This is a genomic window from Enterobacter cloacae complex sp.6700776, from assembly GCF_048284255.1.
In the GTDB taxonomy this organism is placed as follows: domain Bacteria; phylum Pseudomonadota; class Gammaproteobacteria; order Enterobacterales; family Enterobacteriaceae; genus Enterobacter; species Enterobacter intestinihominis.
Window position 1 is genome coordinate 230,687 of record NZ_JBLVYK010000003.1, and the last position, 113,748, is coordinate 344,434.

Here is a 113,748-nt window from a genome sequence, read left to right on the forward strand (position 1 = left end):
AGCCAGGGCTTTTCGCTCTCCCACCATTCTCCCAGCTGCTGTTGCCAGGCTAGGCCGGTCTCGTTCATTTCGCCGTACAGCGGTTCGGCAAACGGGCAGTTAATGTGCAGCCCGCCGCTGCGCAGTGCGTTCATGGCGTGGTCGAGAGTTGAGACCAGCCAGCTGGCGGGAATATCCTGGGTGGGGCGCGGCAACGAGACCGTCTGTGAAGGATGCGAGGCAAAAATGCCAGGCTGACGAATCGCCTGGTTCGCGCCGCAGTCAATAAGTTCCGGAGGACGATCGGCGGTGAGTAAAATCAGCTTTTCGCCGGTTAACCCCGCTTCAATCAGCGCCGGATAGAGGTTTGCCACCGCCGTGCCGGAAGTCACTATCACCGCCACGGGCGCGTTGCTGACTTTCGCCAGCCCGAGCGCCAGGTGGCCGAGACCACGCTCGTCAAAATGGGTGTGATGAATAAAAGCCCTGTTTTCCGCCGCAGCAAGGGTGAGCGGCGTGGAGCGAGAGCCCGGAGCAATACACACATGCCTGACACCATGGCGGGTCAGGGCTTCAAGGATCACCGTCGCCCAGCGTCGGTTAAAAGAACTTACTGACATGAGATTGTCCAGTATCAAGAATGCGACACAGTATAAATAATAGAAAAAGTCAGAATTTTGATATGAATCGGGATTGCACGAATCAGTATTAATCCCTCAGGAGGAGGGAACGCAGCCCGGCGGCCTTATTTTCGATCTCCTGCCACTCCTGCTCTGGATCGGAGCCGCTGACGATGCCCGCCCCCGCATAAAGACGCAGCGCGGCGTCATGAACGCGGGCGGAGCGTAATGCCACGCAGAACTCGCTTTGATCGCGCGATAAATAGCCCGCCGATCCGGCGTACCACTCCCGGTCAAACGGCTCCACTTTCGCAATAAATTCTCGCGCTGCCTGACGCGGCAGCCCGGCCACCGCCGCCGTCGGTTGCAGAATATGCAGACACTGCTCGTCATCAGACTGTTTGAGTTCGGTCCAGATACAGCGGCGTAAATGCTGCACCTTGCGCAGACGCAGCACCTGCGCTGGGAGGATCTCCAGCGTCCGGGTATGGTGCTGAAGACGCTGGCAGATATCTTCCACCACCAGCATATTTTCCCGCTGATTTTTGTCGTCGTTCATCAGCCAGTCGCCCAGACGCTGGGCCTGCTTATCGTCAGAATGGCTGGCGACGGTGCCTGCCAGCGCTTCAGTGCGCAGCAGCATGCCGCGTCGCCGCCAAAGTCGCTCGGGCGTCGAGCCGAGGAACGCGTTGCTGGCGTCAAAGACCATACAAAAATGATAGCAGTTGAGGTTTAGCGCGCGGCTGGCGGCCATTAGCGCGATGGCGTTCACGGGCTGCCGGCACTGCACGTCTGTAGCACGTGCGAGCACCACTTTCTCAAAATCGCCGCGAGCAAGGGTATCCGTCGCCTGACGAATCAACGCCAGCCATTCCGGTTTTTCCGGATGATGGGTTTCCTGCACAATCTGCACGGACAACGGGCGGATCGGCGCGGCGTCGCGCAGGTTATCAATAAACTTCAGTGCGTCACCGGCATCGTCACACAGCGACGTTTCGCTCCACAGTTGCAGGCGCAGCGTGGCGACCCCGCCAGACCGTCGCCAGAGAAGGCGCGGTAAAAACAGCTTTCCCTGTGCCGGGTTGAAGGCGTTCAGGCCGCAGATACGGGTATCATTGGCTACGTCATGGGTGTGCAAAAACCGGGAGGCCGAGGCCAGAGAGTCAAAATGGGCGAGGCTTCCGAGCGCGGCAAGTTCTTCATCACCGCTCCGCTGTTGCCAGTAAAACTGGGGATAGCATCGCTGCACACCCAGCCAGGCCAGCGGATCGAAGGCGTCGTTTAACGGGAAAGAGACATCGAAATGGCGTAAACCGGGTGTAGCGGGTAACGCTTGCGCAAGCTGAGTGCGCAGGCGTTCCAGCGCGATGGAAATCGAATGCACGCGAACCTCTCCCTGTTAAAACCTTACATTATACGGGGTACTGATGATAAATAGCAGTACCCACGTGTAGGGAGGGGTTTACCGGCTTAACGACGGGCTAACAGCAGGCCCAGCACCAGCCCTACGGCCGCACCGACCCCAATGCCCTGCCACGGCTTTTCGTGCACATAATCGTCGGCACGATAAACCGCCTGTTTGGCGCGGTAGTAGTAATTATCGGATGCGTTGCTGACGCGGTTTTTCACGTCATGCAGCGCCTGCTCGGCGCGGGCTTTGAGCTCAATGTACTTCTGATCGGCAGGATCGCCTGAAGAGCGCAGTACTTCTTCCAGCGTTTCGCTTAACAGCGTTAAATCGTCGTCTGCTCGGGTATCCCAGGATTGAAATGACATATTTTTCTCCATGTTAGTACACCAGTCCGATAACTATAGACAACGTCTCGCTATTGCGCCTGTTTCGCTTCGCGCGCCATACCGATGTGTGGGATGCCATCTTCATCGTAAATGTCCGTGACCGGGGTAAAACCAAAATGGCCATAGAATGATTGCAAATGCGCCTGCGCGCCCAGGTATAACGCCTTGTCTGGCCACCGTTTCAGGCATGCGTCCAGCGTTTTTTCCATCAGCTGATAGCCCAGCTTTTCACCGCGCGCGCTTCCGCTGATAATGACGCGGCCAATGACGACAGGGTCAAAATCCTCTTCGCTTTTCAGAATCCTCGCATACGCCACCAGCTCGTTATCGCGCCAGCCTAGGATGTGCCGGTTCTCGCCGACCAGGTCATCGCCGTCGATATCCTGATACGGGCAGGTTTGTTCAACCACAAAAACTTCGCAGCGCAGTTTGAGCAGGGCGTAGAGTGACTGAATAGTCAGTTCGCTGTGGTGTAGATCTTGCCACTGGATCATGTGTTTCTCCTTCCTGGGGTTCATCACGTTATACTAAACCCCTTCCCATTCGGCAAAGGGCTGATTGCGTTATGGAACTGATTTTTCTGGGTACGTCCGCGGGCGTGCCAACCCGCTCACGCAACGTGACGGCGATTCTGCTGGATCTTAAGCATCCTACCCGCGGCGGGCTGTGGCTGTTTGACTGCGGCGAAGGTACGCAGCATCAGTTGCTGCATACCTCATACCACCCGGGGAAAGTGGATAAAATATTTATCACCCATCTGCACGGCGACCATCTGTTTGGCCTGCCGGGCCTGCTGTGTAGCCGTTCGATGGCCGGTAACGCTAACCCGCTGACCATTTATGGCCCTGCGGGTATTCAGGCATTCGTTGAGACCACGCTGCGCCTGAGCGGCTCGTGGACCGATTATCCGCTGGAGGTGGTTGAGATCGGCGAAGGTCTGGTGTTCGACGACGGAGATTACCAGGTGCGCGCTTACCCGCTTAACCATCCGGTGGAATGCTACGGCTATCGCGTTGAGGAGCATGACAAGCCCGGCGCGCTGAACGCCGCCGCGTTGCAGGCCGATGGGGTGAAACCTGGCCCGCTGTTCCAGCGTCTGAAGCACGGCGAGACCGTCACGCTGGAAGACGGGCGCGTCATCAACGGTCAGGATTACCTTGCGCCGCCGCAGCCGGGCAAAAAACTGGCTATTTTTGGGGATACCGCCCCCTGCCCTTCGGCGCTCCGGCTTGCCGGGGGTGTGGATGTGATGGTGCATGAGGCAACGCTGGAAGCGGCGATGGAAGAAAAAGCCAATAGCCGGGGGCACAGCTCAACGCGTCAGGCCGCGCAGCTGGCGCGCGAGGCTGGCGTCCGGAAACTGATTGTCACTCACGTCAGCTCACGCTATGACGTCCGCGGCTGTGAAAGCCTGCTGGCAGAGTGTCGGGAGGTGTTCCCGGCATGCGAGCTGGCGGAAGATTTTGCTCAGGTCAGCGTTTAGTCCTTCATTTTTCCCTCAGGGTGCCGATAACGATTAAAAGGCAAGCATTTCTCTTGAGGGTAGAATGGATAATTTCCAGAAAGATATTGATGACAGGGCAAACCTGACCCAGTCCAACCGTTTTGAACTGTTGCTGTTCCGTCTTGGCACCTCTCTGAACGAAAATAAATCCGAGCTGTTCGGCATCAACGTGTTCAAACTGCGCGAAATTGTGCCGATGCCGACCTTCACCAAACCAGCGGGAATGAAGTCTCCGCTGATGGGGATGGTAAATATTCGCGACCAGGTGATCCCGGTGATCGATCTGGCCGCCGTCGCCGGCTGCAAGCCAGCCACCGGGCTAAACATTTTGCTGATCACCGAATATGCCCGCAGCGTGCAGGCGTTTGCCGTGGAATCGGTGGAGAATATCATGCGTCTCGACTGGAAGCAGGTGCACGCCGCGGAAACCGCCGTCAGCGGTCGCTACATCACCAGCATTGCCTGTCTGGACGAAAAGACCGATACCAACGATCTGGCAATGGTGCTCGACGTGGAGCAGATCCTGTATGACATCACCCCGGCGAACCACGATCTGCACGCCACCCATCTGGAAACCACCAAATTCAACATCAAGCCTGGCTCTGTCGCGATTGTTGCTGAAGACTCGAAAGTAGCGCGCTCAATGCTGGAGAAGGGATTGCAGGCAATGGAGATCCCGGCTCAGCTGCATATCACCGGCAAAGACGCATGGGAGAAAATCACTCAGCTGGCCGCGCAGGCTCAGGCTGAGGGCGTCCCCGTTACCGATAAGATTGCCCTGGTATTAACCGACCTCGAAATGCCGGAGATGGACGGCTTTACGCTGACGCGCAAAATCAAAACTGACCCGGTACTGAAAGATATTCCGGTGGTGATCCACTCGTCTCTTTCCGGCAACGCGAACGAAGATCATATACGCAAAGTGAAGGCTGACGGCTATGTGGCGAAGTTTGAGCTGAATGAGCTGTCGTCGGTGATTGAAGAGGTGCTGGACCGCTCGATGAAGAAGATTGACGGGCCGCTTATAAGCAGGAAGCAGTTAGCTTAGTCGGGTGGCGCTTCGCTTACCCGACCTACAAGACCTGTAGGCCCTGCAAGCGTAGCGCCGCTGGGCAATAAAAAACCCGCCGAGGCGGGTTTTTTGCTTTTACATCAGCGGCATCGCGCGCTGCACAATCTCAATCAGCGGCTGCGGATAGATACCGAAGATTAGCACCAGAAGCGCGGAGATCAGCACCACGATCCCCCCGGCGCTGTACTGCCAGTTGGACGGTGCATCACGGTTGAGCTGCTGAGGCGCGCTCAGGTACAGGCTCACAGCCACACGCAGGTAGTAGTAAAGACCAATCGCGGAGCCGATAACGACACCGGCAGTCAGCCACCACAGACCCGCCTGCACACCGACGGCCAGCACGTAGAACTTACCGATAAAGCCCAGCGTAATCGGGATACCCGCCAGAGAGAGCATCATCACGGTCATTACCGCAGACAGAATCGGACGGTGCCAGAACAGACCACGGTAGGAGAACAGGGAATCTGCATCCGGCCCACGGTACGGGCTGGACATCAGGCTCACCACGCCGAACGCGCCGAGGCTGCTGAACAGGTAACCGGCCAGATACACACCCACGGTTTCCATCGACATCTCACCGCTTTGCAGCGCAATCAGCGCCACCAGCAGGTAGCCCAGATGGGAGATTGAGGAGTAGCCCAGCAGACGCTTAATGTTGGTCTGGCTCAGCGCCATCAGGTTACCGAAGATGATGGAAACGAACGCGATAATGCCCAGCACCACGCGAACCGCTTCGCTGTCACCCACCGGGGCGTACAGGAACAGACGCATGACCACGCCAAAGATAGCGATTTTACTCGCCGTCGCCAGGAAGGTAGAGACCGGCGCTGGCGCACCCTGATAAACGTCTGGCGTCCACAGGTGGAACGGCACCAGAGAGAGTTTAAAGCCAAGGCCTACAATCATCATGCCCAGACCCGCCAGCAGCAGCGGCTCATGCATCATGCCGTCGCCGAGGCTCTTGCCGAGCGCCAGGAAGGAGAGGTTACCCGTCTGTGCATACAGCAGCGCGATACCGAACAGCAGGAACGACGACGCAGCAGCGGACAAGATGGTGTACTTGATAGCCGCTTCCAGTGAGCGTTTCTGGCGGAAGGCGTAACCAATCAGGCCGAACAGCGGCAGTGAGATCAGCTCAATACCGAGGAACAGCGCGGCCATGTGGTTCGCGTTCGCCAGCAGAATGCCGCCGAGCGCGGCAATCAGTACCAGCAGGTAAAACTCTTCTTTGTTGTCGTTGTACCCTTCGAGCCACGGGTACGCAAAGGTACAGGTTGCCAGGCTCGCCAGCAGCACCAGACCGGTGTAGAGCATGGCGTAGCCGTCAACGCGCATCAGCGGCGTGACGTCCATTGCGCCCGCCTGGCCAACAAACCAGAGGGAGACTAACGCAGCGTTCAGACCCAGAACGGACAGGGTCGCATTCAGGAAGTGATTGCGTCGCCACGCAATGGAGAGCATCACAACCACCACCGTCAATCCGACGATCAGCAGCGGTAGCAGCGCGATCAGTTGTTGTGGAGTTATTGTCATGGCGAATTACGGCCTTGTAGTAGAAGCAGAATTAACAAACCACTGCTGGATGTTACCCATCGCGGAGTGCGAGGTATCCAGAATCGGCTGCGGATAGAAGCCCAGCAGCACCAGCAGTACGACCAGCAGCAGGATGATGGACAGCTCACGCAGCGACATCCCCGGCAGTTCTTTAGCAGCAATTTCGCTCTTCGCTTTACCGAAGTAGGCGCGGTGCAGCATCGCCAGCGAGTACACGGAGGCGAACACCAGACCAAAGGTGGAGATGACGGTAATCATCGGAACCACTTTGAAGCTGCCGAACAGAATCATAAATTCGCCAACGAAGTTACCGGTACCTGGCATACCCAGGGTGGCAACCGCGAAGAACATGGAGAGTGCAGGCAGCCATTTCATTTTGCCCCACAGGCCGCCCATCATACGCATGTCGCGGGTATGCAGACGTTCGTACAGCTGACCGCACAGGATGAAGAGACCGGCAGCGGACAGGCCGTGCGCAATCATCTGGATCACCGCGCCCTGGTACGCCAGCTGGCTACCGGTGTAGATGGCAATCAGTACGAAGCCCATGTGGGAAACGGAGGTGTAAGCAATCAGACGTTTGATGTCGTACTGCGTGAAGGCCATCCATGCACCGTAGAAGATACCGATCACGCCAAGCCACATGGCAATCGGCGCAAACTCTGCGGAGGCGTTCGGGAACAGCGGCAGGGAGAAACGCAGCAGACCGTAGGCCGCCGTTTTCAGCAAGATACCCGCCAGGTCAACGGAACCCGCCGTTGGCGCCTGAGAGTGCGCGTCCGGCAGCCAGCCGTGCAGCGGAACTACCGGCATTTTCACCGCGAAGGCGATGAAGAAGCCGAGCATCAGCAGGTATTCCACACCGTGGGACATCGGGGTCTTCAGCAGATCTTCATAGTTGAAGGTCCAGACGCCGGTGGCGTTGTAATGCACAAACACCAGCGCCAGGATGGCAATCAACATCACCAGACCGCTCGCCTGGGTGTAGATGAAGAACTTGGTGGCCGCCGTGATACGCGTTTTACCGTCGGATGCCTTGTGGCCCCACAGCGCGATCAGGAAGTACATCGGCACCAGCATCATCTCCCAGAAGAAGAAGAACAGGAACATGTCGATGGCCAGGAACACGCCGATAACGCCGCCCAGGATCCACATCAGGTTCAGGTGGAAGAAGCCCTGGTATTTTTCGATTTCTCGCCAGGAGCAGAGTACCGCCAGAACGCCGAGCAGACCGGTCAGCACGACCATCAGCAGCGACAGACCGTCAATCGCAAGGTGGATCGTGATACCGAAACGTGGGATCCACGGCAGAATGAACTCAGATTGCCACTGCGGAAGGCCCGCAGACTGGGTCAATGAGTAGCCACCCTGCAACCACAGTTGCAGGCCAAGCGCGAGCGTCAATCCCATGGTGATCAGCGCGATCCAGCGCGGCATCTTCACGCCAAAGCGTTCAGTCTGCCAGCACAGGAAGCCGCCGATGAAGGGAATTAATATTAGCCAGGGTAATAACATGGCGATTTTTATTCCTTGTTAAAGTCCCTCAGGGACCGATTTTCAACGAATTCGACAAAATTCACGTGTTAGTGCGGTTTGTGGTGTCGGGTGACGATCACGCTTACCCGACCTACGGTCTCGTAGGCCCGGTAAGCGCAGCGCCACCGGGCAAAAACCACTATCGCAACACCATCAGCAGCGCCAGCACGACAACCGCACCGATGCTCATGGATGCCACATACCAGCGCAGATAGCCGTTCTCGCTGTACAGCAGGCCTTTACCTGCAAAGCGAGAGAGGATCGCCGGGATATTCATCAGGCTGTTCAGCGGATCGCGCTTCAACAGCCACGCAATGCCCAGGAACGGCTTCACGAAGATCATGTCGTACAGCCAGTCGAAGCCCCATGCGTTGTACCACCAGGTGCCCAGCAGACGGCCCGGCGCGCTGTTGGCAACGGCAGTCACCAGCGTGCGTTTGCCCAGCCACAGCCATGCGGCAATCAGGATGCCCGCGATAGCCACAACGCCGGAGGTGATTTCAAGCGTCAGAACGCGACCGTGCTCAAGCTCGGTTGTTGCCGGCAGTACGCCCTGCAACGGTGGCACAATCATCGCGCCAACGAAGGTGGAGAGTACCAGCAGCACAATCAGCGGCAGGTGGTGGGTAATCCCCTTCCCTGCGTGGGCGTGAATTTGTTCTTTACCGTGGAAGACGATGAAAATCATACGGAAGGTGTACAGGGAGGTCATAAACGCACCGACCAGACCCGCAACCATCAGATTGATATGACCATTTGCCATGGCGCCCGCCAGGATTTCATCCTTACTGAAGAAGCCTGCGGTAATCAGCGGCAGTGCCGCCAGCGCCGCGCCGCCTACCAGGAAGCAGATATAGACCAGCGGGATGGACTTACGCAGTCCGCCCATTTTGAAGATATTCTGCTCGTGGTGGCAGGCCAGGATCACCGAACCGGATGAGAGGAACAGCAGCGCTTTAAAGAACGCGTGCGTCATCAGGTGGAAAATGGCTGCGTCCCACGCCTGAACGCCCAGCGCCAGGAACATGTAACCAATCTGGCTCATGGTGGAGTACGCGAGAACGCGTTTGATGTCGGTCTGCACCAGTGCGGCAAAGCCTGCCAGCACCAGCGTAACCGCACCGACGATACCCACCAGATGCAGAATTTCCGGGGTCATCAGGAACAGGCCATGGGTACGCGCAATCAGGTAGACACCGGCGGTGACCATGGTCGCGGCGTGGATCAGCGCGGAGACAGGGGTTGGACCCGCCATCGCGTCGGCAAGCCATGTCTGCAACGGCAGCTGTGCGGATTTACCCACAGCACCACCCAGCAGCATCAGCGTTGCCCACCACAGCATGTTGTTGCCTGCTTCGAAGTGCGCTGGCGCCAGTTCCACCATTTCGCGGAAGTTCAGCGTGCCCAGTTCGTTGTAGAGAATGAACAGCGCGAAAGCGAGGAAGACGTCACCCACACGGGTCACGACGAACGCTTTCATGGCCGCTGCGCCATTCTTCGGATCGGTGTAGTAGAAACCGATCAGCAGGTAAGAGCACAGACCCACGCCTTCCCAGCCCAGATACATCAGCAGCAGGTTATCGGCCAGCACCAGAACCACCATGCTGGCGATAAACAGGTTGGTGTAGGCGAAGAAGCGGGAGTATCCCTCTTCACCGCGCATATACCAGGAGGCGAACATGTGGATCAGGAAGCCCACGCCGGTGACCACGGAGAGCATGGTCAGAGACAGACCATCCAGCACCAGGTTGAAACCGATGTTGAAGTTACCGACCGACATCCAGTTCCACAGCGGCACGCTGTAGGCCTGACGTCCATTGTTAAAGAAATCGATACCCGCATACGCTGTCACCAGCGCAGCCAGACCGATTGAGCCAATGCCCACGGTGGCAGACAGATTCTCAGACCAGCGGCCGCGAGAAAATGCCAGCAGCACGAAGCCAATCAGCGGAAAAATAATGGTTAAGGCAAGCATGTTCATCCACGCAACTCACTTACTGAATCGATGTTCAGGTTCTGGCGGCGACGATGGAGCTGCAGCAACAGCGCCAGGCCAATACTCGCTTCGGCAGCCGCGAGGCTGATGGCGAGAATGTACATCACCTGACCGTCGGCCTGGCCCCAGTAGCTACCGGCGACCACAAAGGCCAGCGCGGAAGCGTTGATCATGATTTCCAGACCGATCAGCATAAACAGCAGATTGCGGCGGATAACCAGACCGGTTAAGCCCAGAACGAACAAAATCGCAGCGAGGATCAGTCCATGTGTTAAGGGGATCATGCGCGCTCCTCCGTTTTTCTTTTCGCACGGTCATCAGTGCGGTTGCTCAGCACCTCACCAACACGTTCTTCGCGACCGACGTGGAAGGCAACAACCAGGCCCGCCAGCAGCAGCATAGAGGCCAGTTCAACCGCCAGAACGTACGGACCAAACAGCGCAATACCAACAGCCTTGGCGCTGATTGGCGTGCCGTCAATGCCCTGGTCGTTAACGCCCAGAATAGCGTAAACAATCACCACCAGCATGATGGCCGACAAAATTGCCGGGCCAATCCACACCTGCGGTTTTAACCATTGACGTTCCTGCTCAATTTCAGAGCCGCCCAGGTTGAGCATCATCACCACGAACACGAACAGCACCATAATGGCACCCGCGTAGACGATAATTTCCAGCGCACCGGCAAAATGCGCGCCCAGCGCAAAGAACACCCCGGAAATAGCCAGCAGCGAAATGATTAAATACAGCAACGCATGCACCGGATTGGTGTGCGTGATCACTCGCAGCGTAGCCAGGATGGCGATAAGGCCACAGATATAAAAAGCGAATTCCATTGCCCTCTCCTTACGGTAACAGGCTCTTGACGTCGATAGGCTTAGCTTCGTTCTCTGCTTCGCCCTTATCTTTGCCGTCGATTGCCATACCCGCCATCCGGTAGAAGTTATATTCCGGGTATTTGCCCGGACCGGAAATCAGCAGATCCTCTTTCTCGTACACCAGGTCCTGACGCTTGTACTCACCCAGCTCGAAGTCTGGAGTCAGCTGAATCGCCGTGGTTGGGCACGCTTCTTCACACAGACCGCAGAAAATGCAGCGTGAGAAGTTGATGCGGAAGAACTCAGGGTACCAGCGGCCGTCTACCGTCTCGGCTTTCTGCAGAGAGATACAGCCTACCGGACACGCTACCGCACACAGGTTACAGGCTACGCAGCGCTCGGAACCGTCCGGGTCGCGCGTCAGCACGATACGGCCACGGTAGCGCGGCGGCAGATATACCGGCTCTTCCGGATACATCCGGGTTTCGCGTTTGGCAAACGCGTGCAGGCCGATCATCCAGATACTGCGTACCTGGGTGCCAAAGCCTACGAGTAATTCTTTTAAGGTCATGATCTCAAAGCCCCTTATGGCTGCTGCCAGAGAATGACAGCCGCCGTTACCAACAAGTTGACGAGCGTCAGCGGCAGGCACACTTTCCAGCCGAAGGACATTACCTGGTCATAACGCGGACGCGGTAAGGACGCACGAATCAAAATGAACATCATCATGAAGAACGCGGTTTTCAGCGCGAACCAGATGAACGGCGGTAAGAACGGGCCATGCCAGCCACCAAAGAACAGCGTTACCATCAACGCGGAAATGGTGACGATACCGATGTACTCGCCCACGAAGAACAGACCGAATTTCATACCGGAATATTCAATGTGGTAACCGTCGGCCAGTTCCTGTTCGGCTTCTGGCTGGTCAAACGGGTGACGGTGACACACCGCCACGCCCGCGATAGCAAAGGTCACAAAACCAAAGAACTGCGGGATAACGTTCCAGATGTCGGCCTGGTTGTTGACGATGTCGGTCATGTTGAATGAACCGGCCTGCGCCACCACGCCCATCAGGGAGAGCCCCAGGAACACTTCGTAGCTCAGCGTCTGCGCGGAAGCACGCATCGCACCCAGCAGCGAGTATTTGTTGTTACTGGACCAGCCTGCGAACAGCACCGCGTACACCGCGAGGCCTGCCATCATCAGGAAGAACAGAATGCCGATGTTCAGGTCAGCCACCACCCAGGTCGGGCTGACGGGAACGATAGCAAACGCCAGCAGCAGCGAGGTAAAGGCGATCATCGGCGCCAGCGTAAAGATCACGCGGTCCGAGAAGCGCGGAACCCAGTCCTCTTTAAAGAACATCTTGATCATGTCCGCCACCAGCTGGAGTGAACCACCCCAGCCCACGCGGTTCGGTCCGTAACGGTTCTGGAACAGACCGAGCAGACGACGTTCACCAAAGCTCATGAACGCGCCGCAGGTGACGACCACCAGCAGAATGACGACCGCTTTCAGAATGCTCAGCAGGATGTCGATAAGATCCGGCGTTAACCAACTCATGCTTTTGCCTCCTGAAGGTTATCAAGATGCGCACCCGCCAGGACCGGCGCGATGCCAGGCATACCCATCGGCAGACCCACCTGCCCTGCTGACAGGCTTTCAGAAATAATCAGCGGCAGGCTGATTGTCTGGCCGTCGTAGCTAAAGGCAATGTTCGCACCCGCGTTAACGCCAAGCTTCGCGGCATCCGCCGGGTTGAGCTTGATGTACGGCTGCGGCATACGCTGCTGGAATACCGGAGAACGCTGGGACATTTCGTCGCTACCGAACAGATGGTAGTACGGCGCAATACGCCAGTGGCCTTCCTGAGCCTGGAAACGTTCCGGAACGGTAGAGAAGAAGTCCAGATCGGTTTCGGAGGCTTCAATCAGACGCACGCCCGGATCGCCGTGGCGCAGATGACCACCCACTTCAGCCTGGAATTTGTTCCATGCCTGTGGGGAGTTCCAGCCCGGTGCCCATGCAAACGGGATTTGCGAACGCGGCGCAGACGGCTGGTTGTTCCCTTCCATCGAGAAGGCGAACATGGTGTCTTTATCCTGCGGCTGACGCGGTTCGTGCACGCTGATGTTGGCACGCATCGCAGTACGACCGCTGTAGCGGTGCGGCTCACGCGCCAGTTTCTGGCCGCGAATACGGAAGCTTGCGTCAGGCGCGGCGTCTTTAATGCCCGCCAGCTGAGGCAGTTTCTTAACAACCGCGTCGATAACGTGGTCGAGCTGCGTCCAGTCCACTTCACGGCTCTGCACGGTGCTGTGCAGAGAGTGCAGCCAGCGCCAGCTTTCCAGCATCACGGTGTTGCTGTCGTAGTAGGCCGGGTCATAAACCTGGAAGAAGCGCTGTGCGCGGCCTTCGTTGTTGATCACCGTCCCGTCGCTTTCTGCGAAGCTTGCAGCAGAGAGCACCAGGTGTGCTTTGTCCATGATCGCGGTGCGCTGATGGTCGATAACCATCACCAGCGGTGCTTTGGAGAGCGCGGCGTCAACGCGAGCGGCGGAAGCGTGGCGATGCAGGTCATTTTCCAGCACTACCACCGCATCAGCAGAACCGGATTCCAGTTCGCTTAACGCTTCTTCCAGCGAGCCGCCGCCAATCATGCCCAGTCCGATGCTGTTCACCGCACGGGCAATCATGGTCACACCGACGTCAGCGCCACGGCCCTTCAGGGCTTTGGCAACGTTCGCTGCGGCCTGAATGATTTCAGCGCTACCGGCGTTGGTACCGGAAATGATCAGTGGTTTCTTCGCCCCCGCCAGCGCCTGAACAATCACGTCGACCTTGTTCTGCAGGTCGTGATCCAGTTCAACGGCCGGCGAGTTGCTGTCCAGCGCGTGGGCAATGGCAAAGCCGAGGCGAGCCTGATCTTCAACCGGTGCGCAGTAGGTCCACGCGGCGATATCGTCCAGACGGGTGTTGTCGACGTTAGTCACAAACAGAGGATGCTTCGCGCGTTGGCCGATGTTGAGGATCGCCGCAATCTGCCAGTCAGCCACTTTCTGCGCCGCTGCCATTTCACGTGCTTTACCCTTCACCGCCTGACGAACCGCCAGAGCCGCGCGTGCGCCGGTCTGCGTCAGGTCTTCCCCGAGCACAAGAACCGCATCATAGGATTCGATTTCGCGCAGCGCAGGCGTGTGTACACCGCCTTCACGCAGCACTTTCAGCACCAGTTGCAGACGTTCCTGCTCGCCATGGGCGATACCGGTATAGAAGTTTTCCGCCCCAACCAGCTCACGCAGCGCGAAGTTGCTTTCGATGCTGGCGCGCGGGGAGCCGATGCCGATCACTTTCTTCGACTGGCGCAGAATATCTGCCGCGCCCTGCATCGCCTGTTCAGCGTTGAGGGTAATGACGTCGTCGCCACGGCGCTGAACCGGCTGACGCGGACGGTCTTTCAGGTTCACATAGCCATAGCCAAAACGACCGCGATCGCAGAGGAAGTAGTGATTAACGGTACCGTTGTAACGGTTTTCGATACGACGCAGTTCACCGTAACGTTCACCCGGGCTGGTGTTACAGCCGAGGGAGCACTGCTGGCAGATGCTTGGCGCAAACTGCATGTCCCATTTACGGTTGTAACGCTCGGAGTGGGTTTTATCCGTGAACACGCCGGTCGGGCAGATTTCTACCAGGTTACCGGAGAATTCGCTTTCAAGCGTACCGTCTTCCGGACGACCGAAGTAAACGTTGTCATGCGCGCCATACACGCCCAGATCCTGACCGTCTGCATAATCTTTGTAGTAACGCACGCAGCGGTAGCAGGCGATGCAGCGGTTCATTTCGTGAGAGATGAACGGCCCTAGATCCTGATTTCGGTGAGTACGCTTGGTAAAGCGATAGCGACGGAAGCTGTGACCGGTCATGACGGTCATATCCTGAAGGTGGCAGTTACCACCCTCCTCACACACCGGACAGTCGTGTGGGTGGTTGGTCATCAACCACTCCACTACGCTTTCGCGGAACTGTTTGGCTTCTTCGTCATCAATCGAAATAAAAGTGCCTTCGGTGGCTGGCGTCATACAGGACATCACCAGTCGACCACGCGTGTCTTCCGCGTTTTGATATTGCTTCACCGCACACTGGCGGCAAGCACCGACGCTGCCCAGCGCCGGATGCCAGCAAAAGTACGGAATATCGAGGCCAAGAGACAGACAAGCTTCCAGCAGGTTGTCCGCCCCGTTGACTTCGTATTCTTTGCCGTCTACATGAATCGTAGCCATTAGCATGCTTCCAGTTGGCTCGGCCGAAACCGAGCGTTAATCAAAATTCTGTTTTTACCAGCGTGCTTTCAGCAGGTTCGGCTGAATACCATTGATAGAATGGGTATTGCTGAACGGCTGCTTGATGCCTGCTTCGAATTCGTCGCGGAAATATTTAATCGCGCTCTGCAGCGGCTCGACGGCACCCGGTGCGTGGGCACAGAAGGTTTTTCCTGGCCCTAAGAATCGACACAGTTGCTCAAGTGTCTCGATATCGCCAGGCTGGCCTTCGCCACGTTCGATAGCGCGCAGGATCTTCACGCTCCACGGCAGACCGTCACGGCATGGTGTACACCAGCCGCAGGACTCGCGGGCGAAGAACTCTTCCAGGTTACGCACCAGGGATACCATGCCGATCTCGTGGTCGACGGCCATCGCCAGCGCGGTACCCAGACGGCTGCCTGCTTTACCAATGCTTTCGAACTCCATTGGCAGGTCAAGGTGGGCTTCGGTTAAGAAGTCTGTCCCTGCCCCACCCGGCTGCCAGGCTTTGAATTTCAGGCCATCGCGCATGCCGCCGGCGTAGTCTTCAAGAATTTCACGTGCGGTGGTGCCGAACGGCAGCTCCCAGACGCCAGGATTCTTCACGCGACCGGAGAAGCCCATCAGCTTGGTACCGGCATCTTTACTTGATGAGATGCCCTGATACCACTCCACGCCGTTCGCAAGGATAGCCGGAACGTTACACAGGGTTTCGACGTTGTTTACACAGGTCGGTTTACCCCACACGCCGGAGCTTGCCGGGAACGGTGGCTTGGAGCGCGGGTTCGCGCGGCGGCCTTCCAGGGAGTTAATCAGCGCGGTTTCTTCACCGCAGATATAACGGCCGGCACCGGTGTGCACGAACAGCTCGAAGTCAAACCCGGTGCCCAGGATGTTTTTACCCAGCAGTCCGGCTTCAGTGGCTTCGGCAATCGCGCGACGCAGGTTTTCAGCCGCTTCGATGTATTCACCGCGCAGGAAGATGTAGCCACGGTACGCTTTCAGCGCGAACGCTGAGATCAGCATGCCTTCCACCAGCAGGTGCGGCAGCTGTTCCATCAGCAGGCGGTCTTTATAGGTACCCGGCTCCATTTCATCGGCGTTACACAGCAGGTAACGGATGTTCATGGATTCATCTTTCGGCATCAGGCTCCACTTCAGACCGGTGGAGAAGCCCGCACCGCCGCGCCCTTTCAGGCCAGAATCTTTTACCGCATTAACGATGTCGTCTGGCGCCATGCCGCCGAGGGCTTTACGCGCACCGGCATAGCCGTTTTTGCTCTGATATTCGTCGAGCCAGACCGGCTGTTTGTCATCGCGCAGACGCCAGGTCAGCGGATGCGTCTCAGCAGTACGAATTACAGTTTTCATTTGTACTGCTCCAGCAGGTCAGGAATCGCTTCCGGCGTCAGATGGCTGTGAGTGTCCTCATCAATCATCATGGTCGGTCCCTTGTCGCAGTTACCCAGGCAGCAGGTTGGCAGCAGGGTAAAGCGTCCGTCGAACGTGGTCTGGCCCGGCTTAATATTAAGTTTCTTCTCAATCGCAGCCTGAATGCCCTGATAACCGGTAATGTGGCAGACAACGCTGTCACAGTAGCGGATCACATGGCGGCCGACTGGCTGACGAAAGATCTGGCTGTAGAACGTGGCTACGCCTTCTACGTCACTCGCCGGAATGCCCAGCACTTTTGCGATCTCATAGATCGCCCCATCCGGCACCCAACCACGCTGTTTCTGTACGATTTTCAGCGCTTCAATGGACGCCGCACGCGGGTCTTCGTAGTGGTGCATCTCGTGCTCAATGGCGGCACGCTCTGCTTCACTCAGCTCAAAAGCCTCGGTTTGTGGTTGTTGATTCTCGTGCATAATTAGCGGTCCACATCTGACATAACAAAATCGATACTACCCAGATACACAATCAGGTCGGAGACCAGACTGCCGCGAATAGCGGCCGGGATCTGCTGCAGGTGCGCAAAGCTTGGCGTACGCACGCGGGTACGGTAGCTCATGGTGCTGCCGTCGCTGGTGAGGTAGTAGCTGTTGATACCCTTGGTCGCTTCAATCATCTGGAAGGATTCTTGTGCCGGCATGACCGGGCCCCAGGAAACCTGCAAGAAGTGGGTGATCAGGGTTTCGATATGTTGCAGCGTGCGCTCTTTCGGTGGCGGCGTCGTCAGCGGGTGATCCGCCTTGAACGGGCCTTCCGGCATGTTGTTGAGGCACTGCTCAAGGATGCGCAGGCTCTGGCGCAGCTCTTCCACTTTCAGCATCACGCGGGTGTAGCAGTCGGAAACGCCGCCGCCAACCGGGACTTCAAAGTCGAAGTTCTCGTAGCCAGAGTAAGGACGGGCTTTACGCACGTCGAAATCAATACCGGTTGCGCGCAGGCCAGCACCTGTGGTTCCCCACTCCAGCGCCTCTTTCGCGCCGTAGGCAGCAACGCCCTGGGAGCGGCCTTTCAGGATGGAGTTACGCAGCGCGGCTTTCTCGTAAGACGCCAGACGTTTCGGCATCCAGTCGAGGAATTCACGCAGCAGGCGGTCCCAGCCGCGCGGCAGATCGTGCGCCACGCCGCCGATGCGGAACCAGGCCGGGTGCATACGGAACCCGGTAATCGCTTCCACCAGATCGTAAATTTTCTGACGGTCGGTAAAGGCGAAGAAGACCGGCGTCATCGCGCCGACGTCCTGAATGAACGTGGAGATGTACAGCAGGTGGCTGTTAATACGGAACAGTTCAGACAGCATCACGCGAATCACGTTAACGCGATCCGGGACGGTGATGCCTGCCAGTTTCTCAACGGCCAGCACGTATGGCATCTCGTTTACGCAGCCGCCGAGGTATTCGATACGGTCGGTATACGGAATGTAGCTGTGCCAGGACTGACGCTCGCCCATCTTCTCAGCACCACGGTGGTGGTAGCCAATGTCAGGCACGCAGTCGACAATCTCTTCGCCGTCAAGCTGAAGAATAATACGGAATGCACCGTGCGCAGACGGGTGGTTTGGACCGAGGTTAAGGAACATGAAGTCCTCGTTTTCGGTGCCGCGCTTCATGCCCCAGTCTTCCGGCTTGAAGGTCAGCGCTTCCATCTCCAGATCCTGCTTGGCTTTGGTCAGCTCAAACGGGTCGAATTCGGTGGCGCGTGCCGGGTAGTCTTTACGCAGCGGGTGGCCGGTCCAGGTCTGCGGCATCATAATGCGCGTCAGATGCGGGTGGCCGTCGAAGGTCATGCCGAACATTTCCCAGGTTTCACGCTCGTACCAGTTAGCGTTCGGGAAAAGTTTGGTGATCGTCGGCAGATGCATGTCGTTTTCAGACAATGCCACCTTGAGCATGATATCCGTGTTGCGGTCTATTGAGATCAGGTGGTAGAAAACGGAAAAATCCGCAGCAGGGAGACCCTGGCGGTGCGTTCTCAGACGTTCGTCCATGCCGTGTAAGTCAAACAGCATGACGTAAGGTTTTGGCAATTTCTTGAGGAAATCGACAACTTCCAGTAATTGCTCACGCTTCACCCAAACAACGGGTACCCCGGTGCGGGTGGCCTGAACAGTAAAGGCATCCGGCCCAAAACGGTTGCGCAGTTCGCCAATGACGGGGTCATCGAGATGATCCCGGGTCTGCCAGGCGGCTTCTTGCGCGGTTAAGTCGGTCATATTGTTCACCATTGCAAATGGTCCGTGGTGACTGTTAAGCCTGGCTTCGCGCTATTTGAGTAGTGATATGCGAAGGTGTTCTCCAGGCCCACAGGCGCAAATTAAATTTCGTCAGGCGTACGCAGGTTGGTGACGGCAATACGTTCACCACGTTTACGCTCGCGCTCAGACTGCATGTTCGCGCGATAGACACCTTGATCGCCAACAACCCAGGAGAGCGGACGGCGTTCTTTACCGATTGACTCCTGCAGCAGCATCAGCGCCTGCATATAGGCCTCTGGACGCGGCGGGCAGCCCGGGATGTACACATCCACCGGAATGAACTTATCAACGCCCTGCACAACGGAATAAATGTCGTACATACCGCCGGAGTTTGCACATGCGCCCATGGAGATAACCCATTTTGGCTCCAGCATCTGGTCATAAAGACGCTGAATAACCGGTGCCATCTTGGTAAAGCAGGTCCCGGCCACCACCATCAGGTCAGCCTGACGTGGAGAAGCACGCAGTACCTCGGCCCCAAAACGCGCAACGTCATGCACCGCAGTGAATGACGTCACCATTTCAACGTAGCAGCAAGAAAGGCCAAAGTTGTATGGCCAGATGGAGTTCTTACGACCCCAGTTGACCATATCGTGCATGGCATGTTCGAGCTTGCCCATGTACACGCTTTTGTTGACTTCTTGCTCCAGGGGGTCGGTTACGATCTCCTGTTTTTGCAGGGGGTAACGGTCATTCTCACCGTTAGGATCTATGCGGGTGAGCGTATAATCCATCTTATTGCCTCGCTGTTACTGCTGACGATTAGAGATACTGTTTTCCGGGTTGATGTGTTCACGGCGTGAACGCACAGGTGTCCAGTCCAGCGCGCCAATACGCACCAGATAAACCAGACCGGCCAGTAACACTAAAATGAAAATTGCGGCCTCGACAAAGCCCACCCAACCACTTTCGCGAATGGAGGTAGACCACGCGAAGAGGTAAAGCGCTTCCACGTCGAAAATGACGAAGAACATGGCTACCAGGTAGAACTTGGCAGACAGGCGTAAGCGAGCGGTACCTACTGAATCAATACCTGATTCGAAAGGTGTGTTCTTGTGCCTTGCGCGGGCGCGACCGCCCAGGAACCAGCCGCCGACTAACATCAGGCAGCACAGGCCAATGGCTACAATAAGAAAGATTGCGAATGCCCAGTGATGAGCGATGACTTCTGTGGATGTTGACATACTCATTGCTTACTCATCAAAAGTGATACCGACGACACTGCTCTTGCTGGCAGATGGGCATCACATCGATTCATGGGGAGGAACAAAATAACCTTACACTAACTGTCAGAAATGAGACATAGACAGCAAAATGATGGGGTTTTTTACTCCTTTCTATAACCTTTTGTCAACTTTAACAAAGGTTTCTTCACATTAAATTACAACGTGCGATTCTCATTAACATTTGGTGCCCTTTAACCCTGGTGGGTACATGACTTTACGTCAAATGCATCTTGTTGAATCGTGTCCGTTTTGGAAGTAAAAAAAATAACCCTCCTATTTTGACAGGATTTGCCAACGATTCCTCCCCCCAAATGGGAGTATTTTCTTGATCTGAGACACGCTTTTGTTAATTCAATCAAAAAAACAGCAACATATTTCCTGTTTTTTTAACATCGGCGGGGTATTAGGCAAGTTAGAAGAGGTATCGTTTATAACTTAACCAAAAGCATTTTCTGCATTGATAAATAAGCGGTATTTGCTTTAACCCTGCTCCGTTCGCGGTTATGAATAGCAAAAAAAACCACTCGCAGGAAAAAATCATGCGAGTGGCTCTTTTTTGCACTTACATTTTGTTACGAGAATTTTGGGGGAATGATCACTCAAAATCCCTTTCCACAATCAGGGAGTCATCCCCTCCTTCCGGAGTAACAGGCGCGTACTGCCATGGATTGTGATAGTTTTCCATTGCCTCGAATACCACTTTCGCTAGCTCGTTGTTGCTGGCGGCATTATGGCACAGCAGGTACTCCGTATCCGGCAACGACGGGAGTCCCTCAGATTGACCCAGCACACGCAGATCGGGGCTCATCATCTCCACCGGACGGGCTGTTACGCCAAGTCCGGCCTTCACTGCCGCTCGTACCGCAGGCAACGTTGACGCAACGTACGCCAGGCGCCACGGAATACTGGCTTCGTTGAGCGCAGTCAGCACCATATCGCGGAACGGACTAGGATCGTCCAGCAGGACCAGGGGTATTGGCTCACCTTTTTGCAATACGTACTCCGCGGCACAGTACCAGTGCGTAGGAGAAGTACGCAGCGTCAGGCAGTCATACTGGCCAGGTCGATGCGTGGTGACCACCAGGTCAACCTCGTTTTCTTTCAGCATCTCAACCATGAAGGCATTGCGTTTAACGCTAACGTCCAGGGCAAGCTTCGGATAAACCGAGCTAATTCGGTTGAGAAGGAAGGGCAAAATGGTATCTGCTGATTCATCTGACGCCCCTAATGTTAACACTCCCTGAAGGTTGCTAAACATTAATGACATACAGGCTTCATCATTAAAGCGCAGTATCTTTCTGGCATAACCCAGAAGCTGAATACCATGTTCTGTTAAAAGCTTATTACGTCCATGACGCGCAAAAAGCTCTTTACCAACCAGTTGTTCCAGCCGCTGCATTTGCTGACTCACGGCGGACTGGGTACGGCAAACGGCGGCAGCAGCTGCTGCAAAAGTGTTGAGATCGGCGACCGCAACAAACGTTCTCAGCAGATCGAGGTCGAGATTCATTATCGGACGATTTGCATTTATCATATCTTTTCACTTTCAGGTTGCTCGTGCGGAGCTGCCCGGGTTGAAGCTGTGTGTAACAGTTAAGCAATTCCTTCTGAAGAGTTTCCCTCGCGTCCCGGCCCGGCAGACTGCCTGACAGATAGTTATTGTACTTTGGTATATCAACAGTCAGAAATCACGTTTCATGACGTTATTTTTATTCTCTTGCGTTCAGGATATTTCGTTATCTGAAGGTAGATGTAAATTCCATTAAGAGTAAGACATGTTTTCTGCCATCTATATCGCAGCGTTGCCAGCGTAGCAAGATGTGACTTACCCAATCAGCCAGAGATTACTTTAACAATAACAATCGATTAATACAGGAAGGCAGAAGCTGATATACGTAACAGGCCTATCGCTACGCTGCATTCCCAAAACACATCTTAACCCAAATCCACTATATTTATAAGTCTTATTGCAATATAACGGATTTAACGCCAATGATAAGCAACTACACTCTTTTTATTAAAATTAACGAAAGTTGCATTTTCGTCGTTAATAATAAATAAAGTTTAATTTAGATTCAGGCCATTCATTAATAACACTTAACATTAATTTCACATGAGTAACTTTTAACCTGGCTTTGCTAATAGAGCAAACTGTATCTCAGCATTCAGGTTTTACGAATGGTCACTCAGGGGGACTAACGCTTCAGCCCGGATCGTCTTTTTATTTAAATCAGAATAATATTAATATTTATGTGAAACTTTCAGCATAAAAAACCCAACATTAAGCGTTTTCACGGTAATTTCAGGCGCAAAATCACTCCATCATTAGATTAAGCAATCACAGCAGTGCTGCCTGGTTGGACAAAATCTTCTTCTGTGCGCCCTTCAAAACGAAGCGCGGTGGGAGTACATTGTTCCGTGCTGCTTCCACGGCAGGAAGTTGCAATAATAGCGAAAAGGTTAAAGGTTCATGTCCCCTATCGAAAAATCCAGCAAGCTCGACAACGTCTGTTACGACATCCGTGGCCCGGTACTCAAAGAGGCAAAACGCCTTGAAGAGGAAGGCAATAAGGTTCTGAAACTCAACATCGGCAACCCCGCGCCATTTGGTTTTGAAGCGCCGGATGAGATCCTGGTGGATGTGATCCGTAACCTGCCCACTGCACAAGGCTACTGCGATTCAAAAGGGCTCTACTCCGCCCGTAAAGCCATTATGCAGCACTACCAGGCTCGCGGTATGCGCGACGTCACCGTTGAAGATATCTACATTGGCAACGGTGTCTCGGAGCTGATCGTTCAGGCGATGCAGGCGCTCCTGAACAGCGGCGATGAAATGCTGGTTCCCGCTCCAGACTATCCGCTGTGGACGGCTGCGGTATCGCTCTCCAGCGGTAAAGCGGTGCACTATCTTTGCGATGAATCGTCGGACTGGTTCCCGGATCTGGATGACATTCGCGCCAAAATAACACCGCGCACCCGGGGAATCGTGATCATTAACCCGAATAACCCGACGGGCGCGGTCTATTCAAAAGAGCTGCTGATGGAGATCGTCGAGATCGCCCGCCTGCACAACCTGATCATCTTTGCCGACGAGATTTACGACAAGATCCTGTACGACGCGGCGCAGCACCACTCTATCGCCGCGCTGGCGCCCGATCTGCTGACGGTCACCTTTAACGGACTGTCTAAAACTTACCGCGTTGCAGGTTTCCGTCAGGGCTGGATGGTACTGAACGGTCCGAAAAAACATGCGAAAGGCTACATTGAAGGGCTGGAGATGCTGGCATCCATGCGTCTGTGCGCCAACGTACCGGCGCAACATGCGATCCAGACAGCACTCGGGGGCTATCAAAGCATCAGCGAGTTTATCGTTCCAGGCGGCCGCCTCTATGAACAGCGCAACCGTGCATGGGAATTAATTAATGATATTCCGGGCGTCTCCTGCGTGAAGCCTAACGGCGCGCTGTATATGTTCCCGAAAATCGACGCGAAGCGCTTCAATATTCACGACGACCAGAAAATGGTGCTCGACTTCCTGTTGCAGGAAAAAGTGCTGCTGGTTCAGGGGACGGCGTTTAACTGGCCGTGGCCGGATCACGTGCGTATTGTAACCCTGCCGCGCGAAGACGATCTCGAAATGGCCATCAGCCGCTTCGGGCGATTCCTCTCGGGGTACCATCAGTAACGCTGACTTTCCGCCGGGTGGCGCTGCGCTTACCCGGCCTGTAACATCTGCAAATTTGCATCTTCCCTCCCCTCCCCGCACAATGAAGTCCGTCGCAGTGAAGACATAAGGTAACCTATGAGTCAGAGTCATTTCTTTGCCCACCTCTCCCGCCTGAAACTCATCAACCGCTGGCCGCTGATGCGCAACGTGCGCACTGAAAATGTGTCTGAGCACAGTTTGCAGGTTGCTATGGTCGCTCATGCGCTGGCCGCGATTAAAAACCGCAAATTCAACGGGCAGGTTAATGCCGAACGTATCGCCCTGCTGGCGTTGTACCACGATGCATCGGAAGTGCTGACCGGGGATCTGCCTACGCCGGTGAAATATTTCAACTCGCAGATTGCCCAGGAATATAAGGCCATTGAGAAGATTGCCCAGCAGAAGCTGATCGATATGGTGCCTGATGAGCTGCGTGATATCTTCGGGCCACTGATCGACGAGCATCAGTATACGGAAGAGGAGAAATCCCTGGTTAAGCAGGCCGATGCGCTGTGCGCCTACCTGAAATGTCTGGAAGAGTTATCCGCGGGGAATAACGAGTTCCTGCTGGCGAAAACGCGCCTGGAGAAAACGCTCGACTCCCGCCGTAGCGAAGAGATGGATTACTTTATGCAGGTGTTTGTGCCGAGCTTCCATTTGTCGCTGGATGAGATCAGTCAGGATTCGCCGCTGTAGTTTTTCGCCCAGCGGCGCTGCGCTTGCAGGGCCTACGAATCACGTAGGCCGGGTAAGGCGTAGCCGCCACCCGGCGATGTTCTCAGAACGGGAATAACACCGGAATCAGCACCACGCATACCAGCATCACCAGCACGGTGAACGGCACGCCCAGCTTTACAAAATCGCTGAATCGATAGTTTCCCGGCCCCAGCACCAGGGTATTGACCGGGGAAGATACCGGCGTCATAAATGCCGCGGACGCCGCCATCGCTACCACCATCGCAAACGGATAGGGCGAAACGCCCATCGATTTTGCCATCGCCAGCGCAATAGGCGCCATCAGCACCGCCGTTGCGGTATTGGAGATGAACAAACCAATGGTGGCGCACATGACGAACAGGCAAACCATCATCAGGTACGGACCATATCCCCCGCCCGCGTCCATTAAGCCTTTTACGATCAAATCCACCCCGCCGGTTTTCTGTAGCGCCAGGGCGAAGGGCATCATCCCAACGATGAGAATGATGCTTGGCCAGTGAATCGCTTTGTAAGCGCTTTCGGCGTCGATACAGCGGAATTTGCCCATTAACAGACAGGCGATTATCGCCGCCACCGGGTTAGGGATCTCGTCCGTCAGCATCAACGCGACCATCAACACCAGGCAAAAAATCGCATGGGGCGCCTGACTGTGCGCCGGTGACGCGTCGCTCTCTTCAATCGGCATATTCAGCACCACAAAATCGCGGCCTTTCTGCCCGAGCTGGCTAATCAGTTTCCAGTTGCCGACCACGAGGAAGATATCCCCCAGCAGGATCGGCTCATCCACCACCGCCCCTTCAAGGGCTACGCCATCGCGCTTCAGGCCCACCACGTTGAGGCCATAGCGGGTACGAAAGCCGATTTCGCGCACGGTTTTGCCCAATAACTCCGATTCCGGGATCAGCGACACCTCGGCCATTCCCACATCCAGCGCCCGGTCGGAGAAATACTCGCCGCGCAGCACCATCGGCTCCAGCAGCTGCTCGCTACAAAACTCTCGCAGATCCACGTCCGCGGTGGACATATCAATCAGCAGGACGTCACGCGCGCGAAACTCTGACACCCCATTCACGTTAACGATTACCCGACGAAAACGACGCCAGCGCTCAACCCCGATGACGTTCGCGCCATAGCGTTCGCGTAGCTTAAGGTCGTCCAGCCGCTGGCCTATCATCGGCGAACCGGGGCGGATAGCCAGCCGACGGGCGCGCCCGGTCAGACGGTACTCTTTGATCAAATCGCGAAAAGTTCGCCGCTTCCAGCCCTCTTTGGCTTTGTCCTGCTTCTCCCCTTTCAGCGCGAAACGGGTCAACAGCATATAGATAATGCCCATCACCAGTACAACCAGCCCGATCGGCGTGACGCTGAAAAAGCTAAACCCCTCAAGCCCCTCACGGATCAGTTCGCTGTTCACGACGAGGTTCGGCGGGGTCGCGACCAGCGTCATCATGCCGCTGATGAGCCCGGCAAAGCTCAACGGCATCATCAGCCGCGACGGGGAGATCTGCATCCTCATGCAGACGCTCAGCACAACCGGAATAAAGATGGCCACGACCCCCGTCGAGCTCATAAACGCACCCAGTCCGGCGACCGTCAGCATCAGGTAAATCAGCATTTTGGTTTCGCTGCTGCCCGCCACTTTAACCAGCCACGACCCCATCATTGTCGCCACGCCGGTGCGTACCAGCCCGTCGCCAATAATAAACAGGGCGGCAATCAAAATAACGTTGGGATCGCTAAACCCGGAAAAGGCTTCCGGCAGGGAAAGGGTACCGCTCAGAACGAACGCGACAATCACAAACAGGGCGACGGCATCCATGCGCACCTTGCCCGTGGCAAAAAGAATGATGGCGATTAACAGCAGGCTCAGGACCCAAATCAGTTCACCGTTCACAACATGTCCTTGTCAGTGGAGGAGAAGCAATTCTGCCATAAAAAAGCCCCGGTAATGCGGGGCTATATCATGGGATTACATTTTTAGCGAGACGGTTACAACGCCGTCTGATGCCTTCGAGACGTCGATGGCGGTCAGAGTATTAAGCACAAAATCTGCCTCCTCCAGCCGGGGGGACCCCGCCGGGACGTTAACGGCAATGACGTGGCTTCCGGCGTTCAGCCCGGCCAGCACGCCTGCCGCCGCGTCTTCCACCACCACGCACTCCGCTGGCGCAAGGCCGAGCAGTTCAGCGCCGAGCAGAAACGCATCCGGTTCGGGCTTGCCGCGCTTTACGCGCTCAGCGGTAATGAAGACGTCCGGCGTCGGTAAACCGGCCGCCTTATGGCGGGCATGCGCGACAGGAACCGAGCCGGAGGTGACGATAGCCCACGGGATCTGCGCTTCATTCAGATGCTCAAGCAATTCGCGCGCACCGGGCAGCGCGGTGATGCCCTCAGTATCGGTAGCTTCAATCTGCTCCAGATATTTGAACTCCGCCTGAATCTCTTCCTCAGAACGTCCCGCCAGGAAGTGCCGCAATGAGGTAATGGCCTGTTTGCCATGGATGAAATTCAGTACATCCTGATGGTCGATGCCGTGCCTGTCGGCCCAATGACACCAGGAACGCTCCACTACCGGCAGCGAATCCACCAGCGTACCGTCCAGATCAAACAGAAAACCTTTACACTGCACACGCACCTCCGTCAGGCATTAATGATTTGTTGAATTTCGTTGCTGCTTAAATGGTACTGACGCGGACAGGCGTGCCACGCGCTCAGCATACGTTGATACTTATCCCACATCGGGGTCTGGGCGTTGAAGCCGTGCGTACCCGCATCAAAATGGGTGTAGCGCCCTTCGGTGTTCACCATAAAGCGCACATAGCTCAGATAGCGCGCTTCTGTCGCGGCATCAAAGCCCAGGAACGTTACGCGGCGCTCGTCAATGGACTGCTGGTCTTTCAGATTGGTCCAGGACACATGCAGCGCATGGTACATCTCCATGATGTCGATAACGATACGGCAGGTTTCCTCTTTCAGTTCGCCAAATTCGCGATCCAGTTCGCGCATCTGCAAGCCAAAACCACGTTCAACAATGGTTTGCAGGCGGCTGTAGCGCGCAGCGTTATCGGGATCAAGCATAGTCATCATCTTGTACTGGTTAGACAAAATCAGACGTTGAGCATGGGTCATTTCCATCTTTCGACTCCTGTAGCGCATTGCACTGTAAAAAAAAGACACGGTAACTGATTGTTACTGTGCCTTCTTTTGGTCGTCGTTTCGATGATCAATCACAAGTCATCGAGGAATGTTTTATCAAGCTGTTTAAACGCGCGCTTGAGGGTGTCCGCCAGCGCCTGATAATCCGGCTTGCCTTCAACCGGGGCGAGCGCCTGGCCGGCCTCCTCCAGTTTTCCACGCACTTCATAAAACCAGTGTAAAATAGAAGGCGGAAGTGGCGTGACGGAACGTTTACCTAACCACCACAATCCCTGCATCGGCAGGCTTAACGCAAAGAGCGCCGTCGCGACGGCAGGTCCAAGCTGTCCACCCAGCGCAATTTGCCAGCAAAGAGTAAAGACAGCGATCGGGGGCATAAAGCGAATCGCATAGCGCGTGGCGCGAATAGTGCGATTTTCAATAAACATGGGCGCGAGGCGCTTTTCCATCGGCCATGTCTTTGCGTAATGCTGTCCCCGACGAAACAGACTAAAAAAGTTCACGGACGGGATTTCAGGTGTTGACATGGCTGTACCTCAACTTCACATATAAAAATTAAAATTTTCGTGCAAAACCACAACAGGCTATGACAACGTTCAAAATATTTTGTCATCGCTACCCCGTATCGGGTATCCTGTGCCAGCCTGATAGGCCGTAGACGAGAAGCGTTAACTCGTCAAATTATCGCATATTATGCCATTGTCTGAAAAATGTTCAAAATGGCTTAAAATCATAGGTATTTCTTCCATCCTGCCAGAATGTTCGTTTGGCATGATGTTAATCATAAATGTCTGAGTCAGCATGCGTTACGCTTTAGACTCATTGACGTTTTTTTAGCCACGTATCAATTATAGGTACTTCCATGTCGAGTAAGTTAGTACTGGTTCTGAACTGCGGTAGCTCTTCACTGAAATTCGCCATCATCGATGCGCTCAACGGTGATGAGTACCTCTCTGGTTTGGCCGAATGTTTCCATCTGCCTGAAGCACGTATCAAGTGGAAGATGGACGGCAGCAAACAAGAAGCGGCTTTAGGTGCAGGCGCCGCTCACAGTGAAGCGCTGAACTTTATCGTTAACACTATTCTGGCACAAAAACCAGAACTGTCTGCTCAGCTGACTGCGATTGGTCACCGTATCGTCCACGGCGGCGAAAAATACACCAGCTCCGTGGTAATCGACGACTCTGTGATTCAGGGCATCAAAGACTCTGCGTCTTTCGCACCGCTGCATAACCCGGCTCACCTGATCGGTATCGCTGAAGCACTGAAATCCTTCCCGAATCTGAAAGATAAAAACGTGGCCGTGTTTGACACCGCGTTCCATCAGACCATGCCGGAAGAGTCTTACCTCTATGCCCTGCCATACAGCCTGTACAAAGAGCACGGCGTACGTCGCTACGGCGCACACGGCACCAGCCACTTCTATGTGACTCAGGAAGCCGCAAAAGTACTGAACAAGCCGGTTGAAGAAGTCAACATCATCACCTGCCACCTGGGCAACGGTGGTTCTGTTTCTGCTATCCGCAACGGTAAGTGTGTTGATACCTCTATGGGTCTGACCCCGCTGGAAGGTCTGGTGATGGGTACCCGTTCCGGTGATATCGACCCGGCGATCATCTTCCACCTGCACGACACCCTGGGCATGAGCGTTGACGACATCAACAAAATGCTGACCAAAGAGTCTGGCCTGCTGGGTCTGACCGAAGTCACCAGCGACTGCCGTTACGTTGAAGACAACTACGCAGAAAAAGCTGACGCTAAACGTGCAATGGACGTTTATTGCCACCGTCTGGCGAAGTACATCGGTTCTTACACCGCGCTGATGGACGGTCGTCTGGACGCGGTTATCTTCACCGGCGGCATCGGTGAGAACGCGGCAATGGTACGTGAGCTGTCCCTGGGCAAACTGGGCGTACTGGGCTTCGAAGTCGATCACGAGCGTAACCTGGCTGCCCGCTTCGGCAAGTCTGGCTTCATCAACAAAGAAGGCACCCGCCCGGCTATCGTTATCCCAACTAACGAAGAGCTGGTCATCGCGCAAGACGCGTGCCGCCTGACTGCCTGATTCCACACCGCCAGCAATGCTGGCGGTGCTGTTTTGTAGCCCGCCCAACGCGGCGGTAACGAAAGAGGATAAACCGTGTCCCGTACTATTATGCTGATCCCTACCGGAACCAGCGTCGGCCTGACCAGCGTCAGCCTCGGCGTGATCCGCGCTATGGAACGCAAAGGCGTTCGTCTGAGCGTCTTTAAGCCTATCGCCCAGCCACGTGCCGGTGGCGATGCGCCAGACCAGACCACCTCCATCGTTCGTAAGAACTCCAATCTGCCAGCGGCTGAACCGCTGAAGATGAGCCACGTTGAATCTCTGCTCTCCAGCAACCAGAAAGACGTGCTGATGGAAGAGATCATCGCCAACTACCACGCAAACGCGCAGGACGCTGAAGTGGTGCTGGTTGAAGGCCTGGTCCCGACCCGTAAACACCAGTTTGCCCAGTCTCTGAACTTTGAAATCGCGAAAACCCTGAACGCAGAGATTGTTTTCGTGATGTCTCAGGGCACTGACACCCCAGAGCAGCTGAAAGAGCGTATCGAACTGACGCGCAGCAGCTTCGGCGGTGCGAAAAACACCAGCATCACCGGCGTGATTGTTAACAAGCTGAACGCGCCAGTAGATGAGCAGGGCCGTACGCGTCCTGACCTGTCCGAAATCTTCGACGACTCTTCCAAAGCGAAAGTCATCAAAGTTGACCCGGCCAAGCTGCAGGATTCCAGCCCACTGCCGGTGCTGGGTGCGGTGCCATGGAGCTTCGATCTGATTGCCACCCGTGCAATCGATATGGCGCGTCACCTGAATGCCACCATCGTTAACGAAGGCGATATCAACACCCGCCGCGTGAAGTCCGTGACCTTCTGCGCGCGCAGCATTCCGCACATGCTGGAACACTTCCGCGCAGGTTCCCTGCTGGTGACCTCTGCTGACCGTCCAGACGTGCTGGTTGCAGCGTGCCTGGCTGCGATGAACGGCGTGGAAATCGGTGCGATCCTGCTGACCGGTGCCTACGAGATGGACCCGCGCGTCAGCAAGCTGTGCGAACGTGCGTTCGCCACTGGCCTGCCAGTCTTCATGGTGAACACCAACACCTGGCAGACCTCCCTGAGCCTGCAAAGCTTCAACCTCGAAGTGCCGGTTGATGACCACGAGCGTATCGAGAAAGTTCAGGAATACGTTGCGGGCTACATCAACGCAGACTGGATCGAATCCCTGACGGCGACGTCCGAGCGCAGCCGTCGTCTGTCTCCTCCAGCCTTCCGTTACCAGCTGACCGAGCTGGCGCGTAAAGCGGGCAAACGCGTGGTTCTGCCAGAAGGTGACGAACCACGTACCGTTAAAGCGGCGGCCATCTGTGCAGAGCGCGGTATCGCGACCTGTGTGCTGCTGGGTAACCCGGATGAGATCAACCGCGTTGCGGCGTCTCAGGGCGTTGAGCTGGGCGCTGGCATTGAGATCGTTGACCCGGAAGTGGTTCGCGAAAGCTACGTTGCCCGCCTGGTTGAGCTGCGTAAGAACAAGGGCATGACCGAAGCCGTTGCGCGCGAGCAGCTGGAAGACAACGTCGTGCTGGGTACGCTGATGCTGGAGCAGGACGAAGTTGACGGCCTGGTTTCCGGTGCGGTTCACACCACCGCGAACACCATCCGTCCACCGTTGCAGCTGATCAAAACCGCACCGGGCAGCTCTCTGGTCTCCTCCGTGTTCTTCATGCTGCTGCCTGAACAGGTTTACGTTTATGGCGACTGCGCGATCAACCCGGACCCAACCGCAGAGCAGCTGGCAGAAATCGCTATCCAGTCTGCGGACTCCGCGACTGCCTTCGGTATCGAACCGCGCGTCGCGATGCTCTCCTACTCCACCGGTACTTCTGGTGCAGGCAGCGACGTAGAGAAAGTCCGTGAAGCAACCCGCATTGCGCAGGAAAAACGTCCGGATCTGATGATCGACGGCCCGCTCCAGTACGATGCCGCGGTAATGGCTGACGTTGCGAAATCTAAAGCGCCTAACTCGCCGGTTGCAGGTCGCGCTACCGTGTTCATCTTCCCGGATCTGAACACCGGTAACACCACCTATAAAGCGGTACAGCGTTCAGCAGACCTGATCTCCATCGGGCCAATGCTGCAAGGTATGCGCAAGCCTGTGAACGACCTGTCTCGTGGTGCGCTGGTTGACGATATCGTCTACACCATCGCGCTGACGGCGATCCAGTCTTCGCAGCAGCAGTAAGCTAAAAAGCCCGGTGGCGCTAGCGCTTACCGGGCCCAGGGTTTTGTAGGCCGGATAAGCGAAGCGCCATCCGGCAAAAAAAGGCGACCACTCAACGGGTCGCCTTTTTTATTACAGCAACTCACGCGCCGCCGACACAATGTCATGTGCCGTCAGGCCATACTCCTTCTGCAGGAAGTCCTGCGTGCCTACCTGACCGTAACGCTCCTTCACCCCAACCCGCCGCATCGGCACCGGACAGGTTTCCACCAGCACTTCCGCCACCGCCGACCCCAGCCCGTTGTGAATGCTGTGGTTTTCGCAGGTCACAATACGCCTGGTTTTCTCGGCATAATTTTTCACCAGCATCCGATCGATGGGCTTCAGAGTAAACATGTCGATGACCGCTGCGCTTACCCCCTCCTGCTCCAGCTGGCGCGCCGCCTCCAGCGCTTCCGCCACCATAATGCCGTTAGCAATCAGGGTAATATCGGTTCCCTCGCGCAGCACGTTGCCCTTGCCGATGGTGAAGGTTGACCCCGGGGCATAGACGCTCGGCGCCTGTTTACGGATGGTCCGCACCCAGTAGAAGCCTTCCAGGTCGATAAGCTGACGCAGCACATCTTCGAACATCACCGCATCGGTCACCTCCAGCACCACTGAATGCGCCAGACCGCGCACGATGCCCATATCCTCAAACGACATATGCGTCCCGCCGTTGTGGCAGGCCGTCACGCCCGCATCCGAGGCAATCACCTTCACGTTATTGCGCTGGTAGTCCAGGGACATAAACAGCTGGTCGAAGCAGCGACGGCTGGCAAAGGCGGTAAAGATATGGACGAACGGCTTACGTCCGGTGAGCGACAGCCCGGCGGCCGTCCCAATCACGTTGGCCTCCATAATGCCGCAGTTGATGACGTGCTGTGGATAATCACGCGCTACGCCGTCCATCGCCATCGAACTCATCAGATCCGCTTCGAGCGCAATAATCTCGCTCCCGGCCTCAATCTGTTTTGCCACAAAACCCGCATAGACCTTACGCATCTCAACCGAATCTTTCTGTCCTGTCGGTGCAACCTTAATCATGTGAAGCCTCCAGTTGGCGAATCGTCTCGTTGAGCGCCGCTTTGCTTTCCTCAGTTAATCGCAGGTGATGCGAGTTGCTGAGCTGTTCCAGGTATGGCACCCCCTGCCCTTTGATGCTGTCGAGGATCACCACTCGCGGACGCGCATCGGTCGCAGGGATCGGTGCGGTCACCTCCAGCAGCGCCGGAATGTCATCCCCCTTCACCGTCACCACGTCAAAGCCAAAGGCGCGGAATTTGCCTTCCAGATCGAAGGCGCTGATGATTTCGTCCAGCTCGCCGTCGAGCTGCTGTTTGTTCCAGTCCACGAACACCGTCAGATTGTTCAGTCGATGGTGTGCAATAAACTGGAAGGCTTCCCAGCACTGCCCTTCGTTCAGCTCCCCGTCGCCAACGATGCAAAACACCCGGTTTGGCCTTCCTGCCAGCTTGTGCGACAGCGCCATGCCGCCTGCAATGGAGATCCCCTGCCCCAGCGATCCGGTGGTGGCATCCACGCCGCGTGTTTTCAGGCGATCCGGGTGGCTTGGCAGACGCGTTCCGTTCTGGTTTAGCGTGCTCAGCTCTTCAATCGGGAAGTAGCCCTTAATCGCCAGCGTGCTGTACAGCGCCGGGCCCGCATGTCCCTTCGACAGCACAAAGTAATCGCGCTCTGGCCAGTCCGGATCGGCCGGGTCAATTTTCATTACCGCGCCGTACAGAACGGCCAGTGTTTCAACGACTGACATGCTGCCGCCGTAGTGACCAAAACCCAGCTGCGTCAGGGATTTCAGCGTCTCAAGGCGGATCTGACGCGCCAGTTCGGTTATTTCATTTTCATTCATGATTTGGCTCCGGGGTTTTCCTGCGCGTTACCGCTGGCAGGTTTGTTTTTAGCGAAGACGTTGTAGGCCACCAGCAGCGCAAACAACACAACAACCAGTCCGGTGATGGCAAGCGGCGACAGGAAGCGCGCCAGGTTGCCGAGCACAATCCCGACGGCGCCAAAGTCGGCGTCCGAGAAGGTCGTATTCGCAAAGCCAATCGCGCCCAGAACAGGCAGCAGCAGGACCGGCAGGAAGGTGATCAGCAGGCCGTTAGCAAAGGCGCCAATCATCGCCCCGCGACGTCCGCCGGTGGCGTTCCCAAACACGCCCGCCGTTGCACCGGTGAAGAAATGCGGCACGACGCCCGGCAGGATCAGCACCCAGCTAAACTGACCGCAGATGAACAAGCCTACAATCCCGCCGAGGAAGCTGAACAGGAAGCCAATCAGCACCGCGTTTGGCGCATACGGGTAGACCACCGGGCAGTCCAGCGCAGGTCGCGCATTGGGCACCAGTTTTTCCGAGAAGCCGGTAAAGGCCGGGACAATTTCCGCCAGAATCAGGCGCACACCCTGCAAGATGATAAACACGCCTGCCGCGAAGGTGATGGCCATAATGATGGCGTACACCAGGTAGTTCTGGCCGCCGCTGAAGGTGGCCTCCACGTACTCACGCCCGGCGCTCACCGCCATAATCAGGTAGATAATCATCATGGTCAGTGAGATGGAGATCGAACTGTCGCGCAGGAAGCTGAGGTTCTTCGGCAGGTTCATCTCTTCGGTGGAGCGCGAGCCTTTACCGACCTTGCTACCAATCCAGCCGGACAGCACGTAGCCCAGCGTGCCGAAATGACCGAAGGCGATCTCATCGTTGCCGGTAATACGCTTCATATAGCGCTGCGCAATCGCCGGGAAGAAGGCCATAATCAGGCCGAGGATCAACGAACCGGTGAAGACCAGCCCTACCCCTTCGAAGCCTGCGACCGTCAGGATCACGCCAATCATGCACGCCATGTAGAAGGTGTGATGCCCGGTCAGGAAGATGTACTTCAGGCGGGTAAAGCGCGCGACAATAATATTCGCCACCATCCCGAAAGCCATAATGAGCGCGGTGGAGGCACCATATTTTTCCAGGGCAATTGACACAATAGCTTCATTGTTGGGAATAATGCCCTGAATATTAAAGGCGTGCTCAAACATACCACCGAGCGGATTTAAAGAGCCCACCAGCACGGTTGCGCCGCCGCCCAGTACAATAAAGCCGAGAATGGTTTTAATTGTGCCTTTTACCACATCTGAAAAGGCTTTTTTCTGCGCCACCAGACCAATCAGGGCAATTAACCCGACCAGGACTGAAGGGACTTTTAAAATATCAACAACGAAATTCAGCGTTTCAAGGATAAACATATCCACCTCGCCTTTTCAGGATTATTGTCTTTCGAACCAGGCGCGCAGCTGCGCTTCGAGTTCGTTGATATCGATAATATTGTTGATCACCACCAGCTGGCTTTCCGGCACGCTGGCGCTGGCGGCAATGTCTTTCGCCATTACAAACAGGTCCGCCGCGCCTGGCGTGGCCGAGGAGAGATCGGAGTGTTCAACCTCTGCCTCAATTTCCAGTTTTTTGAGCACCTTTTTAATATTCATTTCGACCATAAAACTGCTGCCCAGGCCGGAGCCGCAAATAGCCATGATTTTCATTGTTATCCCCTTTTTTAAGTAGAGTACGCCCCATCACGCTGACGCGTAATGTTGAGATGAATCGGATTAAATAATTAAATCAGAAGCGATTGATGACGGTTTTTATCTCCTCCAGCGTATTCGCCCGATGTAATTCAGCTATATCTTCGTCGCTGGAAAATAATTCTGCTAAGGCGGAGATCATTTCGATATGGCTATGTTTGTCCGGCGCCGCCAGCATCACAATCACATCGACGGGGTCAAACTCACCAGCACCAAATGAGACGCCCTGTTTCAGTTTTAATAATGACAGGCCAAGTCCTTTCGCCCCTTCTTCCGGTCGCGCATGTGGCATTGCCAGCCCAGGAGCCAGCACATAGTAGGGACCTAACCTGTGATGCTGCTCAATGATAGCCGTGACATATTCCGGCGCAATGACCTGCAAATCCAGCAGCGGTTTCGCGCACAGTTCCAGCGCCTGGGGCCAGCTTTCAACGCTATCCTTTAGGATGATGGTTGTATCATATATCCACTTTTTGAGCATTTTTCACTCCCGCTTAAGACCAGACATGGGCAAACTCTATTCAACCCATCAATTAATGACTGCGATCGCGATCACAAAGATAGCGCTACCAACGACTAACATGCAGAACTGTGATAGCGCTATCAAATTGCTATCATGGTGCGAAATCACAGCAAAAAAAGGGATTTAAGGCGTATACTGCCTGTCACGTAAAATGAAGGATGAAACTAAATCGCGTCCTGTCAGCAGGAAGATGTATGTCTTTAACCCGAAAACGGCGCAGTACCGGAAAAGTAACGCTCGCGGATGTCGCGCAGCTTGCCGGCGTAGGCACGATGACTGTATCCCGTGCCCTCCGCACGCCCGAACAGGTTTCCGATAAACTGCGTGAAAAAATTGAAGCCGCGGTGCAGGAGCTGGGTTACATGCCCAATCTTGCCGCCAGCGCACTGGCATCGGCATCGTCATGGACGATTGCGATGGTTGTACCCAATCTTTCCGAAGCTGGCTGTTCCGAGATGTTCGCCGGGCTACAGCAGGTGCTCCAGCCAGCCGGATATCAGATTATGCTGGCGGAATCTCAGCATCGTCTTGAACAGGAAGAGAAACTGCTTGAAACGCTGCTGGCCTCGAACATCGCCGCGGCGATACTGCTCAGCGTCGAGCACTCCGATACCGTGCGACACTGGCTAAAAAACGCCTCTATCCCGGTGATGGAAATGGGTGCAATGCGTGCCGATCCTATTGATATGAATATCGGGATTGATAACGTCGCCGCCATGTATGAACTTACCGAAATGGTGATTCAGCGCGGCTACCAGAATATCGGCCTGCTGTGCGCTAACCAGGAGCAGTGGATTTTTCAGCAACATTTGCAGGGCTGGTACAAGGCGATGCTGCGCCACCACCTGGCGCCAAATAGAGTGATTAATGCCGCCATGCCGCCGAACTTCTCCACCGGTGCGGCACAATTGCCAGAGTTCCTGCTGGCGTGGCCGGAGCTGGATGCGCTGGTGTGCGTGTCAGATGAACTGGCCTGCGGCGCGCTGTATGAGTGCCAGCGTCGGCGCATCAAGGTGCCGGACGATTTAGCGGTCGTGGGCTTTGGCGACAGCGACGTCAGCCGCGTCTGTCAGCCGCCGCTGACGACGATGGCAGTACCGCATCGCAAGATTGGGATTGAAGCCGGGAAAGCGTTACTGGAACGTCTGAATGACGGAGACTGGCGCGACCATAAACCCATCGCGTCCAGCCTGTGTCTGCGGGAAAGCTGTTAAGGCTTACTCAGCCTCTTCCTCTTTTTCCGCCTTATTTTCCGGTTTAGCGGATTCGTTTTTGGCGTTGCGGGTCATCCACAGCGCCAGTGCTTTAAGGGAATCCGGCGTGAATTCGTCGCAACGCGCGGTGATCTCTTCCGGCGTCATCCAGCACACTTCGCTCACTTCCTCTTCCTGCAAGGCGAAAGGTCCGTGGGAAACGCAGCTAAACAGCCCGCCCCAGACGCGACAATGCTCATCTTCGAAATAAAACTGTCCGTGCTCGGCAAACGGCACGCCAGCGATACCTAACTCTTCTTCCGCTTCACGACGCGCGGAATCCAGCAATACTTCATCGGCCTGCACGACGCCACCCGCTGTGGCATCCAGCATACCAGGAAGAAAATCTTTGGTGTCGGTGCGACGCTGGACCAGAATCTTGCCCATGCCGTCATGAACAACGATGTAAGTCGCGCGGTGACGCAGACGCTCCGCACGCATTTGTTCGCGGCTGGCCTGCGCGATCACTTCATTCTCTTCGCTGACAATGTCAACCCACTCAGTACTTGCCAAATGATTCTGCTCCACCATCGGGAAACCTTCTCGTCTAAGCGCTCTTTCGGCGCGTTTGCAGTTGTGGTGTAACTTACGGATTAATCGCTATCTGCGCAATAACTTGCTGATCATTAAGTGCGATAACGCTTAATGTCCCGTCTTCATACATGCCGTAGCTTGCCGGGTTACCGCCTTTAGGAATGCTGACAGACCCGGGGTTAAAGTGGTAAAACGCCCCGCGTTTTTCCGCCACCGGAATATGAGTATGACCATAAACCAGGACATCGCCAGCGGCGAGTGACGGCAGGTTATCCGGGCCGAACAGGTGCCCGTGGGTCAGGAACAAACGGCTGTTTTCCATCAACACCTGTTGCCAGGGAGCGGTGATGGGAAATTGCAGCAGCATCTGGTCAACTTCGCTGTCGCAGTTGCCGCGAACGGCGATAATGCGCGAGGCAAAATGATTAAGTTTTTCCGCCACCTGCGCGGGAGCATACCCTTCCGGCAACGCATTGCGTGGGCCGTGGTTTAACACATCGCCCAGGATCACCAGCCATTGCGCCCCGCTTTGGGCAAACAGAGATAACACGCGTTCGGTCGCGGGCAGCGATCCATGAATATCCGACGCAAACATCAGTTTCATCAGTTACTCCTCGGGAATTCAGACTGCCCCTATCATACCTCAAGCGCCCCGTCTTATCAGCCCGCGCGCTTAGCAGAGAGTGCCAGATAGCGCTGTACCGACGCGCGTTGCCACTGGAATGTGGCGTAATCCACCAGTAGCTGTGGGACGTCATCGCCGTTGAGGATCAGGCGATTGAGCATCAGCGCCAGATCGGTGTCGGCAATACACCACTCGCCAAACAGGTTTGGGTTACCCTGTGACAGCAGCGATGACGCGGTATCAATCAGCTTCCGGGCGCTGGATAAGCCTTCCTCGCTGAGGGCGGGCTTTTTGACGCCAGCGAACACCACGTCCGTGGAGCGTTCTGTGCGAATCGGCACCAGGTCGCTACGCAGCCACGCCTGGATCTGGCGGGCGCGGGCGCGCTTTTGCAGATCGTGAGGATAGATGCGTTCCCACTCTGGTGGGGCAAAGCGGTCTTCAAGGTACTCGTCAATCGCTGAGGATTCACTCAACTCAAAACCGTCAATCTCCAGCACAGGGACACGGCGGGTGAGCGCGTAGCCCTGCCACTGAGGTTGCAGATGTTCGCCGCTGTCCAGGTCAACGGTTTTCAGACTAAAAGTTAGCCCCTTTTCTGCCAGCGCCACATAAACGCTCATGACATAAGGAGAAAAAAAGTTCGCATCGGACCACAACGTTATTACAGGCTGGCTCATAACATCCTCATCGGCTGATCGGTTTTCACTCAACATATAATCTCTTTGCCTCGCTGTCACTTGATGAAAACTCACGATTTACAACAAGCACCTATACTGATTTTTCATGGCAACACTATTCGCACTGACAGGAGTTGAGAATGATAGATCTCTATTATGCCCCCACCCCTAATGGCCATAAGATCACCCTCTTTCTTGAAGAAGCCGAACTGGACTACCGGATCATTCGCGTGGATATCAGCAAAGGCGATCAGTTCCGCCCCGTTTTTCTGGCCATCTCGCCCAACAATAAAATTCCGGCCATCATTGATAACCTGCCTTCTGACGGGGGCAAACCGTTAAGCCTGTTTGAGTCCGGAGAGATTTTGCTTTATTTGGCAGAGAAAACCGGCAAGCTCCTGAGCGGGGAGTTGCGCGAGCGTCATCACACGCTGCAATGGTTATTCTGGCAGTCGAGCGGCCTGGGGCCGATGCTGGGGCAGAATCATCACTTTACCGCCTATGCGCCGCAGACGATCCCTTACGCCATTGAGCGATATCAGGTCGAAACCCAGCGCCTGTACGGGGTCCTGAACCGTCGGCTGGAAAAATCACCATGGCTGGGAGGTGAGCATTACAGCATCGCAGATATCGCCTGCTGGCCGTGGATCAACACCCATGAACGCCACCGGATCGACCTGGCCACTTATCCGGCGGTGAACAACTGGTTTGAGCGCATCCGGACCCGCCCGGCAACCGAACGCGCCATGCAAAAAATCCATCAGATTTGAGCCTGTGCCCCGTTGGGTGCAGGTGTTCTCCTCATGTATGATGAGGTAAAAATACTGACACGGAGAAGACCTGCAATGTCCCAGCATGACGCTATTATTCGTATAAAAAACCTACGCTTACGCACATTCATTGGTATCAAAGAGGAGGAGATCGCGAATCGCCAGGATATCGTGGTGAATGTCGTGATCCATTACCCGGCAGACAAGGCGCGCGCCAGCGAAGACATCAATGACGCGCTGAACTATCGCACGATCACCAAAAGCATCATCCAGTACGTTGAGAACAACCGTTTTGCGCTACTGGAAAAATTAACTCAGGATGTGCTCGACATCGCACGCGAACACCACTGGGTCACTTATGCTGAAGTGGAGATCGATAAACTTCACGCCCTGCGCTACGCCGACTCCGTCTCCATGACGTTAAGCTGGCAGCGCCAGGCGTAAACCTGGAGGTTGTATGAAGATCCTGCTCACCGGCGGTACGGGGCTGATTGGTCGCCATCTCATTCCACGTTTGCAGGCGTTGCATCACGACATTACCGTGGTCACGCGCAGCCCGGAAAAAGCGCGCCAGGTGCTGGGCACCGGCGTTGAGATCTGGAAAGGCCTGGCGGAACGGCAGGATCTGAACGGCTTTGACGCCGTCATCAACCTCGCAGGCGAGCCTATCGCTGATAAACGCTGGACCGAAGAGCAAAAACAGCGTTTATGCAGCAGCCGCTGGAACATGACCGAAAGGCTGGTTGAGCTGATTCGTAACAGCGAGATGCCGCCCTCGGTGCTGATTTCCGGCTCTGCAACAGGCTACTATGGCGATCTTGGTGAAGTGGTGGTGACCGAAGAAGAGCCGCCACACAACGAGTTTACCCATAAACTCTGCGCCCAGTGGGAGCGTATCGCCTGCGGGGCGCAGAGCGATAACACCCGCGTCTGCCTGCTGCGCACCGGCGTGGTGCTTGCTCCGAAAGGCGGTATTCTCGGTAAAATGTTGCCGCCGTTTAAAATGGGGCTTGGCGGGCCCATCGGCAACGGTCGTCAGTATCTGGCGTGGATCCATATCGACGATATGGTCAACGGTATTCTCTGGCTGCTGGATAACGACCTGCGCGGGCCGTTTAACATGGTATCTCCCTACCCCGTACGTAATGAACAGTTTGCTCACGCCCTGGGTCATGCCCTGCATCGCCCGGCGGTACTGCGCGTACCTGCGACGGCGATTCGGCTGTTGATGGGCGAATCTTCGGTGCTGGTGCTGGGCGGCCAGCGCGCGCTGCCAAAACGGCTGGAAGCGGCCGGATTTACGTTCCGCTGGTATGACCTGGAAGAGGCGCTGGGGGATGTGGTGGAGTGAATATGTTAGAGTTATACGCCATCTCTGGATGATATGGCGTAACTATGGCAACCATCACCACAACCCGGCTTCACCTCACCCCTTTCGAACCTTCTGACTGGGCGTTCTTTCGCTCTCTGCGCGAAGACCCCAACATCATGCGCTATATGGCCGCTATCATGCCTGAAAAAGAGACGCGCCGCGTATTTGCCGCGCGCCTGATGGCGGAGCATGTCTTTGTGATCCGTCTGCATAACGACGTTACGCCGCTCGGGGATATCGGCCTGCAAATCAGTGCGGCGAACCGTGAAGAGGCGGATATTGGCTACACGGTTGTGCCTGACGCGCAGGGAAAAGGCATTGCCAGCGAGGCGCTGCGGGCGGTGTGTGAGTATGCATTTAACCAGACGGGCGTGAAGGCGATAAACGCGTACGTGCTGGCGGATAACGTTGGGTCGGTGCGGGTTCTTGAGAAAGCAGGTTTTGTGCGCACGCAGGTACTGGAGAAGGCGTACGAGATTAACGGCGTACGGTATGACGACTGGGTGTATCGGCTGGAGTGTGGTGCGGTCTGAATGCCGGGCGACACTGCGTTTGCCCGGCCTACGGTTTTTGTAGGCCCGGTAAGCGAAGCGCCACCGGGCGATTGGGCGGCTCTGCGGCCTGATGCCCTCACCCCGGCCCTCTCCCACAGGGAGAGGGAGAAAGGCCAAACCTACTTCAACGAGCCTTTCAGGAACTGCTGCAAACGCGGGCTTTGCGGGTTCGCCAGCACTTCGTCCGGATGCCCCTGCTCCTCAATCTTGCCCTGATGCAGGAAGATAACGTGGTTAGAAACGTTACGGGCAAAGCCCATCTCGTGCGTCACCACCACCATCGTTTTGCCCTCTTCCGCCAGCTTCTGCATGATGCGCAGCACTTCGCCAACGAGTTCAGGATCCAGCGCGGAAGTCGGTTCGTCAAACAGCAATACTTCCGGCTCCATCGCCAGCGCGCGGGCGATGGAAACACGCTGCTGCTGTCCCCCTGACAGGTGCACCGGATATTTGATCTGCTGCCGCTCGTCGATCCCCACTTTCGCCAGGTATTTCACCGCACGCTCGCGGGCTTCCTGCTTGCTTAAGCCGAGCACCTGAACCGGCGCTTCCATCACGTTCTCCAGCACCGTCATGTGGCTCCAGAGATTGAAGTGCTGGAACACCATTGTCAGACGCGTACGCAGCAGGCGCAGCTGGTTTTTATCCGCCACTTTAAGCTGGCCGTCTTTATCACGGACCATGTTGATGTTCTGTCCGCTCACCACAATCGACCCTTCGCTCGGCTTTTCGAGGAAGTTGATGCAGCGCAGGAAGGTACTTTTACCCGAACCTGATGAGCCGATAATACTGATCACGTCGCCCGCGTTAGCCTCCAGCGACACCCCTTTCAGCACTTCATGTTCGCCGTAGCGCTTGTGCAAATCAATTACGTTTAATTTGTTCTCAGCCATCATAAATTCTCAGTGCGTCGACGGTTTTATATGCTGCAACCAGCGTTTTTCAGCCTTACGGAACAGGCTGATCAGGACGTAAGAAATGATCAAATAGAGCACTGCCGCAATACCAAACGCCGTAAACGGCTGGTAGGTGGCAGAGTTAATATCGCGGGCAATCTTTAACAGATCCGGCACCGTGGCGGTAAACGCCAGTGCCGTCGAATGCAGCATTAAAATCACTTCGTTGCTGTAGGCCGGCAGCGCAATACGCAGCGCCGAAGGCAGAATAATACAGCGGTAGAGCTTCACGGACGAGAAGCCGTACGCGCGCGCCGCCTCAATCTCACCGTGCGGCACAGAACGGATGGCCCCGGCGAAGATCTCGGTGGTATAGGCGCAGGTATTAAGGGTCAGCGCCAGCACCGTACAGTTCAGACCGCTGCGGAAGAACGCGTTCAGCATCTCGGTGCCTTTCACGATCTCCAGCGTGTACATTCCGGAATAGAACACCAGCAGCTGCACGTACAGCGGCGTACCGCGAAACACGTAGGTGAACAGCCAGATCGGAAACTGGATAAATTTATTGTTCGACACGCGGCCAATGGCGAGAAACACCGCCAGAATGCCGCCCATGACCACCGAGGAGATCAGCAGCCACAGCGTGATCGCCACGCCAGTAAAGCGGTAGCCATCCGTCCACAGCAGGGATTTCCAGTACTCCTGAATAATCTCAATCACAGGTCAGCCCTCTTCACACCCACGGAGTAGCGACGTTCGAGCAGAAGCAGCACACCATTGGAGACGGTCGTAAAGACCAGATAGATTACGCCGCAGACTACCGCAAAATAGAACGGTTCCCAGGTGCTTTTACCCGCCAGCTGCGTGGCCTTCACCACATCTTCCAGACCCAGCAGGGAGACCAGCGCCGTTGCCTTGAGAATAACCTGCCAGTTGTTACCGATGCCCGGCAGCGCGTAGCGCATCATGGCCGGGAACATGATCCGGCGAAACGTTTGTGAGGAGGTAAAACCGTAGGCGGTCGCCGCTTCAATGTGCCCTTTCGGCACAGCCATGTAAGCGCCGCGAAAGGTCTCAGTGAAATAAGCACCGTAGATAAAACCAAGGGTAATAATACCGGCCACCATCGGGTCGATATCGATCTGATCCATGCCGATGGCATCCGTGACGCCGTTAAGTGCGATTTGCAGGCCATAAAAGATCAGCAGCATCAGCACCAGGTCAGGCACGCCGCGAATCAGCGTGGTATAGCCTTCAAATATCAGCGCCAGCGGTCTGTTGGCGGATAACTTTGCCCCCGCGCCCGCCAGGCCTATCAGCACCGCCAGCACCACGGAGCTGATAGCCAGCTCAAGGGTGACAAGCGCGCCCTGTAAAATAACGCCAGAAAATCCGTACAGCATACCGCGTGCCCTGTCGTCTCGTGAGTGGTAGAACCGTGTCTTTTCCCCTCCCGCAACGGGAGGGGCCGCACGTTATCAGACGGGGCGATTAGCCGCCGTAAACATTAAAATCGAAGTACTTTTTCGCCAGCTTGTCGTAAGTGCCGTCCGCGCGCATCTCGGCGAACGCTTTGTTCAGGGCTTCACGCAGTTCGTTGTCTTCTTTCCGCAGGCCCATACCGGTACCAACGCCAAAGAGTTTTTCGTCCTTAATGGACGGACCCCCGAACTTGTAATCTTTACCCACAGGCTGTTTCAGGAAGCCTTCGCTTGCCGCCACTTCATCCTGGAATGCCGCGTCAATACGGCCTGCCGTCAGGTCTGCGTAGATGTTTTCCTGACCCTGGTAAGAGACAATTTCAATCCCCTTTGGCGCCCAGTGCTCGTTACCGTAGGTTTCCTGCGTCGTACCCTGCAACACGCCCACGCGTTTGCCCTTCAGAGATTCAAGGGTTGGCTGAATGTCAGAGGATTTCGCCACCACCAGACGTGAGTCAGCCGCGTAGAGTTTGTCCGTGAAGGCAATCTCCTGCTGACGTTTTTCGGTGATAGACAGGGAGGACATGATCACGTCAATTTTTTTCGCTTTCAGGGACGGGATTAGCGCGTCCAGCGGGTTTTCAACGTAGGTACATTGCGCTTTAATGCGTTTGCACAGCTCGTTAGCCAGATCGATGTCAAAACCGACCAGTTCCCCCTTCGCATTTTTCGATTCGAAAGGCGCGTAGGTTGGGTCAGTCCCAATACGAATTTTCTGCGGAATGGCTGCGAATGCTGCGGTGGCGCTGGAAAAGGCCAGTACCAGAGAAAGTGACAACACCAGTTTTTTCATATCTGTCCTCAACAAACTGTCTAAATACGAGATTTTACGACTACGGGGTGCCGTTAATGTGCCATTAATCCCCTCACTCAGGCAAAGATTAATGCCTCTGAACGGGAATTTTTGCATTTAAAATGCTTAACTATGCACACGGCGGTCCAATATGGTGCATTGCTTGCACCATACTGGAACACTTCCCCTAAAGATGCACCACATCAGTGCATCTCATTCAGGTATTAATCACCGTAGACGTTGAAATCAAAGTATTTCTTCGCCAGTTTGTCGTAGGTACCGTCTTTACGCAGCTCATTAAACGCTTTGTCGAAGGCGGCTTTCAACTCGGTATCATCCTTACGCAGGCCAATACCGGTGCCGTCGCCAAAGTATTTTTTGTCTTTCACCGACGGGCCGGCAAAGGCGTACTCTTTACCCGCAGGCTGTTTCAGGAAGCCTTCGCTCGCGGCGACTTCATCCTGAAACGCGGCATCCAGACGGCCTGCCGCCAGGTCAGAGTAGATCAGATCCTGGTTCTGGTAAGCGACCACATCGACGCCTTTCTCGCGCCAGTTAGCATTGGCGTAACCTTCCTGGGTCGAGCCCTGAAGCACGCCAACATGTTTGCCTTTCAGCGAGTCGATGGTCGGCTGGATTGGCGAGCCTTTCGCGGCAATCAAACGTGAGTCGGCAGCGTAGAGCTTCTCTGAGAAGGCGATCTCCTGCTGACGTTTTTCCGTGATGGAGAGAGAAGAGATAATGGCATCAATTTTCTTGGCTTTCAGCGACGGGATCAGCGCGTCAAAGTCACTGCCCACCCATGTGCATTTCACTTCCATACGTTTGCACATCTCATTTCCCAGATCGATATCAAACCCCACGAAGTCGCCTTTCGCATCCTTGGAGGAGAATGGCGCGTAGGTTGCGTCTGTACCGATACGAACTGTCTGTGGTAGCGCTGCATAGCTACTTGCTGCTGCACTCAAGCCCACGAGCAAAGACAGAGCCAGAACCGTCTTCTTCATACATTTACCCTCAAGAACCGTGATTTTATTATGGTTTATGTTGTGTGTTGTGTTGCAGGCTGCTCTTGCAGGTCTTATGCCACATTGTCGTCGGGTTAAAACTACGACGTTAAATATGTTAATAAAACGTTGCGATACTGCCTTAATGGTGAAAGATAGCAGGTCTGCCGAACGAACCGGAAAGAGAAAAAGGGAAAAAGCGAATTAAATGTCGAGGATATGATCGCGGTTGCAGTTTTGCCCTGAAACAGGGCAAACAGTCATTTCATGCACCTTGTTTGTGCACAGCTTCACGCCCCCTGCCAGCGGGTAAAGAGATCTTCCGGCAGGTCTATATCGAACTGATCCAGCACGCGGTTAACGGTCTGGTTGATGACATCGTCCAGCGTTTGCGGACGATGATAGAACGCGGGGACCGGCGGCATTATCACAGCTCCCAGTTCGGCTGCATGCGTCATTAAACGCAGATGTCCCAGGTGCAGCGGCGTTTCCCGCACGCAGAGCACCAGAGGACGACGCTCTTTCAGCACCACGTCCGCCGCACGCGTCACCAGCGTGTCGGTATAGCTGTTTACGATACCGGAGAGAGTTTTAATCGAACAGGGCAAAATAACCATGCCGGCCGTTTTAAACGAGCCCGAAGAGATGCTGGCGGCGATATCGCGGGCATCGTGGACAACATCAGCCAGCGCCTGAACGTCGCGCAGAGAGAGATCGGTTTCAAGAGAGAGGGTCTGACGCGCCGCCTGGCTCATCACCAGATGGGTTTCTACGCCAGCAACGTCACGCAGCACCTGTAACAGCCGGACGCCATAAATCGCGCCGCTGGCACCGCTGATCCCTACAATGAGTCGTTTCATGATTTTTGCCCTTGCTGATTTCAGGGCTGACTGTGCAGGATTTTACGGGGAGTTGCAAGTGAGGGCGAGCCCCCTCACTTGCCGGAGCATCAACCTTCGTTGTGCATCTCTAAGCTTTCGAGATCGTTTTGCAGCTGGACGGCTTTCGCATCGTCGTTACGCAGAGAATCAAGGTAGTCGAGATACTGCTGGTCTACGTCTTTTGTCACGTAGATCCCATTGAATACCGAGCATTCGAACTGCTGAATATCCGGGTTCTCGGCGCGCACCGCATCGATCAGATCGTTCAGATCCTGGAAAATCAGGCCGTCGGCCCCGATGATCTGGCGAATCTCATCCACTTCTCGGCCATGCGCAATCAGCTCATTAGCGGTTGGCATATCAATGCCATACACGTTCGGGAAGCGAATTTCCGGCGCTGCGGAGGCGAGATATACTTTCTTCGCCCCGGCCTCACGCGCCATCTCGATGATCTGCTCAGACGTCGTGCCGCGCACAATGGAGTCGTCCACCAGCAGCACATTCTTGTCGCGGAACTCGGCACGGTTAGCGTTCAGCTTACGACGTACGGACTTACGACGCAGCTGCTGGCCCGGCATGATAAAGGTGCGGCCAACGTAGCGGTTTTTCACGAAGCCCTGACGGTACGGCTTGTCCAGAATACGGGCAATTTCCAGCGCGATATCACAGGAGGTTTCAGGGATTGGGATCACGACGTCGATGTCGAGATCGTCCCACTCGCGGGCAATCTTCTCGCCCAGCTTCGTCCCCATGTTGACGCGCGCGCTGTAAACGGAAATTTTGTCGATGAACGAGTCCGGACGCGCGAAGTAAACGTATTCGAACAGGCACGGGTTGCTCACCGGATTGTCGGCGCACTGGCGGGTAAACAGCTGGCCCTTCTCGGTGATGTAGACCGCTTCGCCTGGCGCGACATCACGCAGGAATTCGAAGCCCAGCGTGTCCAGCGCCACGCTTTCGGAGGCAACCATGTACTCGGAACGGCCATCGCCGAGGTCACGTTTGCCGAGCACCAGCGGGCGAATGCCATTTGGATCGCGGAAGGCCACCATGCCGTGACCGATAATCATCGCCACGCAAGCGTACGCGCCACGGATCTGGCGATTAGTCGCGGCAACGGCGGCAAAAATGTTGTCTGCTTCCAGCGGATAATGGCGGAAGTTATCCAGCTCGCTGGCAAAGATATTGAGCAGGATTTCAGAATCAGAGGTGGTATTAATGTGGCGACGTTTCTCTTCAAACAGCTTTTTACGCAGCTCGTGGGCATTGGTCAGATTGCCATTGTGGGCAAGCGTGATGCCATACGGGGAGTTAACGTAAAAAGGCTGAGCCTCAGAGGCGCTGGAACTGCCAGCAGTAGGATAACGAACGTGACCGATCCCCATATTACCTTGCAGACGCTGCATATGGCGGGCTTCAAACACATCGTTTACCAGGCCGTTCGCCTTGCGTAAACGGAAGCAGTTGTTTGCATCAATGGTGATGATACCCGCAGCATCCTGCCCACGGTGCTGAAGCACCGTTAACGCGTCATAAATCGACTGGTTTACCGGCATGAAACCGGCGATACCGACAATACCGCACATTCGTCTTTTCCTCGTTAAGCCACATCTCAGGGTTTATGCCCTGGGCAAGAAACTCGACGAGCTTTGCAGATAGTCAAAGAACCATCTGATGATGAAGCTGAACTCCGGAATGAGCTGCGATTTTTGCCAGTCTTCACTTTTGGAGAACCCGGTAAAGGTATCCAGGAAGAACAGGATCGCGGCCACAATGAGCACGCCTCGCAACGCGCCGAAACAGATGCCGAGCACCCTGTCCGTTCCTGACAGACCGGTTTTCTCGACCAACTGACCTATCACGTAATTGACGATAGCGCCGACAATCAGCGTCGCGATAAACAGCACCGCGATGGCGATTCCGTTTCGGACCAGTTCATCTTCAAAGCCCGTGAACCAGACAGACAGGTAAGTGTAGTAATGACTGGCAACAAAGAAAGCACAACCCCAGGTTACCAGCGATAACGCTTCACGAACAAAGCCACGGATCAGGCTAACCAGACAGGAAAAACCAATCACCGCAATGATGGCGTAATCAATCCAGACCATATGTGTCCCACGATTAAACGCCCTGTCATCCAGTTCGGGGCGAATTCTAACAGAAAAAGAAAACGTTTGCGTAGGGATTTCCTTCCCACGCGTAAATAAAAAAGGCGCTGAAAAAATGCTCAACGCCACCGCACCTTTGACGTTTCTGTGAACGTCTGCCTCCCCCTCACCCCGGCCATCTCCCTCCAGGGAGAGGGAGCAAACCATCCCCTCGCCCCTTTGGGGAGAGGGTTAGGGTGAGGGGGTAATTTCTGTCAGTTTGCGCTGTAGTTCATCACCACACCGCTCAGCCCGGAGATCTGCTTCAGCTCGCCAAGCGAACCTTTGAGCTTATCTTTAGACGCATCCGGCCCCACGAGGATACGGGTAATTTTACCCTGTACCGGCGTGGTGGGTGAAGTATAAACACGGTATCCCGCGCCGCGCAGTTTACTCACAATCTCATTGACCTTATCTGCATTTTTCAATGCACCGAGCTGAACGACATAGGCTTTGCCGGTAGGGGCCGCGTCCTGTTTCGCCGGCGGTGGCGTTTCTGAAGCGGCTGCCAGTTGCTCGGCCGCTTTATCCCGCTGCGGTTTCGGCTGCGGCTTCTCCACCGGTTTCGGCTTCTCAACAGGCTTAGGCTGTTCTACCGGCACCGGATCAATCTCGATGTTATTGTTCGTCGCCAGACGCGACGGGTCAAGAGACGGCGCGGCTGCATCACCTGCGCGCACCTCTTCCGCTGCGCCTTCAGGCGGCTGGGCTGGCAGCGCCTGCGTTGCCGCTGGCAGCATATCGGGCTCGTCGCGATCGCCCGGTTTGGGTACCAGCGGAATGGCCGCAAATTCATCCTGGTAATGCTTTTTCTGCCCGTCGAGCAATCCCGGGAGAATAATCACCCCGAGCGCGACCAGCACAATGGTTCCTGTTAAACGGTTCTGAAACTTACTCGCCACCGGTTCTCCCCGCGTCCATCACTTCCATGACATGTGCCACCGTGTGGAATGACCCACACACCAGCACGGTATCTTCTGGTTTAGCCTCCGCCATCGCGGCACGCCAGGCCGAAACCACACTGCTGTAGATTTCGCCTTTGCCGAGATGTTCCATCAACTGCTCAGCAGTCGCGCCGCGCGGCCCTTCCAGAGGAGCACAATACCAGCTATCGACCACACTCTCCATGCAGGCCAGCGTGCCGCCGATATCTTTATCATGAAGCATACCGATAACCGCCAGCACGCGCCCGGTTTTTGGTAACGATTTGAGACGTCCTGCGAGGTACGCCGCCGCATGCGGGTTATGTGCAACATCCAGAATCAGACGCGGTGACTCACTCACAATCTGAAAACGTCCCGGCAGCAGTGCGTTCTGAATGCCATCGCGGATTGCCTGCTCGCTCACCGTTAACCCGCTGGCGCGCAGGGCTGCCAGCGCAGTCGCCGCGTTAGGCTGTGGCACCTGCGGCAGCGGCAGATTCTCCAGCACGCCCTGCGCGTCGCTGAAGCGCCAGCCGTTGTCCTGCACCTCATACTGCCAGTCCACGCCGCGACGCAGCAGTCGAGCACCCTTCTCTTTCGCCACTTCAGCGATGGTATGTGGCATGTCCGGTTCGCCAACCACGGCAGGCTTATCGGCCCGGAAAATACCGGCCTTCTCACGGCCAATGCTTTCGCGGTCGGGCCCCAGCCAGTCGGTGTGATCCAGCGCGATGCTGGTGACGACGGCGACATCCGCATCTACCATATTTGTGGCATCCAGACGCCCGCCCAGCCCCACTTCCAGGATCACCACGTCCAGTTGCGCCTGCTTAAACAGCCACAGCGCCGACAGGGTGCCGTATTCGAAATAGGTTAATGAGGTATCGCCGCGCGCGGCTTCGATAGCGGCAAACGACGCCGTATGGGCCGATTCGGCCAGCTCGGTGTTTTGCACCCGCACCCGCTCGGTGTAGCGCACCAGATGCGGCGAGCTGTAAACGCCTACCTTATAACCGGCTGCCATCAGGACAGATTCCAGCGTGCGGCAGGTGGTGCCTTTACCGTTAGTGCCGGCCACGGTAAACACGAAAGGCGCAGGTTTCAGCACGTCAAGGCGCGCGGCAACCTGGCTTACGCGCTCAAGGCCCATGTCGATAGTTTTACTGTGCAGGTTTTCCAGATAAGAAAGCCACGCGGCCAGGGGCGACGTGGCTTGAGGAATGCTTTTATTTTCCATGATGCCCGGTTGTCATTAACGGTTTAGAAAGCAAAAGGGCAGCGCCATTTGGCCCTGCCCTTTTCAGTTATCAGGCCTCGGGTTCCTGATCCGGTACCACCACGCCTTCGCGCGGCTCGTCCGGGCTCGGCGACGGCAGATTCATCAGCTTCGCCAGGACGCTTGCCAGTTTGAGGCGCATCTCCGGGCGGCGGACGATCATGTCGATAGCACCCTTCTCAATGAGGAACTCACTGCGCTGGAAGCCCGGCGGCAGTTTCTCACGTACGGTCTGCTCGATAACGCGAGGACCGGCAAAGCCGATCAGCGCTTTTGGCTCAGCGATGTTCAGGTCGCCCAGCATCGCGAAGCTTGCAGAAACGCCGCCCATGGTTGGGTCGGTCAGTACCGAGATGTACGGCAGACCGCGCTCCTGCATTTTCGCCAGCGCGGCAGAGGTTTTCGCCATCTGCATCAGGGACATCAGCGCTTCCTGCATTCGTGCGCCACCGGAGGCGGAGAAGCAGATCAGCGGGCAGTTGTCTTCCAGCGCCTGCTCAACGGCACGCACGAAACGCGCACCAACCACAGAGCCCATTGAGCCGCCCATAAAGGCGAACTCAAACGCGGCGGCAACCACCGGCATCTCATGCAGGGTGCCTTTCATGACGATCAGCGCGTCTTTCTCGCCGGTCTCTTTCTGTGCAGAGGCCAGACGATCTTTGTATTTTTTGGAGTCGCGGAACTTAAGCACATCTTTTGGCTCCAGTTCGCTGCCCAGTTCTACCAGAGAACCTTCGTCCAGCAGGCTATGCAGGCGGTTGCGCGCCGACATACGCATATGGTGGTCACACTTCGGACACACCTCAAGATTGCGTTCCAGCTCTGCGCGATACAGAACCTGGCCGCAGCTATCACACTTCGTCCATACCCCTTCAGGAATGCTCGCTTTACGCGTTGGGGTAATGTTGCTTTTAATTCGTTCAATCCAGCTCATTGATAACCTTTCTGCCTGAACCTGGTCGTATGCCAGTTTTGCTGTAAGAGGCGAATAATGCCATTTTTGCCTCCAACAGACCATGAATGTTGCACATTAAAACATAACAGCCCGAAACTTTGGATAAAAAAGTGGTCGAACCGCCAGCGTGCATTTACTTCGCTTGTTTTGCCGCCGCGCGTTTGTGACGAATAATTTCGATCACACCCGGCAGAACGGAAAGCACAATAATCGCTACAATCAGTAACTTAAGGTTTTCCTGAACCACCGGCAGATCGCCAAACAGGTAGCCCGCATAGGTAAACAGCAGTACCCACAGCAGCGCGCCCACCACGTTGTACATGGCAAAATGACGATAGGACATGTGACCCATTCCCGCCACAAACGGTGCAAATGTGCGCACAATAGGCACAAAACGGGCAAGGATAATGGTTTTACCGCCATGGCGCTCATAGAACGCATGGGTCTTATCTAAATAACTGCGGCGGAAAATCTTCGAGTCCGGATTACTGAACAACCGCTCGCCAAACACCCGCCCGATAGTGTAGTTGACCGCATCACCAATAATCGCGGCGATGATCATCAGGACGACCATCAGGTGGACATTCAGGTCATTCGTTGGCAGTGCGGATAACGCGCCCGCCACGAACAGCAGTGAATCTCCCGGCAGGAACGGCGTAACCACAAGGCCGGTTTCACAGAACAGAATGAGGAACAGAATGGCGTATACCCAGACGCCGTACTGCGCGACCAGCTCCGCCAGGTGAACATCAATGTGCAGGATGAAATCAATCAGAAAACGTATTACGTCCATATTGTCTAAGCCCTAATTGCGCCTTTGTTTAGTCCGCTAAAAACAGCGGGCCCATTGGCGGTTTTGGCAGGTCGAACCGGTCCGGGTAATCCACCGAAACCAGATACAGACCTTCCGCTTTCGCCGTTGCTGCCGCAAGCGTTCTGTCCTTCGCTGCCAGCAGTTCTGCAATCCAGCTCTCCGGCTGGTGTCCGGCGCCCACTTCCATCAGGCTGCCTACAATATTCCGCACCATATGATGTACAAAGGCATTGGCTTTGATATCCACCACCACATACGCGCCATAACGACTGACGTTAATGTGCATGACGTTACGCCACGGCGTACGGGACTGACACTGCACCGCACGAAACGACGTAAAATCATTCTCTCCAATCAGACACTGCGCCGCACGCCGCATACGTTCTGCATCCAGCGGTTCATAAAAATGCGTCACGCCCTGGCTTAACACCGCCGGGCGCAGGCGCTGGTTGTAGATGACATAACGGTAGCGCCGCGCCGTCGCGCTGAAACGCGCGTGAAAATCATCCGGCACAGCTTTCACCCAACGCACGGCAATGTCACCAGGCAAATTCGCATTTACACCCAGCGTCCAGGCCGCGTCTTTGCGCACGGCGGTGGTGTCAAAATGCACTACCTGTCCCGTGCCGTGAACGCCGGCATCGGTGCGGCCCGCACAGAAGACGCTTATCGGTTCATTCGCCACCTGAGAGAGCGCTTTCTCCAGCTTCTCCTGGACGCTGCGCACCTCATTCTGCCGCTGCCAGCCATAGTATTTACTGCCATCGTATTCAATGCCGAGGGCAATTCTGTGGACCGGCTTTTGTTCCACATCTGACATCAGTACAGATACTCCTGCACCAGTTTTTCCGCGATTTTGACCGCCATCAGCGCGCCGCCAAAACGCACGTTGTCGGCAACGGACCAGAACTGCACCTGCTCAGGCATACCGTAATCGTTACGCACGCAGCCCACAGAGAGATGCGCGCTGCCGGTAGCGTCGCCCACCTGCGTCGGGAATTCACTCTCTTCGGACAGGACAAGGTCCTCTCCGCGGCCAAACGCGTCGCGGGCTTCTTCAGCCGCCAGCGGACGCAGGGCTTCAAACCCGACCATCTGCGCGTGGCCGTAAAAGACCGGAGACTGCACGACGTTCGCGGAGATCATCAGACCGTCATCCTGCAGAATTTTGCGTGCTTCATCGACGATACGACGCTCTTCCCGCACCGAACCTTCACGATCCGGCAGCAGCGGCAGCATGTTGAACGCCAGCTGGCGGCCAAAGAAATCATCTTCGTCGATCGGGATACCGTTCAGCAGCTTCGCGCTCTGCCCTGCCAGTGCGTCTACGGCTTTTTTGCCGTTAGCGGAGGCTGACAGCAGGCTGGTCACGGAAATACGCGACAGGCCACCGTCGTCGATCAGCGGCTTCAGCGCGGTCAGCAGCTGGCTGGTGAGGCTGTGCGGTACTGCAATGATATTGCGGTTGCGGTAGTCAGCCAGCACAAACGGGTTGACGTCCGGCACCACCAACGGCACATCCGGCTCCAGGGAGAACAGACCGCTCAGGTCGATCACCAGACAGCCTGAATTGGTCGCTTCTTCAATGTAGGATGCCGTGGCTTCCGCACCTGCGGCAAAAAACGCCAGCTGAGCCTGTGTCCAGTCAAACGCGGCGGCATCCTGCACCATCACGGATTTCCCGCCGAAACGCAGATGTTCTCCTGCGCTGTCGGTACGCGCCAGCGCGTAAATGTCGCCCACCGGGAACTGACGCTCAGCAAGGGTTTCAAGCAGGGCTTCGCCCACGGCGCCAGTGGCACCCAAAATGGCAATGTTCCAGCCTTCAGACATGGTGGTTTACTCCAGAAATAAAAAAGCGTCCCTGCCGGAATATCCGACAGGGAGCATTAAGAAGACATTAACGTGCCGGGTGGTGAACGGCGTTAAATCCCAGCTGATGCAACAGCGCCGCCGCGGGGGCGTCATCGCACATCACATACAGGGAGGACCACTCGCGGCGCTCAAGGTAATTTTTGCGCAGCTTGTCAAACTCACCCGGAATACCCGCCACTTTACGCAGCAGCGCGTCATCGCGGCGCACATCATACACCAAATGCACCAGTCTTTTCAGCGTTGCCTCATCCAGCGGTCCATGAAGGGTAATGCGACCAAATTCCGGGGCGGGCAGCAGCGTATCCAGCGCTACCTGCTGCGGATGGCCGATAAAGGCGCTGTAAGCCTCAAACACCTGGGTTGTGCCACGCGCTTTGCCTTCAAGGGTATAACCCGCGATATGCGCGGTACCCACGTCCACCTTATTCAGCAATGCGACGTTGAGATCCGGCTCTGGCTCCCAGACGTCCAGTACGACGCTAAGATCTTGACCCTCGTCGAGACATGTCAGCAGCGCCGCGTTATCCACCACCGGTCCCCGGCAGGCATTTATCAGAATAGTGCCAGCCTTCAGACGGCGGATCAGCTTTTCGTCGGCCAGGTGCAGAGTCTTGTACGGCCCTTCTTTAAAGAGCGGCGTATGGAAGGTGATGACGTCGCACTCGTCGACCAGCTCATCCAGCGTGCGGAAATCGCCCTCATCGCCGTTATCCTTACGCGGCGGATCGCACAGCAGAGTGCGGATGCCCCAGGCTTCCAGACGCTTTTGCAGACGTCCGCCCACGTTGCCCACACCCACAATCCCGACGGTGCGGTCTTTCAGCGCAAAACCATCGCGCTCGGCCAGCATCAATAGCGAGGAGAATACATATTCCACGACGGCAATGGCGTTACAGCCTGGTGCCGCGGAAAAACCAATCCCCGCCTGCTTAAGCCACTGGTCATCCACATGATCGGTCCCGGCCGTTGCCGTCCCGACAAATTTAACCCCTTTGCCGGTGAGCAGCGCCTCATTTACTTTGGTCACCGAGCGCACCATCAGGGCGTCTGCATCGTCCAGTTCGCTGACCGGAATCGGGCGACCAGGGACAGCCTTAACCTCACCCAGGCGGCTGAACAGCTCACGGGCGTAAGGCATATTTTCATCAACGAGGATTTTCACGTCTGAGTACCTGTTTGAGAGGAAGTAAACCTGCCAAGTGTGCCATAATCTCGCCGCCGGGCATATATCTCCGCCCGGTTACGCAGAGTTTGACTTTAAGGATTTTTGACGATGCAGCCCATTTCAGGTACGCCTCCGCGCCCTCCGGGTGAAGGCCCCGTAACGCCCAACACGCCAGGCGAACAACCGCTCTCCACGCAGCAACGCACCGTACTGGAGCGTCTTATCACGCGTCTTATTGCGTTGACCTCACAGCAAAACGCAGAGGTATGGGCCGGCGTTAAGCACGATTTGGGCGTCAGAAACGATGCGCCGCTACAGTCGCGCCATTTCCCTGCCGCCGAACAAAACCTGAACCAGCGTCTTACCAGCGCACAGCAGCAACATACTACCCGCCAGATTATCTCGCAGCTGACCGAGCTGTTGGGCCAGGGGAATAATCGTCAGGCGGTGAGTGATTTTATCCGTCAGCAATACGGTCATACCGCCCTGAGCCAGCTTTCGCCGGAACAGCTGAAAACCGTGTTGACCCTGCTGCAAAGCAATCAGCTTTCTATCCCGCAGCCGCAACAGCGCCCGTCTACAGAACGGCCATTGCAGCCTGCGGAGCATAATACGCTCAAGCAGATGGTCACTAAGCTGGCTGCCGCCACCGGCGAACCGACAAAGCTTATCTGGCAATCCATGCTGGAACTTTCCGGTGTGAAAGCGGGCGAGATGATCCCGGCAAAACAGTTTACCCATCTGGTCACCTGGCTCCAGGCGCGTCAGACGCTCAGCACCCAGAGCGCTCCGACCCTGCACAGCGTACAGGCGGCACTGAAACAACCGCTGGAACCGCACGAGTTCGATATGATCCGGGATTACGCCCAGCAGAGCTGGCAGGCGACACCGCAAACCGTGCTGACCACCGCGCAGGTACAGGATTTACTGAATCAGATCTTCGTTCGCCGCGCCGAGCGGGAAGGCGGCGTGCCGGAGGTAAGAAACATTCAGCCGATCTACAACCCGCTGTTTGCCCCCGTTGTTGACACGTTCAAGACGCTTTCTGCCCGTCCGGGATTGATGTTTATCGCGTTGCTGATTGCGCTGGCGATTTTCTGGCTGGTTTCTTAAAACTGCCGGGTGGCGGCTACGCCTTACCCGGCCTACGGTTCGCGCGGTTGTAGGCCCGGTAAGCGGAGCGCCACCGGGCAAAAACTACGACCTGCGAAACGCCACCAGCGTCACCACAATCCCCACTACCGCTGACACCGCACCGGCGAGAAATACGGAAGGATAGCCAAACGACGTTGCAAGCAGCCCCGCCAGCGGCCCGGTGATGCCGTAAGAGATATCCTGAAACGCCGCATAGCCGCCCAGCGCCGTGCCGCGCACCTGCGGAGCCACGCGCTTAACCACTTCAACGCCCAGCGCCGGGAAGATCAGTGAGCAGCCGCAGCCGGTTAACGCCGCACCCAGCAGCGCAACGGATGCGGACGGCGCCTGCCAGAGCAGTACCAGACCCATGGTCTCAATGACCAGTGACGCCACCGCCACCTTCACGCCGCCAAAGCGATCCGGCATCCAGCCAAACAGCACGCGCATCAATACAAACGCGCCGCCAAAGGCCGTCAGCGTAAAGCCCGCCATCGCCCAGCCGCGGCTCATGAAATAGAGGGAGACAAAGGTACCAATAACCGCGAAGCCTACCCCCTGAAGCGCCAGCCCAAGCCCCGGTTGCCAGATTTGCCCCACCACGCTCCACAGCGAAGGACGCTCGCCTTTATGGGCGGGCACCTTGCGCACCGAACCGTTAAACGCCCACGCCAGCAGCGGTAATACCATGGTGGTGCCTGCCAACGCCGCAAAACCAAACTGGCTGTGGATCAGCAGCCCCAGTGGTGCGCCTGCCGCCAGCGCGCCGTAAATCGCCATCCCGTTCCAGGACATCACTTTTCCGGAACGCGCAGGTCCCACCAGCCCCATTCCCCAGGTCAGGGTGCCGGTCAGCAGCTGGCTTTCGCCAAAGCCGAGGATCAGGCGCCCTGCCACCAGCAGCGCGAATTTATACGCTGCATCTATCGGCAACAGCGCCGCCAGCAGCCAGGCTCCCCCCGCCAGCCCGCAGGCAAACATGCCCTGCAACGCCGAGCGTTTTGCGCCGTGCTGATCCGCCAGGCGACCGGCGTAGCCCCGGGTTAAAACCGTCGCTAAAAACTGAATGCCCACCGCAATACCGACCATGGTGTTGCCATAGCCCAGCTCCTGGTGAACGAACAAGGGGATCACCGGCAGCGGCAGACCAACGGTCATGTAGGTCAGAAACACCGCAAAGGCGATGCGGAAAAGGGAAAGGTTCCCGGAAGGAGCGCTCTTCTCAGGGGTAACAGCCTTCATGCATAACTCCGTGTTCAGGCATAAAAAAAGGGAGCCGCGTGGCTCCCTTCTACTATATCTTCAAACGCTTACGCTTTCAGCTTACGCATCACCAGCGTGGCGTTGGTGCCGCCGAAACCGAAGCTGTTGGACATAACGGTCGTCAGCTCACGTTCGGTGGTTTCGGTCACGATGTTCAGGCCTGCCGCCTGCTCGTCCATCTCGTCGATGTTGATGCTTGGCGCGATAAAACCGTTTTCCAGCATCAGCAGAGAGTAGATCGCTTCCTGCACACCCGCCGCACCCAGAGAGTGACCGGTCATGGCTTTGGTTGCAGAGATAGCCGGACTGTTGTCGCCGAACACTTCACGGATCGCACCCAGCTCTTTCACGTCGCCTACCGGCGTTGAGGTGCCGTGAGAGTTCAGGTAGTCGATTGGGGTATCAACGCCGTGCATCGCCATCTTCATGCAGCGCACCGCGCCTTCGCCGGATGGAGCAACCATGTCAGCGCCGTCAGACGTTGCGCCGTAGCCCACGATCTCAGCGTAGATGTGCGCGCCACGCGCCAGCGCGTGTTCCAGCTCTTCAACCACAACCATACCGCCGCCGCCAGCGATAACAAAACCGTCGCGGTGTGCATCATAGGTACGGGATGCTTTGTCTGGCGTTTCGTTGTATTTGGTGGACAGTGCGCCCATCGCGTCGAACTCACAGGCCATTTCCCAGCCCAGCTCTTCGCCGCCGCCAGCAAATACGATGTCCTGTTTGCCCAGCTGGATCTGCTCAACCGCATTACCGATACAGTGTGCGGAGGTCGCACATGCGGAGCTGATGGAGTAGTTCACACCGTGGATTTTGAACGGCGTTGCCAGGCACGCGGAAACCGCTGAACCCATGGCTTTGGTCACAACATATGGACCGACCGCTTTCAGGCCGCGCGGGCTGCGCATGGCGTCAGCACCGAACACCTGAGCTTTAGAGGAACCGCCGGAGCCTGCAATCAGGCCCACGCGTGGGTTGTTCTGGTAAGCGTCTTCGCTCAGACCAGAATCCTTGATCGCTTCCTGCATGGAAAGATAGGCGTAGATAGAGGCATCGTTCATGAAACGAACCACTTTACGGTCAATTAAACCGGTGGTATCCAGTTTAACGTTACCCCATACGTGGCTACGCATTCCAGAATCTTTAAACTCTTCAGAGAAAGTGATCCCGGAGCGTCCTTCACGCAGAGATGCCAGGACTTCCTGCTGGTTATTACCGATGCTGGAAACGATGCCCAGGCCAGTAATCACTGCACGTTTCATTCAATACCTCTGTAAGTCGCACTATAAAAAGTTTCGAGTCGCACAATAGCGTACACTTGTACGCCGAACAAGTCCGATCAGCGATTTTCTGTGGAAATTTGCACCGATGGGCTCACATCGCTAAGATCGTGCCACTGCCTGTCGGACGAGTAACTTACGTGAAACAAAACGCCATACAACCTGCCAACCTCGAATTCAACGCTGAGGGTACACCTGTTTCCCGAGATTTTGATGACGTCTACTTTTCTAATGATAACGGACTGGAAGAGACGCGCTATGTCTTCCTCGAAGGAAATCATCTCAGCACCCGCTTCCCTGAGCATCCGCGCAGCCTGTTTGTCGTCGCGGAGAGCGGTTTCGGCACCGGGCTGAATTTTTTGACCCTCTGGCAGGCCTTCGATCAGTTTCGCGCTGCACACCCCGAAGCTACCTTACAAAGATTACATTTCATCAGTTTTGAAAAATTTCCGCTTACCGCGCACGATCTGCGGCTTGCCCATCAGCGCTGGCCGGAGCTTGCCCACTGGGCGGAACAGCTTCAGGCCCAGTGGCCACCGGCTATCGGCGGCTGTCATCGTCTGATTCTGGACGACGGACGCGTCACGCTCGACCTGTGGCTTGGCGACATTAACGACCTGACCGATAAGCTCGATGACTCAATGCATCAGAAAGTGGACGCCTGGTTCCTGGACGGTTTTGCGCCCGCCAAAAACCCTGACATGTGGAGTCCGCACCTGTTCAGCGCAATGGCACGTCTGGCACGCCCGGGCGCGACGCTTGCCACCTTCACCTCGGCGGGCTTTGTCCGCCGTGGGTTGCAGGAGGCGGGGTTTACCATGCGGAAAACCAAAGGCTTTGGCCGCAAACGCGACATGCTGGTGGGGGTGATGGAACAGGATCTGGCGATCCCGGCACAGGCACCCTGGTTTGCTCGCCGCCCCAGTGCGTCGCGTGAGGTCGCCATTGTGGGCGGAGGTATTGCCAGCGCCCTGCTCTCACTGGCGCTGCTGCACCGTGGCTGGCAGGTGACGCTCTACTGCGCTGACGAGGCACCGGCGATGGGTGCATCAGGCAACCGTCAGGGGGCGCTTTATCCCTTATTAAGTTCACACGATCCCGCACTGTTCCAGTTCTTCCCGGCTGCGTTTACGTTTGCTCGTCGCCTTTACGATAGCCTGCCGGTTGCGTTCGACCACGACTGGTGCGGTGTGACGCAGTTGGGCTGGGATGAGAAGAGCCAACAGAAAATCACCCAAATGTTGTCGCTGGGGCTGCCGGAAACCATCGCCCATGCAGTGACGGCTCAGCAGGTTGCTGAGACCGCTGGCGTCGACACCGGCTGCGGCGGAATTCAGTATCCACTCGGCGGCTGGCTATGTCCGGCTGAACTGACTTCTGCGGCGATAGCCCTCGGGCAGTCGCGTGGGTTGACAGTGCATTATGCCCACAAGGTTGAATCGCTAAGCCGCACTGCGCACTGGGAACTGCGTTTTGCTGACGGCAATGCGTCGCAGCATGCCAGCGTTGTACTGGCCAACGGACATCACATCACTCAGTTTACCCAGACAGCGTCATTGCCGGTTTATCCAGTCGGCGGCCAGGTGAGCCATATCCCCACTGCGCCCGAACTGAGCAAACTGCGTCAGGTGCTGTGTTACGACGGCTACGCGACGCCGCAAAATCCGTCCAACGGCCATCACTGCATCGGTGCCAGCTATCATCGCGGTGAAACAGATATGCAGTACAGCGAAGCGGATCAGCAGCAAAACCGCCAGCGCCTGCTCGACTGTTTCCCGAATGCGTCGTGGGCGAAAGAGGTTGATGTCAGTGAGGGTCAGGCGCGCTGCGGCGTACGCTGCGCGACCCGCGATCACCTGCCGATGGCGGGAAACGTGCCGGACTATGACGCCACGCTTGAAGTCTATCAGGATCTTGCAGACAACAAAGAAACGGCGGTAAGTGCGCCCGTTTATCCGGAACTGTTTATGTTGGGTGGCTTAGGCTCGCGGGGATTATGCTCCGCGCCATTGCTGGCTGAAGTGCTAGCCGCGCAAATGAGCGATGAGCCGGTTCCGCTGGACAGGGTTACGCTCGCGGGGCTTAATCCGAACCGACTGTGGGTGCGGAAATTGCTGAAGGGGAAAAGGGTTAAGTAGGGTGCGGTCTGGTGTCCTCACCCTGGCCCTCTCCCCAAAAGGGAGAGGGAAGAGAAGGCGGCAACTTAGCGTTTAGCCTGCTGGAACAAATTGTCCCACATGCCCAGCACTAAAGACTGGTCGCGTGGAGACAGTTCCCCGGCCAGAATGGCTTTTTCAAGGCTGCGAGTAACTTCCGCGTGAACGGCGTCGGCAGAGTGATCGTCCCCGGCTTCCAGCGCGGCTACCGCCAGCGTCAGGTGACCACGCAGATAACCGCTGGCGAACAGCTCATCATCGCTGGCGTGTTCCACCATGTCATCAATTAACGCCAGAATGCGTGATTCAAATTCTGCGATCATCTTCTTTCCTCTGTTATAAATCTTCCGGCCACGGGAAGCATTCCGCCGTGATCTCCGGCGTATGGTAATAATTTTGTAAAGCCTCGATCAGGCGTGCCGGACGTTCCGGGATGCCTTTCTCAAGATATTCCATCAACTGCGCATGCACGCGGCGCTGGAAGACGATACGGTCTGGCTCGAAGTCGCCTTCAAGGTTGTCACAGCTGACGTTGAACGGGAAACCCGCCGCCACGCAGAACAGCCACTCCAGCGCCTGCGGTTTCACCTCCACATCTTCGAACTGCCCCTGGGTGGCGGCGTCGCGCCCGTCCGGGCAGTACCAGTAACCAAAGTCCACCAGCTCGCGACGCGCTTTCCCCGCGATGCACCAGTGCGAAATCTCGTGCAAACCGCTGGCGTAAAAGCCGTGGGCAAAGACGATGCGGTTGTATGAAACCTGGTCATCAGCAGGAAGATAGATCGGTTCGTCGTCGCCTTTAATCAGACGGGTATTAAAATCATCAGCAAAACAGCTGTCGAAGATCTCAATCAGCTGTTCGTATTTATGCGTACTGTTCATTAGTTCATCCCCAACCAGGTGAGGATCTCCTGTCCATGGCTGTCATAAAGAAGTTTGGCGCTCATCACCGCCGAGACAACAACAATCATCGGGCGGATCAGCTTTTGCCCTTTGCTTAATACCAGACGCGAGCCTGCGCGCGCGCCCAAAAACTGCCCCGCCATCATCACAAATCCGGTAGCCCAGATAACCTTGCCGCCAATGATAAACAGCAGCAGACCGCCAACGTTGGAGGTTGCGTTGAGGACTTTGGCGTGGGCGGTGGATTTGGCGAGGTTGAACCCGGCCAGCGTCACGAATGCCAGCGCGTAAAACGAGCCTGCCCCCGGACCAAAGAAGCCGTCGTAAAAACCGACGCAGCCACCGGAAATCAGCGCAAACGGCAGGCCGTGCAGTCGCCGCGCCCGGTCTTCCTCGCCGAGCTTTGGCATCAGTAAGAAATAGAGGCCAATACAGATAACCAGAATCGGCAGGATCTGGCGCAGAATGTCGGACTGTACGTGCTGGACCAGCAGCGCGCCCGCCGTCGAGCCAATAAACGTCATCAGGATATTGAGCTTCTGATCGGCGAGATTCACCACTTTGCGCCGAACAAAGTAGAGCGATGAGGAGAGCGAACCGCCGCATGCCTGGAGTTTGTTGGTGGCAAGCGCCTGGGCAGGGCTCATGCCTGCCGCCAGCAGCGCCGGAACGGTGAGCAACCCGCCACCGCCCGCCAGGGCATCGATAAATCCGGCTAACATCGCAACAAAAAAGAGCACCGCCAGCAGCAGCGGTGACACCATAAACAGATCGACGAAATTATCCATTAAAGTACATGCTCATCCAGTAGCGCCTGGCAGGAAGGCGGCAACGGAGGCGGTGTCTTCTTCTCAGGCTTAGAGGTTCCAGGCTTGGCCGGTTCAAACCAGCTTTGCAGTTCGTAACCACAACCATCGCCAGGCGGTGGCAGCGGCTGATCTTCACATTCCAGGCTGTTCGCCGGGCAGCGCAGGCGAACATGCATATGCGCCCGGTGCTGGAACCATGGGCGCACTTTACGCAGCCAGTCGCGATCCGTTCCCGCATCCAGGCAAAGCTGCTGCTTGATGGCCGGGTTAACAAAGATCCGTGTGACGTCGTTATCCTCTGCCGCCAGCTTAATCATGCTGGAAATTTCCGGCGACCAGCGCGAGGCCACGACCCGTTTACCGTCGGCCGAGACCAGATCCAGCGCCTGCGGTTTCAGCAGCTGCGCTGAGCTCCAGCGCGTTTTCGGCAGTTGCAGGAAGATGTCCACATCCAGTCCGGTCTGGTGGCTGGCGTGACCGCCGTTGAAGCGACCACCTGCAGGCATCCCCATATCGCCAATCAGCATCGTCCCCAGCCCCAGGTTATGCACCTGGTTGCCAAGACGCTGAATAAACAGCACCAGGTCAGGATGGCCGAAGTAACGGCGCTGGTCGGTGCGCATCACCTGATAGGTGTCCGACTGCAGCGGAAGTTCCTGCGCGCCGACGATACACCCGTTGGAGAAAGCGCCAATGGACTGCGCGCTTCCCGCTACCGGGTGGGTGATTTTCTGCCACGGCGTGGCGGCCAGGCTTGCTCCACTGGCCAGCAGCGCCAGCAGAGCGATTGCGGTTTTTTTCATAGTTACCAGCGTGGAATGGTGGTCGACACATCCGCATTCTGCGCGCGCTGGCGCAGGAAGTGATCCATCAGCACGATCGCCAGCATCGCTTCTGCGATCGGTACCGCGCGGATCCCCACGCATGGATCGTGCCGCCCTTTGGTGATCATCTCTACTTCATCGCCTGAGCGGTTAATTGTGTGGCCCGGCACGGTAATGCTGGACGTTGGCTTCAGCGCGATATTGGCAATAATTTGCTGCCCGCTGCTGATGCCGCCCAGAATGCCGCCCGCATGGTTGCTCTGGAAACCCGCCTTCGTGATTTCGTCGCGGTTCTGGCTGCCGCGAAGCTTAACCACGTCAAAACCGTCGCCGATTTCAACGCCTTTCACCGCGTTGATGCTCATCAGCGCGTGGGCGATGTCAGCGTCGAGGCGGTCAAATACCGGCTCGCCCCAGCCAGCCGGCACACCGTCGGCCACCACGGTGACTTTCGCACCAATGGAGTCGCCCTCTTTTTTCAGGCCACGCATCAGCTCGTCCAGCGCGTCCAGCTTGTCGGCATCGGCGCAGAAGAACGGGTTAAGTTCTACCTGATCCCAGTCTTTGATTGCCAGCGGAATGTCGCCCATCTGGGTCAGACAGCCGCGGATAACGATGCCGAATTTCTGCTGGAGATATTTTTTGGCAATCGCACCTGCCGCCACGCGCATCGCGGTTTCACGCGCGGAAGAACGTCCGCCGCCGCGATAGTCGCGAAAGCCATATTTTTGTTCGTAGGTATAGTCGGCGTGGCCCGGACGGAAGACGTCTTTAATCGCGCCGTAGTCCTGGGAGCGCTGATCGGTGTTTTCAATCAGCAGACCAATGCTGGTCCCGGTGGTACGGCCTTCAAAAACGCCGGAGAGAATTTTGACCTGGTCCGGCTCGCGACGCTGCGTGGTGTAGCGAGAGGTACCCGGACGACGGCGGTCAAGGTCATGCTGTAAATCGGCTTCGGTCAGTTCGATGCCTGGCGGGACGCCATCAACGATACAACCCAGTGCCAGACCGTGCGACTCGCCAAAGGTGGTCACACGGAATACCTGTCCAATACTGTTTCCTGCCATCACGGCTCCGATGTTGTTGTTTGTGTTTGAGCGTTGTGAAACGGGCCGAAGCCCGCTGGATTAATCTTTGTAAATGCTGAAGTATTCGCGTGCATCAAGCAGTTGCGTTTTGGTCAGCATAAAGACGCCGTCACCGCCGTTGTCGAACTCAAGCCAGGTGAACGGCACATCCGGGTACTGCTCTATCAGATGTACCATGCTGTTACCCACTTCACAAATCAGAACGCCATCGTCGGTCAGATAATCCGGCGCGCAGGCCAGGATGCGGCGGGTCAGCTTCAGCCCGTCAGAGCCTGACGCCAGGCCCAGCTCCGGCTCGTGACGGTACTCGTTCGGCAGATCGGACATGTCTTCGGCATCCACGTACGGTGGATTGGTGACGATCAGGTCGTATTGCAGCGTCGGCAGGTCGCGGAACAGGTCAGAGCGGATAGGCGTGACGTGATGGATCAAGCCGTGCTCTTCAATGTTGTGTTCGGTGACGGCCAGCGCGTCGGTGGAGATATCGACGGCGTCCACTTCCGCTTCCGGGAAGGCGTACGCGCAGGCAATCGCGATGCAGCCGCTGCCGGTGCACATATCAAGTATGTGCTGCGGCTGATGGTTAATCAGGCCGTCAAAGTGGTTGTTGATCAGCTCGCCAATCGGCGAACGTGGCACCAGCACACGCTCATCAACATAGAACTCATGGCCGCAGAACCAGGCTTTGTTGGTCAGGTAAGCCACCGGAATACGCTCGTTCACGCGACGGATCACGCGCTCAACGATGCGGTGTTTTTCACTGGAGGTCAGGCGCGCGGTGCGCATGTCTTCCGGAATATCCAGCGGCAGGTAGAGAGAGGGCAGCACCAGCTGAACGGCCTCATCCCACGGGTTATCGGTGCCGTGACCGTACCAGATATTGGCGGCGCTGAAGCGGCTAACCGACCAGCGCAACATGTCCTGTATGGTATGCAGCTCGTTTACTGCTTCATCGACAAAAATTTTATCCACTCTTTCCTCCAGGGCATGCTCGCATAATTTTCGGCGGCTAGTTTGCCATGAAGACGGCGATAAATCAGCAATGACGCGTGTCGCTTGAGGTTAAAAAATGCGTTTAGTCGGGTACACTATCGGAAATACGAGATGAGAATGACGAATGAAAAAGAAAACATCGCTCAGCGAGGAGGATCAGGCTCTCTTCCGTCAGCTGATGACCGGGACGCGTAAAATCACGCACGACACCATTGTCCATCGCCCGCAGCGTAAAAAAATCAGCGAGGTTCCGGTCAAACGGTTGCTTCAGGAGCAGGCCGATAACAGCCACTATTTTTCAGATGAGTTTCAGCCGCTGCTAAATACGCAGGGCGCGGTGAAATACGTGCGCGAAGACGTCAGCCATTTTGAACTGAAAAAATTACGCCGGGGAAATTACTCGCCGGAGCTGTTCCTCGATCTGCATGGGTTGACCCAGATGCAGGCGAAGCAGGAGCTGGGGGCGTTGATCGCGGCGTGCCGACGCGAGCATGTTTTTTGCGCCTGCGTGATGCACGGTCACGGCAAACATATTCTCAAACAACAGACGCCGCTGTGGCTGGCTCAGCATCCACACGTGATGGCTTTTCATCAGGCACCGAAAGAGTACGGCGGAGATGCCGCATTGCTGGTATTGATTGAGGTGGAGGAGTGGCAGCCGCCAGAGTTGCCCTGACAGGATGGCGGGAGGCACGCGGCACCCCGCCATATCGCACGTCACGTCAGATGGCTTTAGCCATCTTCAGGTTGCACGGACTCATTTGCCAGTTAAAGACCCCTTTGCCGGTTTCGTCGAGGGTGACGTTGGCAATGGCGGACGTTGTGAACATCGGCGGCGTTTCGCCCGGGCACAGCTCAGATACCAGATAGCCGACCAGCGGCAGGTGGGAAATGACCAGTGCGGAAGCGACACCTTCGTTGCACAGCGCCTGAAGGTAAGCACTGACAAGGCCAACATCGCCACACGGCGTGAGTTCAGGGAGAACATCCACACTGGATGGCAGGTTCATACACTCCCCTACCACATCCAGCGTCTGTTCTGCCCGCAGGAACGGACTCACCAGAACGCGTTCAATGTCCACTTTTTGACCTTTAAGCCATGTCGCCATCTGACGGGATTCGTCGCAGCCACAGACGGTTAAAGGACGTACTGAGTCACTGGCGGCATCGAGTGCCGCGTCGCCGTGACGCATGATAAAAACTTGCATATTGCACCGCTTTTGTTAACCAGAATCACCGGCGTTAACTACCCGCGATTAATGCTCTGAGGTAGAAAACCCGATGGCCGGGCATTGTGCCTGATCCATTCGGTGAATGAAACGCTGTTTTTTACCTCAATGGCGTAAGTATAGTCAATCTCTGTTTACAATTTCGCCAGAACAGGTTCCATCACCTCAGGATTTACCCTTCTTTGACTTCAGTTTACGCAATCAGTTTCCCTTGCGGGCCAGAATGTCTGACCCCGTTCCGCCATCTGCAATAATTCGTCACAAGGTGTAAACCGTGGACCGTATTGCGAGGCCAGACGTTGCAGGATCGCAACCACTTCACCCGCCCCGAGGGTATCCATATACCGGAACGGGCCGCCAAGGAATGGCGGAAAACCGATACCAAACACGGCACCGATGTCGCCGTCGCGCGCGCTTTTGATCACCTGCTCACCAAAGCAGCGCGCCGCTTCATTGAGCATCATCATCACGCAGCGCTCAGCACACTGAACCGCCGACAGTTTTCCCTGACCCGTGACAGGAATAAGCGCATAAACCGAAGGGTCGACCTGTTTCTTGCTTTTACGCCCTTTCGCGGCGTAAAGATAGAAACCGCGTTCATTTTTTCTGCCTTTGCGATCGTCCTTCAAAATTGCGGAAACAAAGTTTGCAGGCGGCGCAAAACGATCGCCATAAGCCGCTTCCAGCACAGGGATAATTTTAGTCCCCGTATCAATTCCTACCTCATCCAAAAGTTGGATTGGGCCGACGGGGAAACCAAACTTCACCAGGGCGTCATCGACGTGCTCAATTTTCTCCCCTTCCGTCAGCAACCGCATCGCTTCGTTAATATACGGCGCCAGAATGCGGTTGACGTAGAAGCCGGCTTTGTCCGCGACCACAACAGGAGTTTTGCCCTGTTTTTTCGCCAGCTTCACCACGGTGGCAATAGTTTGCGGGCTGGTTGTGGCATGAGGGATAACCTCCACCAGCGGCATTTTTTCGACAGGACTGAAATAGTGCAGCCCTATCACCTGCTCCGGGCGCATGGCTTTCGCCGCGATGTCGCCGATCGGCAAAGACGAGGTGTTTGACGCGAAAATGGTGTGCGGCGCGCAATGCTGTTCAACGTCCGCTACCATCTGCTGCTTAAGGGCCAGATCTTCGAACACGGCTTCAATCACCAGATCGCGGTGTGCAAACCCACTGTAGTCGGTGGCGCCAGTGATCATCGCGAGGGTTTTATCGCGATCGCTGGCCTTGATATGGCGGCGTTTCACTTTGCGATCAAGGTTCTGCCAGCTGTACTGCAACGCGTGGTTGATACCCTTTGGGTTGATATCTTTGATACGTACGGGCAATTTGCCTTTGCTGGCGGTGACAAACGCGATGCCGCCGCCCATCAGCCCACCACCCAGAACCCCAACGGCGCGCAGCGGAGCCGGTTCAGCTTCACTGCCCGGATCTTTTTTAACCTCCGTGCTGGCAAAGAAAATGCCGCGCAGCGCCTGCGACTGCGGCGTCATCGCCAGCTCGCCAAACGCTTTCGCTTCCGCGGCATAACCGCTGCTGCTGCCCTGGGATAAACCGGTTTCAATCACCTTCAGAATGCGCGTCGCTGCCGGATAATTCCCTCTGGTTTTTTGCTCGGTTTTTTTACCCACCATATTAAACAGCAGCGTGCGCCCCAGCGGCCCGGCGAGGATACGCTCACGCACCGGCAGGGGGCGTTTCGCCTGACGACCTTTCAGCGCCCGCTCAACGGCAGCCTCAAGCAAGATTGCGTGCGGAACGACCTCATCAACCAGACCCGCCTTTAACGCCTGACGGGCGCGCAGCTGTTTACCGGTTAAAATCATCTCCAGCGCAGTACTGACGCCCACCAGCCGCGGCAAGCGCTGCGTGCCACCTGAACCGGGCAGCAATCCAAGCTGTACTTCAGGCAGTCCGAGTACGGTTTTCGCATCGTCGGTACAGATGCGACTGTGGCAGGCCAGCGCCAGCTCAAGCCCGCCGCCCAGGCAAGCCCCGTGGATCGCAGCGACAACGGGTATCGACAGCGCATGGATCTCCGCCATCACCTGCTGCCCCTGACGCGCCAGATCTTCTGCTTCCTGAGCGCTTGTCGCCCGGGCAATCATGTTGATATCGGCCCCGGCAATAAAGTTATCCGGCTTTGCCGAGATAAATACCAGGCCACGTATCGCTTTGTTTTCGCGGATCTGTCTGAGCATCGCACGCACCTGAACGCCGAACTCCGCCTTCAGGGTATTCATCTTTTCGTCGGGCACATCAATGGTGATAACGGCCACGTTATCAAGGCGAACAGCAAGGTTAAATGCAGATGTCGTTTCCATTATTCAGCCTCCAGAACCATTGCTGCGCCCAGACCGCCCGCCGCACAGGCGGTAACGAGGCCAAAACCGCCGCCACGGCGACGCAGTTCGTGCAACGTCTGGGTAATCATTCTCGCCCCGGTCGCTGCAAACGGATGACCGTAGGCAATAGAGCCACCCAGCACGTTAAACTTACTCTGATCCACTTCGCCTGTGGCATGTGCGCGGCCCAGCACGTCGCGGGCAAAACGTTCGCTCGCCATAAGCTGCACATTTGCCAGCGTTTGCGCGGCAAAGGCTTCGTGCATATCAATTAACGTGAGATCGGAGAGCGTTAGCCCCGCGCGCTCCAGCGCCAGCGGCGTGGACCAGGCGGGCCCTAACAGCATGTCCTGCCAGACATCGATGGCGGTAAAGGCGTAGCTGCGCAAATAACCCAGCGGTGTGATGCCCAGCTCTTTCGCCCGGGATTCCGTCATCAGGATCACGGCGGCGGCACCGTCCGTCAGCGGCGTACTGTTGGCCGCCGTAACGGTGCCATGTTTACGGTCAAAGGCCGGGCGCAGTTTTGCGTAATCTGCCAGGGTTGAGGTGCCGCGAATGTTGTTATCTTCCGCGAGCGGTTCCCGGTAAGGCGGTACATAGGCGGTCATCACTTCGTTGGTCAGTTTGCCCTCCGACCAGGCTTTCGCTGCCAGCTGATGCGAGCGATGCGCCAGCGCATCCTGCTGTTCGCGGGTAATACCATAGGTTTTTGCCATCTGCTCGGCTGTATCGCCCATGCGCAGGCCGGTGGAGTATTCAGCAACGGCAGGTGGCACGGGCATGAGGTCGCGCAGGCGTAAACGCGAGAAGAGTTTAAGCTTTGCACCGGTAGTGCGAGCTTTGTTGGCATCCACGAGGATGCGGGCCAGCTGTTTGCTGACGCCGATGGGCAGCACGGAGGAGGAATCAGCGCCGCCGGCGATCCCCGCGCGAATGGTCCCCGCCATCAGGCTTTCCGCCACGTTCGCCACCGCCTGGAAACTTGTGGCGCAGGCGCGGCTGACGCTGTAGGCGTCGGTATGAACATTCATGCCGGTACCCAGCACGATTTCACGCGCGATATTGGGTGCTTCCGGCATCTGTACCACCTGGCCGAAAACCAGTTGCTCAATAACCTCTGGCGGGATCTCGCTGCGAGCCAGCATCTCCCCCACCACCATTTTTCCCAGATCGACAGCCGGTATACCGTGAAACGCGGTTGCCTGACGTGCAAACGGCGTACGTAACCCGCTGACAATGGCAATGCGGTCACCGTGTCGGGTGATAAGCGGTAATGCCTGACTCATAACACTCCCCTGTAAAAAAATTTTGCGCGCACGTTAAGTGGTCTGACCTGATAATAGTCTTAACTATTTTTTTACATTGAGCCAATCGGGGAAGCGAAAAATTGCGAGCTAAGGCACAGAGAAGAAAAAGAAAATGCCCGGGGTAAAAGCAAAACGGTAACCCGTGGGTTACCGTTTTTAGTGTTTGCGCCCTCTCCCGTGGGAGAGGGTTGGGGTGAGGGCACCAGACCGCAGGAATTAACGCAGGCCCAGCTGGAAGATCAGCGTTTCTGCCTCGCAGGCGAACACAAAGTCGATATCCAGCTGTACGCCGCCTTCCACTTCCGTGAAGGTAGATTTGATTTCACATGGATCGGATTCAACTTCACGCGCACGCTTGCTCAGCGCGGCCAGCGTCTCTTCCGCTTCAGCGCGGTTAGGGAATACGCGGCTGTAAGAGGCGGTGCAATCGGTGTTGTCCATAATGGTGCCAACATCCATACAGCAGCAAACCGGGGTTTCATCAGCACTGCATTTACTCATAGCTCAATTTCCTCTGTATTCGCGCAGCGCGCGAGATAAACACGATGCGACTATTTTACGCCCCCGGACGAGCCCCCTCCAGCCGTTAATGGCGCAAAACCGGATAAGTGAGCAATATCACACTAAAAAATGATCTAAAACAAAATTCACCTTTTCGGATGAATCGTACTGGTCACAATTTTGCCAACCAGATCTCGTTTCATGAAACATGTTTGAAAATATTAATAAACAAACTTGCAACATCCCAGCTGGTCAGACCTATACTCTCGCCACTGGTCTGATTTGTATGTCATACCTCAGACCCTACACTTCGCGCTCCTGTTACGGTATGTAACAATTATTGAATAAAAATAACTCAATGAGGTTATGGTCATGAGCCAGAAAACCCTGTTCAAACAAACTGCTTTAGCAGTTGCAGTGGCAATCGTCTCAACGTCCGCCTGGTCAGCGGGCTTCCAGTTAAACGAATTTTCTTCCTCTGGCCTTGGCCGTGCGTATTCCGGGGAAGGTGCGATTGCCGATGACGCAGGCAACGCAAGCCGTAACCCGGCGCTTATCATGATGTTTGATCGCCCTACCTTCTCTGCCGGTGCGGTTTACATCGATCCTGATGTCAACATTTCTGGCAAATCTCAGTATACCGGCGCAGATCTGAAGGCGGATAACATTGCACCAACGGCGTGGGTGCCTAACCTGCACTTTGTTGCGCCAATCAATGAACAGTTTGGTTGGGGTGCCTCTGTCACCTCAAACTATGGCCTGGCAACGGAGTTCAATAACAACTACCCGGCCGGGGAATACGGCGGTAAAACCGACCTGACGACCCTGAACCTTAACCTGAGCGGCGCATATCGTCTGAACGATAACTGGAGCTTTGGTCTGGGCTTTGATGCTGTCTACGCTGATGCAAAAATCGAGCGTTACTCCGGGGAGCAAACTGCTGCGCTGCCGAAAAACAGCAATAAAATTGCCAGCCTGAAAGGTGACGAGTGGGGTTACGGCTGGAACGCCGGTATCCTGTATGAACTGGATAAAAACAACCGCTGGGGTCTGACCTACCGCTCAGAAGTGAAGATTGACTTCGATGGCGATTACAAAAGCGGCATCCTGAGCCCGGTCAACGGTATGGTACCGGGCGCAGGCACCACCATTCCATGGGGTACCTCGAATCAAACCGTACCGGGTTCACTGTCACTGCATCTGCCAGAAATGTGGGAAGTGTCAGGTTATAACCGCGTTGCGCCGCAGTGGGCTATTCACTATAGCCTCGCGTATACCAGCTGGAGCCAGTTCCAGGAGCTGAAAGCCACCGGCAGCAACGGCCAGACGCTGTTCTATAAAGACGAAAGCTTCCACGATGCTTACCGTATCGCACTTGGTACGACCTATTATATGGATGACAACTGGACGTTCCGTACCGGCGTGGCATTTGATGACAGCCCGGTACCGGCAGATAAGCGTTCTATCTCCATTCCGGATCAGGACCGTTTCTGGGTAAGTGCGGGTGCAACCTACGCGTTCAACGAGAATGCCTCTATCGACGCGGGTGTGTCGTACATGCATGGACAGAAAGTGACCTTCCAGGAAGGCCCTTACGAGTTTACCTCTGAAGGTAAAGCCTGGCTGTTTGGTACCAACTTCAACTACGCGTTCTAATCCCAACACGATTAAAAAAGGTGAGCATCGCTCACCTTTTTTATTTATTCCGAATCGATATCTTTTAATTCGTTCTCGATGGCTTTCGCGTTCGGATTATCTTCCGGCTTCAGCTTACCGCCGTTGGCAATAAAGTCATGGTTCTGGAAATAGGCCTCGCGGACCATGATGTACGGATCGGAAGACTGACGCAGCAGACCGTCAGAGTCCAGCAGTTGCGCACGCGTCTCAATCCCTTCCACGGTCCATTTACCAATCGACAGCGGCCAGGTGAGCCATGACAGCACCGGATACAGCGTATCCACCATATCGCCGCCATCATCACGCACGGTAAAGCTGCCGTAGAATGGCAGGTGCACATACGGCCCATAACCTACGCCATAATGCCCCAGTGTGCTGCCGAAACGATGCGGCTGTTCACGCTGTAATTTCGGGTTCGCCATGCCTGCGACATCTATTAAGCCGCCCATACCCAGCAGAGAGTTCAGGAAGAAACGGGTGAAATGCACCATCCCCTGATACGGGTCGCCCTGGAGGAAGTAGTTCACCATCACCGCTGGCTCTTCCAGGTTACTGGTAAAGTTGCTCAGCCCGTTACGCGCTGGCTGCGGAACGTAGTCACGCCATGCCACGGCAACCGGACGAACCAGATATGGATCCAGCACATTATAGTTAAAGTTGTACATTGAACGGTTAAATCCTTCGAGAGGATCGGAGCGTCCCGTTTGCTCGCCAGAGCTGGCGCAGCCCACAAGCATCGTTACGCCCAGCGCAAGCGCCGACAGCCGAAGCTTCATATATTTCTCCCTGTTCAATATGGCTATCGTTGAATGCCATCTGTGACGGAGCCTGTGAGGCTCCGCCTGAAACGTGCAAGTGATTGTAACAGCACGCTTACCGATGTCTACGAGGACAATGACGACCCGCTCGCGTCATCACGCTAATTTCAGCATAGCCTGTCTTTAAGAATTCGTTTCGCTGGCAATTTTATATTGGCTTTGAAAGAGATGTCTCACCTTTATTGCCATTTTCAGCAATTTAAGAGCTTCCCCACGGGCAAGGCGCCAAAAGCCGCTACGCTTAAATGAGCGATTACCCCGAAGGAGCAGTTATGAAAGATATTAACGAAGAAAAAATTGGCGAGAACAATGAGGAACATGAGATTGAAAGTGAGGAGAAAGACCGGGGAGAAGAGATAGAAGTCGATGAGGATCGCCTGCCGTCGCGTGCCATGGCCATTCATGAGCATATTCGCCAGGATGGCGAAAAGGAGATGGAGCGTGACGCAATGGCCCTGCTGTGGTCGGCCATCGCAGCCGGTCTGTCGATGGGTGCCTCTCTGCTCGCCAAAGGTATATTTCACGTTCAGCTGGAAGGCGTGCCGGGCGGTTTTTTGCTGGAGAATTTAGGCTACACGTTCGGCTTTATTATCGTCATTATGGCGCGACAGCAGCTTTTCACGGAGAACACCGTCACTGCCGTACTGCCCGTCATGCAAAATCCGACCCTTGGTAATTTTGGTTTACTGATGCGCCTCTGGAGCGTCGTGCTGCTGGGGAACCTGATCGGTACGGGCGTTGCAGCCTGGGCCTTCGAGTATATGCCAATCTTTGATGAACCGACCCGCGACGCATTCGTGAAGATTGGCATGGACGTAATGAAAAATACGCCGGTTGAAATGTTCTCTAATGCCATTATCTCCGGCTGGATCATCGCCACTATGGTCTGGATGTTCCCGTCAGCGGGCAGCGCGAAAATCGTGGTGATTATCCTGATGACCTGGCTTATCGCACTCGCCGATACCACGCACATTGTTGTCGGGACCGTTGAAATCCTTTATCTGGTATTTAACGGCACACTCCACTGGAGCGACTTTTTCTGGCCGTTCGCCCTGCCTACTCTCGCAGGCAACATTTGTGGCGGAACCTTTATCTTTGCACTGCTGAGCCATGCGCAAATCCGTAACGACATGTCCAACAAGCGTAAGGCCGAACTTAAGGCTCAGGAAAAAAAGGATAAAACTGCCGAAAAATCGGCGTGAACGGTGACTCTTTGACCAGTCAGGCGGCAATGCGCTTAACGAGAAGTGTAAATAACGCTATACTCTTGCCGCTTCGTCCCCTTAGTTAAATGGATATAACGAGCCCCTCCTAAGGGCTAGTTGCAGGTTCGATTCCTGCAGGGGACACTTTTAATTTCCCACTATAATGCCTGATTTATCAATCCGCTTCGCAATTGCCGCTTTTTTAAGCAAAAACGAGTAATAGCTCATAATGTATAACGGTGCTACATTAAGCCGCCCACCCAAGTCAGCAATGGCCAGGCAACGTCGTAAAGAACGGTAAAGCCTGCAACCATGACCTCGTCCTACGGTCTCAATGGCACGTGGTATCGCGAAGTCTGCGCTACCTTCACAGGCTTTACAAAGGTTCCACTATTTTGTCTCAATCCAAATTTCAGCGGGCGTTTCTGCACCCGCGCTACTGGTTTACATGGTTCGGCCTTGGCGTACTTTGGCTGCTGGTCCAGCTTCCTTATCCCGTGATTCGCTTCCTGGGTTCGAAGCTCGGCAGCGCATCGCGTCACTTTCTTAAGCGTCGCGAGTCCATTGCCCGAAAAAATCTTGAACTTTGCTTTCCGCATTACAACGCGCAGCAGCGTGAAACGCTGATCGCTGAAAACTTTAAATCTATCGGTATGGCGCTGCTTGAAACCGGTATGGCCTGGTTCTGGCCAGACGAGCGTGTCCGTAAATGGTTTGACGTTGAAGGTCTGGATAACCTCAAACATGCCCAGATGCAAAAACGCGGCGTGATGGTTGTGGGTGTGCATTTTATGTCGCTTGAGCTGGGCGGCCGCGTTATGGGTCTTTGTCAGCCGATGATGGCAACCTATCGCCCGCATAACAGCGCACTGATGGAATGGGTACAAACGCGGGGCCGCATGCGTTCAAATAAGGCGATGATCAGCCGTAACAATCTGCGCGGTATGGTTGGCGCCCTGAAAAAAGGTGAAGCCGTCTGGTTTGCCCCGGACCAGGATTACGGCCCTAAAGGCAGCAGCTTTGCCCCTTTCTTTGCGGTTAAAGATGTCGCTACGACGAACGGTACCTTTGTGATTTCACGTCTCTCTGGCGCCTCAATGTTAACGGTGACCATGGTCAGAAAAGCGGATAAGTCAGGCTATCGTCTGCATATCTCACCGGAGATGGCGAACTATCCTGAGGATGAGAGTGAAGCCGCGACCTTTATCAATAAGGTGATTGAGTTTGAGATTATGCGAGCACCTGAGCAGTATCTGTGGATGCACCGCCGCTTTAAAACCCGCCCTCTGGGCGAAGCCTCACTTTATATCTAACCCCTTTCGAAGGTTAGTTTCGCTAAGAAACTAACCTTTTCAAGCACCTGTAATCGCTGTGCGTAACGGCTTTTTTCGACCGTCGCTCAACAGGCATTTATTGCGTACCGAAATCAAACTGTCGCCGTTCCACGACACTCGTAAGTATCGGAAATTATTTGAAAAAATGCCTCTTGTCACTCCTGAAATTTAGGCGTACATTAGCGCCGTCTGGCGACAGGAAAGCACAGAATTCAGAGCTGAAGTTAGCGACGTAACGGGATAATTCCGATTTCCCCTTTCGCATGATTTCAACTCTCTATACTCAGTTGGACTCTGTTTTTTTAATGCGTACCGGAAGATACGCGGAGCGATGAAACGTGAAATATTTCTTTATGGGCATTTCGGTTATTGTTTTAGTTTGGGCCGGAACGTTTGCTCTGATGATCTAGTTAAGAAAATGCAGTCAAAAAAACAGGCGCCGTTGGCGCCTGTTTTTTTGGTGTCCGTTACGACTCGGGTTGTTCCACGACGCTCTTAACTGCAAGCAGGCCATCCGCGCGGAACATGCTTTTAATCCCCCGCACAGCCTGACGGATACGGTCGCTGTTTTCGATCAGCGCGAAACGCACATGCGTGTCACCGTAGTCACCAAAGCCAATGCCTGGAGAAACGCAAACCTTCGCGTCCTGAAGCAGTTTTTTGGCAAATTCCAGAGATCCCATCGCCGCATACGGCTCGGGGATTTTCGCCCAGACGTACATGGAAGCTTTAGGCATTTCAACCATCCAGCCCGCTTCGTGAAGCCCTTTTACCAGCACATCACGGCGGCGTTTGTACTGGGCGGCAATATCAAGCACACACTGCTGATCCCCTTCCAGCGCCGCGATGGCCGCGACCTGCAATGGCGTAAACGTACCATAGTCATGGTAACTTTTAATACGCGCCAGGGCGCTCACCAGCGTTTTGTTTCCCACCATAAATCCTATTCGCCAGCCCGCCATGTTGTAGCTTTTCGACAGGGTGAAAAACTCAACCGCCACATCACGGGCACCCGGTACCTGCATAATTGACGGCGCTTTCCAGCCATCATAAACGATATCAGCATAGGCGAGATCGTGTACCACCAGCACGTCGTAACGCTTAGCCAGCGCGACCACTTTCTCAAAGAATTCGAGTTCGACGCATTGTGCCGTTGGGTTGGACGGGAAACCGAGGATCATCATTTTCGGCTTCGGATAGCTTTCACGAATCGCCCGTTCCAGCTCGTTGAAGAAGTCGACGCCTTCCACCAGTGGAACAGAACGCACCTGCGCGCCAGCAATCACCGCCCCGTAAATATGAATTGGGTAGCTCGGATTCGGCACCAGGACGGTATCGCCGTGATCGAGCGTCGCCAGCATCAGGTGGGCCAGCCCCTCTTTGGAGCCAATGGTCACAATCGCTTCGCTTTCAGGATCGATATCCACCTGATAACGATCCTGATACCAGCGGGAGATCGCCCGACGCAAGCGTGGAATGCCGCGTGAGGTTGAATACCCATGGGTATCGGGACGCTGGGCAACTGTGCAGAGTTTCTCAACGATATGCGGCGGCGTTGGGCCGTCAGGGTTACCCATACTGAAATCGATAATGTCTTCACCGCGCCGACGCGCAGCCATTTTCAGTTCAGCAGTGATATTGAAAACATAAGGGGGGAGACGATCGATACGCGTAAAACGGCGTTCAGGACTGAATTCAGCCATAGATTCCTCAGAGTCACGTTAGCGCCCGGACCGTCCGAGCGACGCTGCCACCCGTGTGGCATGCTTAGAAAATAACCTGAAGAAAAAGACGCTGTCGAGGGGATAACGGCAAAACAATATATTGCGCTAAAACGGGAATGCGATTGTAGTGAAAAGCGGAACTCTTATCGTGATCAGGCAGTTTTAAGCGCTGCGATTTAACACAATGTTTTCAGTATCGTTACCTGACGTTTCTCCACAAACGAAAAAGCAGCGACTTTCAGTCAAAAGCCAGCAATCCCCTTTGAGAATTATGGTTTTTCCCCATTTGATAAATCTGATGGATAGCTGGTCATCTGGCCCTATGTTTTCTATCATAGATTTTTCCCGTTTTCCCAGGCCTGACCGTGCACGAAATCTTCAATATGCTCCTGGCGGTGTTCGACCGCGCGGCATTAATGCTGATCTGTCTCTTTTTCCTTATCCGCATCCGCTTGTTTCGCGAACTGTTGCATAAATCTGCCCACTCGCCAAAAGAGCTGCTGGCCGTTACGTTTATCTTTTCGATGTTTGCCCTGTTCAGCACCTGGTCCGGCGTGCCGGTAGAAGGCTCGCTGGTGAACGTGCGCATCATCGCCGTCATGTCGGGCGGGATCCTCTTTGGTCCCTGGGTCGGGATTATCACAGGCATTATCGCCGGCACCCATCGATACCTGATTGATATTGGCGGCGTGACGGCAGTCCCCTGCTTTATCACCAGCATTATTGCCGGGGTACTCTCCGGCTGGATTAACCGCAAAATCCCGAAAAAACAGCACTGGCGTGCGGGGATTATCGCGGGGATGGTCTGCGAAACGCTGACCATGATCCTGGTCGTCGTCTGGGCACCGACCACTGCGCTGGGGCTGGATATCGTCTCGAAGATCGGTATTCCGATGATCCTCGGGAGCGTCTGTATAGGCTTTATCGTGCTGCTGGTGCAAAGCGTGGAAGGCGAAAAAGAGGCCAGCGCCGCGCGTCAGGCGAAGCTGGCACTGGATATTGCCAACAAAACGCTGCCGCTTTTCCGACACGTTAACACCGAATCTTTACGTCAGGTTTGCGATATCATCCGCCGGGATATTCACGCCGATGCGGTCGCCATCACCAATATTGACCACGTGCTGGCCTATGTTGGCGTCGGTGAGCACAATTATCGCGACAGCGACGATACCATCAGCCCGACTACCAGACAGGCGATTAACTACGGAAAAATCATCATTAAAAACAATGATGAAGCCCACCGCACGCCAGAGATCCACTCAATGCTGGTGATCCCGCTGTGGGAAAAAGGCGTGGTCACGGGGACGCTGAAAATTTACTACTGCCATGCGCACCAAATCACCTCCTCGCTCCAGGAGATGGCGATTGGCCTGTCGCAGATTATCTCCACCCAACTCGAAGTTTCGCGTGCGGAGCAGTTGCGCGAGATGGCAAATAAGGCAGAGCTGCGTGCCCTGCAAAGCAAGATCAATCCCCATTTCCTGTTTAACGCGCTGAACGCTATATCCTCTTCCATTCGTCTTAATCCGGATACCGCGCGGCAGCTGATTTTTAATCTGTCGCGCTATCTGCGCTACAACATTGAGTTAAAAGACGACGAGCAGATCGACATCAAAAAAGAGCTGTATCAAATCAAGGATTACATCGCGATTGAGCAGGCACGCTTTGGCGATAAGCTGACGGTCATTTACGATATTGATGAAGAGGTCAACTGCGTGATCCCAAGCCTGCTGATCCAGCCGCTGGTGGAAAACGCTATTGTTCACGGCATTCAGCCGTGTAAAGGAAAAGGCGTGGTCACGATTAGCGTGACGGAAAGCGGTAACCGCGTGCGAATCGCCGTGCGCGATACCGGACACGGCATCGATCCAAAAGTGATCGAGCGCGTCGAATCAAACGAAATGCCGGGAAATAAAATCGGGCTGCTGAACGTGCACCACCGGGTCAAGCTGCTGTACGGTGACGGGCTGCACATTCACCGCCTTGAGCCGGGCACCGAGATTGCTTTTTATGTTCCGAACGAACGAACGCCCGTTAATGCCCCCATATCCTTGTTGCCGTAGGCCGGAGTAACAGATGAAAGTCATCATCGTAGAAGATGAAATTCTGGCTCAGCAGGAGTTGAGCTGGCTTATCAAAACCCACAGCCAGATGGAGATTGTTGGCTGTTTTGAGGATGGCCTGGACGTGCTGAAATTTTTGCAGCATAACCGGGTCGACGCGATTTTTCTCGATATTAATATTCCGTCTCTGGACGGCGTTCTGCTGGCGCAAAATATCAATCAGTTCGCCCATAAGCCGTTTATTGTGTTTGTCACCGCGTGGAAAGAGCATGCCGTGGAAGCCTTCGAGCTGGAGGCGTTTGACTATATTCTCAAGCCGTATCAGGAGTCACGTATTATCAGCATGCTGCATAAGCTGGAAGCCGCATGGCAGCAGCAGTCGCTGCCCACCAGTGCCAGTCCGGTAGCGCGTGAAAACGACACCATTAATCTGGTGAAGGACGAACGGATCATCGTCACGCCTGTCGACGATATTTACTATGCTGAAGCGCACGAAAAAATGACGTTTGTCTATACGCGGCGTGAGGCCTACGTAATGGCGATGAACATCACCGAATTTTGCAACAAACTCCCGTCAGCGCACTTCTTCCGCTGCCACCGCTCGTTCTGCGTCAATCTGAACAAGATCCGCGAGATCGAACCCTGGTTTAATAACACCTATATTTTGCGTCTGAAGGATCTGGATTTTCAGGTGCCGGTAAGCCGCAGCAGAGTGAAAGCGTTCCGCCAGCTCATGCACCTGTAGCGCGTTCCCTCTCCCGCAGGAGAGGGAGACGGATGTCAGAGGATCTGGCCAAGTACCTGACGCAGATGCGCCCCGGAGCCAAGCAAGCCCGGATTGTCGTGGACAATCAGGTAAACCGGAATGTCCTGCACGTAACTCTTGAAGCGGCCTTTGTCTTCAAAGCCACCACGGAAACCGGAGGCGGTAAAGAAATCGAGGAAGCGCGGCACGATCCCGCCCGCAATATAGACCCCGCCAAAGGTGCCGAGATTCAGGGCCAGGTTGCCGCCGAAACGCCCCATAATGACGCAGAACAACGACAAAGCACGACGGCAGTCAATACAGCTGTCGGCCAGCGCGCGTTCGGTCACATCTTTAGGCTGCAGATTTTCCGGCAGACGTCCGTCTGATTTTACAATCGCCCGATACAGGTTCACCAGACCCGGGCCAGAAAGCACGCGCTCGGCCGACACGTGACCAATTTCGGCGCGTAGCTCCTCAAGAATAATGCCCTCTTCTTCGCTGTTCGGCGCAAAATCCACGTGACCGCCCTCACCCGGCAGGCTCACCCAGCGTTTGTCGACGTGGACCAGGTGCGCCACCCCCAGACCGGTTCCAGCGCCGTAAACAGCAATGGGTTTGCCTTCAACCGGGGCCGTACCGCCGAACTGAATCAGATGCTCAGGTTTAAGCATTGGGATAGCCATGGAAACCGCAGTGAAATCGTTGATAATTTCAAGGTGCGAGAAGCCGAGGTTTTTCCGCATTTCGGCAATTGAAAAGGCCCACGTGTGGTTGGTCATCGCCACCCAGTCGCCAGTGATCGGACAGGCGATGGCGATACAACCGTCTTCAACGCTCACTTTATGCTCTTCAAGATAGACGCGAACTACCGCTTCCAGGCTTGGGTAATCCAGCCCTGAATAGGTTTTCGCCTGAGAAATTTCACCGCTGTTCACATCGCACAGGGCAAGGCGCGCATTGGTGCCGCCAACATCACCTACCAAAGCATACTTTGTCATTCTTCTACTGCTCCGCTAAAGTCAGAATAAATCTTTGGGACACTGTAAATTCAAGGCGTGATAACAACAACGACCAGAAGGTGACTGCCCATGGATTATCGATCTTCGTCACATAATAACTTTACCGTTTCAGCACCTTTTGCACTATTGCCACAATGCTGATTGTGCAAAGTAACGTTAAGCCGTTTTGTACAAGGAAATCATCATGCTCCATCCGCGAGCCAGAACCATGCTGTTATTGGCTGTCCCGGCGCTAATTATTGGCGTAGCGTCGAGCCTGGTGCTCATCGTCGTCATGAAAGTAGCGGCAGTGCTGCAAACGATTTTATGGACCGCGCTGCCGGTTAAACTTGGCATCAGCACTGACTCGCCAGGGTGGATCATGATGATGCTGACCCTGACCGGAATTGCCGTAGGTCTGGTGATCCGCTATAGCCCGGGCCATGCCGGGCCGGACCCGGCACTGGAACCCTTGATTGGTGCGCCAGTATCTCCCTCTGCTCTGCCAGGGCTTGTTATCGCGCTGATTATCGGTCTTGCGGGCGGCGTAAGCCTCGGGCCTGAACATCCCATTATGGCGGTTAATATCGCGCTGGCAGTCTTTCTGGGAGCACGTCTTTTCCCGCGCGTTGGCGCGCTGGACTGGACGATTCTGGCTTCCGCCGGTACCATCGGGGCACTGTTTGGTACCCCAATAGCGGCTGCGCTCATCTTTTCGCAAACGCTCAGCAGCGACAATGATGTGCCGCTGTGGGATAAACTCTTTGCGCCACTGATGGCCGCAGCAGCAGGGGCCCTCACAACCAGCCTGTTTTTCCATCCTCATTTTTCACTCCCCATCCCCCACTATGGCCAGATGCAACTCACCGATATTGTCAGCGGTGCCGTCGTCGTCGCGATAGCCATTGCGCTGGGAATGATCGCAGTGTGGTGTCTTCCGCGCCTGCATCGTCTGATGCACAGGCTGAAGCATCCGGTGCTGATTCTGGGTATGGGCGGTTTTATTCTGGGCGTTTTAGGCGCTATCGGCGGGACGGTTACGCTGTTTAAGGGTCTGGACGAGATGCAGCAACTGGCCTTCAGCCAGGTCTTTAGCGTCTCCGATTATCTGCTGTTCGCGCTGGTAAAACTGGCGGCGCTGGTGATCGCTGCAGCCTGTGGTTTCCGGGGAGGACGGATCTTCCCGGCGGTATTTGTTGGCGTCGCGCTGGGGCTGATGCTGCATGAGCACGTCGACGCTGTCCCTGCGGCGATTACCGTCTCCTGCTCCATTCTGGGGCTGGTACTGGTGGTAACGCGCGATGCATGGCTGAGTCTGTTTATGGCGGCCGTTGTTGTGCCGGATACCACGCTTCTGCCGCTCCTTTGTATCGTGATGTTGCCCGCCTGGCTCCTGCTGGCGGGCAAACCGATGTTGATGGCATGGCGAAACGACAGGTAATCAGGCGTTATTGCGCGCCTCCAGCGCTTTGGTCAGCGCGCTCAGCAGCGGCGGAATATCGGCTTTCGGCAGCATCACCTCGATCAGCGATAGTCGCTCGTGGTGTGCTACTTTATCCAGCACCTCCGCCAGTGTTTCCGCTTCGCTGACGCGCCAGCATTCTGCCTCTGGCGCCAGGCTCAGCGCCTGCGGGATCTGCGTCCAGTTCCAGAGGGCAATATCGTTATAGCGCTGCTCCGGCCCGTGGATGGCTCTCTCAACCGTGTATCCCTCGTTGTTAAGCACCAGAATAATCGGGCGCTGCTTGTCGCGCAGCATCGATCCCAGCTCCTGAATGGTCAACTGCGCGGCACCGTCACCCGTCAGGACAATCACGCGTCGGTTCGGACACGCTGTTTGCGCGCCAAACGCCGCCGCGAGCGTGTAGCCGATCGATCCCCAAAGCGGCTGGACGATAAAGTTCACGTCTGCCGGTAAACGCAAATCGATAGCGCCGAAAGCAGACGTCCCCTGGTCAGCCAGAATAATGTCTCCGGGGCGAATAAACGTTTGCAGGGTACGCCAGAAGCTCTCCTGAGTCAGCGCCCCTTCGATAGTGGGGAAAGAAGAGCTGCTGTGATCCGATGGCGCTCGCGTATCACACACATGCGTTTTACACAGCGCTGTCAGCGTTTCAATGGCCTCCCTCATCGGGATACCCGTAAACCAGACGTCGCCGACGCGGGACGCGTGGGGCTGAACCTCTATCGTCTGATCTGGCGTCAGCTGGTGGGTAAACCCGGCTGTGAGCGTATCGGTAAAGCGCGTGCCAATGCACAGCACTGTATCAGCCCCCTCGATTGCCTCTTTGACCGCCGCGGCGCTCGCCGATCCGCTGTAGGTGCCATAAAAACCGCTCTGTCGTTCGTCAAAAATGCCCTTGCCCATCAGCATGGTGGCGTGTGCCATCGGCACCTCTTTCACCCACGTCTGAAGGGCCGCGCGCAAACCGTGGCGCAGCACCAGGAAGTCCGCTAACAGCGCGGTGCGTTTGCTCGTTGACAAACGCTTTTCGGCAGCCTCACGGAACGCTTGCATGCAGGCTGAATCGGCCGGTGCGGAGTTAAGAGTGAGAGCGCTTACAGGGGGCGTAGCGGCTTTTTTCGCCACATCGGCGGGCAGCATCAGGTAGCCCGGACGGCGCTCCCGCAGCATGGTGGTCAGAACTCTGTCAATTTCATAGCAGGCGTTTTGTTCGGTAAGCACCGCCTGTGCAACGGTGATGGGTTCGCTCATGTGGTAGAAATGGCGGAACTCGCCGTCGCCTAAGGTGTGGTGCAGTAACTCTCCTCGCTGCTGCGCCGCCATACCCGGAGCCCCCACAATATGGAGCACGGGGACATGTTCGGCAAAGCTGCCCGCCACACCGTTCATGGCGCTTAACTCCCCAACGCCGAAAGTCGTCAGGAGTGCGGCAAATCCCTTACAGCGGGCATAGCCGTCTGCGGCGTAAGACGCGTTCAGCTCGTTGGCACAGCCCACCCAGCAGATGTCCGGGCTGTCTATCACATGGTCGAGAAACTGCAGGTTATAGTCGCCCGGCACGCCAAACAGATGATCGGCACCGCAATCTGTTAGTCGGTCCAGCAGGTAATCGGCGACGCAATAGGGGGTACGCATATTATAGGTGTCCTTCTGACGTTGACCTCACTCTGAGTATTAAATAAGCGTGAAGGGTGTCCAGAATTGCCGACAATCAGGGGCTGGAAAGAATGCTTTACGAAAAAAGCTGAGCTATGCTCATTTTCTTCAGGTTAGTGTAAACGCATACACTGATTTTTCTTTCCAGCGCCAGAGGTCTCGCTCATGGGTTATCAACCTGACAAAAATCGTTACCAGACAATGCAATATCGCCGCTGTGGACAAAGCGGCCTCAAGCTTCCCGCCATCTCGCTGGGGCTTTGGCATAATTTTGGCGACGCGACGCTGCTCGAAAACAGCCGTCAACTTTTACAGCGCGCCTTCGATTTGGGTATTACACATTTTGACCTTGCTAATAATTACGGCCCACCTCCTGGTTCAGCCGAACGCAACTTCGGGCGCATCCTGCAGGAGGATTTCCTGCCCTGGCGCGATAAGCTAATCATCTCCACCAAAGCGGGCTACACCATGTGGGACGGGCCTTACGGCGACTGGGGCTCGCGTAAATATCTGATTTCCAGCCTGGACCAGAGCCTCAGGCGTATGGGGCTGGAGTACGTTGATATCTTCTATCACCACCGCCCCGATCCACAAACGCCGCTACGTGAAACGATGAAAGCGCTTGACCATGTGGTGCGCCAGGGCAAAGCGCTGTACATCGGCCTGTCCAACTACCCGGCAGAACTGGCGCGGCAGGCGATTGAAATACTGGAGGATCTGGGCACGCCCTGTCTAATCCACCAGCCGAAGTACTCCATGTTTGAACGTGCGCCTGAAGAGGGGTTGCTGGACGTGTTGCAGCAAAATGGGGTGGGATGTATCCCCTTCTCTCCCCTGGCGGGCGGACAGTTGACCGATCGCTATCTGAACGGCATCCCGGCAGATTCTCGCGCAGCAAGCGGCAGTAAGTTCCTTAATCCGGAACAGGTCACCGACAAAAAGCTGGAAAAGGTACGCAAGCTGAATGCGCTGGCGGAAAAACGGGGGCAAAAGCTTTCGCAAATGGCACTGGCCTGGATCCTGCGCCACGATGCGGTGACATCCGTGCTCATCGGCGCAAGCAAAACCGGACAAATTGATGATGCAGCAGGCATGCTTGAAAATCGTCATTTCTCCGCAGAAGAGCTGAAGACGATAGAAGCGATCCTGTCCAGTTCAGATTAAAAACACTTTTAGCAAAAAGTGCTCTCGTTCATGATTTAGGAGTTGAGGCGATGAAACGAATGTTTACCAACTCGTAAAATTGCGTTAACAGGTCGCACAGCGGCCCCGATCGTGAAGGAGAAGAGTATGTTCAGGTCACTGATTCTTGCAGCGGTACTACTGGCTTCGGCCCCGCTGGTCGCCAATGCGGGCGAAATCACCCTGTTGCCATCGATTAAATTACAAATTGGCGATCGTGATGACTACGGCAGATACTGGGACGGTGGCTACTGGCGCGACCGTGACTACTGGCACCGACATTATGAGTGGCGTAAAAACCGCTGGTGGAAACACGATAACGGCTATCACCGTGGCTGGGATAAGCGTAAGGCCTACGAGCGCGGCTACCGCGAAGGCTGGAACGATCGTGACGACCGCCGTGGCGGCAGGGGTCACGGAAAAGGCAGAGGCCATGGTCACGGCCATCACCATTAACAGCTAAAAGGAGCCTCACGGCTCCTTTTTCTTTTACAGGCCTGCTGCTGTGCCTAACAGCAACCACATGTTTAACGCCACCACCACGACCACAATGGCCCACCCGGCGCGTTTCACCCACGTCGAATTCACCAGATCGCCCATCAGCGATTTGTTGCTGGTGAATATCAGTAGCGGCACCAGCGCCAGCGCAATACCGAAACTCAGCAGCACCTGACTCATCACCAGAATGCGGGTCGGATCCAGCCCCATCAGAATTACAATAAAGGAAGGCAGCATCGTTACCGAACGGCGAACCCACAGTGGAATATGGAAACGTACGAACCCCTGCATCACCACCTGCCCGGCCAGTGTCCCCACAACCGTAGAGGAAAGTCCCGCAGCAACCAGGCTTAAACCAAAAATAGTGGCAGCGGCATGGCTCAGCAACGGCTCCAGCGTCAGGTACGCCTGGTCGAGATCGGCAACCCCGGTATGCCCGTTAAAGTGAAACGCGGCGGCGGCAGTCGCCATCATCGCCAGATTCACAAATCCGGCAATGGTCATCGCAATTGCCACATCCCATTTCGAGGCGGAGTAGCGCTCTTTACTCGTCCCGCCGTGCAGATTTTGGGTTAAAGAAGAGTGCAGATAAATTACGTGCGGCATAATGGTCGCCCCCAGCACCCCGGCGGCCAGAAATACGGCTTCAGAGGTGGGTAACGACGGGATCACCATCCCTTTCGTCAACTGCACCAGATTCGGCTGGGAGAAAATCAGCTCAACAATATAGGCGGCAGCGACGAACAGCAGCAGGCCGCCGATGACTTTCTCCAGCGGTTTTTGTCCCCGCCTCTGGAGCATCAAAATAAGGAACGTGGCGATACCGGTCAGCACGGCGCCCTGTAGCAGGGAGACGCCCAGAATAAGCTTAAAGCCGATCGCCGCCCCGATAAACTCGGCGAGATCGGTGGCCATGGCGATAATTTCCGCCTGGACCCAGTAAAACCATACCGCCGGACGCGGATAGTGATCGCGGATTTGCTCCGCCAGGTTTTTCCCGGTGGCAATACCCAACTTCGCGGAAAGCATCTGAATCAGCATCGCCATCAGGTTGGCCCACACCACAACCCACAGCAGCTTATAGCCGAAACTGGCCCCGGCCTGAATATTGGTCGCAAAATTACCCGGATCGATGTAGCCAATCGCGGCAATGAATGCAGGTCCCATTAATGCGAACCGCAGCTTGCGTGCCGCCCTGCCGCTGCTACTCTCTACGCGACTATTCGTCATTTCTGCCTCTGGAAATATAGCCTGTGCTATGTTTTATGCTATCAAAATGAGAATGATTATCAAGTTCATTTGTAATGGTTAACATGATTACTCTGATAGCCAGGGACAATAGACAGGCAGGTGGAGCAAGGTCACAGAATGTGAAAATGCGCAGACATTTGTGAAGCGTAGCACACAAACTTAACTTTTCACTCATTTACCTAACATAACAAAAATGTATTGTTGATCACTATTTTTGAGACTCGTCACAGGATGTAACTATAGTGTGGGCTTGATCTCGTTTTCTTTGTGCTTGTTACATAGAATGTGCACGGAAATTAAACCTGCCTCATATTTGGAGCAAATATGGACCGCGTCCTTCATTTTGTCCTGGCACTCGTTGTCGTTACTGCACTCGCATTGCTGGTCAGCACTGACCGCAAAAATATTCGTATTCGCTATGTTGTCCAGCTGCTGGTCATTGAAGTTTTACTTGCGTGGTTCTTCCTGAACTCCAACGTAGGCCTCGGCTTCGTGAAAGGCTTCTCCGAAATGTTCGAAAAACTGCTCGGATTTGCCAACGACGGGACTAACTTTGTCTTTGGCAACATGAACGATCAGGGTTTGGCCTTCTTCTTCCTGAAAGTGCTCTGCCCTATCGTCTTCATCTCTGCCCTGATCGGGATCCTCCAGCACATTCGTGTTCTGCCGGTGGTTATCCGTGCAATCGGCTTCCTGTTATCGAAAGTTAATGGCATGGGCAAGCTGGAATCCTTTAACGCAGTCAGCTCGCTGATCCTGGGTCAGTCTGAGAACTTCATTGCGTATAAAGATATCCTCGGCAAGATGTCCCGTAACCGCATGTACACCATGGCGGCGACAGCAATGTCTACCGTTTCCATGTCTATCGTGGGCGCGTATATGACTATGCTGGAACCTAAATACGTGGTTGCAGCGCTGGTTCTGAATATGTTCAGCACCTTTATTGTTCTTTCGCTGATTAACCCGTACCGCGTGGATGCCAGCGAAGAGAACATTCAGATGTCAAACCTGCACGAGGGACAGAGCTTCTTCGAAATGCTGGGTGAATACATTCTGGCGGGTTTCAAGGTTGCGATTATCGTTGCCGCGATGCTGATTGGCTTTATCGCACTGATCGCTGCGCTGAACGCCCTGTTTGCGGCCGTACTTGGTATTTCGTTCCAGGGTATTCTGGGCTATATCTTCTACCCGGTCGCCTGGGTAATGGGTGTGCCCGCTCACGAAGCGTTGCAGGTGGGCAGTATCATGGCAACGAAACTGGTATCCAATGAATTCGTGGCGATGATGGATCTTCAGAAGATTGCCAGCACGCTCTCCCCGCGTGCGGAAGGGATCCTGTCCGTCTTCCTGGTCTCCTTCGCGAACTTCTCTTCCATCGGTATTATCGCTGGTGCGATTAAAGGCCTGAACGAAGAGCAAGGTAACGTCGTTTCTCGCTTTGGCCTGAAGCTGGTTTACGGTTCAACGCTGGTGAGCGTCCTGTCTGCCTCTATCGCAGCATTGGTGCTGTAATCCATACCGCTCAATGAAAACCGGGAGCCATCGCTCCCGGTTTTTTTATGTCTCCAGCGCCGTCAGGGGCAGTGGTTTACCAATCAAATAGCCCTGCAAATAATCAACGCCGTATCGCAGCAACATCTCGCGTTGTTCAGCCGATTCCACATATTCAGCCACCACACAAAGCGATTTCGTTTTTGCCATGTTGCAAATGGACTGCACGATCATCGCATCCATGCTGTCGGTGCAGATATCTTTCACGAAGCAGCCATCGATCTTAATGATATCGGCCTCCAGTCGCTTCAGGCGCTCAAAGTTGGCATAGCCGGTACCAAAGTCATCGATAGCAATGCGGAAGCCATAATCCCGCAGCTGCTGGATATTGTTGATGCTGCTTCCCGAGTCAGAGAAAGCCTGTTCCTCGGTGATCTCAATGACGATATCTTGCGGTGCAACGGCGTAGCGTTCAAAAAGCGCGATGATCTCAGCTGCAATCTCGTTCTGCATCAGCGTCAGCGGCATCAGATTAACGGAGAACCGCGTTCCGGCCCGTCCGGATGGATGACTGCGCATCCACATCAGCAATTTTTCCACCACGTTCAGGTCGAATCGGTGGCTCAGGTTGAACTGAGCAATCAGCGGAATAAAGCGGTCAGGGGTGATGATCTCACCATCACTTTCAAGACGCGAAAGGATTTCAAAGTACCCTTCTCCGCGCGCGTTGTGAATTGGCTGCGCGTAAAGATGGAGACCACCGATATCAAGGGCGCGTTTTATACGGGCCAGCATTAGCACCCTGTCAGTCGTATGACCAGAAACATCATCCAGACTGTTGGTTAACGCAAGGACGTTATGCCCGGAACAGGACTGCTCGGACAGCCAGCTCAACTGACCCAGCGTGTGATGCACGCTTTCTCCATTTGGCACTTCCCCCCAGGAGGCACCAAACTCAATGTCGAGCTCAGTCTTGTTCCAGATAATTTTACGGCTGTTCAGATGGTCAACCATAAATTGCAGACGTTCAGCCGTGCCCGGTCCCAGCAAGACCAACATCAGTTCACTGCCTGGTAACTGGAAGAGCTTCTCGTCTTTTTGCAATAACGGCTGCAGCGACGCGGTGATCATCTTTTTACAGTGCACGCGCATGAGGATGCCGTAGTGACGGCTCAGGAATTCCAGATTATCCAGACGCAAGCAGCAGACTTTGGCCTCAGGATGATGCTGTAGAAAAACTTCCAGCGCACGAATGTTAGGCAGACCGGTGAGCGGATCGGTAAGCGCCCTATCCTGCCACCCCTGTTTCAGCCATTCACTTTTCTGATAGATCTGCGACATGTAAAGCAGGCAGATAGCGAAAGAGATGAGTACCGACAGAATAAAGGAGAGCGAGTGGCCCGATTCAACGCCATTGAGAAAATTATAATTATAGGTCAACAACATGAGCGCTGAGGCTGCCCAGAATAAAGAGATGAGCGCATAGCTCAAACGACCAATACCCAGGGTAAAAAGAATGAAAACGGTCGGCATCAAATAACCCGCAATAAACTGCGACTCAAAAGGCGCGCATAAAATAGCGATCATTGAGACCAACAGCATCAGCCACACAACGATAAATAACGCTTTTTTGTTGCAAAAGAGGGGCTTCACGCTTCGCCGCCAGAATGTTCGGGCATAGCGAGGATTAATAATCATTCTTAATGGATAATAGAACATCATGGTGAAAATCAGGGCGGCGCAAATCAGACTCTGAATATCGATAACGTTATAAATTGCAGAGCCTTCGCCGAAATAGGAGGAGATTGTTACCGGGAAATCAAATAAATACCCCGCCAGATACATCGATAATTTGATGCCCACAGGCACCATAAATCCGAGCCATAAAATACGTATACCAATGTACTTATTCGGCATGCTGTGGCGCCAGCGCTTGCCCAGCATCAAACGGATAACGCCACAGGCGGCGAAGACGGAGAACGTCTGACAACATAATAAAACGATAGATTGTAGCGGGGCTAAATCAAAGTAATAAGCATTAGTAACACTAAAACCTAGCAACAAAGGAATGATTGCCCGTCGTCCAAATAACAACACGATGGCGAGCATGGCGCTTAAGGGCAGCCACGCTAAATAAACATCATTTTCGTTAACGATAGCGCGCGGAGAGATATAACGGGAAAAGGGGATCGCAATCAGGCTTAGCGCCAGGGCAATCATAAATATTTTTACATTATTGTAAATTTTTCTATTCATTAATCCGGGTAATCTATTTAACCATCGTCTTATTGACCGGATCGATAATAGGTTTATTAATTGGACGAATCAAGTTTAGGTCTATTTATGGACTTATTTATTGATTTGGATTGAGGTGAGGTATAGAAAATGACGTTAATTGCAACAAAAACAGTCTAAATATTTTACAAGATATAAAAAACCCCCGTCTGACGACGAGGGTTTAAATTTTGGTGGAGCTAAGCGGGATCGAACCGCTGACCTCTTGCATGCCATGCAAGCGCTCTCCCAGCTGAGCTATAGCCCCACATGTTACTTTACCTACCGTACTCTGTTGGGTTCAGAGTTTGGTGGAGCTAAGCGGGATCGAACCGCTGACCTCCTGCATGCCATGCAGGCGCTCTCCCAGCTGAGCTATAGCCCCATCGTAAAGCTGTCATGTTGACGGGCGGCATAATATGAATTCCGCCGCACAGTGTCAACGGCAAATTCAACCTCAGCCTTTCAACCGCCGAAAAATCATGCAAATGAATCACTTTGCGAGTCTGCTCGCAGCCAGGAGTTAAGCTTGTCACGTTTTCACGTAAAACGGTGCTATAAAATGAACCACTAATTAACCCCACAGATATTCAGGAAATTGTATGATCAAGGAACGAATGACGCCAGAAGAGTTAGCCCTGCTGACTGGCTATAGCCGACAGACCATCAATAAATGGGTACGCAAAGAGGGTTGGATTACATCGCCAAAACCAGGCGTTCAGGGCGGCAAGGCGCGTCTGGTACACGTCAATGAAAAAGTGCGCGACTTTATTCGCAGCGCACGCAGGGTAACAGAGTCGCCGGAAATGCCAGAAAAGGCGTACCACGAAGGCTCGCTTCACGCCCTGCTCCTGACGCTGGCGAATGAAATGACGCCGGATGAGCAAAAGCAGATGACATCTCTGTTACTGCGGGAAGGGATTACCGGATTGTTACAACGCTTAGGGATTCGCGACCAACGCTAATATGAAAAGATTACGCAGCAAAATGACCACGGAAGAGCTGGCGGACAGTCTGGGCGTCGCCCGACAAACCGTTAATCGCTGGATACGACAGAAAGGATGGAAAACGGAGGGTATCAACGGTGTAAAAGGCGGAAGAGCGAGGGTGATATGTATTGATGCGCACGTTAAGGAGCACATCATTAGCCTTCCCGCCATTCGTAACAGTCGGGCTGTTTACCATGTGGCAGAAAGCCCTTCACTCTATGGCGTGGCGACCTCATCCAGCCTGCTTCCACAAATTATCGACTCGCTGGAAAACATGACAACTGTCGAACAGGAACGTTTGCACAAGCTGCTCGCTCGCGAAGGTTTGCAGGGTTTTCTCACGCGTCTTGGTATTGCTGAATAACAGACATAAAAAACGGCAGGTTACCCTGCCGTTATTTGTATTTCACGAGCATTACTGCTGGCTTTCGCGCTCAGCAATAAAGCCCAGCGCCTTGTTGATACGCGCAACGCTACGTGATTTGCCAATGGCATGAACGGTCACGTCCAGCGCCGGAGACTGGCCTGCCCCCGTCACCGCAACGCGCAGCGGCATACCGACTTTACCCATGCCAATTTCCAACTCATCAGCGGTTGCCTGAATCGCGTGGTGAACATTTTCTGCAGTCCATTCGGTAATGGCTTCGAGTTTATCTCGCACCACTTCCAGCGGCTGACGCGCAACCGGACGCAGGTGTTTCTTGGCCGCGTCGGCGTCGAACGCGTCAAACTCTTCATAGAAGTAACGGCAGCTCTCGGCGATCTCTTTCAGCGTTTTGCAACGCTCGCCAAGCAGCTTCACCAGATCCGCCAGTTCAGGGCCCGTACGGGTATCGATGTTTGCCTGCTCAATATGCCATTGCAGATAAGTCGCCACATACTCTGGCTGCATGGTATTGATGTAGTGATGGTTCAGCCACAGCAGTTTGTCAGTGTTGAACGCGCTGGCTGATTTGCTTACCGAGTTCAGAGAGAAAAGCTCGATCATCTCTTCGCGGCTGAAGATCTCCTGGTCACCATGAGCCCAGCCCAGACGCACCAGATAGTTCAGTAGCGCTTCCGGCAGATAGCCGTCATCACGGTACTGCATCACGCTCACCGCGCCATGACGTTTGGACAGCTTTTTACCGTCGTCACCGTTGATCATCGATACGTGCGCATACACCGGTACAGGCGCGTTCAGCGCTTTAAGAATGTTGATCTGACGCGGGGTGTTATTGATATGGTCTTCACCACGGATCACGTGAGTGATTTCCATATCCCAGTCGTCCACAACCACGCAGAAGTTATAGGTTGGCGAGCCGTCAGTACGACGAATGATGAGGTCATCCAGCTCCTGGTTGCTGAATTCGATCGGGCCACGGATCTGGTCATCAAAGATAACAGAGCCATCCTGCGGGTTAGCAAAACGCACTACGCAAGGCTCATCAGCAGCATGCTCGCTGTGGTCATGACGGCAACGACCGTCATAACGCGGTTTTTCGCCTTTTGCCATTTGCTCTTCACGCAGCGCATCCAGACGCTCCCTTGAGCAGTAGCACTTATAGGCCGTGCCTGCGACCAGCATCTCGTCAATTACGGCGTTATAGCGGTCAAAACGTTTGGTCTGGAAGTATGGGCCTTCGTCCCACTCCAGATTCAGCCAGTTCATCCCATCCATAATGGCTTCAATTGCTTCCGGCGTTGAGCGCTCCAGATCGGTGTCTTCAATACGCAGCACAAACTCACCTTTGTTGTGGCGTGCGAAAAGCCAGGAGTAGAGAGCGGTACGTGCACCACCGACATGCAGATAGCCTGTCGGGCTCGGCGCGAAGCGAGTTTTGATTTTCATGAAATGGCCTTACGTTATAAAGATGCCGGTAATCGGCAAATCCTGGGAAGAAAACAATGGGCAATATTCTATCACTGTGGGCCGATTCCTCAATGTCGATCACTTTATCCGGTTCGAGATTGCTGTTTTTGTTTAGAAATCATGCACCACAGTCCGTTTTGCGATCGTTTTGACTAATTTTACGACGAACGAATAAAAACTTTAGAAAATGCGTTGACTCATTTTCAACTCTCCCTATAATGCGACTCCACACAGCGGGGGTGATTAGCTCAGTTGGTAGAGCATCTCCTTTACACGGAGGGGGTCGGCGGTTCGAGCCCGTCATCACCCACCATCTACTTCGGTAGACTCGCAGTGTAGATAAGAATTGAGATTGGGCGATTAGCTCAGTTGGTAGAGCATCTCCTTTACACGGAGGGGGTCGGCGGTTCGAGCCCGTCATCGCCCACCATTCTCACCTTATCGTAGCAGTTCCGAAATGGGCGATTAGCTCAGTTGGTAGAGCATCTCCTTTACACGGAGGGGGTCGGCGGTTCGAGCCCGTCATCGCCCACCATTTCGGGTCGTTAGCTCAGTTGGTAGAGCAGTTGACTTTTAATCAATTGGTCGCAGGTTCGAATCCTGCACGACCCACCAATGTAAAAAAGCGCCCTAAAGGCGCTTTTTTGCTATCTGCGATATAGCACATCCCCATTACAGCCAAACCGCTTGTTTTACTCAAGCTCACGCCTTCTTTGCCGATACCTCTATTTTATGGCGAAAAGGATCTCAATATGACAACTCTTAAGCCCGTTTCTCTGTCGGCGATGGAAATCGGCAGCGTAGATAACAGCTCCGGCGGAAACGACATTGCTTCCCAGATCACCCGTCTGACCAAACAGATAACGAAAGTCACTCAGCAACTTAAAGAAGTCGCCATGGGTGATGCCACAGCGGAAGAAAAGCAAAAGCAGCAAGAATTGCTCGAATCTCAGCTGGCTATGTTGCAGGCACAGCTGGCGCAATTGCAGCGTCAGCAGGCAGAAGAGGCGATGCCAAAACAGGAAAGCGGTCAGGCCGTGGCGGAAGGCGTCAATAAACCCTCCGCAGAACATCAGATTGATATCTATATCTGATCATTGGTTTCGTTAAAAAGTGGATCGCGCGTGCGGGCCTCCATCAGACGCCTGGCCTGCATACGCACCACATCCCAGCAGGCATGAGCCGCTCCGGAAAGAGACCTGTTTTTACGGCGTACCAGCATCAGCTGGCGTTCAATACAGGGCAGGAAACGCTTCACCGTTAAACGACTTCCCTGCGGCAGTGGCAGCGCCAGCGCAGGCAGAACGCTGATGCCAATCCCCGCTTCGACCATGGGGAAGAGCGTGGCAGGATGCCCAATCTCCTGCACAATGGTTGCCTTTACGCCCTGTGCGGCCAGTGCGGCATCTATCAGCGGGCGGCTACCTGATGCATAATCCTGTAACACCAGGTTTGCCCCCTGTAAGGCTTGCCAGGCCACCTGCGACAGCGATGCCAGAGGATCATCATCGCGGCAGAGCAATAAAAAGGGTTCCGAGAGTACCACTTCACATTCCAGGTCGCTTACCGCTCCGGGATCAATAACAATCCCGAAATCCACATCCCCCTGACGAATACTTTCCAGTACCCACTGCTGCGGCCTGTCGTGCAAAACAAAATCGATATCCGGATAGCGGTGATTACTTTCAGCGATGCACTGGGGAATAAGATGCGCCGAAATCGTCTGGCTCGCCGCCACTCTCACGGTACCGGAAAGCTGTTGTCCAAGCCGTCCGGCGTCTCTCAGCGTACTGTTCAGTTCATCCAGCAGCCTTTCCAGACGCGTTGCCAGCTGATGTCCCGCTTCGGTGAGCACCACTTCGCGCGTCGTGCGGTCGAGCAGCTTCACGCCGGTTTGAGTTTCCAGCTCTTTCACGCTATGGCTCACCGCCGACTGGCTGAGGCCAATCATCTCCCCTGCCCGACTGAAGCTGTGGGCCTGCGCGACGGTGACGAAAACACGAAGCTGACGTAGTGAATAATTCATCTATTTAATTCATGAATGGATGCAATAAATCAATTTTATTTCTCAAAGGGAAGAAAGCACAATAGCGGCATCTGTTTTCAGGAGTGATTATGAAACTTTTTCGTATCCTTGATCCGTTTACGCTGACCCTGATTGGTGTCGTCTTGCTGGCCTCGTTCTTCCCGGCGCGGGGCGGTTTCGTTCCGGTCATTGAAGGGCTGACCACGGCAGCCATTGCCCTGTTGTTCTTTATGCATGGCGCCAAACTCTCCCGGGAAGCCATTATTGCAGGCGGTAGCCACTGGCGACTGCACCTCTGGGTAATGTGCAGCACCTTTATCCTCTTCCCTGTTCTGGGCGTGCTGTTTGCCTGGTGGGCGCCGGTGAATGTCGATCCGGCGCTCTATACCGGTTTCCTTTATCTGTGCATTTTGCCGGCCACCGTGCAGTCTGCTATTGCCTTTACCTCGCTGGCTGGCGGCAACGTCGCGGCGGCGGTCTGTTCTGCTTCGGCTTCCAGCCTGCTCGGGATCTTTGTTTCACCGCTGCTGGTCGGTCTGCTGATGAACATGCATGGTGCAGAAGGTAATCTGGAGCAGGTGGGTAAAATTTGTCTGCAACTGCTACTGCCGTTTGTGCTCGGACACTTATCCCGCCCCTGGATTGGGGCGTTTGTGGCGAAACACAAAAAATGGATCGGGAAAACGGACCAAAGCTCCATTCTGCTGGTGGTTTACACGGCCTTCAGCGAAGCCGTGGTGAACGGCATCTGGCACAGGGTGGGCGCAGGATCGCTGCTGTTTATTGTGGTGGTAAGCATTGTTCTGCTGACAATTGTGATCGCGGTTAACGTCTTTGTGGCCCGCAAATGCGGCTTCAATAAGGCCGATGAAATCACCATCGTATTCTGTGGATCGAAAAAGAGCCTGGCCAACGGGATCCCGATGGCCAATATTCTGTTCCCGACGTCGGTCATTGGGATGATGGTACTACCGCTGATGATTTTCCATCAGATCCAGCTGATGGTGTGTGCGGTACTGGCGCGGCGTTACAAGGCACAGACTGAAAAGCTGGCGCAGGAAGAGACCCGCGCCGCGAAAGTTTAAGGACGTTTCAGGGGCTGCACCAGCTGGGTCAGCCCCTCTGTTTTGATCAGTAATGTGATAGCCATCAGCTCGCCAAGACGCCCGGCAGGAAACTCATCCTTACGGGCAAACCACAGCAGATATTCTTCCGGTAAATCAATCAGCCTGCGGCCCTTATATTTACCGAACGGCATCTCCGTATTGGCGATCTCAACGAGCTGCTCTTTTTCCACATCACTCTCCTAAAAGGCGCATCATTTCCGCTTCATCGATCACCTCGATGCCGAGCTCCTGCGCTTTTGCCAGCTTCGAACCGGCCGCTTCCCCGGCGATCACCAGGTCGGTTTTCTTTGACACGCTTCCCGCCACTTTTGCCCCAAGCGCCACCAGGCGCGCTTTCGCGTCATCACGCGAGAGCTGGCTCAGACTGCCGGTCAGCACCACCGTTTTACCGGCAAATGGGCTGTCGATCTCTTCTGCATTAACCACTACCGGTGCGGGCCAGTGAATGCCCTGTTCCAGTAATTTACCGATCACTTCACGGTTGCTCTCTTCGGCGAAGAAGTTGAAGACGTGGGTAGCGACCACTATACCAACGTCAGGGACTTTCTGTAGTTCGTCGATGGTGGCTTTCTCAAGAGCCTCCAGCGTGCCGAAATACGCCGCCAGCCCTGCCGCCGTCGCCTCTCCGACTTCACGAATGCCGAGCGCGTAAAGGAAACGGGCAAAGGTAGTATTTTTGGCCGCCTCAAGCGCATTGACCACGTTCTGGGCAGATTTCGGCCCCATACGATCAAGACCGGTCAGCTTACCTGCCGTCAGGGTAAAGAGGTCCGCTGGCGTATGGACATACTCTTTCTCAACTAACTGGTCGATGATCTTGTCACCCATTCCGTCGACGTCCATCGCCCGGCGGGAGACAAAGTGCTTCAGGGACTCTTTACGCTGCGCGCCGCAGATTAACCCGCCCGTACAGCGCGTAACCGCTTCACCTTCCACGCGCTCAACGTCCGAACCACATACCGGACAATGGGCAGGAAACTCGATGGCACGGGTATCGGCAGGACGTTCTGATTCCACTACGTTAACCACCTGCGGGATCACATCGCCCGCGCGGCGAATCACCACTTTGTCACCAATTCGCAGCCCCAGACGGGCAATTTCATCGGCGTTATGCAGCGTAGCGTTACTGACCAGCACGCCAGCCACCTGCACAGGCTCCAGACGCGCCACAGGCGTAATCGCCCCCGTACGTCCTACCTGAAATTCCACGTCGCGAACGAAGGTCATCTGCTCCTGCGCCGGGAACTTAAAGGCCACTGCCCAGCGTGGCGCCCGGGCAACAAAACCCAACTGTTCCTGCAATGCCAGGGAGTTAACCTTGATCACTACGCCATCAATATCAAACCCAAGCGTGGGACGATCTTCTTCAACCTTGTGATAGAACGCCAGCACCGCCTCTGGAGAGTCGCAAAGCTGCACGCGGTTGCTTACCGGCAAACCCCACTCTTTGAACTGCATTAAACGACCCAGGTGGGTATCCGGCAGGTCACCGCCTTCCAGGATCCCGACGCCGTAGCAGAAGAAAGTAAGCGGTCGCTTCGCGGTGATACGCGGATCGAGCTGGCGCAGCGAACCTGCCGCCGCGTTACGCGGGTTTGCAAACACTTTACCCCCGGTACGACGCGCTTCTTCATTGATCTTCTCAAAGCCCGCCTGCGGAAGGAAAACTTCCCCGCGCACTTCCAGCCGCGCAGGAATGTTATCGCCACGCAGCTTCAGCGGGATCGCACGAATGGTGCGCACATTGGTGGTGATGTCTTCCCCGGTGGTGCCGTCGCCGCGCGTTGCGGCACGTACCATCACGCCGTTCTCATAAAGAATGCTGACGGCCAGACCATCCAGTTTTAGCTCGCAGCACCAGCTCAGATTGTCGACGCTCTTCAGGCGATCCTGCACGCGCTTGTTGAAAGCCAGAAAACTCTCTTCATCAAACACGTTATCCAGCGACAGCATCGGCACTTCGTGGCGCACCTGGCTGAAAGCACCCAGCGGTTCCGCGCCGACGCGCTGCGTTGGGGAATCGGGCGTAATCAGTTCGGGGTGCTGCGCTTCCAGCTCGCGCAGTTCACGCATCAGGCGGTCATATTCCGCATCCGGCACTTCCGGTGCGTCCATAACATGATAGAGATATTCATGATGGCGAAGCGTGGTTCGCAGTTCAGTAAGTTGTTGTTCGATTGAGTCCATATCGCACCATCAATGAGAAAAACCCCCGACAGGCGGGGGTTGAGGAGGAGTTGAAGTAAACGCGACGATTACGCGTTAGCTTCCTTAACTTCGCGGATGCGGTCCTGATATTCGCGCAGTTTCTGCGGCGTCATCATACGACGCTGATCGTCGAGCACCACACCGCCCACTTCGTCGGCGATGTGCTGAGCGGACTGTAGCATCAGCTTAAAGTTTTGCAGCTCGTCACCGTAGGACGGCACCTGCATAAAGATCGTAACCCCAGGCGTGACGAAATCACCGGTCATTTCCGGGTCAAACGTGCCTGGATTGACCATATTGGCCAGGCTGAACAGCGCCGGACCGCTGCCGTCAGGACTCAGGTGGCGATGGAAAATATTCATGTCGCCGAACTTGAAGCCTGCCTGTTGGATGCTGTTGAGCAGCACGTCACCGTTCAAATGGGTGCCATGATGAGCAGCCACATTCATGATGATTACCGCTTCTTTACGCTGCGGCTTTTCAACAACCGGTTCTGGCTCAACAACAGGCTCTGGCTCAACGCGCGGAGCGGGCTGTGGCGCAGGCGGTGCAGATTCAGGCTGCGGTTGTTCTACCGGCTGCGGCTGTTGCACTGGCTGTGGCTGATGCACTGGCTGTGCAGGCTGTTGCACAGGTTGCTGCTGTACAGGCTGTGGCGCAACGGGCTGCTGTTGCACAGGCTGCTGCGACGGATGACGAACAGGTTCTTCCACTGGCGGCGGCGCTGGCTGGCGCGGCTGGGCAGAGGCATACGGCGGTTGATACTGGTGCTGCGGAGCGCGGGGAGCTTCATGCTCTCCATGCGCTGCGCCGGGCGCAGTATTGACCCGATGAACACGAACTTCACCCACGCCGTCGTCGTCAAGACCGTCGATGTCGTCTTCAACGTCATCGTCTTCGCGACTGGACTTCATGCGCTTCAGTGGACGATCGCGAAACATAGAGGAACGCTCTTTACGGCTGGTCCAGAAACCATGTACCAGTAAAGCGATTATGGCGATCGCGCCAACAATGATTAATATCAGACGCAAATCCTGCATCATTATATTCTCTGTTGTTCTAACACCTTGCCACCACGGCAAACATTTACTCACTAAGAGTATTTGCCGTTTACGTCAAGTGCAAGTGTATGCAGAGCATTCACAGCATAAAGATGAACTAAATCGTGCTTTTTGCTGGTTTTTCGAACATTTCCGAACTGGTCATTGGCCCGTAACTGGATAATATAGGCGGGCAATTCCACTGGTTGTGTAAAAAGGAGTACAGCCTGGTATGGTTTCAACATCTTCTTCTGCCCCACGTAGCGGGGTCTGGTACTTTTCTCAGGGCTGGAAACTGGTCTCCCTGCCGGGCATTCGACGCTTCGTTGTTTTGCCGTTACTGATCAACATTATTCTGATGGGGGGCGCGTTCTGGTGGCTGTTCACCAGACTGGAAAGCTGGATCCCTTCCCTGATGAGCTATGTGCCGGACTGGTTACAGTGGTTGGACTACCTGCTCTGGCCGATTGCGGTTATCTCCGTGCTGCTGGTTTTCGGCTATTTCTTTTCGACGATAGCTAACTGGATAGCCGCGCCGTTCAACGGTCTGCTGGCCGAACAGCTGGAAGCGCGCCTGACCGGTGCGGCGCCGCCTGACACGGGCGTACTGGGGATCGTGAAAGATGTCCCCCGCATCATGAAGCGCGAATGGCAGAAGTTTGCGTGGTACCTGCCGCGGGCGATTGTGCTGCTCATCCTTTATTTTGTACCCGGGATCGGCCAGACGGTCGCACCCGTGCTGTGGTTCCTGTTCAGCGCCTGGATGCTTGCTATCCAGTACTGTGATTATCCGTTCGATAACCACAAAGTGCCGTTTAAAGAGATGCGCACTGCCCTGCGCACTCAGAAGGTTGCCAATATGCAGTTTGGTGCCCTTACCAGCCTGTTCACCATGATCCCTTTCCTGAATCTGTTCATCATGCCCGTTGCCGTTTGCGGCGCGACGGCGATGTGGGTGGACTGCTACCGAGCTAAGCACGCGTTATGGAAGTAATGCAAAAATGTGTAAAAGAGGGGTGGCTTATGCCGCCCCTTATTCCATACTGATCCCCATTATTTCCTTGCAGCATATAGATATGCGATTTCCTTACTTCCCCATACCTGTTCAACAGGTATGCTGGGTCGGTATCCCAATTTCATACAGTTAAGGACAGGCCATGAGTAAGATTTATGAAGACAACTCGCTGACTATCGGTCATACGCCCCTGGTTCGACTGAACCGTATCGGTAATGGACGCATTCTGGCGAAGGTGGAATCTCGTAACCCAAGCTTCAGCGTTAAATGCCGTATCGGTGCGAATATGATTTGGGATGCTGAAAAGCGTGGCGTGCTGAAACCTGGCGTTGAGCTGGTTGAACCCACCAGCGGCAATACCGGTATCGCCCTGGCCTATGTTGCGGCGGCGCGCGGCTATAAGCTGACGCTGACTATGCCTGAAACCATGAGTATTGAGCGCCGTAAGCTGCTGAAAGCGTTGGGAGCGAATCTGGTCCTCACGGAAGGCGCGAAAGGCATGAAGGGCGCGATTCAGAAGGCCGAAGAAATCGTCGCCAGCGATCCTGCAAAGTATCTGCTGCTCCAGCAGTTCAGCAACCCGGCCAACCCGGAAATTCATGAGAAAACCACCGGCCCGGAAATCTGGGAAGATACCGACGGTCAGGTTGATGTTTTTATCTCCGGCGTAGGCACCGGCGGTACGCTGACCGGGGTGTCTCGCTATATTAAAGGCACGAAAGGTAAAAAAGATCTGATTACCGTTGCCGTTGAGCCAACCGACTCTCCGGTTATCGCTCAGGCGCTGGCAGGCGAAGAAATCAAACCAGGTCCGCACAAAATCCAGGGTATCGGCGCTGGCTTTATTCCAGGCAACCTCGATCTGAAGCTGATCGATAAAGTGGTCGCCATCACCAATGAAGAAGCCATCTCCACGGCGCGTCGCCTGATGGACGAGGAGGGCATTCTGGCGGGTATCTCTTCCGGTGCGGCGGTTGCTGCAGCTCTCAAACTGCTGGAAGACGAAACCTTTACCAACAAGAATATTGTGGTTATCCTACCGTCTTCGGGTGAGCGTTACTTAAGCACAGCACTGTTTGCCGATCTGTTCACAGAGAAAGAACTGCAACAGTGATGCCAGTATGTTAAAAACGCGTAAAAAAGCACCTTTTCAGGTGCTTTTTTGTGGCCTGCTTCAAAGTTTTACCCCTCCTGGCATTGCTTCACCCCGTTGGGTCTGGTATTTAAACCAGCAATTATTTTGATGCGCGAAATTAATCGGTGAACGAAATAGCGCTGCTGAATCGATTTTATGATTTGGTTCAAGTCTTGCTTTCACTGCATAATGTTTAATGACGATTGAAACGTCAGCGCTAACTATACAGGCTAAAGTTAAGTCGCCAGGCTAGACTTTAGTTCCACAACACTAAACCTATAAGTTGGGGAAATACAATGTTCCAGCAAGAAGTTACCATTACCGCTCCGAACGGTCTGCACACCCGCCCTGCTGCTCAGTTTGTTAAAGAAGCGAAAGGCTTCACTTCTGAAATCACTGTGACTTCCAACGGCAAAAGCGCTAGCGCAAAAAGCCTGTTCAAGCTGCAAACTCTGGGTCTGACTCAGGGTACCGTTGTTACCATCTCCGCTGAAGGTGAAGACGAGCAGAAAGCAGTTGAGCATCTGGTTAAGCTGATGGCTGAACTCGAGTAAGTTTACCGGGTTCTTTTCAATATCAGTCACAAGTAAGGTAGGGTTATGATTTCAGGCATTTTAGCATCCCCGGGTATCGCTTTCGGCAAAGCATTGCTGCTGAAAGAAGACGAAATCGTCATTGACCGGAAAAAAATTTCTGCCGACAAGGTTGATCAGGAAGTTGAACGTTTTCTGAGCGGTCGTGCCAAGGCATCTGCGCAACTGGAAGCGATTAAAACTAAAGCTGGCGAAACTTTCGGTGAAGAAAAAGAAGCCATCTTCGAAGGGCACATTATGCTGCTCGAAGATGAGGAGCTGGAGCAGGAAATCATAGCCCTGATTAAAGATAAAGGCATGACGGCCGACGCGGCTGCGCATGAAGTTATCGAAGGTCAGGCAACTGCCCTGGAAGAGCTGGACGATGAATACCTGAAAGAGCGTGCGGCTGACGTACGTGACATCGGTAAGCGCCTGCTGCGCAACATCCTGGGTCTGGCCATCATCGATCTGAGCGCGATTCAGGACGAAGTCATCCTGGTTGCCGCTGACCTGACCCCGTCTGAAACCGCACAGCTGAACCTGAACAAGGTGCTGGGTTTCATTACTGATGCAGGTGGACGTACCTCCCACACCTCTATCATGGCGCGTTCTCTGGAGCTGCCAGCCATCGTGGGTACCGGTAGCGTCACCTCGCAGGTGAAAAACGACGACTATCTGATTCTGGATGCCGTAAACAACGTGGTTTACGTCAACCCAACTAACGATGTGATCGAGCAGCTGCGTTCCGTTCAGGAGCAGGTTGCTACCGAGAAAGCGGAACTCGCTAAACTGAAAGATCTGCCAGCCATCACGCTGGACGGCCATCAGGTTGAAGTGTGCGCTAACATCGGTACCGTACGTGACGTTGACGGCGCTGAGCGCAACGGTGCGGAAGGTGTAGGTCTGTATCGTACTGAATTCCTGTTCATGGACCGCGACGCCCTGCCAACGGAAGAAGAGCAGTTTGCAGCGTACAAAGCGGTTGCGGAAGCGTGCGGCTCGCAGGCCGTTATCGTCCGCACCATGGATATCGGTGGCGACAAAGAGCTGCCGTACATGAACTTCCCGAAAGAAGAGAACCCGTTCCTGGGCTGGCGTGCCGTACGTATCGCCATGGATCGCAAAGAGATCCTGCGTGACCAGGTTCGCGCTATCCTGCGTGCATCCGCTTTCGGTAAGCTGCGCATCATGTTCCCGATGATCATCTCTGTTGAAGAAGTGCGTGCACTGAAGAAAGAGATTGAAATCTACAAGCAGGAACTGCGTGACGAAGGTAAAGCATTTGACGAGTCAATCGAGATCGGCGTGATGGTGGAAACACCGGCAGCCGCGACCATTGCACGTCATTTAGCCAAAGAAGTTGATTTCTTTAGTATCGGTACCAATGATTTAACGCAGTATACCCTGGCAGTTGACCGTGGTAATGATATGATTTCACATCTCTACCAGCCAATGTCGCCGTCTGTACTGAATTTGATCAAGCAAGTTATTGATGCTTCTCATGCAGAAGGTAAATGGACTGGCATGTGTGGTGAGCTTGCAGGCGACGAACGTGCTACACTTCTGTTGCTGGGTATGGGTCTGGACGAATTCTCTATGAGCGCCATTTCCATCCCGCGCATCAAGAAGATTATCCGTAACACGAACTTCGAAGATGCGAAGGTATTAGCAGAGCAGGCTCTTGCTCAACCGACAACGGACGAGTTAATGACGCTGGTTAACAAGTTCATTGAAGAAAAAACAATCTGCTAATCCACGAGATGCGGCCCAAATTACTGCTTAGGAGATAAGTCTAATGGGTTTATTTAGTAAACTGTTCGGTGACAAAAGCAATAGCGACTCCGGAACTATTGAGATTGTTGCTCCGCTCTCCGGCGAGATCGTCAATATCGAAGACGTGCCGGATGTAGTGTTTGCTGAGAAAATCGTTGGTGATGGCATTGCTATCAAACCAACTGGCAACAAAATGGTTGCTCCAGTTGACGGTACCATTGGTAAGATTTTTGAAACCAACCATGCGTTCTCTATCGAATCCGATAGCGGTATCGAACTGTTCGTTCACTTCGGTATCGACACCGTTGAACTGAAAGGCGAAGGCTTCAAACGTATCGCGGAAGAAGGCCAGCGTGTTAAAGTTGGCGACCCTGTAATTGAATTCGATCTGCCACTGCTGGAAGAAAAAGCGAAGTCTACCCTGACTCCGGTTGTTATCTCCAACATGGACGAAATCAAAGAGCTGATCAAACTGTCTGGCAGCGTTACCGTGGGTGAAACCCCGGTTATCCGCATCAAGAAGTAATTCTTGCCGCACGGTAAAATGGCGCCTTCGGGCGCCATTTTTGTTTATGCAGGCAGAATAAGCTCGTCGTAGCCTTTCGACTGCGTATAGATCATCACGTCAGTCACCCTGTCGCCCGCCATGCGAATGGCGTCGGCCACGGTTTTACCGCCGACGATACCGCTCACCAGCTCCGAACAGAACAGATCCCCCGTCCCTTTCAGGTCCGTCTCAACGCGCGGGTGTGCGCTTACGGTAACGCCCTCCTCGCTCACCAGCACGACGTGGATATTTTGCGGATCGTCAGCCACTGGCGCGCTGGTGATCGCCACCCATTTAAGCGTGTCAGACAGCAGCCCCTGCGCGGCGGCAATGGCGCTCTCCGGCGTACGGCACGGTTTGCCGCTCAGCACTTCCAGCTCAAACACGTTGGGCGTAATGCCCTGGGCCAGCGGGAGCAGGTACTCACGATAGGCTTCAGGAATATCCGGCTTCACGTACATCCCGCTGTCGATGTCTCCGATTACCGGGTCGACCAGCACCAGCAGATCGGGATGTTGCACTTTGATCGCCTTCAGCCACTGCGCCAGCAGCACGATCTGGCTGGCGCTGCCCATATAGCCGGTAGTGACTGCTTTAAGCTCGCGCAGGATCTCGCGCTCTTCCAGCGCCTTCAGGTAGCCGCTGAACCACTCGTCCGGGATCACCCCGCCGTAGAAGGTGTCGTAGTGAGGCGTATTGCTGAACAGCACCGTCGGCACGGCGGTAACGTTCAGTCGATGGGTGCGAATATTTGGCACCGCGATGCTGTTTCCCACACTGCCGTACACCACCTGCGACTGAACGGCGACAATATCGGTTTGCTGCGCCCGGGTGTTATCCCGGAATAAAATCATCTCCATGACGCTTAAATCCCCGCCCCCTGCGAATAACTCTCTTCACCAAAGACGCCGGTCGACAGGTAGCGATCGCCGCGATCGCAAATAATCGCTACCACTACTGCACCCGGGTTTGCCTTAGCCACCCGAATCGCCCCCGCTACCGCGCCACCCGAACTGACGCCGCAGAAGATGCCTTCACGCACGGCCAGCTCACGCATGGTATTTTCCGCCTCGCGCTGATGAATATCCAGCACCTGGTCCACAAGCTGCGCATTAAAGATGCCCGGCATATACTCCGCGGGCCAGCGGCGAATGCCCGGAATACTGCTTCCCTCTTCCGGCTGGAGGCCGACAATCGTCACCGGCTGCTCCTGCTCGCGCAGAAAACGTGACACACCGGTGATCGTGCCCGTGGTCCCCATGCTGGAGACAAAGTGGGTGATGCGCCCGCCGGTTTGCTGCCAGATTTCCGGGCCGGTGGTGGTGTAGTGCGCGTACGGGTTGTCCGGGTTATTAAACTGGTCGAGCAGCTTGCCTTCCCCGCGCTCCGCCATCGCTAACGCTAAATCTCGCGCCCCTTCCATACCCTGCTCTTTGCTCACCAGAATCAGCTCGGCCCCGTAGGCACGCATGGCGGCACGGCGCTCCTGGCTCATGTTATCCGGCATCAGCAGCTTCATACGATAGCCTTTCAGGGCGGCTATCATCGCCAGTGCGATACCGGTGTTACCGCTGGTGGCTTCGATCAGCACGTCGCCGGGCTTTATTTCGCCGCGCTTTTCGGCCTGAACAATCATCGACAGCGCCGCCCGGTCTTTCACCGACCCCGCCGGGTTATTGCCTTCAAGTTTGACCCAGATTTCGCTGCCGTTGTCACACCCCATGCGCTGAAGTTTGACCAGAGGGGTGTTGCCGATGGTGTGTTCGAGTGTATTCACGTTTTTTACTCAATAAAAAGCCCGGTAAGCATCACGCCACCGGGCGAAAAACATACTCAATAACCTATCAGGCTGACTCCGCCAGAGCAATATCCTCGCGCGTCTCGATGCGCTCGTTGCCGTGATAAATGCGCGCGTGTTGCAGCCCCACAAACAGGCGTTCCCCACGGTGCGGCGGCTCGTCGTCACGCATAACCACGGTCAGCGGCTCGGTGTACCAGCCCAGGGGCTGTACCACTAATTGGGTGTAGTGACCTTTAGGGCTAGCTTCCAGCACCTGCACCGGAAGCGGTGAGTCCAGGCTGGTACGGCGGCTGACGTCCACTTCCCACGGGCGCAGGAACAGATCCACCGGTCCCTGGTGCGCGGAGGTATACCCCAGCGGCCAGCGGTGCGCGCCAACGTGGAACTGACCGCCGCGAATAGTACCCTGAAGGCGGTTTACTTCCCCCATAAACTCCAGCACAAAGCGGGTCGCCGGTTCACGCCAGAGTTGCTCTGGCTCGTCAACCTGCTCAATGTTGCCCTGACTCATCACCACCACGCGGTCGGCTACTTCCATCGCCTCTTCCTGATCGTGGGTCACGAAAACGCTGGTGAACTGGAGTTCCTCATGAAGCTGACGCAGCCAGCGGCGGAGCTCTTTACGCACCTGCGCATCCAGCGCGCCAAACGGTTCGTCCAGCAGCAGGATTTGCGGTTCCACGGCTAACGCACGCGCCAGCGCCACGCGCTGTTTCTGCCCGCCAGAAAGCTGTGCCGGGAAGCGGTCCGCCAGATGAGCCAGCTGCACCATCTCCAGCAGTTTGGTCACTTTCGCTTTGATGGCGGCCGCATTCGGACGCTCACGACGCGGCAGTACGGTCAAACCAAACGCGATGTTGTCGAATACCGTCATGTGGCGGAACAGGGCGTAGTGCTGGAATACAAAACCCACTTTACGGTCGCGGGCATGCAAACGGCTTACGTCCGTACCGTGGAAGCGGATATGTCCGCTGGTCTGGTGCTCAAGCCCGGCGATAATACGCAGCAGCGTGGTTTTACCGGAGCCAGACGGCCCCAGCAGCGCCACCATTTGTCCGGAAGGGATATCCAGCGAGATATCATTCAGCACCTGGGTGCGACCAAAAGACTTCTTAATATTGGCAATCTCAATGCTCATGATTTCCCTCCTGATGCTGACGTTTTTCCTGATTCTCTAAACGCCACTGCACCACACTCTTCAAAAACAGGGTCAAAATCGCCATCAGCGTCAGCAACGCTGCGGCAGTAAAGGAACCGACGGTGTTGTAGTCCTGTTCCAGTAATTCAATCTGTAACGGCAGCGACAGGGTTTCGCCGCGAATCGAGCCGGATACCACCGACACCGCGCCAAACTCACCGATCGCACGGGCGTTGGTCAGCACCACGCCGTAAAGCAGTGCCCAGCGGATATTCGGCAGCGTGACGCGGCGGAACATCTGCCAGCCGGAAGCGCCGAGCAGCACCGCGGCTTCATCTTCATGGCTGCCCTGGCTGAGCATCACCGGCACCAGCTCGCGTACCACGAACGGACAGGTGACAAAGACGGTCACCAGCACCATCCCCGGCCAGGCGAACATGATCTGCAGGTCGTGTTCATCCAGCCAGCCGCCCAGCGGGCCATTGGAACCGTAGAAGAGCAGATAAACCAGACCCGCCACCACCGGTGACACCGCAAACGGGATATCCAGCAGGGTCAGCAGCAGCTGACGCCCCGGGAAGTTAAAGCGCGTTACCAGCCAGGCCAGCAATACGCCAAACACCAGATTCACCGGGACGGTGATCAGGGCAATCATGACCGTCAGCCAGATGGCGTGGAGCATGTCCGGATCGGCCAGGTTTTGCAGCGCGGGCATAATCCCTTTGCTGAAGGCCTGAACGAAGATGTACACCATCGGCACGACGAGAATGAATGCGGAGACCAGCACGCCGGTACCAATCAGAAACCATTTGCCCCAGTTGATGCGGGGCGCGTCATAGCGCTTCAATTGCGTAACTTCCGCCATCAGTGACCTACCACACGTCGACCAAAGCGACTTTGCAGAGTGTTAATCGAGAACAGCAGTAGCAGCGACGCGGCAAGGATCACCGAGGCAATCGCACTCGCGGCCGGATAATCAAACTCCTGCAAACGGACAAAAATCATCAGCGAGGTCACTTCGGTTTTCCACGCGATGTTCCCGGCGATAAAAATGACCGCGCCAAATTCACCGAGGCTGCGGGTAAAGGAGAGCGCGATACCCGCCAGCAACGCCGGAGAGAGTTCCGGCAGCACGACCTTGCGAAAACTCTGCCAGCGCGTGGCGCCGAGCGTTTCTGCGGCCTCTTCGTATTCGGGTCCTAACTCTTCCAGCACCGGCTGCACGGTACGTACCACAAACGGGATGCTGGTAAAGGCCATGGCCACCGCGATACCGAGCCAGGTATAGGTCACTTTGATATCAAACTTCGCCAGCCACTCACCGTAAAAGCCGTTCACGGAAAACAGCGACGCCAGCGTCAAACCGGCAACCGCCGTCGGCAGGGCAAACGGCAGATCCATCAGCGCGTCGAGCAGGGTGCGGCCCGGGAAGCGATAGCGAGTTAAGATCCACGCCATCAGCAGGCCAAACACGCCGTTAAAAATCGAGGCCACGAACGCAGACAGCAGGGTGACCTTGTAGGCCGCCACCACCTGCGGGTTAGTAATCACTTCCCAGTACTGGGACCAGCTCATCTCAGCGAGCTGCATCACCAGCGCGCTGAGCGGTAATAACAAAATCAGACAGACGAACAGCAGGCTGGTACCGAGGCTTAAGGTAAAGCCCGGCAGCACACGTCTGGAGGACACTGCAAACATTACTTACGCCCCGCTGCCAGCAGTTTGTCCAACTCACCGCCGCTGACAAAATGCGTTTTCATGACCTCAGGCCAGGCGCCGAAATGATCTTCCACGCGGAACAGCTCGGTCTGCGGGAATTTGTCTTTCAGCTTGCTCATCACGTCCGGGTTGTTGACACGGTAGTAGTAGTCGGTGATAACGGTTTGCGCCTGCGGGCTGTACAGATAGTTCAGGTAGGCTTTCGCCGCCTTTTCTGTGCCGTTAGCCTTAACGTTTTTATCCACCCACGCCACCGGGAACTCGGCCAGAATGTTCGTTTTCGGGATAACCACTTCGAAGCCCTGCGCTTCGTACTGTTTACGAATATTGTTCACTTCGGATTCAAAGCTGATCAGCACGTCGCCCAGCCCGCGCTCGGCGAAGGTGGTGGTTGCGCCACGACCGCCGGTATCAAACACCTCGACGTTTTTCAGGAACTGGGTCATAAACTGTTCGGTTTTCGCTTTATCGTTACCGTCAGCTTTGTCCGCCGCGCCCCACGCCGCCAGATAGGTGTAACGTGCGTTGCCGGAGGTTTTCGGATTCGGGAAGATCAGCTTTACGTCTGAACGCACCAGGTCGTTCCAGTCGTGGATGTTCTTCGGGTTGCCCTTGCGCACCAGGAAGCCCATGGTGGAGTAAAATGGCGAACTGTTGTTCGGCAGGCGGCTTTGCCAGTTCGCCGGGATCAGTTTGCCTTTGTCGTGCAGGATCTGCACGTCCGTGACCTGGTTGTAGGTCACCACGTCCGCTTTCAGCCCCTGCAAAATGGCCAGCGCCTGCTTAGATGAGCCAGCGTGCGACTGCTTGATGGTCAGCTTGTCGCCGTTGTTCTCTTTCGCCCACTGCTGTTCAAATGCGGGATTAAGGGCGGCAAACAGCTCGCGCGAAACATCATAAGAACTGTTCAGCAACTCGGTTGCCTGCGCCTGCGCCACCAGCAGTAAACCTGCCAGTGCCAGCGATCCTTTTTTCAGTACAGTAACGGCCATTGCGCACCCTTATAAATGTGATGACTATCTTATAGTCATAATATTTATAACGGAGTCTAAAGGAGTAACGGTTTTATATACCGTTTGGTGATTTAGAAGCAGAAAAGGGAATAAGAGGTGCGGGAGAAATTGCCGGGTGGCGCTCACGCTTACCCGGCCTACGAATGGAGAGCGATTTACAACGCCAGCAGGCGCTCAACGGACGGCGCAAAGTAGTAGCCGCCGGTCACCGGGCGGGTGAAGCGCAGCATGGCGTCACGCTTACCGTCGGTATCGCCAAACATGCTCAGCAGCTGCTGTTCGATGTTGTAGAGGCGTGCGCAGTAAGCGCAGAAGTACAGGCCGTGCGTACCGCTCGCGGTGCCGTACGGCAGGCTCTGGCGAACAATCTTCAGCCCCTTACCGTCTTCTTTAAGGTCAACGCGGGACAGGTGGGAAGTGACCGGACGCGCATCGCCGTCAATCTCTTCATTGGCATCTTTGGTACGGCCAATCATCATCTCCTGGTCATGCACGCTCATGCGGTTAAGCTGCCTGAGGTTATGCTCCCAGCGCTGGACGAACACATAGCTGCCGCCCGCGTCCACGCCATCCTGGATTACAGCCACCTCGCGACGCGTCTCTTCCCCGGCCGGGTTTTCGGTGCCGTCGACGAAGCCGCTCAAATCGCGCTCTTCCACCCAGCGGAAACCGTGGATCTCTTCCTGCACGTCGATACTGTCACCAAAGGCCTCAATCGCAGCCTGAGCGACAGAAAAGTTCACGTCGTGACGCAGGGAGAGGATATGGATCAGAACGTCATACTGGGTGGCGGGCGCAAGACCTTTGCCATAAGGAATAAAGTCTTTCAGCTCTTCTGCGCCTTTGCCGCCGCTCAGATGACGCCAGACGGTGCTGCCAAAGGCGACCACCGCGCCCAGATGGGCTTCGGGGAATTTGGCCTGGAAGGTGGCCAGTTTATCAACGAATACTTTGCTGGCCGCGCGCAGGGCATCCACGTCCCCTTTGACGTTGGCTTCAATCCAAATCGCCGCCCGGCAATGTTCTGGCAAAATGCCACTCTGAACCTGAGACATCGCTCCTCCTGAAAAAAAGATGCCACGACAGCGTGGCATTGATGGCGGCTATTATACCCGGATTTCAGCGAGGCGGCTTGCTCAGGCGCAAATTACTGCTTCCAGATAATTTTGCTCACTTTCCACTTTTTCAGGGTGTCGTCAGACGGCATTAACCCTTCCGGACCGTTCCAGGTGCCGCTGAACACATAGCTAATATGCTGGCTGCCGTCGGCCTTACACTCGACCGCCACGCTCTCCTCCGATGGCACACTGGCGCAGTGGCCAAACGCTTTCTGATAGAGTTCGCCAAACGGCGTTCCCACCTTCACGCCACCTGAGGTCGGGATCTCTTCATCCATCACCGCAATGCGGTTGACCGTACCTTTATCGCCGTTGATGACCATTGCCACC

At 55.2% G+C, this 113,748-nt stretch carries 109 protein-coding genes and 7 tRNA genes (2 of these 116 only partly in view); 38 read left to right on the forward strand and 78 right to left on the reverse strand.

All coding sequences use genetic code 11. From position 1 onward, the window contains the following. From menD to ACNQ0T_RS07190, 4 genes are all read right to left on the reverse strand, one after another. Positions 1-599: the beginning of a 2-succinyl-5-enolpyruvyl-6-hydroxy-3-cyclohexene-1-carboxylic-acid synthase gene (gene menD, locus ACNQ0T_RS07175; protein WP_022648819.1), read on the reverse strand. It extends 1,072 nt beyond the left edge of the window; only the first 599 of its 1,671 coding nucleotides appear in the window; it begins with the start codon at positions 597-599; its stop codon lies off the left edge, out of view. Between the two features lie 88 nt (positions 600-687). Beyond that, complete coding sequence (gene menF / locus ACNQ0T_RS07180) at positions 688-1,983, reverse strand: isochorismate synthase MenF (RefSeq protein ID WP_023300621.1); 1,296 nt, start codon at positions 1,981-1,983, stop codon at positions 688-690. A gap of 86 nt (positions 1,984-2,069) precedes the next feature. Continuing rightward, positions 2,070-2,375 (reverse strand): stress response protein ElaB, encoded by a 306-nt coding sequence (elaB, locus tag ACNQ0T_RS07185; RefSeq protein WP_022648821.1) that lies wholly within the window; start codon positions 2,373-2,375, stop codon positions 2,070-2,072. Positions 2,376-2,425: 50 nt separating this feature from the next. Continuing rightward, positions 2,426-2,890 carry a GNAT family N-acetyltransferase gene (locus ACNQ0T_RS07190; protein ID WP_023300622.1) on the reverse strand — a complete coding sequence of 155 codons (465 nt, stop codon included), beginning with the start codon at positions 2,888-2,890 and terminating at the stop codon, positions 2,426-2,428. Between the two features lie 71 nt (positions 2,891-2,961). Between ACNQ0T_RS07190 and rbn the strand changes: the two genes are divergently transcribed. Together rbn and ACNQ0T_RS07200 are read left to right on the forward strand one after the other, a co-directional pair. Beyond that, positions 2,962-3,879, forward strand: a complete 918-nt coding sequence (gene rbn, locus ACNQ0T_RS07195; protein ID WP_022648823.1) for a ribonuclease BN — start codon at positions 2,962-2,964, stop codon at positions 3,877-3,879. Between the two features lie 64 nt (positions 3,880-3,943). After that, complete coding sequence (locus tag ACNQ0T_RS07200; RefSeq protein WP_022648824.1) at positions 3,944-4,948, forward strand: chemotaxis protein; 1,005 nt, start codon at positions 3,944-3,946, stop codon at positions 4,946-4,948. A gap of 99 nt (positions 4,949-5,047) precedes the next feature. Here ACNQ0T_RS07200 and nuoN read toward each other — a convergent pair whose 3' ends face one another. The 14 genes from nuoN to lrhA all read right to left on the reverse strand — a co-directional run bounded on the left by nuoN (position 5,048) and on the right by lrhA (position 21,642). Beyond that, positions 5,048-6,505 (reverse strand): NADH-quinone oxidoreductase subunit NuoN, encoded by a 1,458-nt coding sequence (gene nuoN, locus ACNQ0T_RS07205; protein WP_353435354.1) that lies wholly within the window; start codon positions 6,503-6,505, stop codon positions 5,048-5,050. A 6-nt stretch (positions 6,506-6,511) separates the two neighbouring features. After that, a complete protein-coding gene (gene nuoM / locus ACNQ0T_RS07210; RefSeq protein WP_023300624.1) occupies positions 6,512-8,041 on the reverse strand; it encodes an NADH-quinone oxidoreductase subunit M in 1,530 nt (509 codons plus the stop codon). A 160-nt stretch (positions 8,042-8,201) separates the two neighbouring features. Continuing rightward, positions 8,202-10,043: an NADH-quinone oxidoreductase subunit L gene (gene nuoL / locus ACNQ0T_RS07215; RefSeq protein ID WP_023300625.1), complete on the reverse strand. Its 1,842-nt coding sequence runs from the start codon at positions 10,041-10,043 to the stop codon at positions 8,202-8,204. Continuing rightward, the gene (gene nuoK, locus ACNQ0T_RS07220) at positions 10,040-10,342 is read right to left on the reverse strand and encodes an NADH-quinone oxidoreductase subunit NuoK (protein WP_006176506.1); all 303 of its coding nucleotides are present in this window, start codon (positions 10,340-10,342) and stop codon (positions 10,040-10,042) included. The genes nuoL and nuoK overlap by 4 nt, the downstream gene beginning before the upstream one ends. Continuing rightward, on the reverse strand, positions 10,339-10,893 hold the full coding sequence (gene nuoJ / locus ACNQ0T_RS07225; RefSeq protein WP_006176507.1) for an NADH-quinone oxidoreductase subunit J: 555 nt from the start codon (positions 10,891-10,893) through the stop codon (positions 10,339-10,341). The genes nuoK and nuoJ overlap by 4 nt, the downstream gene beginning before the upstream one ends. Positions 10,894-10,903: 10 nt before the next feature. Next, positions 10,904-11,446, reverse strand: a complete 543-nt coding sequence (nuoI, locus tag ACNQ0T_RS07230) for an NADH-quinone oxidoreductase subunit NuoI (protein WP_003861491.1) — start codon at positions 11,444-11,446, stop codon at positions 10,904-10,906. 14 nt (positions 11,447-11,460) lie between these two features. Then, the gene (gene nuoH / locus ACNQ0T_RS07235) at positions 11,461-12,438 is read right to left on the reverse strand and encodes an NADH-quinone oxidoreductase subunit NuoH (RefSeq protein ID WP_022648828.1); all 978 of its coding nucleotides are present in this window, start codon (positions 12,436-12,438) and stop codon (positions 11,461-11,463) included. Then, entirely contained in the window at positions 12,435-15,158 is a 2,724-nt protein-coding gene (gene nuoG, locus ACNQ0T_RS07240) for an NADH-quinone oxidoreductase subunit NuoG (protein ID WP_157507131.1), read from the reverse strand. The genes nuoH and nuoG overlap by 4 nt, the downstream gene beginning before the upstream one ends. A gap of 54 nt (positions 15,159-15,212) precedes the next feature. Continuing rightward, positions 15,213-16,550: an NADH-quinone oxidoreductase subunit NuoF gene (gene nuoF / locus ACNQ0T_RS07245; protein WP_006811381.1), complete on the reverse strand. Its 1,338-nt coding sequence runs from the start codon at positions 16,548-16,550 to the stop codon at positions 15,213-15,215. Continuing rightward, positions 16,547-17,047, reverse strand: a complete 501-nt coding sequence (nuoE, locus tag ACNQ0T_RS07250; RefSeq protein ID WP_006176513.1) for an NADH-quinone oxidoreductase subunit NuoE — start codon at positions 17,045-17,047, stop codon at positions 16,547-16,549. Before nuoE ends, nuoF begins: the two co-directional genes overlap by 4 nt. 2 nt (positions 17,048-17,049) lie before the next feature. Further along, a complete protein-coding gene (gene nuoC / locus ACNQ0T_RS07255) occupies positions 17,050-18,852 on the reverse strand; it encodes an NADH-quinone oxidoreductase subunit C/D (RefSeq protein WP_003861484.1) in 1,803 nt (600 codons plus the stop codon). Positions 18,853-18,941: 89 nt separating this feature from the next. Further along, positions 18,942-19,616 (reverse strand): NADH-quinone oxidoreductase subunit NuoB, encoded by a 675-nt coding sequence (gene nuoB / locus ACNQ0T_RS07260; RefSeq protein ID WP_003861482.1) that lies wholly within the window; start codon positions 19,614-19,616, stop codon positions 18,942-18,944. Positions 19,617-19,631: 15 nt separating this feature from the next. Beyond that, positions 19,632-20,072, reverse strand: coding sequence for an NADH-quinone oxidoreductase subunit NuoA (gene nuoA / locus ACNQ0T_RS07265; RefSeq protein ID WP_003861475.1), 441 nt, complete (start codon positions 20,070-20,072; stop codon positions 19,632-19,634). 631 nt (positions 20,073-20,703) lie between these two features. Next, positions 20,704-21,642 (reverse strand): transcriptional regulator LrhA, encoded by a 939-nt coding sequence (gene lrhA, locus ACNQ0T_RS07270; RefSeq protein ID WP_032622483.1) that lies wholly within the window; start codon positions 21,640-21,642, stop codon positions 20,704-20,706. 936 nt (positions 21,643-22,578) lie between these two features. Here lrhA and alaA point away from each other — a divergent pair. Further along, a complete protein-coding gene (gene alaA / locus ACNQ0T_RS07275) occupies positions 22,579-23,793 on the forward strand; it encodes an alanine transaminase AlaA (RefSeq protein WP_022648831.1) in 1,215 nt (404 codons plus the stop codon). 117 nt (positions 23,794-23,910) lie between these two features. Further along, the gene (gene yfbR / locus ACNQ0T_RS07280) at positions 23,911-24,510 is read left to right on the forward strand and encodes a 5'-deoxynucleotidase (RefSeq protein ID WP_022648832.1); all 600 of its coding nucleotides are present in this window, start codon (positions 23,911-23,913) and stop codon (positions 24,508-24,510) included. A gap of 82 nt (positions 24,511-24,592) precedes the next feature. On the opposite strand, the gene ACNQ0T_RS07285 is transcribed toward yfbR, so the two are convergent. From ACNQ0T_RS07285 to yfbV, 4 genes are all read right to left on the reverse strand, one after another. Beyond that, positions 24,593-26,425: an SLC13 family permease gene (locus ACNQ0T_RS07285; protein WP_022648833.1), complete on the reverse strand. Its 1,833-nt coding sequence runs from the start codon at positions 26,423-26,425 to the stop codon at positions 24,593-24,595. Positions 26,426-26,500: 75 nt separating this feature from the next. Next, positions 26,501-27,160, reverse strand: a complete 660-nt coding sequence (locus ACNQ0T_RS07290) for a sugar phosphatase (protein ID WP_023300628.1) — start codon at positions 27,158-27,160, stop codon at positions 26,501-26,503. A gap of 11 nt (positions 27,161-27,171) precedes the next feature. Continuing rightward, complete coding sequence (locus ACNQ0T_RS07295; protein WP_008502874.1) at positions 27,172-27,666, reverse strand: YfbU family protein; 495 nt, start codon at positions 27,664-27,666, stop codon at positions 27,172-27,174. 92 nt (positions 27,667-27,758) lie between these two features. After that, positions 27,759-28,214 (reverse strand): terminus macrodomain insulation protein YfbV, encoded by a 456-nt coding sequence (gene yfbV / locus ACNQ0T_RS07300; protein WP_003861459.1) that lies wholly within the window; start codon positions 28,212-28,214, stop codon positions 27,759-27,761. A 335-nt stretch (positions 28,215-28,549) separates the two neighbouring features. On the opposite strand from yfbV, the gene ackA reads away from it, so the two are divergent. Further along, positions 28,550-29,752 (forward strand): acetate kinase, encoded by a 1,203-nt coding sequence (gene ackA, locus ACNQ0T_RS07305; RefSeq protein WP_022648835.1) that lies wholly within the window; start codon positions 28,550-28,552, stop codon positions 29,750-29,752. Positions 29,753-29,827: 75 nt separating this feature from the next. Beyond that, on the forward strand, positions 29,828-31,969 hold the full coding sequence (pta, locus tag ACNQ0T_RS07310; protein ID WP_022648836.1) for a phosphate acetyltransferase: 2,142 nt from the start codon (positions 29,828-29,830) through the stop codon (positions 31,967-31,969). A 111-nt stretch (positions 31,970-32,080) separates the two neighbouring features. On the opposite strand, the gene ACNQ0T_RS07315 is transcribed toward pta, so the two are convergent. The 5 genes from ACNQ0T_RS07315 to ACNQ0T_RS07335 all read right to left on the reverse strand — a co-directional run bounded on the left by ACNQ0T_RS07315 (position 32,081) and on the right by ACNQ0T_RS07335 (position 36,062). Then, positions 32,081-33,034 (reverse strand): transketolase family protein, encoded by a 954-nt coding sequence (locus ACNQ0T_RS07315; RefSeq protein ID WP_417929823.1) that lies wholly within the window; start codon positions 33,032-33,034, stop codon positions 32,081-32,083. Next, positions 33,027-33,857 carry a transketolase gene (locus tag ACNQ0T_RS07320; RefSeq protein ID WP_038416452.1) on the reverse strand — a complete coding sequence of 277 codons (831 nt, stop codon included), beginning with the start codon at positions 33,855-33,857 and terminating at the stop codon, positions 33,027-33,029. The genes ACNQ0T_RS07315 and ACNQ0T_RS07320 overlap by 8 nt, the downstream gene beginning before the upstream one ends. Beyond that, the gene (locus ACNQ0T_RS07325) at positions 33,854-35,245 is read right to left on the reverse strand and encodes a PTS ascorbate transporter subunit IIC (RefSeq protein ID WP_017383437.1); all 1,392 of its coding nucleotides are present in this window, start codon (positions 35,243-35,245) and stop codon (positions 33,854-33,856) included. Before ACNQ0T_RS07325 ends, ACNQ0T_RS07320 begins: the two co-directional genes overlap by 4 nt. A gap of 21 nt (positions 35,246-35,266) precedes the next feature. Continuing rightward, positions 35,267-35,539 (reverse strand): PTS sugar transporter subunit IIB, encoded by a 273-nt coding sequence (locus ACNQ0T_RS07330; RefSeq protein WP_003861447.1) that lies wholly within the window; start codon positions 35,537-35,539, stop codon positions 35,267-35,269. A gap of 79 nt (positions 35,540-35,618) precedes the next feature. Then, positions 35,619-36,062 carry a PTS sugar transporter subunit IIA gene (locus tag ACNQ0T_RS07335; RefSeq protein ID WP_409249205.1) on the reverse strand — a complete coding sequence of 148 codons (444 nt, stop codon included), beginning with the start codon at positions 36,060-36,062 and terminating at the stop codon, positions 35,619-35,621. A 236-nt stretch (positions 36,063-36,298) separates the two neighbouring features. Here ACNQ0T_RS07335 and ACNQ0T_RS07340 point away from each other — a divergent pair, with 236 nt between their 5' ends. After that, positions 36,299-37,318: a LacI family DNA-binding transcriptional regulator gene (locus ACNQ0T_RS07340; protein WP_003861441.1), complete on the forward strand. Its 1,020-nt coding sequence runs from the start codon at positions 36,299-36,301 to the stop codon at positions 37,316-37,318. Between the two features lie 3 nt (positions 37,319-37,321). Here ACNQ0T_RS07340 and yfcD read toward each other — a convergent pair whose 3' ends face one another. From yfcD to yfcF, 3 genes are read right to left on the reverse strand one after another with little or no spacing between them, the layout of a single operon-like run. Beyond that, positions 37,322-37,888: an NUDIX hydrolase YfcD gene (gene yfcD, locus ACNQ0T_RS07345; protein WP_006811396.1), complete on the reverse strand. Its 567-nt coding sequence runs from the start codon at positions 37,886-37,888 to the stop codon at positions 37,322-37,324. Between the two features lie 55 nt (positions 37,889-37,943). Next, the gene (gene yfcE / locus ACNQ0T_RS07350) at positions 37,944-38,495 is read right to left on the reverse strand and encodes a phosphodiesterase (protein WP_023300633.1); all 552 of its coding nucleotides are present in this window, start codon (positions 38,493-38,495) and stop codon (positions 37,944-37,946) included. A gap of 56 nt (positions 38,496-38,551) precedes the next feature. Beyond that, positions 38,552-39,196: a glutathione transferase gene (gene yfcF, locus ACNQ0T_RS07355; protein WP_038416453.1), complete on the reverse strand. Its 645-nt coding sequence runs from the start codon at positions 39,194-39,196 to the stop codon at positions 38,552-38,554. A 140-nt stretch (positions 39,197-39,336) separates the two neighbouring features. Here yfcF and yfcG point away from each other — a divergent pair, with 140 nt between their 5' ends. The 4 genes from yfcG to ACNQ0T_RS07375 all read left to right on the forward strand — a co-directional run bounded on the left by yfcG (position 39,337) and on the right by ACNQ0T_RS07375 (position 41,871). Further along, a complete protein-coding gene (gene yfcG, locus ACNQ0T_RS07360; protein WP_022648841.1) occupies positions 39,337-39,966 on the forward strand; it encodes a GSH-dependent disulfide bond oxidoreductase in 630 nt (209 codons plus the stop codon). 75 nt (positions 39,967-40,041) lie between these two features. Further along, entirely contained in the window at positions 40,042-40,410 is a 369-nt protein-coding gene (gene folX / locus ACNQ0T_RS07365; RefSeq protein WP_003861432.1) for a dihydroneopterin triphosphate 2'-epimerase, read from the forward strand. Between the two features lie 13 nt (positions 40,411-40,423). After that, positions 40,424-41,317 (forward strand): TIGR01777 family oxidoreductase, encoded by an 894-nt coding sequence (locus tag ACNQ0T_RS07370; protein ID WP_417929824.1) that lies wholly within the window; start codon positions 40,424-40,426, stop codon positions 41,315-41,317. Between the two features lie 44 nt (positions 41,318-41,361). After that, on the forward strand, positions 41,362-41,871 hold the full coding sequence (locus tag ACNQ0T_RS07375; protein ID WP_038416458.1) for a GNAT family N-acetyltransferase: 510 nt from the start codon (positions 41,362-41,364) through the stop codon (positions 41,869-41,871). Positions 41,872-42,011: 140 nt separating this feature from the next. Here ACNQ0T_RS07375 and hisP read toward each other — a convergent pair whose 3' ends face one another. From hisP to pdxB, 15 genes are all read right to left on the reverse strand, one after another. Continuing rightward, positions 42,012-42,785, reverse strand: coding sequence for a histidine ABC transporter ATP-binding protein HisP (hisP, locus tag ACNQ0T_RS07380; protein ID WP_003861426.1), 774 nt, complete (start codon positions 42,783-42,785; stop codon positions 42,012-42,014). Between the two features lie 9 nt (positions 42,786-42,794). After that, positions 42,795-43,508, reverse strand: a complete 714-nt coding sequence (locus ACNQ0T_RS07385) for an ABC transporter permease (protein ID WP_003861424.1) — start codon at positions 43,506-43,508, stop codon at positions 42,795-42,797. Continuing rightward, a complete protein-coding gene (locus ACNQ0T_RS07390; protein ID WP_006811404.1) occupies positions 43,505-44,191 on the reverse strand; it encodes a histidine ABC transporter permease HisQ in 687 nt (228 codons plus the stop codon). Before ACNQ0T_RS07390 ends, ACNQ0T_RS07385 begins: the two co-directional genes overlap by 4 nt. Positions 44,192-44,279: 88 nt before the next feature. Continuing rightward, a complete protein-coding gene (gene hisJ / locus ACNQ0T_RS07395; protein WP_003861421.1) occupies positions 44,280-45,062 on the reverse strand; it encodes a histidine ABC transporter substrate-binding protein HisJ in 783 nt (260 codons plus the stop codon). A gap of 224 nt (positions 45,063-45,286) precedes the next feature. Next, positions 45,287-46,069 (reverse strand): lysine/arginine/ornithine ABC transporter substrate-binding protein ArgT, encoded by a 783-nt coding sequence (gene argT / locus ACNQ0T_RS07400; protein WP_015572255.1) that lies wholly within the window; start codon positions 46,067-46,069, stop codon positions 45,287-45,289. A gap of 290 nt (positions 46,070-46,359) precedes the next feature. Next, positions 46,360-46,929: a UbiX family flavin prenyltransferase gene (locus tag ACNQ0T_RS07405; protein ID WP_417929826.1), complete on the reverse strand. Its 570-nt coding sequence runs from the start codon at positions 46,927-46,929 to the stop codon at positions 46,360-46,362. An 89-nt stretch (positions 46,930-47,018) separates the two neighbouring features. Then, a complete protein-coding gene (purF, locus tag ACNQ0T_RS07410) occupies positions 47,019-48,536 on the reverse strand; it encodes an amidophosphoribosyltransferase (RefSeq protein ID WP_008502595.1) in 1,518 nt (505 codons plus the stop codon). A gap of 33 nt (positions 48,537-48,569) precedes the next feature. Next, positions 48,570-49,058, reverse strand: coding sequence for a colicin V production protein (gene cvpA / locus ACNQ0T_RS07415; RefSeq protein ID WP_000262116.1), 489 nt, complete (start codon positions 49,056-49,058; stop codon positions 48,570-48,572). A gap of 254 nt (positions 49,059-49,312) precedes the next feature. After that, positions 49,313-49,999: a cell division protein DedD gene (gene dedD, locus ACNQ0T_RS07420; protein WP_023300639.1), complete on the reverse strand. Its 687-nt coding sequence runs from the start codon at positions 49,997-49,999 to the stop codon at positions 49,313-49,315. Continuing rightward, entirely contained in the window at positions 49,989-51,257 is a 1,269-nt protein-coding gene (gene folC / locus ACNQ0T_RS07425) for a bifunctional tetrahydrofolate synthase/dihydrofolate synthase (protein ID WP_046619055.1), read from the reverse strand. Before folC ends, dedD begins: the two co-directional genes overlap by 11 nt. Before the next feature lie 70 nt (positions 51,258-51,327). Further along, positions 51,328-52,233 (reverse strand): acetyl-CoA carboxylase, carboxyltransferase subunit beta, encoded by a 906-nt coding sequence (accD, locus tag ACNQ0T_RS07430; RefSeq protein WP_022648854.1) that lies wholly within the window; start codon positions 52,231-52,233, stop codon positions 51,328-51,330. 154 nt (positions 52,234-52,387) lie between these two features. Next, a complete protein-coding gene (locus ACNQ0T_RS07435; protein ID WP_006811410.1) occupies positions 52,388-53,047 on the reverse strand; it encodes a DedA family protein in 660 nt (219 codons plus the stop codon). A 28-nt stretch (positions 53,048-53,075) separates the two neighbouring features. Beyond that, positions 53,076-53,888, reverse strand: coding sequence for a tRNA pseudouridine(38-40) synthase TruA (gene truA, locus ACNQ0T_RS07440; protein WP_417929827.1), 813 nt, complete (start codon positions 53,886-53,888; stop codon positions 53,076-53,078). Further along, positions 53,888-54,901 (reverse strand): aspartate-semialdehyde dehydrogenase, encoded by a 1,014-nt coding sequence (locus tag ACNQ0T_RS07445; RefSeq protein WP_032623846.1) that lies wholly within the window; start codon positions 54,899-54,901, stop codon positions 53,888-53,890. The genes truA and ACNQ0T_RS07445 overlap by 1 nt, the downstream gene beginning before the upstream one ends. 67 nt (positions 54,902-54,968) lie before the next feature. Further along, positions 54,969-56,105, reverse strand: coding sequence for a 4-phosphoerythronate dehydrogenase PdxB (gene pdxB / locus ACNQ0T_RS07450; RefSeq protein WP_023306650.1), 1,137 nt, complete (start codon positions 56,103-56,105; stop codon positions 54,969-54,971). A 111-nt stretch (positions 56,106-56,216) separates the two neighbouring features. On the opposite strand from pdxB, the gene flk reads away from it, so the two are divergent. After that, positions 56,217-57,221, forward strand: a complete 1,005-nt coding sequence (gene flk / locus ACNQ0T_RS07455; protein ID WP_023306651.1) for a flagella biosynthesis regulator Flk — start codon at positions 56,217-56,219, stop codon at positions 57,219-57,221. A gap of 84 nt (positions 57,222-57,305) precedes the next feature. On the opposite strand, the gene ACNQ0T_RS07460 is transcribed toward flk, so the two are convergent. Together ACNQ0T_RS07460 and fabB are read right to left on the reverse strand one after the other, a co-directional pair. Continuing rightward, positions 57,306-58,484: an MFS transporter gene (locus tag ACNQ0T_RS07460; RefSeq protein WP_039270236.1), complete on the reverse strand. Its 1,179-nt coding sequence runs from the start codon at positions 58,482-58,484 to the stop codon at positions 57,306-57,308. Positions 58,485-58,552: 68 nt separating this feature from the next. Beyond that, positions 58,553-59,770 carry a beta-ketoacyl-ACP synthase I gene (fabB, locus tag ACNQ0T_RS07465; RefSeq protein ID WP_022648859.1) on the reverse strand — a complete coding sequence of 406 codons (1,218 nt, stop codon included), beginning with the start codon at positions 59,768-59,770 and terminating at the stop codon, positions 58,553-58,555. Between the two features lie 158 nt (positions 59,771-59,928). Between fabB and mnmC the strand changes: the two genes are divergently transcribed. Beyond that, positions 59,929-61,926, forward strand: coding sequence for a bifunctional tRNA (5-methylaminomethyl-2-thiouridine)(34)-methyltransferase MnmD/FAD-dependent 5-carboxymethylaminomethyl-2-thiouridine(34) oxidoreductase MnmC (gene mnmC, locus ACNQ0T_RS07470; protein WP_046619049.1), 1,998 nt, complete (start codon positions 59,929-59,931; stop codon positions 61,924-61,926). 65 nt (positions 61,927-61,991) lie between these two features. On the opposite strand, the gene ACNQ0T_RS07475 is transcribed toward mnmC, so the two are convergent. Genes ACNQ0T_RS07475 through prmB form a run of 6 tightly spaced genes read right to left on the reverse strand, consistent with a single transcriptional unit; the run spans position 61,992 to position 66,540 of the window. Next, positions 61,992-62,267, reverse strand: a complete 276-nt coding sequence (locus ACNQ0T_RS07475; protein WP_022648861.1) for a YfcL family protein — start codon at positions 62,265-62,267, stop codon at positions 61,992-61,994. Positions 62,268-62,280: 13 nt separating this feature from the next. Next, entirely contained in the window at positions 62,281-62,826 is a 546-nt protein-coding gene (locus ACNQ0T_RS07480; RefSeq protein ID WP_417929829.1) for an elongation factor P hydroxylase, read from the reverse strand. Further along, the gene (locus ACNQ0T_RS07485; RefSeq protein ID WP_063149113.1) at positions 62,826-63,635 is read right to left on the reverse strand and encodes a sulfite exporter TauE/SafE family protein; all 810 of its coding nucleotides are present in this window, start codon (positions 63,633-63,635) and stop codon (positions 62,826-62,828) included. The genes ACNQ0T_RS07480 and ACNQ0T_RS07485 overlap by 1 nt, the downstream gene beginning before the upstream one ends. After that, positions 63,635-64,459 carry a penicillin-insensitive murein endopeptidase gene (gene mepA / locus ACNQ0T_RS07490; RefSeq protein WP_003861385.1) on the reverse strand — a complete coding sequence of 275 codons (825 nt, stop codon included), beginning with the start codon at positions 64,457-64,459 and terminating at the stop codon, positions 63,635-63,637. Before mepA ends, ACNQ0T_RS07485 begins: the two co-directional genes overlap by 1 nt. Before the next feature lie 2 nt (positions 64,460-64,461). Then, positions 64,462-65,547: a chorismate synthase gene (aroC, locus tag ACNQ0T_RS07495; protein WP_022648864.1), complete on the reverse strand. Its 1,086-nt coding sequence runs from the start codon at positions 65,545-65,547 to the stop codon at positions 64,462-64,464. A 60-nt stretch (positions 65,548-65,607) separates the two neighbouring features. Beyond that, the gene (gene prmB / locus ACNQ0T_RS07500; RefSeq protein ID WP_022648865.1) at positions 65,608-66,540 is read right to left on the reverse strand and encodes a 50S ribosomal protein L3 N(5)-glutamine methyltransferase; all 933 of its coding nucleotides are present in this window, start codon (positions 66,538-66,540) and stop codon (positions 65,608-65,610) included. 145 nt (positions 66,541-66,685) lie between these two features. Between prmB and smrB the strand changes: the two genes are divergently transcribed. Next, positions 66,686-67,237 (forward strand): endonuclease SmrB, encoded by a 552-nt coding sequence (gene smrB / locus ACNQ0T_RS07505; protein ID WP_417929831.1) that lies wholly within the window; start codon positions 66,686-66,688, stop codon positions 67,235-67,237. Between the two features lie 46 nt (positions 67,238-67,283). Here the strand turns inward: smrB and sixA are convergent, their stop codons facing one another. The 4 genes from sixA to ACNQ0T_RS07525 form a co-directional block, all read right to left on the reverse strand. Beyond that, on the reverse strand, positions 67,284-67,769 hold the full coding sequence (sixA, locus tag ACNQ0T_RS07510; protein ID WP_003861375.1) for a phosphohistidine phosphatase SixA: 486 nt from the start codon (positions 67,767-67,769) through the stop codon (positions 67,284-67,286). A gap of 209 nt (positions 67,770-67,978) precedes the next feature. Further along, a complete protein-coding gene (gene fadJ, locus ACNQ0T_RS07515; protein WP_228338504.1) occupies positions 67,979-70,126 on the reverse strand; it encodes a fatty acid oxidation complex subunit alpha FadJ in 2,148 nt (715 codons plus the stop codon). After that, the gene (gene fadI / locus ACNQ0T_RS07520) at positions 70,126-71,436 is read right to left on the reverse strand and encodes an acetyl-CoA C-acyltransferase FadI (protein ID WP_023300649.1); all 1,311 of its coding nucleotides are present in this window, start codon (positions 71,434-71,436) and stop codon (positions 70,126-70,128) included. The genes fadJ and fadI overlap by 1 nt, the downstream gene beginning before the upstream one ends. A 237-nt stretch (positions 71,437-71,673) precedes the next feature. Beyond that, on the reverse strand, positions 71,674-71,958 hold the full coding sequence (locus tag ACNQ0T_RS07525; RefSeq protein WP_022648869.1) for a YfcZ/YiiS family protein: 285 nt from the start codon (positions 71,956-71,958) through the stop codon (positions 71,674-71,676). Positions 71,959-72,330: 372 nt separating this feature from the next. Between ACNQ0T_RS07525 and fadL the strand changes: the two genes are divergently transcribed. Then, entirely contained in the window at positions 72,331-73,614 is a 1,284-nt protein-coding gene (fadL, locus tag ACNQ0T_RS07530; protein ID WP_022648870.1) for a long-chain fatty acid transporter FadL, read from the forward strand. A gap of 44 nt (positions 73,615-73,658) precedes the next feature. Here the strand turns inward: fadL and mlaA are convergent, their stop codons facing one another. Next, positions 73,659-74,411 carry a phospholipid-binding lipoprotein MlaA gene (gene mlaA / locus ACNQ0T_RS07535; RefSeq protein WP_022648871.1) on the reverse strand — a complete coding sequence of 251 codons (753 nt, stop codon included), beginning with the start codon at positions 74,409-74,411 and terminating at the stop codon, positions 73,659-73,661. A 314-nt stretch (positions 74,412-74,725) separates the two neighbouring features. Between mlaA and ACNQ0T_RS07540 the strand changes: the two genes are divergently transcribed. The 4 genes from ACNQ0T_RS07540 (at position 74,726) to ypdK (ending at position 77,402) form a co-directional block, all read left to right on the forward strand. Further along, entirely contained in the window at positions 74,726-75,655 is a 930-nt protein-coding gene (locus ACNQ0T_RS07540; protein WP_022648872.1) for a formate/nitrite transporter family protein, read from the forward strand. A 75-nt stretch (positions 75,656-75,730) separates the two neighbouring features. Further along, positions 75,731-75,802: transfer RNA gene (locus ACNQ0T_RS07545), tRNA-Arg, on the forward strand. Positions 75,803-76,050: 248 nt separating this feature from the next. Continuing rightward, complete coding sequence (gene lpxP, locus ACNQ0T_RS07550) at positions 76,051-76,971, forward strand: kdo(2)-lipid IV(A) palmitoleoyltransferase (protein WP_168713920.1); 921 nt, start codon at positions 76,051-76,053, stop codon at positions 76,969-76,971. A 359-nt stretch (positions 76,972-77,330) separates the two neighbouring features. Continuing rightward, positions 77,331-77,402 (forward strand): membrane protein YpdK, encoded by a 72-nt coding sequence (gene ypdK / locus ACNQ0T_RS07555; RefSeq protein WP_099458937.1) that lies wholly within the window; start codon positions 77,331-77,333, stop codon positions 77,400-77,402. Positions 77,403-77,459: 57 nt separating this feature from the next. On the opposite strand, the gene alaC is transcribed toward ypdK, so the two are convergent. Continuing rightward, a complete protein-coding gene (gene alaC / locus ACNQ0T_RS07560; RefSeq protein WP_023300650.1) occupies positions 77,460-78,695 on the reverse strand; it encodes an alanine transaminase in 1,236 nt (411 codons plus the stop codon). A 386-nt stretch (positions 78,696-79,081) separates the two neighbouring features. Here alaC and ACNQ0T_RS07565 point away from each other — a divergent pair, with 386 nt between their 5' ends. Together ACNQ0T_RS07565 and ACNQ0T_RS07570 are read left to right on the forward strand one after the other, a co-directional pair. Continuing rightward, a complete protein-coding gene (locus ACNQ0T_RS07565) occupies positions 79,082-80,779 on the forward strand; it encodes a sensor histidine kinase (protein WP_022648926.1) in 1,698 nt (565 codons plus the stop codon). Between the two features lie 13 nt (positions 80,780-80,792). Further along, positions 80,793-81,524: a LytR/AlgR family response regulator transcription factor gene (locus ACNQ0T_RS07570; protein WP_023300652.1), complete on the forward strand. Its 732-nt coding sequence runs from the start codon at positions 80,793-80,795 to the stop codon at positions 81,522-81,524. Positions 81,525-81,559: 35 nt separating this feature from the next. On the opposite strand, the gene glk is transcribed toward ACNQ0T_RS07570, so the two are convergent. Beyond that, positions 81,560-82,525 (reverse strand): glucokinase, encoded by a 966-nt coding sequence (gene glk, locus ACNQ0T_RS07575; RefSeq protein WP_022648928.1) that lies wholly within the window; start codon positions 82,523-82,525, stop codon positions 81,560-81,562. Positions 82,526-82,730: 205 nt separating this feature from the next. On the opposite strand from glk, the gene ACNQ0T_RS07580 reads away from it, so the two are divergent. Continuing rightward, positions 82,731-83,966: an ion channel protein gene (locus tag ACNQ0T_RS07580; RefSeq protein ID WP_038416469.1), complete on the forward strand. Its 1,236-nt coding sequence runs from the start codon at positions 82,731-82,733 to the stop codon at positions 83,964-83,966. Here ACNQ0T_RS07580 and ipdC read toward each other — a convergent pair whose 3' ends face one another. After that, the gene (gene ipdC / locus ACNQ0T_RS07585; RefSeq protein WP_038416470.1) at positions 83,967-85,625 is read right to left on the reverse strand and encodes an indolepyruvate decarboxylase; all 1,659 of its coding nucleotides are present in this window, start codon (positions 85,623-85,625) and stop codon (positions 83,967-83,969) included. Between the two features lie 186 nt (positions 85,626-85,811). Between ipdC and mgrA the strand changes: the two genes are divergently transcribed. After that, positions 85,812-86,810 carry an L-glyceraldehyde 3-phosphate reductase gene (mgrA, locus tag ACNQ0T_RS07590; protein ID WP_417929834.1) on the forward strand — a complete coding sequence of 333 codons (999 nt, stop codon included), beginning with the start codon at positions 85,812-85,814 and terminating at the stop codon, positions 86,808-86,810. A 126-nt stretch (positions 86,811-86,936) separates the two neighbouring features. Beyond that, entirely contained in the window at positions 86,937-87,284 is a 348-nt protein-coding gene (gene ypeC / locus ACNQ0T_RS07595; RefSeq protein WP_022648932.1) for a DUF2502 domain-containing protein YpeC, read from the forward strand. A 33-nt stretch (positions 87,285-87,317) separates the two neighbouring features. Here the strand turns inward: ypeC and ACNQ0T_RS07600 are convergent, their stop codons facing one another. Continuing rightward, positions 87,318-88,556: an Nramp family divalent metal transporter gene (locus ACNQ0T_RS07600; RefSeq protein WP_032623830.1), complete on the reverse strand. Its 1,239-nt coding sequence runs from the start codon at positions 88,554-88,556 to the stop codon at positions 87,318-87,320. Between the two features lie 345 nt (positions 88,557-88,901). On the opposite strand from ACNQ0T_RS07600, the gene nupC reads away from it, so the two are divergent. Next, positions 88,902-90,089, forward strand: a complete 1,188-nt coding sequence (gene nupC / locus ACNQ0T_RS07605; RefSeq protein WP_022648934.1) for a nucleoside permease NupC — start codon at positions 88,902-88,904, stop codon at positions 90,087-90,089. Between the two features lie 45 nt (positions 90,090-90,134). Here the strand turns inward: nupC and ACNQ0T_RS07610 are convergent, their stop codons facing one another. From ACNQ0T_RS07610 to ACNQ0T_RS07620, 3 genes are all read right to left on the reverse strand, one after another. Further along, a complete protein-coding gene (locus tag ACNQ0T_RS07610; RefSeq protein ID WP_417929836.1) occupies positions 90,135-92,324 on the reverse strand; it encodes an EAL domain-containing protein in 2,190 nt (729 codons plus the stop codon). 210 nt (positions 92,325-92,534) lie between these two features. Further along, positions 92,535-92,610: transfer RNA gene (locus tag ACNQ0T_RS07615), tRNA-Ala, on the reverse strand. A gap of 41 nt (positions 92,611-92,651) precedes the next feature. After that, positions 92,652-92,727 (reverse strand) — tRNA-Ala (locus ACNQ0T_RS07620). 217 nt (positions 92,728-92,944) lie between these two features. Here ACNQ0T_RS07620 and ACNQ0T_RS07625 point away from each other — a divergent pair. Together ACNQ0T_RS07625 and ACNQ0T_RS07630 are read left to right on the forward strand one after the other, a co-directional pair. Then, positions 92,945-93,307, forward strand: coding sequence for a YfeC-like transcriptional regulator (locus tag ACNQ0T_RS07625; RefSeq protein ID WP_022648936.1), 363 nt, complete (start codon positions 92,945-92,947; stop codon positions 93,305-93,307). Position 93,308: 1 nt separating this feature from the next. Continuing rightward, positions 93,309-93,695, forward strand: coding sequence for a YfeC-like transcriptional regulator (locus ACNQ0T_RS07630; protein ID WP_032622330.1), 387 nt, complete (start codon positions 93,309-93,311; stop codon positions 93,693-93,695). Between the two features lie 51 nt (positions 93,696-93,746). On the opposite strand, the gene gltX is transcribed toward ACNQ0T_RS07630, so the two are convergent. Further along, positions 93,747-95,162, reverse strand: coding sequence for a glutamate--tRNA ligase (gltX, locus tag ACNQ0T_RS07635; protein WP_022648938.1), 1,416 nt, complete (start codon positions 95,160-95,162; stop codon positions 93,747-93,749). 258 nt (positions 95,163-95,420) lie between these two features. Between gltX and ACNQ0T_RS07640 the strand changes: the two genes are divergently transcribed. The 5 genes from ACNQ0T_RS07640 to ACNQ0T_RS07660 all read left to right on the forward strand — a co-directional run bounded on the left by ACNQ0T_RS07640 (position 95,421) and on the right by ACNQ0T_RS07660 (position 96,277). Beyond that, a tRNA-Val gene (locus ACNQ0T_RS07640) sits at positions 95,421-95,496 on the forward strand. Between the two features lie 41 nt (positions 95,497-95,537). Then, positions 95,538-95,613 (forward strand) — tRNA-Val (locus ACNQ0T_RS07645). Positions 95,614-95,642: 29 nt separating this feature from the next. Next, positions 95,643-95,718 (forward strand) — tRNA-Val (locus ACNQ0T_RS07650). A gap of 4 nt (positions 95,719-95,722) precedes the next feature. Continuing rightward, a tRNA-Lys gene (locus ACNQ0T_RS07655) sits at positions 95,723-95,798 on the forward strand. Between the two features lie 137 nt (positions 95,799-95,935). Beyond that, positions 95,936-96,277: a FlxA-like family protein gene (locus tag ACNQ0T_RS07660; RefSeq protein ID WP_022648939.1), complete on the forward strand. Its 342-nt coding sequence runs from the start codon at positions 95,936-95,938 to the stop codon at positions 96,275-96,277. Here ACNQ0T_RS07660 and ACNQ0T_RS07665 read toward each other — a convergent pair. After that, positions 96,268-97,209, reverse strand: coding sequence for a LysR family transcriptional regulator (locus ACNQ0T_RS07665; RefSeq protein WP_193131825.1), 942 nt, complete (start codon positions 97,207-97,209; stop codon positions 96,268-96,270). The genes ACNQ0T_RS07660 and ACNQ0T_RS07665 overlap by 10 nt on opposite strands. 89 nt (positions 97,210-97,298) lie before the next feature. On the opposite strand from ACNQ0T_RS07665, the gene ACNQ0T_RS07670 reads away from it, so the two are divergent. Then, positions 97,299-98,294 carry a bile acid:sodium symporter family protein gene (locus ACNQ0T_RS07670; RefSeq protein WP_022648941.1) on the forward strand — a complete coding sequence of 332 codons (996 nt, stop codon included), beginning with the start codon at positions 97,299-97,301 and terminating at the stop codon, positions 98,292-98,294. Here the strand turns inward: ACNQ0T_RS07670 and ACNQ0T_RS07675 are convergent. From ACNQ0T_RS07675 to zipA, 3 genes are all read right to left on the reverse strand, one after another. Then, positions 98,291-98,506 (reverse strand): DUF3820 family protein, encoded by a 216-nt coding sequence (locus tag ACNQ0T_RS07675; protein WP_003861328.1) that lies wholly within the window; start codon positions 98,504-98,506, stop codon positions 98,291-98,293. The two genes, ACNQ0T_RS07670 and ACNQ0T_RS07675, sit on opposite strands and share 4 nt — an antisense overlap. A gap of 1 nt (position 98,507) precedes the next feature. Next, positions 98,508-100,523, reverse strand: coding sequence for an NAD-dependent DNA ligase LigA (gene ligA / locus ACNQ0T_RS07680; RefSeq protein WP_032623825.1), 2,016 nt, complete (start codon positions 100,521-100,523; stop codon positions 98,508-98,510). 68 nt (positions 100,524-100,591) lie between these two features. Continuing rightward, positions 100,592-101,587 carry a cell division protein ZipA gene (zipA, locus tag ACNQ0T_RS07685; RefSeq protein ID WP_022648943.1) on the reverse strand — a complete coding sequence of 332 codons (996 nt, stop codon included), beginning with the start codon at positions 101,585-101,587 and terminating at the stop codon, positions 100,592-100,594. 229 nt (positions 101,588-101,816) lie between these two features. Here zipA and cysZ point away from each other — a divergent pair, with 229 nt between their 5' ends. From cysZ to crr, 5 genes are all read left to right on the forward strand, one after another. Continuing rightward, positions 101,817-102,578, forward strand: coding sequence for a sulfate transporter CysZ (gene cysZ / locus ACNQ0T_RS07690; RefSeq protein WP_022648944.1), 762 nt, complete (start codon positions 101,817-101,819; stop codon positions 102,576-102,578). A gap of 163 nt (positions 102,579-102,741) precedes the next feature. Continuing rightward, positions 102,742-103,713 carry a cysteine synthase A gene (gene cysK, locus ACNQ0T_RS07695; protein WP_006811453.1) on the forward strand — a complete coding sequence of 324 codons (972 nt, stop codon included), beginning with the start codon at positions 102,742-102,744 and terminating at the stop codon, positions 103,711-103,713. A 317-nt stretch (positions 103,714-104,030) separates the two neighbouring features. Continuing rightward, entirely contained in the window at positions 104,031-104,288 is a 258-nt protein-coding gene (gene ptsH / locus ACNQ0T_RS07700) for a phosphocarrier protein Hpr (RefSeq protein WP_000487600.1), read from the forward strand. 45 nt (positions 104,289-104,333) lie between these two features. Further along, positions 104,334-106,061 (forward strand): phosphoenolpyruvate-protein phosphotransferase PtsI, encoded by a 1,728-nt coding sequence (gene ptsI / locus ACNQ0T_RS07705; RefSeq protein ID WP_022648945.1) that lies wholly within the window; start codon positions 104,334-104,336, stop codon positions 106,059-106,061. Positions 106,062-106,104: 43 nt separating this feature from the next. Further along, positions 106,105-106,608, forward strand: a complete 504-nt coding sequence (gene crr / locus ACNQ0T_RS07710; protein ID WP_022648946.1) for a PTS glucose transporter subunit IIA — start codon at positions 106,105-106,107, stop codon at positions 106,606-106,608. Between the two features lie 44 nt (positions 106,609-106,652). On the opposite strand, the gene pdxK is transcribed toward crr, so the two are convergent. The 8 genes from pdxK to ACNQ0T_RS07750 form a co-directional block, all read right to left on the reverse strand. Continuing rightward, entirely contained in the window at positions 106,653-107,489 is an 837-nt protein-coding gene (gene pdxK / locus ACNQ0T_RS07715) for a pyridoxine/pyridoxal/pyridoxamine kinase (protein ID WP_225303462.1), read from the reverse strand. A 5-nt stretch (positions 107,490-107,494) separates the two neighbouring features. After that, positions 107,495-108,406: a cysteine synthase CysM gene (cysM, locus tag ACNQ0T_RS07720; RefSeq protein WP_022648948.1), complete on the reverse strand. Its 912-nt coding sequence runs from the start codon at positions 108,404-108,406 to the stop codon at positions 107,495-107,497. 67 nt (positions 108,407-108,473) lie between these two features. Then, entirely contained in the window at positions 108,474-109,568 is a 1,095-nt protein-coding gene (cysA, locus tag ACNQ0T_RS07725; RefSeq protein ID WP_022648949.1) for a sulfate/thiosulfate ABC transporter ATP-binding protein CysA, read from the reverse strand. Continuing rightward, a complete protein-coding gene (gene cysW / locus ACNQ0T_RS07730) occupies positions 109,558-110,433 on the reverse strand; it encodes a sulfate/thiosulfate ABC transporter permease CysW (protein WP_003861305.1) in 876 nt (291 codons plus the stop codon). Before cysW ends, cysA begins: the two co-directional genes overlap by 11 nt. Then, positions 110,433-111,266 carry a sulfate/thiosulfate ABC transporter permease CysT gene (cysT, locus tag ACNQ0T_RS07735; protein ID WP_022648951.1) on the reverse strand — a complete coding sequence of 278 codons (834 nt, stop codon included), beginning with the start codon at positions 111,264-111,266 and terminating at the stop codon, positions 110,433-110,435. Before cysT ends, cysW begins: the two co-directional genes overlap by 1 nt. Then, entirely contained in the window at positions 111,266-112,279 is a 1,014-nt protein-coding gene (locus ACNQ0T_RS07740) for a sulfate ABC transporter substrate-binding protein (protein ID WP_022648952.1), read from the reverse strand. Before ACNQ0T_RS07740 ends, cysT begins: the two co-directional genes overlap by 1 nt. A 176-nt stretch (positions 112,280-112,455) precedes the next feature. After that, on the reverse strand, positions 112,456-113,355 hold the full coding sequence (locus ACNQ0T_RS07745) for a Dyp-type peroxidase (protein ID WP_417929839.1): 900 nt from the start codon (positions 113,353-113,355) through the stop codon (positions 112,456-112,458). A 92-nt stretch (positions 113,356-113,447) separates the two neighbouring features. Next, positions 113,448-113,748, reverse strand: partial view of an RpoE-regulated lipoprotein gene (locus ACNQ0T_RS07750; protein WP_032623819.1) — the 3' portion only. The gene runs 275 nt beyond the window's last position; the window shows 301 of its 576 coding nt (coding positions 276-576); the start codon falls outside the window, past its right edge; its stop codon occupies positions 113,448-113,450.

Excerpts from the sequence above, each read along its gene's own strand:
- elaB (WP_022648821.1), bottom strand. The coding sequence starts at position 2,375 with ATGTCATTTCAATCCTGGGATACCCGAGCAGACGACGATTTAACGCTG.
- ACNQ0T_RS07190 (WP_023300622.1), bottom strand. The coding sequence starts at position 2,890 with ATGATCCAGTGGCAAGATCTACACCACAGCGAACTGACTATTCAGTCA.
- rbn (WP_022648823.1), top strand. The coding sequence starts at position 2,962 with ATGGAACTGATTTTTCTGGGTACGTCCGCGGGCGTGCCAACCCGCTCA.
- ACNQ0T_RS07200 (WP_022648824.1), top strand. The coding sequence starts at position 3,944 with ATGGATAATTTCCAGAAAGATATTGATGACAGGGCAAACCTGACCCAG.
- nuoN (WP_353435354.1), bottom strand. The coding sequence starts at position 6,505 with ATGACAATAACTCCACAACAACTGATCGCGCTGCTACCGCTGCTGATC.
- nuoM (WP_023300624.1), bottom strand. The coding sequence starts at position 8,041 with ATGTTATTACCCTGGCTAATATTAATTCCCTTCATCGGCGGCTTCCTG.
- nuoL (WP_023300625.1), bottom strand. The coding sequence starts at position 10,043 with ATGAACATGCTTGCCTTAACCATTATTTTTCCGCTGATTGGCTTCGTG.
- nuoK (WP_006176506.1), bottom strand. The coding sequence starts at position 10,342 with ATGATCCCCTTAACACATGGACTGATCCTCGCTGCGATTTTGTTCGTT.
- nuoJ (WP_006176507.1), bottom strand. The coding sequence starts at position 10,893 with ATGGAATTCGCTTTTTATATCTGTGGCCTTATCGCCATCCTGGCTACG.
- nuoI (WP_003861491.1), bottom strand. The coding sequence starts at position 11,446 with ATGACCTTAAAAGAATTACTCGTAGGCTTTGGCACCCAGGTACGCAGT.
- nuoH (WP_022648828.1), bottom strand. The coding sequence starts at position 12,438 with ATGAGTTGGTTAACGCCGGATCTTATCGACATCCTGCTGAGCATTCTG.
- nuoG (WP_157507131.1), bottom strand. The coding sequence starts at position 15,158 with ATGGCTACGATTCATGTAGACGGCAAAGAATACGAAGTCAACGGGGCG.
- nuoF (WP_006811381.1), bottom strand. The coding sequence starts at position 16,550 with ATGAAAACTGTAATTCGTACTGCTGAGACGCATCCGCTGACCTGGCGT.
- nuoE (WP_006176513.1), bottom strand. The coding sequence starts at position 17,047 with ATGCACGAGAATCAACAACCACAAACCGAGGCTTTTGAGCTGAGTGAA.
- nuoC (WP_003861484.1), bottom strand. The coding sequence starts at position 18,852 with ATGGTGAACAATATGACCGACTTAACCGCGCAAGAAGCCGCCTGGCAG.
- nuoB (WP_003861482.1), bottom strand. The coding sequence starts at position 19,616 with ATGGATTATACGCTCACCCGCATAGATCCTAACGGTGAGAATGACCGT.
- nuoA (WP_003861475.1), bottom strand. The coding sequence starts at position 20,072 with ATGAGTATGTCAACATCCACAGAAGTCATCGCTCATCACTGGGCATTC.
- lrhA (WP_032622483.1), bottom strand. The coding sequence starts at position 21,642 with ATGATAAATGCAAATCGTCCGATAATGAATCTCGACCTCGATCTGCTG.
- alaA (WP_022648831.1), top strand. The coding sequence starts at position 22,579 with ATGTCCCCTATCGAAAAATCCAGCAAGCTCGACAACGTCTGTTACGAC.
- yfbR (WP_022648832.1), top strand. The coding sequence starts at position 23,911 with ATGAGTCAGAGTCATTTCTTTGCCCACCTCTCCCGCCTGAAACTCATC.
- ACNQ0T_RS07295 (WP_008502874.1), bottom strand. The coding sequence starts at position 27,666 with ATGGAAATGACCCATGCTCAACGTCTGATTTTGTCTAACCAGTACAAG.
- yfbV (WP_003861459.1), bottom strand. The coding sequence starts at position 28,214 with ATGTCAACACCTGAAATCCCGTCCGTGAACTTTTTTAGTCTGTTTCGT.
- ackA (WP_022648835.1), top strand. The coding sequence starts at position 28,550 with ATGTCGAGTAAGTTAGTACTGGTTCTGAACTGCGGTAGCTCTTCACTG.
- ACNQ0T_RS07315 (WP_417929823.1), bottom strand. The coding sequence starts at position 33,034 with ATGATTAAGGTTGCACCGACAGGACAGAAAGATTCGGTTGAGATGCGT.
- ACNQ0T_RS07320 (WP_038416452.1), bottom strand. The coding sequence starts at position 33,857 with ATGAATGAAAATGAAATAACCGAACTGGCGCGTCAGATCCGCCTTGAG.
- ACNQ0T_RS07325 (WP_017383437.1), bottom strand. The coding sequence starts at position 35,245 with ATGTTTATCCTTGAAACGCTGAATTTCGTTGTTGATATTTTAAAAGTC.
- ACNQ0T_RS07330 (WP_003861447.1), bottom strand. The coding sequence starts at position 35,539 with ATGAAAATCATGGCTATTTGCGGCTCCGGCCTGGGCAGCAGTTTTATG.
- ACNQ0T_RS07335 (WP_409249205.1), bottom strand. The coding sequence starts at position 36,062 with ATGCTCAAAAAGTGGATATATGATACAACCATCATCCTAAAGGATAGC.
- ACNQ0T_RS07340 (WP_003861441.1), top strand. The coding sequence starts at position 36,299 with ATGTCTTTAACCCGAAAACGGCGCAGTACCGGAAAAGTAACGCTCGCG.
- yfcD (WP_006811396.1), bottom strand. The coding sequence starts at position 37,888 with ATGGTGGAGCAGAATCATTTGGCAAGTACTGAGTGGGTTGACATTGTC.
- yfcE (WP_023300633.1), bottom strand. The coding sequence starts at position 38,495 with ATGAAACTGATGTTTGCGTCGGATATTCATGGATCGCTGCCCGCGACC.
- yfcF (WP_038416453.1), bottom strand. The coding sequence starts at position 39,196 with ATGAGCCAGCCTGTAATAACGTTGTGGTCCGATGCGAACTTTTTTTCT.
- yfcG (WP_022648841.1), top strand. The coding sequence starts at position 39,337 with ATGATAGATCTCTATTATGCCCCCACCCCTAATGGCCATAAGATCACC.
- folX (WP_003861432.1), top strand. The coding sequence starts at position 40,042 with ATGTCCCAGCATGACGCTATTATTCGTATAAAAAACCTACGCTTACGC.
- ACNQ0T_RS07370 (WP_417929824.1), top strand. The coding sequence starts at position 40,424 with ATGAAGATCCTGCTCACCGGCGGTACGGGGCTGATTGGTCGCCATCTC.
- ACNQ0T_RS07375 (WP_038416458.1), top strand. The coding sequence starts at position 41,362 with ATGGCAACCATCACCACAACCCGGCTTCACCTCACCCCTTTCGAACCT.
- hisP (WP_003861426.1), bottom strand. The coding sequence starts at position 42,785 with ATGGCTGAGAACAAATTAAACGTAATTGATTTGCACAAGCGCTACGGC.
- ACNQ0T_RS07390 (WP_006811404.1), bottom strand. The coding sequence starts at position 44,191 with ATGCTGTACGGATTTTCTGGCGTTATTTTACAGGGCGCGCTTGTCACC.
- hisJ (WP_003861421.1), bottom strand. The coding sequence starts at position 45,062 with ATGAAAAAACTGGTGTTGTCACTTTCTCTGGTACTGGCCTTTTCCAGC.
- argT (WP_015572255.1), bottom strand. The coding sequence starts at position 46,069 with ATGAAGAAGACGGTTCTGGCTCTGTCTTTGCTCGTGGGCTTGAGTGCA.
- ACNQ0T_RS07405 (WP_417929826.1), bottom strand. The coding sequence starts at position 46,929 with ATGAAACGACTCATTGTAGGGATCAGCGGTGCCAGCGGCGCGATTTAT.
- purF (WP_008502595.1), bottom strand. The coding sequence starts at position 48,536 with ATGTGCGGTATTGTCGGTATCGCCGGTTTCATGCCGGTAAACCAGTCG.
- cvpA (WP_000262116.1), bottom strand. The coding sequence starts at position 49,058 with ATGGTCTGGATTGATTACGCCATCATTGCGGTGATTGGTTTTTCCTGT.
- folC (WP_046619055.1), bottom strand. The coding sequence starts at position 51,257 with ATGGAAAATAAAAGCATTCCTCAAGCCACGTCGCCCCTGGCCGCGTGG.
- accD (WP_022648854.1), bottom strand. The coding sequence starts at position 52,233 with ATGAGCTGGATTGAACGAATTAAAAGCAACATTACCCCAACGCGTAAA.
- ACNQ0T_RS07435 (WP_006811410.1), bottom strand. The coding sequence starts at position 53,047 with ATGGACGTAATACGTTTTCTGATTGATTTCATCCTGCACATTGATGTT.
- truA (WP_417929827.1), bottom strand. The coding sequence starts at position 53,888 with ATGTCAGATGTGGAACAAAAGCCGGTCCACAGAATTGCCCTCGGCATT.
- ACNQ0T_RS07445 (WP_032623846.1), bottom strand. The coding sequence starts at position 54,901 with ATGTCTGAAGGCTGGAACATTGCCATTTTGGGTGCCACTGGCGCCGTG.
- flk (WP_023306651.1), top strand. The coding sequence starts at position 56,217 with ATGCAGCCCATTTCAGGTACGCCTCCGCGCCCTCCGGGTGAAGGCCCC.
- ACNQ0T_RS07460 (WP_039270236.1), bottom strand. The coding sequence starts at position 58,484 with ATGAAGGCTGTTACCCCTGAGAAGAGCGCTCCTTCCGGGAACCTTTCC.
- fabB (WP_022648859.1), bottom strand. The coding sequence starts at position 59,770 with ATGAAACGTGCAGTGATTACTGGCCTGGGCATCGTTTCCAGCATCGGT.
- ACNQ0T_RS07475 (WP_022648861.1), bottom strand. The coding sequence starts at position 62,267 with ATGATCGCAGAATTTGAATCACGCATTCTGGCGTTAATTGATGACATG.
- ACNQ0T_RS07480 (WP_417929829.1), bottom strand. The coding sequence starts at position 62,826 with ATGAACAGTACGCATAAATACGAACAGCTGATTGAGATCTTCGACAGC.
- ACNQ0T_RS07485 (WP_063149113.1), bottom strand. The coding sequence starts at position 63,635 with ATGGATAATTTCGTCGATCTGTTTATGGTGTCACCGCTGCTGCTGGCG.
- mepA (WP_003861385.1), bottom strand. The coding sequence starts at position 64,459 with ATGAAAAAAACCGCAATCGCTCTGCTGGCGCTGCTGGCCAGTGGAGCA.
- aroC (WP_022648864.1), bottom strand. The coding sequence starts at position 65,547 with ATGGCAGGAAACAGTATTGGACAGGTATTCCGTGTGACCACCTTTGGC.
- smrB (WP_417929831.1), top strand. The coding sequence starts at position 66,686 with ATGAAAAAGAAAACATCGCTCAGCGAGGAGGATCAGGCTCTCTTCCGT.
- sixA (WP_003861375.1), bottom strand. The coding sequence starts at position 67,769 with ATGCAAGTTTTTATCATGCGTCACGGCGACGCGGCACTCGATGCCGCC.
- fadJ (WP_228338504.1), bottom strand. The coding sequence starts at position 70,126 with ATGGAAACGACATCTGCATTTAACCTTGCTGTTCGCCTTGATAACGTG.
- fadI (WP_023300649.1), bottom strand. The coding sequence starts at position 71,436 with ATGAGTCAGGCATTACCGCTTATCACCCGACACGGTGACCGCATTGCC.
- ACNQ0T_RS07525 (WP_022648869.1), bottom strand. The coding sequence starts at position 71,958 with ATGAGTAAATGCAGTGCTGATGAAACCCCGGTTTGCTGCTGTATGGAT.
- fadL (WP_022648870.1), top strand. The coding sequence starts at position 72,331 with ATGAGCCAGAAAACCCTGTTCAAACAAACTGCTTTAGCAGTTGCAGTG.
- mlaA (WP_022648871.1), bottom strand. The coding sequence starts at position 74,411 with ATGAAGCTTCGGCTGTCGGCGCTTGCGCTGGGCGTAACGATGCTTGTG.
- ACNQ0T_RS07540 (WP_022648872.1), top strand. The coding sequence starts at position 74,726 with ATGAAAGATATTAACGAAGAAAAAATTGGCGAGAACAATGAGGAACAT.
- alaC (WP_023300650.1), bottom strand. The coding sequence starts at position 78,695 with ATGGCTGAATTCAGTCCTGAACGCCGTTTTACGCGTATCGATCGTCTC.
- ACNQ0T_RS07570 (WP_023300652.1), top strand. The coding sequence starts at position 80,793 with ATGAAAGTCATCATCGTAGAAGATGAAATTCTGGCTCAGCAGGAGTTG.
- glk (WP_022648928.1), bottom strand. The coding sequence starts at position 82,525 with ATGACAAAGTATGCTTTGGTAGGTGATGTTGGCGGCACCAATGCGCGC.
- ACNQ0T_RS07580 (WP_038416469.1), top strand. The coding sequence starts at position 82,731 with ATGCTCCATCCGCGAGCCAGAACCATGCTGTTATTGGCTGTCCCGGCG.
- ipdC (WP_038416470.1), bottom strand. The coding sequence starts at position 85,625 with ATGCGTACCCCCTATTGCGTCGCCGATTACCTGCTGGACCGACTAACA.
- mgrA (WP_417929834.1), top strand. The coding sequence starts at position 85,812 with ATGGGTTATCAACCTGACAAAAATCGTTACCAGACAATGCAATATCGC.
- ypeC (WP_022648932.1), top strand. The coding sequence starts at position 86,937 with ATGTTCAGGTCACTGATTCTTGCAGCGGTACTACTGGCTTCGGCCCCG.
- ACNQ0T_RS07600 (WP_032623830.1), bottom strand. The coding sequence starts at position 88,556 with ATGACGAATAGTCGCGTAGAGAGTAGCAGCGGCAGGGCGGCACGCAAG.
- nupC (WP_022648934.1), top strand. The coding sequence starts at position 88,902 with ATGGACCGCGTCCTTCATTTTGTCCTGGCACTCGTTGTCGTTACTGCA.
- ACNQ0T_RS07610 (WP_417929836.1), bottom strand. The coding sequence starts at position 92,324 with ATGAATAGAAAAATTTACAATAATGTAAAAATATTTATGATTGCCCTG.
- ACNQ0T_RS07625 (WP_022648936.1), top strand. The coding sequence starts at position 92,945 with ATGATCAAGGAACGAATGACGCCAGAAGAGTTAGCCCTGCTGACTGGC.
- ACNQ0T_RS07630 (WP_032622330.1), top strand. The coding sequence starts at position 93,309 with ATGAAAAGATTACGCAGCAAAATGACCACGGAAGAGCTGGCGGACAGT.
- gltX (WP_022648938.1), bottom strand. The coding sequence starts at position 95,162 with ATGAAAATCAAAACTCGCTTCGCGCCGAGCCCGACAGGCTATCTGCAT.
- ACNQ0T_RS07660 (WP_022648939.1), top strand. The coding sequence starts at position 95,936 with ATGACAACTCTTAAGCCCGTTTCTCTGTCGGCGATGGAAATCGGCAGC.
- ACNQ0T_RS07665 (WP_193131825.1), bottom strand. The coding sequence starts at position 97,209 with ATGAATTATTCACTACGTCAGCTTCGTGTTTTCGTCACCGTCGCGCAG.
- ACNQ0T_RS07670 (WP_022648941.1), top strand. The coding sequence starts at position 97,299 with ATGAAACTTTTTCGTATCCTTGATCCGTTTACGCTGACCCTGATTGGT.
- ligA (WP_032623825.1), bottom strand. The coding sequence starts at position 100,523 with ATGGACTCAATCGAACAACAACTTACTGAACTGCGAACCACGCTTCGC.
- zipA (WP_022648943.1), bottom strand. The coding sequence starts at position 101,587 with ATGATGCAGGATTTGCGTCTGATATTAATCATTGTTGGCGCGATCGCC.
- cysZ (WP_022648944.1), top strand. The coding sequence starts at position 101,817 with ATGGTTTCAACATCTTCTTCTGCCCCACGTAGCGGGGTCTGGTACTTT.
- cysK (WP_006811453.1), top strand. The coding sequence starts at position 102,742 with ATGAGTAAGATTTATGAAGACAACTCGCTGACTATCGGTCATACGCCC.
- ptsH (WP_000487600.1), top strand. The coding sequence starts at position 104,031 with ATGTTCCAGCAAGAAGTTACCATTACCGCTCCGAACGGTCTGCACACC.
- ptsI (WP_022648945.1), top strand. The coding sequence starts at position 104,334 with ATGATTTCAGGCATTTTAGCATCCCCGGGTATCGCTTTCGGCAAAGCA.
- crr (WP_022648946.1), top strand. The coding sequence starts at position 106,105 with ATGGGTTTATTTAGTAAACTGTTCGGTGACAAAAGCAATAGCGACTCC.
- pdxK (WP_225303462.1), bottom strand. The coding sequence starts at position 107,489 with ATGGAGATGATTTTATTCCGGGATAACACCCGGGCGCAGCAAACCGAT.
- cysA (WP_022648949.1), bottom strand. The coding sequence starts at position 109,568 with ATGAGCATTGAGATTGCCAATATTAAGAAGTCTTTTGGTCGCACCCAG.
- cysW (WP_003861305.1), bottom strand. The coding sequence starts at position 110,433 with ATGGCGGAAGTTACGCAATTGAAGCGCTATGACGCGCCCCGCATCAAC.
- cysT (WP_022648951.1), bottom strand. The coding sequence starts at position 111,266 with ATGTTTGCAGTGTCCTCCAGACGTGTGCTGCCGGGCTTTACCTTAAGC.
- ACNQ0T_RS07740 (WP_022648952.1), bottom strand. The coding sequence starts at position 112,279 with ATGGCCGTTACTGTACTGAAAAAAGGATCGCTGGCACTGGCAGGTTTA.
- ACNQ0T_RS07745 (WP_417929839.1), bottom strand. The coding sequence starts at position 113,355 with ATGTCTCAGGTTCAGAGTGGCATTTTGCCAGAACATTGCCGGGCGGCG.